This window comes from Hyphomicrobium sp. CS1BSMeth3 (assembly GCF_900117415.1).
Taxonomy (GTDB): domain Bacteria; phylum Pseudomonadota; class Alphaproteobacteria; order Rhizobiales; family Hyphomicrobiaceae.
In genome coordinates, this window is sequence record NZ_FPEI01000004.1 from 1 (window position 1) to 111,957 (window position 111,957).

Genomic DNA, 111,957 nt, shown 5'->3' on the forward strand with positions numbered 1-111,957 from the left:
CGAGGTCGGCGCAGCAGTTACCACCGAGGTCGGCGGCAGACGCGGGGCCCATACCCACGATCAGCGCGGCGACGGCGGCCATCGAAATGCGACTGAGTGTCGTCATCGATCCCCCATTCATAGTTCAAGTGCTCCATTTCCTATGCTTCCAGCGCGGAAGCAGAGTGCGCAGCCCGGCGGCTGGCTGTTCACGCTCCTTCGGGGCCGCACGCACGCGCCTCAAGCGCACGCCGTCACGAGGGAACGCGTTCGACTACGCAGAACTTGGACTGGATACGCGGTCTGCGGCAGGACCCTTAGGCGCCGGGCTTGCTTCCTGCGCTGCGATCAACTCAACGTGGATTGACCACGTTACCGACCGCATTCCTGAGACCTCGACTGGAGGACTCGCCGCACGACTCGACTTGATGCTTGACCATTATGTTTCGGCGTGTGCGCGGTCTAACAACCTGGGGTTGAAAGCTGCTCGGCGGCGCGGTGCGGCGTTCGTAATGAGTCACATTGTGGCCTGAACGACACGCATTTCGTGGACGCACGCTGTTGAATTCTCACCAACAAGTTAATGGCAGCGGATTTCATGAACATTGATCGCCATGCCGAAAGCGAAGGCGCAATAGGTGTGGGAACCTTCGTTGCCCGGAGCGCGATTTGCAGGTGTCGCGTGGTTGGCGGAAGAGCAGCAATGAACACCTGACCACTGGCCAAAGCAATCGCCCTGTTGCATCCTTGCCGACGCTTGCGCACTGCCTCCGCGATCCGACATATGGCTTAGCGAGAAGAGCCGCTCACGAGCGGCTTTGGCCAACTCGACGATCACGCGCGCGTGCCTCGGTCCAATCCACGGCCCAATTCACGGCCATGCCGAAACCAGAACCGACAGGAGACCAAACAATGACCTTCAAGCTGCCCGATCTCCCCTACGCTTACGATGCGCTCCTGCCCTACATGTCGAAGGAAACGCTGGAGTTCCATCACGACAAGCATCACCTCGCCTACGTCGACAACGGCAATAAGTTCGCCGGTCCCGGCACGAAGTACGAAGGCAAGAGCATCGAGGATATCTGCAAGGAAGCGTTCGCCGCCAAGGACGCGCCGGTCATCAACAACATCGGCCAGCACTACAATCACATCCACTTCTGGAAGTGGATGAAAAAGGGCGGTGGCGGCAAGAAGCTGCCCGCCAAGGTGCAGAAGCTCGTGGACGAGATCGGCGGCTTCGACAAGGTGCGCGCCGACTTCATCGCAGCCGGCGTCGGCCAGTTCGGCTCGGGCTGGGCGTGGCTTGCGGTCAAGAACGGCAAGCTCGAAGTTCAGAAGACGCCGAACGGCGAGAACCCGCTCATGCACGGCGCGAAGCCGATTCTCGGCGTCGATGTGTGGGAGCACAGCTACTACATCGACTATCGCAATGCGCGCCCGAAGTATCTCGAGGCCTGGTTCGACAATCTGGTCAACTGGGAGCACGTGGAAGAGATGCTCGGCTAGAGCAACGGACTTGAAATTCGCCGCCGCTTTAGGCCCACTGAGCGGAGATAAAATAGAAAAGGCCCCGTCCAACGACGGGGCCTTGTTCTTTCAGAGGAATTCGAAGAGCACGCGCCTCAAGATCCGGTCGCGCCATCGGTGAGGTCAGGCTTGAGCTCATCGGCATTCTGCGCGCGGCGCACGCGGCCCTCGAGCTGGGCGCCTTCGTCCACGGTCAGCGTCTGGTGGTGCACGTCGCCCTCGACCTTGGCACCCGACTCGAGCAGCACCCTCACGCCGCGTATGGTGCCCATGATCGAGCCGAAGACGGTGATCGTCTCGGCCGAGACGACTCCAGTGACCTTGCCGACATCGCCGATGATGACCTCGGTGCCGACCACGTCACCCTGGATCTCGCCTTCGACGCGGATCTTGCCTTTCGAGATGATGCGCAGTCCCTGGCCGATGATCGTGAGATCCTGGCCAATGATCGAGATGCCGCTGCCCGAGCCGTCGTTGACTGGCCCAGTCGGGATCACGGCCTCCGCAGTGCTGTAGTGATGCTGCGTTGGCGGCGGCTCGCTTGGCCCCCGCGCAGTCGCCGGCGACAGCGTCTGGAGCCGCAGAGCATCGATCCGCTGCGGCTCGGCGGACGCTTTGGGTGAGGTCGAACCATTACGCGTGAACATTTTTCTCCCCCGAGTTTGATAGCGACGATCACTCTGCCGCCGCGTCAAGCAAACATGGCGCCATGGTCGAAATGTGTCTTTACCAAGAGCATAAGTTGAAGGGTGCATGAACGCGCCGCGCGGCCCGAGAGGCATTTCGACTGCCGATCTGCCATCCGGGCGCCTGCATTGACGCCACGCCGGGCCACTGCAAATCTGAGGCACCCTGCGCTCATGCCGAGCGCCAAAATCGCCGACAAATCACCGTGTCACGGAGAGAAAACGCCATGGATTTCAGCGGGCAAGTTGCCGTCGTCACCGGCGCCGCCAACGGTATCGGCCGCGCCGCCGCCCTCGCCTTCGCAGCTCGCGGCGCGAAAGTCGTTGCCGTCGACCGTGATGGCGCAGGTGCCGAGAAGCTCGCGCAGGAGATCCGAGAGAAGGGCGGGACGGCTCTGGCGGTCGCCGCCGACGTCACCAAGTCGGCTGATGTCGCCCGCTACGTCAAGGCGGCCGTTGATGCTTATGGTCAGATTGACTGCTTCTTCAACAACGCTGGCATCGAGGGCAAGGTGATGCCGATTGCGGAATACGACGAGGCGGTTTTCGACGCCGTCATCGGCGTCAATCTCAGGGGCGTATTCCTGGGCCTCAGGCACGTTCTTCCTGTGATGATTGCGAAAGGCCGCGGCGCGATCGTCAACACGGCCTCCGTGGCCGGTATCACAGGCACGCCCGGCCTCGCCCCCTACGTGGCCTCCAAGCATGGCGTCATCGGCCTCACCAAATCCGTCTCGGGCGAGGTCGCGCGCCAGGGCATCCGCGTGAACGCCGTCTGCCCTGGGCCGGTGGATACGCGGATGATCCACTCCATCGAGGCGATGATCAATCCAGGCGACGCGGAGGCAGTAAGCGCGCGCTATCAATCCTCTATCCCCATGGGCCGCTATGCCACAGTGGACGAAATCGCGAGCACCGTGCTGTTCCTCTGCTCCGACTTTGCCAGCGGCATCACGGGCGCACAGTACGTCGTGGACGGGGGGCGCACCGCAACTGGCGGTGCCGCCACCACCGTCGGCTCGCCGCGAAACTGAGGCCACAGGGCCTTCGGCAGCGCATCCCATCCCTGTGGCCGGGCGGGCACCCTCAGGGACGGGGGAGCCGTATTTCAGTGTAAAGCGCGACCAAAGGCGCACCATTGAATGTTGCATCGCCGCACCGGTTTTGGCATGGTCCGCCCGCTAAAACCCGACCGGGAGGCGTACTGACGGCGGGAGCCGGCGCTGCCCACCGGGCGGCGTCACAGTATCTTTCCTTGCATCGTGCCGGCAGGCCCAGCGGTGGCCGTCACGCTGCGGGGTCTTTGCTTTGTCTGCGCCGTGCGAACTTGGTGGTCACACCATGGCCGCACGCACTCCAAGCCCTGAAGGGGGCATCTGACCAACGGGGAGCACTCTACCCATGCAGTCCATCTTGTGGGCCATCATCATCTGTGGCCTGCTTTCGATTGCCTATGGCGCGCTGACGATCCGCGCCGTCATGGCGTCGGATGCCGGCAACGCGCGCATGCAGGAGATCGCCGGCGCTATTCAGGAAGGCGCTCAGGCCTACCTCACGCGCCAGTACCAGACGATCGCCATTGCGGGCGTTCCCATCTTCATCATCGTCGGACTGCTGCTCGGCTGGCTCGTCGCCATCGGCTTCCTGATCGGCGCTGTGCTCTCCGGCCTCGCCGGATTTGTCGGCATGCACGTCTCGGTACGCGCCAACGTCCGTACGGCCCAGGCATCGACGGTCTCGCTCGCCGATGGCCTCTCGATGGCCTTCCGCTCAGGCGCCGTGACCGGCCTCCTCGTCGCCGGTCTCGCGCTCCTCGGCGTTGTCGTCTACTACGGCATTCTGACCGGCGTGATGGGCTACAGCACGACCAGCCGCACGGTGATCGACTCGCTCGTCGCGCTCGGTTTCGGCGCCTCGCTCATCTCGATCTTCGCCCGTCTCGGCGGCGGCATCTTCACGAAGGGCGCCGACGTCGGTGGTGACCTCGTCGGCAAAGTCGAGGCCGGCATCCCCGAGGACGATCCGCGCAATCCCGCGACGATCGCCGACAACGTCGGTGACAACGTCGGTGACTGCGCCGGCATGGCCGCCGACCTCTTCGAGACCTACGCGGTGACCGTCGTCGCCACCATGGTGCTCGCCGCGATCTACTTCGTGGGCCAGCCCATCGTCGGCACGCTCATGATCTATCCGCTGGCCATCTGCGGCGTCTGCGTCGTCACGTCCATCATCGGCACGTACTTCGTCCGCCTCGGCGCTAACCAGTCGATCATGGGCGCCCTCTACAAGGGCATCATTGCGACGGGCGTGCTCTCGCTGATCGTCCTCTACCCGCTCACCGAGTACCTGCTCGGCATGGGCACGGTCTTCAAGACCACGAGCGGCTTCACCTTCACCGGCATGGACCTCTTCTGGTGCGGCGCGGTCGGCCTCGTCGTGACGGCGGCCATCATCGTCGTGACCGAGTACTACACGGGCATCGGCTATCGCCCCGTGCGCTCGATCAGCCAGGCGTCCGTGACCGGCCACGGCACGAACGTCATCCAGGGCCTCGCGGTCAGCCTCGAAGCCACGGCGCTCCCGGCGCTCATCATCGTCGCCGGCATCATCGTCACCTTCAAGCTCGCCGGTCTCTTCGGCATCGCGATCGCGGTCACGACCATGCTCGCGCTCGCCGGCATGGTCGTCGCGCTCGATGCCTTCGGTCCTGTCACCGACAACGCCGGCGGCATCGCCGAGATGGCGGGCCTGCCGAAGGAGATCCGCCGCACGACCGACGCGCTCGACGCCGTCGGCAACACGACCAAAGCTGTCACCAAGGGCTACGCGATCGGCTCGGCCGGTCTCGGCGCGCTGGTGCTCTTCGCGGCCTACAATGAAGACCTCAAGTACTTCATCAGTCAGGCCAAGCCCGGATCGATGTTCCACAACCTGACGGTCGACTTCTCGCTGTCGAACCCGTACGTCGTCGTCGGCCTGCTGTTCGGCGGCCTGCTGCCCTACCTCTTCGGCGGCATCGCGATGACGGCGGTCGGTCGCGCGGCCTCCTCGATCGTCGAGGAAGTGCGTCGCCAGTTCAAGGAGAAGCCGGGCATCATGAAGGGCACCGAGAAGCCCGACTATGCCCGCGCCGTCGACATGCTGACGCGCGCCGCGATCAAGGAAATGATCGTGCCGTCGCTGCTGCCCGTTCTCTCGCCGATCGTCTGCTTCTTCGTCGTGAAGTGGATTGCCGGCACGGGCAATGCCTTCGCGGCGCTCGGCGCCATGCTGCTCGGTGTGATCGTGACCGGCCTCTTCGTCGCCATCTCGATGACGGCCGGCGGCGGCGCCTGGGACAACGCCAAGAAGGCCTTCGAAGACGGCTTCGTCGACAAAGACGGCGTGAAGCACCTCAAGGGCTCCGAGGCGCACAAGGCCTCGGTCACGGGCGACACCGTCGGCGATCCCTACAAGGACACTGCCGGCCCGGCCGTGAACCCGATGATCAAGATCACCAACATCGTGGCTCTGCTGCTGCTGGCGATCCTGGCGCATTAATTGGTTTGCCGCCGCCTGCCGGGAAGAGGTGCTTCGCCTTCTTCCGTGGTGCTATGGCGGCGGCGGCCAGAAGGACAGGGCGCCATATGTGGCGTCCGCCTGCCGGGAAGAGGTGCTTCGCCTTCTTCCGTGGTGCTATGGCGGCGGCGGCCAGAAGGACAGGGCGCCATATGTGGCGTCCGCCTGCCGGGAAGAGGTGCTTCGCCTTCTTCTCGTGCGGTAGGCCCGCAGCGGCCACACCTGGACGATAAAAGCGCGGCGCTCGAAAGGGCGCCGCGTTTTGCTTTGGCCCGTCATGCCCGCTGGGCGAACGGGGCTGATTTTCTTTTTGCGCGGCGACCCACATGAGGTGTTATCGCTGTCAGCGAGCGATCATCGCCCCTCCCCTTTGCCTTCTATGGCGATAGGGAACAACGGCGCCATTCTGGGAATGATCATGAACACCCCCATGAACTTCACGCCCAAGGATCCGAGCTTCGACGCGCGCGTGCGGGCGAGCTTCGCGCGCCAGAAGGTCATGGCGACGCTCGGCATCACCATCAAATCGATGCAGCCCGGCGAGATCGAGTTGGAGATGCCCTATTCGGCTGAGCTGACGCAGCAGCACGGCTTCATTCATGCCGGTATTCTCTCGGTAGCGCTCGACAGTGCCTGCGGATACGCAGCCTTCTCGCTCATGCCGGCGGATGTCGCGGTCCTCACCGTCGAGTTCAAGACGAATCTGCTCGCGCCGGCCGCAGGCTCGCGCTTCGTCTTCCGCGCGCGCGTGATCAAGCCGGGCCGCACGCTCACCATCTGCGAGGCTCAGGCATTTGCGCATGATGGCGGCAGCGAAAAGCTGATCGCCACGATGACCGGCACGCTGATGGCCGTGCAGAAGCGCGGTGGAATAAGTCAATAAAGACGGGCGGGTCCAGGAGGGTGCCCCTCGTCGTGTCGAAGACGCGCCTCCGGTACGGCGGAGCGCGGTCGCGGCAGACACCCAACCTGTCTGCAGGGCCGCCGCGGGCATAGCACCACGGAAGAAGGCGAAGCACCTCTTCCCAGCAGCCCGCGGCAAATAAAATCAAGGCACGAGGATCATCCGCACGGTCCCGCCATCCGACAGCTTGTCGAAGCCCTCGTTGATCTCTTCGAGCTCGATGCGCTCGCTCATCAGGCGGTCCACGGGCAGCAGCCCTTGCTGGTAGAGCGAGATGAAGCGCGGGATGTCGCGCGAGGGAATGCACGAGCCGACGTAGCTGCCTTTGATGGTGCGTTCCTCGGCAACAAGGTGCGTTCCGGGCAGCGGCATGGTGTGCGTCGGATGGGGCAGGCTCGCGGTGACGGTGGTGCCGCCGCGCTTGGTGATCTTGTAGGCGAGTTCCAGTGCTTTGATGGAGCTCGCCATCTCGAAGGCGAAGTCGACGCCGCCACCAGTGATGTCCTTCACGTGCTCGACGACGTTGGGATCGCGCGCGTTGACGGTGTGCGTCGCGCCGAGCTGCTTGGCGAGCTTGAGCTTGTCATCGAGCATGTCGATGGCGACGACCTGCCGGCAACCGGAGAGCTTCGCGCCGAGCATGGACATGAGGCCGACCCCGCCGAGGCCGACGATGGCGGCCGTCGTGCCGGGCGGGACCTTCGCCGTGTTGATGACGGCGCCGGCGCCGGTGATGACCGCACAGCCGAAGAGCGCGGCTTCCTCGAAGGGCAGCGACTTGTCGATCTTGACGACACTGCAGCGCGAGACGACGGCATACTCCGAGAACGCCGAGACGCCGACGTGGTGATAGACGGTCTGGCCGTTGCGCGAGAGGCGCGTCACGTCGTTGAGCAGCTTGCCTGCGCCATTGGCCTTGAAGCCCGGCTCGCAGAGCGCGGGGCGGCCCTCCTGGCAGGGGGCGCAGCGGCCGCAGTTCGGCACGAAGACGAGAATGACGTGATCGCCGACGGCGAGGTCCTTCACGCCGGGGCCGAGCTCCATGACCTCGCCGGCCGCCTCGTGACCGAGCACCATGGGCAGCGGGCGCGGGCGATCGCCATTGATGGTCGAAAGGTCGGAGTGACAGAGGCCCGCGGCGCGGATGCGTACCAGGATCTCGTCCTCGCCCGGTGGGTCCAGGTCCAGCGTCTCGATGACGAGCGGCTTGGACACGGCGTAGGGGCGCGGCTTTTCCATCTCGTGGATGACGGCGGCGCGGGTTTTCATTGGGCTCTCCCTGGGCGAACGGTATGTCTGTTGCCAGGATGATAGTCGCCTGTGGCTAGCGGGCAACCGGTACTTGTCGCCTCCCTCCGGGCGCGGCATGATGCCGTGGCTGGTGGGATCTGTTTGGACCATTTACTTGGGGGATACGACGATGCGGATGATGAAGATCGGACTTGCGGTAGCATTTGCGCTCGGCATGAGCGCGCCGGTGATGGCACAGCAGAGCGCGCCAAAGGCGAAGGCGCCTGTCGTGAAGGCTGGCAAGGGCGAGAAGGTTTGCCGTCACACGTTCCCGAGCGGTGAGAAGCGCGCGTGGGTGTGTAAGAAAGAAGAGCCGTGCTGCGCCTGGGACCTCATCAACTACGTGAAGTGCGGCTCGACCATCACGAAGTGCCTGTAAGCTTTCCAGGCTGAAACGGGCACCACAATTCGGGAGGATGCCGTGCTGAGGCTCGGTTGTGGCGCCGGTTTTTCGTCGGACCGGCTCGAGCCGGCGATCGATCTCGCCGAGAAGGGTGCGCTCGACTATCTCGTCTTCGAGACGATCGGCGAGCGCACGCTGGCATTTGGCCATCGCGATCGCCAGCTCGATCCGAAGCGCGGCTACAATCCGCAGCTTGCCGCGCGCATGCGCGGCACGCTCGCGGCCTGCAAGCGCCACGGCACGCGCATTGTCACCAACATGGGCGTCGCCAATGTTGCAGCGGCCGCCGAGGTCGTGGTCGATGTCGCGCGCGCGCAGGGGCTCAGCGGCGTGACCGTCGCGGCCATCGAAGGCGACGACGTCTCGGATCTGATCGGGCCCGAGACCATCCTCTTCGACAATCACGACAAGACCGTCGCCGAGGTCGGGCGCCCCGTTGTCGGCGCAAATGTCTATCTCGGCATTGACGCCATCATTCCCGGTCTCGAGAGCGGCGCCGACGTCGTGATCACCGGGCGCGTCGCCGATCCTTCGCTCTTTCTCTCGCCGCTCGTCCATCACTACGGCTGGAAGCGCGACGACTGGCAGCGGCTCGGCCAAGGCACGCTCGTCGGGCATCTCATGGAATGCGGGATGCAGATCACGGGCGGCTACTTCGCCGATCCGGGCCGCAAGAATGTGCCGCGGCTGGCGGACTGCGGCTTTCCCATTGCTGAGGTCGCCGAGAACGGCGGCTGCGTCATCACCAAGCTCGCCGATGCCGGCGGGATGGTGACGTCGCGCACGGTCAAAGAGCAGCTCATGTACGAGGTGCATGATCCTGCGGCCTACCTCACGCCGGACGTGACCGCGGACTTCAGCGGCGTCACCGTGCAGGAAGCGGGTCGCGATCGTGTCGCTGTCGCAAACGGCAGCGGGCACAAGCGCCCCGACAAATTGAAGGTCACGATCGGCTTCGACGGCGGCTTCTTCGGCGAGGCGGGTGTGAGCTATGCCGGTCCGAATGCCACGGCGCGCGCCGCACTCGCCCGCGACATTCTGAGAGACCGCCTCGCGCGCCGCCCCGGCTTCGAGGCCCTGCGCATCGACCTCATCGGCATCAATTCGCTGCACGCAACGGCGCATGGCGTCCGGGAAGAGAGCGCGGACGTGCGCGTGCACACAGCCATGCGCTCGGCCAGTCGCGATGATGTCGCGACCATGCTCTGGGAGGTCGAGTCGCTCCTCTGCTGCGGCCCTGCGGGCGGCGGCGGTTATCGCGGGCAGATCACGCCGAGCGTCATCACGCACTCCACGCTCATCGACCGCGACGCGGTACGCCCGAGCGTGAGGATGTTCCGCGCATGACCCGCCGCATCAAGCTCCATGAGATTGCGCACGCGCGCGCCGGCGACAAGGGCAACACCTCGAACGTGTCGGTGTGGGCCTATGATCCGGGCGACTACCCCCTGCTCAAGGAGCAGCTCACGCCGGAGCGCATCAAGGCCGCCTATCCCGCCCTCATCCAGGGCAGCGTCACGCGCTATGCGCTCGACCATCTGCATGGCCTGAACTTCGTCATGCACGACGCGCTCGAAGGGGGCGTGAACACCTCTCTCGGCCTCGACAGCCACGGGAAATCCTGGAGCTTCCTCGTCCTGGACCTCGACGTGGAGGTACCTGACAACCGCCCAGCTTGATCGCCCTACTGAATGTCGGGCGCGCTCAGGAGCGTTTGATGTATCGACTAATCCTACTTTTGCCCGCTTATGTATTTGCTCTCATCGCGACATCCGCCGTCCTAGCCGACAACCCCACGGCCGACTGCCTAAGCGACGACAACGAGCGCCGCATCACGGGTTGCACGATCATCATCGAAGATCCGGCAACATCGCATCTCGAACGCAGCGGTGCTCTCGGTGTTCGGGGGGCGGCATACTGGCGCAAACGAGAGTTCTACCGCGCGATCGAAGATTATGATGCCGCAATCAAGTTAGATCCACACTCGGCGGCAACGTTGAACAATCGTGCCTGGGCTCTGGTGCGCCTCGGCCGCCCGCTCGACGCCCTTGCCGATATCGAAGAGGCACTTCGGATCGATCCAGAATCCGCTCACTCGCACGACACGCGCGCGCATATTCGCCTCGCACAGGGAATGCCGGCGGAGGCGCTTGCCGATTTCCTTTTTGCTTTTGAGTACGGCGATAGTGAAATTCACAAAACTTATGAGTGCGGCCTAGTCGAAGTCGGCATCATACCCGACTCGAGTAGAAGCACTGGGAAAGCCGATGCCGAGAGGACCAGCAGGAGGATAGAGATTGTAAAGGGGCTGGCTAGGTGCGTGCAGACACCGGGCTGCAGTCCGGTACCGAAAGACGAACATCGTTGCTGAGGGCCCGATATCTTCCCGCCAGCAGGGCCGCGCGAGGGTGCCCTGTAACGCAATGTCCTCATCTGAACGTCCGCGCACGCAGGAAGGCGCGGGGCCATCCGTCGCAACCCCTTCCACCGTCACAGGACTGGACATACTTGTGTCGCAGTGCTGTTGAACATCGGCGCCAATTGTCGGCGACATAAGGCGTCGGCCGCACTGCAGGAGCACTGAATGAGACGAGCAGGCATGATCCTGGCCGCCTTATGGCTTGCCACTGCAGCCGCAACCGCGGCGCGGGCCGACAGCAGTGCCGCCGACTGCCTGAGCGACGACAACGAGCGCCGTATTGCCGGCTGCACGGTCATCATCGATAACCCCGCGACGCCGCCCCTCGACCGCAGCAACGCACTCGCCATCCGCGGCCTTGCCCTCTCGATCAAGGGCCAGCTCGACCGCGCCATCGAGGACTATGACGCCTCGCTCGCGATCAACCCGAATTCACCCTCCGCGCTCAACAATCGCGCCTGGGCATTCTACCGCTCGGGCCGCGGCACCCAAGGCCTGCCGGATGTCGAGCGCTCGCTGATGCTCAACCCGGAGAGCGAGCACTCCTGGGACACGCGCGCGCATATCCGCCAGCTCATGGGCAATGTGGAAGGCGCGCTGCGCGACTACGAGATGGCCATCCATCTCGGCGGCGAGCGCATGATCAAGCTCTATCAGTGCGGCCTTGCCGAGCGCGGACACTACCGCGGCCAGATGGACGGCATCTATAACGCCGAGACCAAGACTGCACTGCACACGTGCGTCCAGGATCGCGAGTGCGATCCGCTCCCTGCCGACGAGCAGTGCCGCCTGCCGACTTCGTAGGAACCGTTGCGCTTTCAGCGCGAGCGAGGCCGCGGCCTCGCACTCCGCATCGTGCCGAAGGCGCGTGTCCTCGACACGACGGACACTCCCGGAGCCCCGTCTTTTATGGGCTGGAGCCCGCCGCAGGCGCCATCATGTCCCCTCTCCCCATTGAAGACAATGGGGAGAGGGGGAAGTAGGGCGCAACACGCGAGCGCTGTCCGCTCGCGGGCGAGGGGACGCGATTGGCACCGGCGCACAGTAGTCATGAGCGCGCGACTGCGCGCCGGCCGGTAGGCCGTACCAGGAAGCCACAGCACCCCTTCCCAGCAGCCCGCGGCACTAAGCAATGCGCAGGGCGCCCCTGCGCCGACAGCCCTCGCGCCAGCCGCGCCGGGGGTGCTAGGCTCGCCGCAATCCGCAAGCATCAGACCCAAAGGAGCGGTGAGCCCCAATGTCCAAGTCCCCGAAGGCTGCAGCCACAGGCACGATCACGGCCGCCATCGAGAGCACTCTCGATACCATGGAGGCAGCCAACACGAAGCTCCACGCGCTCACCCAGATCACGCGCGAGAGCGCCCTCGCCGAGGCCCACCTCGCCGATGCGCGCGTGGCGGCCGGAGCTGCGCACGGTCTGCTGCACGGAATGCCGGTCGGCATCAAGGATATTGCCGATGTCGAGGGCCTCGTCTCGGGCTGCGGCTCGCTCACACGCAAGCAGGCCGAGCCGGCGCGGAAAGATGCGCACGTCGTGACGAAGCTGCGGACTGCAGGCGCCATCATCGCCGGCAAGACGCACACCGTGGAATATGCCTTCGGCGGCTACGGCACGAACGTCACTGTCGGAACGCCGTGGAACCCCTGGGATCTGAAGGTGCATCGCATTCCGGGCGGATCGTCGAGCGGCACGGGCTCGATGGTCGGCGCGGGCGTACTGCCAGGCGGGCTCGGCACGGACACCGGCGGCTCGGTGCGCATTCCTGCTGCGCTCTGCGGCTGCGTCGGCCTCAAGACCTCGATCGGCCTGATCGGGCGCTCGGGGATTGCACCGCTCTCGCAGACGCTCGATACGGCGGGCCCGCTCGCCCACGACGTGACGACGGCGGCGCGCATGTTCGCCGCCATGCTCGGGCATGATCCCGAGGATCCATCGACTGAAGATTTCCGCCCCATTGATCCCTTGCGCGATCTCGAGAAGGGCGTCGCGGGCCTGCGCATCGGGCGCATTGTCGATGAGGATCTCACGCTCACGACCGAGGAGGTCAGGGCTGACATCGCCCAATCGGCAAGCACGCTCGAGAAGCTCGGTGCGCGCATCGAACCCTTCAAGATGCCGCAGTCGTTCGAGAGCTTCACGCGGGCGACTGGCATCATCATCGCGTCCGAAGGCTATGCCAACTGGCGCAAGCTGATCGATGATCCGAAGTCAGGCATGGCCGATCCGATCCGCACGCGCTTCCTCGGCGGCAAGACGATCTCGGCCGCCGACTATCTCGATGTGATCCAGGAGCGCGGGAAGGCAATCGACGCCTTCCTCTCGGCCATGGACCGTCTCGATGCGCTCATCCTGCCGACGATCCCGTTCCCGGCGATCGCCGTTGCCGAGGTGGACGAGACGAAGTCGCCCATGGCGCACTTCACGCGTTGGGCGAACTACCTCGCCCTCGCGAGCCTTGCCATCCCGACGGCGCTCAGCAAGAGCAAGCTGCCGATGAGCCTGCAGATCGTCGTCCGTCGCTTTGATGATGCGCTGGCGCTGCGCATCGGCCGCGCCTTCGAGAAGGCGCGCGGCGATTTCCCGGCACCGAAGATCTGAGGTTGGCATGACGGAGATGACTGACGAGGTCCTGATCCGCGTCGAAGGCACGGCCGGACGCATCACGCTGAACCGGCCGAAAGCGCTCAATGCGCTGACGCTCGGCATGGTGCGTGCCATCTGGCCGGCCCTGCTCGCGTGGAAGGACGATCCGGCCGTCGAGCTCGTGATCCTCGATGGTGCCGGTAAGCGCGGGCTTTGCGCCGGCGGCGATGTGCGCTGGCTCTATGACTCGCGCGCACGCGGGCTCGACGATGCACTGGCCTTCTGGCGTGAGGAATATGCGCTCAATGCGCTGATCCACCGCTATCCGAAGCCGTTCGTGCCCATCATGGACGGCATTGTCATGGGCGGCGGCATCGGGCTTTCGGCACACGTGCAGGGCGGCGCGCGCATTGTCACGGAGCGCTCGCAGCTCGCCATGCCGGAGACGACCATCGGGCTCATTCCCGATGTCGGCGGGACATGGCTGCTCGGCCGCGCGCCGGATTCCTTCGGCGAATACCTCGGCCTCGTCGGCGAGCGTATGCATGGTGCGGGCACGATCTTCTCGGGCTTTGCGGATGTCTTCGTGCAGTCCGCCAAGCTCGATGAGCTGCGTGCGGCCCTTTGCAAGGCACGTGCGGCGGATGTGAAGAGCGTGATCGCGCAATTCACCGAGCCACCGCCGCACTCCAACCTTGCCGATCGCGCGGATGTGATCGGCCGCACGTTCTCCGCGCCAACTGTTCCTGCCATCCTGGACGCACTTGCACGCGAGGACGACGAGTGGGCCTTGAAGACGCGCGAGGCGCTTCTGGTGCGATCACCGAAGGCGATGGCCGCGACACTCGCGGCGGTGCGTCGTGCGCGCAAGCTCGGCTCGCTCGAGGACGCGCTCAACGTGGAGCTCAGGTTGTGCCTCCACTTGTTCGAGGATGGCGAATTCGTCGAAGGCGTGCGCGCCCTGCTCGTCGACAAGGACAAGAACCCGCGCTGGAATCCGCCGACGCTGGCCGAGTTGAGCGATGCGACGGTCGAGGCGCTCTTTGCGCCGCTGCCGGCCAATCAGGAGCTGGGCCTGCGGGCGCCGAACTGATCCGACAGGCGCGGGCCGACAATACAGAACACAAGATTCTACGGAGGAAGCATGTCTCAGCATCAATGTCGCGGCCCGCTCACCGGAATGCGCGTCATCGATCTCTCGCACGTGATGGCGGGTCCGACCTCGGCGCGCATGCTCGCCGACATGGGCGCCGACGTGATCAAGGTCGAGAAGGCCGACGGCGGTGACGATACGCGCCGGATGCTGCCGCCCGACATCAAGGGCGAGCCGGCGGCCTACATGATGATGAACCGCAACAAGCGCGGCATCGTTCTCGATCTCAAGAAGCCCGCGGGGCGCGCGGCCTTGAAGCGCCTCCTCAAGGACGCGGACGTGCTCATCGAGAACTATCGCCATGACACGCTCGATAAGCTCGGTCTCGGCTATGAGGCCCTGCACAAGGAATTTCCAGGCCTCATCTACTGCGCCGTCTCGGGCTTCGGACGCAGCGGACCTTACGCCGACCAGGGCGGTTACGATCTCATTGCGCAAGGCATGTCGGGTCTCATGGCCATCACGGGGGAAGGCCCCGGCCGTCCGCCGGTAAAGGTTGGGTCGCCTGCTTGCGACATCACCGCGGGCATCATCGCCGCCATGGCCATTTGCGCGGCTTACGCGCACAAGCTCACGACGGGTGAGGGGCAATTCGTCGATACCTCGCTCTTCGAGGCCGGCATTACGCTCACCTATTGGCAGTCGGCGATCGCGCTCGCGACGAGCGTCTCTCCGGGCCCGATGGGCTCGCGCCATCCGCTGAACGGTCCGTATCAGGCTTTCGAGACCAGCGACGGCTACATCAATGTCGGCGCCTCGAACCAGAAAATGTATCCCATGCTGTGCGACGTGCTCGGCTGTCCCGAGCTCGGCAAGGATCCGCGCTTCCTGACCGGCCGCGACCGCATGGGCAATCTCGATACGCTCATCGACCTGCTCAACGAGCGCTTCCGCAAGCAGAGCACCGAGCATTGGCTCAAGAAATTGGAGGCCGTCGGCATTCCGTGCGGGCCCGTGCTCTCCATAACCGAAATGCTCCAGCATCCGCAGACGCGCGCCCGCGACATGGTCGTTGCGGTGGAGCATCCTGTGGCCGGCCGCGTCGAGACCATCGGCGTGCCGGCGAAATTCTCGGAAACGCCGACCGAGGTTGCGATGCCGGCGCCGCTCTACGGCCAGCACACGCGCGAAGTGCTGACCGAAGCCGGTTTCACGGCCGCCGAGATCAATGCGCTGCTCGCTGAAGGCGCCGCGAAGGAAACGGCACCGCCCAAAGCCGCAGCGGAATAGCTGACGCTTTCTACATTGGTGGAGGTTTCAATGACCACGAACCGCCAAGTCCTTCTCGCGAAGCGCCCCGCACCGGGGCTCGTCACGCCAGATGTTTTCAAGGTCGCGGACGCGCCACTCGCCGAGCCGGGCGAAGGCGAGGTGCGCGTGAAGATCGCCTACGTCTCGCTCGATCCCGCCATGCGCGGCTGGATCAACGAGGGCCGCTCCTACGTGCCGCCCGTCGCCATCGGCGGCGTCATGCGCTCCTTCTCGGTCGGCATTGTCGATGCCTCGCGCAATCCGGCCTTCAAGGTCGGCGATGCCGTGCAGGGAATGCTCGGCGTGCAGCAGTTCGCGATCTCGGACGGCAAAGGCCTCGTGAAGGTCGATCCCAAGCTGGCGCCGCTCGAGCGTTGGGTCGGCGGGCTCGGCATGCCCGGATGGACGGCCTACTTCGGTCTTCTCGAAGTCGGCCAGCCAAAGGCCGGCGAGACGGTCGTCGTCTCGGCGGCGTCCGGCGCAGTCGGCTCGATCGTCGGCCAGATTGCGAAGATCAAGGGATGCCGCGCGGTCGGCATTGCCGGCGGGCCGGACAAGTGCCGCTATGTCGTCGATGAGCTCGGCTTCGATGCCTGCATCGACTACAAGAGCGGCAACCTCGCCGACCAGCTCAAGGCCGCCTGCCCCAAGGGCATCGACGTCAACTTCGAGAACGTCGGCGGCGACATCCTCGATACGGTCCTGATGCAGATGAACGTGCACGGGCGCGTCGCGCTCTGCGGGCTCATCTCGGCGTACAACGCGACGAAGATGCCGGAAGGACCGAAGAACCTGCGCGCCGTGCTCACCCAGCGCCTGACCATGCGCGGGCTCATCGTCCTCGACTGGGCCGACCGCGTGCCCGAGGCCATCGCCCAGCTCGGGGCCTGGAACCGCGAGGGCAAGCTCAAGATCCGCGAGGACGTGCGCACCGGCGGGCTCGAGGCCTTTGCCGAAACGCTCAATTTGCTCTACACGGGCGGCAACAACGGCAAGCTCGTCCTCAAGGTCTGAATTCGTGCTCAAGGCTGGAATCACACTGTACTTCGTCCGCCACGGCGAGACGGACTGGAATGCCGTGCGGCGCTATCAGGGCCAGACGGACACGCCGCTCAATGACAAGGGCCGCGGTCAGGCCGCGCGGAACGGCCGCGAGCTCGGCCGCATTCTCGATGGCCGGATTGCGAGCTTCGACTTCGTCGCGAGCCCGCTTGTGCGCACGGCGGACACCATGCGCATCATCCGCGGCGAGATGGGGCTCGATCCCGAGGCCTTTGCCCGCGAAGACCTTCTGAAGGAAATCAACTTCGGGCACTGGGAAGGCCAGATCTGGGATGATCTTCCCAATTCCGACCCCGAAGAGTTCGCCGCCCGCAAGGCCGATCCCTACCGCTGGCGCCCGCGCAATGGCGAGAGCTACGAGGATCTCGCCCGGCGGGCCGGCCTCTGGCTCGCAAGCCTCGAGCGGGACACGGTGGCCGTCTCGCACGGCGGTGTCAGTCGGGTCGTGCGCGGGCACGTTCTCGGGCTCGACTGGGACGAGATTCACGCCCTGGACGTGCCCCAGGACAAGATCCTGCGCCTAAGACGTGGCGAGCAGGCGTGGCTGTAGCCACGCCTCAGGCTCCATCGGGGCCTGCGACGAATGATCCTTCCTGTCTCCGGCGCGCCACGGTGGGAAACCTGATCCGCCCGCGGCCCTAATTGCGGCGGATTGTGGTAGTCAACGGACGCGAGGGCGGGCACCCCGCCGAGGGACTATTTCCGCAGTCTCCGCGAACCGGAGCCGAACCACGATGACGACCACATCGGGCGCCGCCGGCGTCGACACGCGGCCCTTCGCGCCATTCGAGTGGCTGCTGGCCCGCCGCTACCTCCGGGCGCGGCGCAAGGAAGGCTTCATCTCGGTCATCGCCGGCTTTTCCTTCATCGGCATCATGCTCGGCGTCGCGACGCTGATCATCGTCATGGCCGTGATGAACGGCTTTCGCAGCGAGCTCATCCAGAAGATCCTCGGCGTGAACGGCCACGTGATCGTCTATCGCGTCGCCGATCCGTTCACGGACTACGACGAGGCGACCGCGCGCCTTTCCCAGGTACCGGGCGTGCGCGCCGTACTGCCGCTCATCGAGGGGCAGACCATGATCTCCTCGAGCGCGGTCACGCTCGGCGGCCTCGTCCGCGGCGTGAGCGAGGGCGCGCTCCGCCAGATGCCGCTCGTCGCCGACAACGTCCGCTTCGGCTCGCTCGACGGCTTCGACAACAGCGAATCCCTGGCGATCGGCATCCGCCTCGCCAATATGCTGCGCGTGACGGCCGGCGACGCGATCACGCTCGTCTCGCCGCGCGGCGCCGCAACCCCGTTCGGCACGGCGCCCAGGATCAAGCGCTATGCGATCTCGGCCATCTTCGAGCTCGGCATGTCCGAGTACGACAAGGCCATGATCTTCATGCCGCTCAAGGAGGCCCAGCGCTACTTCTCGCGCCCCGAGCAGGTCGATGTCATCGAGGTGCTGCTCAACGAGCCCGAGAAGGTCGGCGACATCCTCGCCCCCCTCCAGGCGGCGGGCGGACCGACGCTCAGTTTCACGGACTGGCGCAAGCGCAACGAGACGTTCTTCACGGTGCTCGAGGTCGAGCGCAATGTGATGTTCATCATCCTGTCGCTGATCGTGCTCGTCGCGGCGCTCAACATCATCTCGGGCCTGATGATGCTGGTGAAGGACAAGGGCCGCGATATCGCCATCCTGCGCACCATGGGCGCGACCAAGGGCGCCATGATGCGCGTGTTCCTCATTACGGGCGCTTCGATCGGCATTGTCGGGACGATTGCGGGGCTGATCCTCGGCGTCGTTTTCTGCTGGAATATTGAAGGCATACGGCAGCTCGTGCAACGTATCACCGGCACGACGCTCATGGACCCGACCGTCTACTACCTCTCGCGGATGCCGGCTGAGATCAATGTCCGCGAGACCACGGCGATCGTGATCATGGCGCTGGTCCTGTCTGTCCTTGCGACGCTCTACCCGTCGTGGCGCGCTTCGCGCCTCGATCCGGTCGAAGCGCTGCGCTACGAGTGAGGCAACCTGTGCAGGACGTCACACCCGATCGCGGCGAACCCTTCGAGACGGCTGTGCTGCAGCTCGTCGATCTGAGGCGCACGTTCCATCAGGGCTCGCGCCGCATCGACGTGCTCAACGGCGCCTCCGCCGTACTCCGAGCCGGCGAGGCCGTGGCCCTGGTTGGCCCCTCGGGCGCCGGCAAGTCGACGCTCCTTCACATCGCGGGCCTGCTCGAGACGCCCGACAGCGGCCAGGTGATCATCGGCGGGCGCGACTGCGCGCGCATGAGGGATGACGAGCGCACACGCGTCCGGCGCGCGCAGATGGGTTTCATCTACCAGTTCCATCAACTCCTGCCCGAGTTCTCGGCCCTCGAGAACGTGGCCATGCCGCAGCTCATTCAGGGCCGCACGAAGCGCCAGGCGCACGCGCGGGCGACCGAGCTGCTGACCTCGCTCGGGCTCGCCGAGCGCCTCGACCACCGCCCTGCGGAGCTTTCCGGCGGCGAGCAGCAGCGCACAGCCATCGCCCGCGCGCTCGCCAATACGCCACGCCTCCTGCTTGCCGACGAGCCGACCGGCAATCTCGACCCGCGGACGGCCGACGTCGTGTTCGCGGAGCTGATCGAGCTGATCCGGGCAAAGCGCGTTGCGGCGCTCATCGCGACCCACAATCTCGAGCTCGCTGCGCGCATGGACAGGGTCCTGCGCATGGATGGCGGCCAACTCATCGAGCTCGAGCCGCAGAGCTTGGCCTGAAGGCGTCAGCTCGAGATCGTGGCAGCGTCTGGCGCGCTTGCGGGCCTAACCGATACGGCCCCATAGATCACATATCGGTTCCACGGCTGCCATCGAGGACCGCCGTCCTTCAGCTTTGTCAGCGCCGTCGAACGTTGCAGCACGTCCTCGAATTGCGGGCAGATGTAGAGGACGTACGCCTCGCGCGGCGTCGAGTTCAATGACGCTTCCAGACTGGCAATGACTCTTTCGAGAATCTCGCGCCCAAAGGGGTCGAACAGGAAGAGCACGACAGGCTCGTTGCCGAACGCATAGTCGGCGGCATTCATGCACCGCAGCTCGAATTGCGCGCACTGCTGGGACGGAGGCTTGAATCGCTTCACGTTCTCCTCGGCGATCCGGTGCAGATGATCGGAAAGCTCGACGCCGACAATCCTGGCAAACGGAAACTCGGAAGCCACGAGCAGCGCCCGGCCTTTGCCGGATCCCAGATCGACGAATTCGAACTTGTTCGCCTCCAGGGGTAAGGTGCCCAGAACATGGGCCATCACCGATGCCGGTGCCGGCACATAGAAGTAGGCGCGATCCGCTCTTTGGCGCTCGATGAACGGCGATGTGGTGTCAGTCCCAAAGCGCGCATCGAAGGCTTCGACCCGCTCCTCGTAGTGCACTCTCACATACTCGAACAAATACAGGGCGGGCGACAGCAGAGGACCATTGAGATCGAGACACAGTCTCAGGACGTTCAAGAGCTGTCGAAGGGCAAGAAACACGGCGTGCTCCTACGATCGTCGCCGATGGTGCGCGTTCGGGGCGAGCCTCACTGATCGAACAAGAGGCCGCTCGGCTTTGTCACGGACAGCCTCGCCCGGGGCCGGCAGCCCAAGTCTGGGGGACGCGCGGGCAGTGCTGGCTCACTGACTTCTGTGGTTCTCTGTGTCGAACCGCTTAGATGCACATTGGCGCGGATCGCTGTCCGGCGTGAGCGACAGGGACGAATGTGTGCCTCTGAGGGCCCCCGGAGCATGCGACACGGGAGCACGGCGATGCCCGCCGGCTGACACCACGCCGAGCAGCAGCGGTTTCAGGCCCCACACGGTTTCAAAACTCACGGACGTTTGAAGCCATCCGAGCAGCAAGCCCCATCGCAGGACAGGCTCCACACTACCGCGCCGATCGATCCCCCTCCCGCATCCCGCGGCGGGCTCGCGGCACCAGCGCCGGCTGCCGGCGTAGCAGGGAGGGGCAGCTCCATCAGCGGGCGCCAAGGTGGCGGCGGTCCCTACCGTGCCCGGTTGACCGTCCCCCTCCGGGTCTTCTATACGGTTGCGCAGCGAACCGCCCTGGCCTCAGCGCCACGGGCGGCAGACTTGTTTGACGCGCAGTACGTGCCCGCGAGTGGCTTACAGCGAGCCGCGGCTGCGCCGACCAGCTTCGACATCAAGGAAGGACTACAGAATGGCCAATACGAGCTCGGCACAGAAGGCAGCCCGCCAGGCGGCGCGGCGGACGGCAACAAACAAGGCCCGGCGCTCGCGCCTGCGGTCGACCGTGCGCAGCGTCGAGGTCGCGATTGCGGCCGGCGACAAGGCCGCCGCCGAGCAGGCGCTGAAGGCCGCCGAGCCGGTCATGATGCGCTCGGCCCAGAAGGGCGTCGTCCACAAGAAGACGATGTCGCGCAAGGTTTCGCGCCTCGCTGCGCGCATCAAGTCGATCGGCGCAGCGGCTGGCTGACCACTGATCAATTCCCCCGCTACGGACGGCGGGGGAATGTGGCGGAAAGAGCACAACGGCGACTCGCAGGCGGTGCGAGGCGCCTCCCCCAATCGGTTGATACTTGACGATTTTGTGTCAGCGCGACTGCCGAGAAATCCGCCGCTTACGTCCGCTTATTGAACTCATTCAAGCAAAAACGAGATTCAGATGACGCTCCAACCGGGGTGTCATCTACGCCTCCCACGGGGGGTTTTGCGGTCGAGATTCAGCTCGGATTCTCAACGCCCTTGTCCACAGCCCTGAGTCGTCATCAACAGGGGGTGGCGCAGGCGTGCGCTCCCCGTCTCGACTCAACCAGAAGCTTCCTTGCGCGGGCCTGACTGAAGTCCGCTCTTGCGCCACCGGCAGCCAACATGGTTAGTATGCGGTTAAGGAGAAGGCGCCGGGGCCATCCGGCGTCGTTTTCCCCAAGCAGATGCAGGCATTCCGGGCAGAGGCCAAAGGTTAGCGCCCGGAGACGGGGTTCATAGGCGGTTTGTATCGCGTATTCTATCAGACCATCCGGTCTGATGGCGCTCATTGTACTTGTCGATTGCTTGTATGGCGGCAGCGAGTTCCTGCCGGCACCATTCTGCTGCTGTGTTGGTTGATGCGGAGACTGTTAAGTGGCGTTTGATTCTGGTGCGGTAGACGACGTACCGGTGCGGGATGTTTGGGGTGCCCTCAAGGCCAACCCCAAGGCCGTTCTGATCGACGTGCGGACGAGATCAGAGTGGGCCTTTGTCGGAATGACTGACCTCTCGGAGATCGGCAGCAAGCCGATCCTGGTCGAGTGGCAGACGTTTCCCGACAACCGTCTCAACCCAGCGTTCGTCGAGCAGGTGACCGAGCAGCTTGCCGCCCTTGGTGCGGACCAGGAGAGCGAGCTGTTTTTCATCTGCCGTTCCGGCGGGCGCAGCCTGATGGCGGCGCGCGCCATCGCAGCGCAAGGCTTTGCGCATTGCCACAATGTAGCGGACGGCTTCGAGGGTCCGCTCGATCAGCACCGCCGGCGCGGCACGGTGGCGGGCTGGAAGGCCGCAGGACTGCCCTGGGTTCAGGGCTGAGGCGGCGAAGAGGGCAGGACACGATCGACGCTCGGGACATTCGGCTGCCGAAAGGTGCGGGGACGCATCTTTGCGGGCCGAGACGCGGGATCGAGTCCTGAAGGCGAACAGAATTTACAGGTGGGGTACAAGCATGACGCACGACCGCGATCGGCCGGAGGGGCCATCCAGGAAATCAGGATCAGAGCAGGAAAGCGGCACCGTCAAGCGCACGAGTGGCCCGTCCGCTCTCGGGGGAAACAACGCACAGAAGCCTTCCGAGGAAGGCACGATCAACGCCCGCGGGCAGAGGGTCCGTCAGGCCCTCAAGGCCACCCTTGGCGATGACGTGTATTCGAGCTGGTTCGGCTCGCTGGAATTTGCAGCCTTCGACGGCAGCACGCTGACCGTCACAGTTCCGGTCAAGTTCCTGAAGAACTGGCTCGAGCAGCACTATCTCGACGCCATCCAGCGCTGTGCCGCCATCGAGTTCGACGGCATCGAGCGCGTCGAGGTCAAGGTGCGCAGCCCCGCGGCGACCGCGCCGGCAGCTCAGGCTGGCGCTGTGGCGTCGCGCCAGGAGAAGGGCTTTGCCGCGCCCAACGCGAAGATCGGCGAGGCGAACCCGCTCTCGGTATCCGTGCCCGGCTATACGGCGAGCGTCGGCTCGCGGACCGGCGTCGAAGGCCTCGAGGGCTCGCCGCTCGATCCGCGCTACACGTTCGACAGCTTCGTCGTCGGCACCGCGAACCGGATTGCCCATGCGGGCGCCATGCAGGTCGCCGAGACGGTGCCGGACGAGGCGCGCGGCAACAACCCGCTCTACATCCACGCTGCTGTCGGGCACGGCAAGTCGCATCTCCTGCACGCCATTGCGTGGGAAGTCCGCCGCCGTCAGCCCTCAGCCAACGTCGTCTACATGACGGCGGAGCGCTTCCGCTTCCAGTTCGTCGAAGCGCTGAAGGCTCAGGACGCGATGGCGTTCAAGGAGAGCTTCCGGCTCATCGACCTCCTGCTCATCGACGATCTCGAGTTCATGCACGGCGAGCAGACCGAGCTCGAGTTCGATCACATCATCAATGCGCTGCTCGATGGTGGCCGCCAGCTCGTCGTGGCCTCGGCGCGGGCGCCAAGCCAGTTGACGCGCCTCAATGACCGCATGCGCTCGCGCATGCAGCGTGGCCTCGTCACGGAGATCAACAGCCACGACCGGGATCTCCGCTTGAAGATCCTCGAGCGGCGCGTGCAGGAGAAGCGGGCTACCGATCCCTCCTTTGAGATCCCCCGCGATGTCGTCGAGCTCCTCGCCGACAAGCTCACCGAGAGCGGTCGCGAGCTCGAGGGCGCGGTGACGCGGCTCTATGCGACGTGGCAGTACACGCAGACGCGGATCACGCTCGATCTCGTCGAGACGACGATCCGCGATCTCGTCAACGGCATCGAGCCGCGCCGCATCAAGATCGAGGACATCCTGCGCCTCGTCTCGCGCCACTACGGCGTCTCCAAGTCGGACATCCTGTCGCCGCGGCGGCATCGCTCGGTCGTATGGCCGCGCCAGATCGGCATGTATCTCGCGAAGCAGCTCACGACGCGCTCGCTTCCTGAGATCGGCCGTCGCTTCGGTGATCGCGATCACACGACAGTGCTGCACGCCATCCGCAAGATCGAGGGCGAGATCGGCAACGACACCCGCCTCAAGGATGAGATCGAGGAGCTGAAGCGCCAGCTCAACATCGAGCGCTGAGCCACAAACCTCATCATCGCAAAATGAAACGGGGCCGCGATACTGCGGCCCCGTTTGCTTTATGGAGCTCCGCTCTCAGCCGTCGATGCCGAGCAGCTTTGCAGGGTTCTTGCGCATCATCGTGTCGATGTCCCCGTCGGAGATGCCTTCCTTCTTCATGGCGGCAATGGCCACTTCGATACCGTCGGGATGCGTAATGTTGGCGCTCTGGCCGAGGTCGGTCGATACGACCACACTGCCGGCGCCGAACTCCTTCACCGCCTGCGCTACGTGACGCGCATTGATCTGCGTCCAGTGCGTGAGGAAGGCGAGCGGTGCGTTGGGCCCGGCCTGGAACTGCAGGAAGCAGATCTCGATCATCGCGCCGTTGCTCGTGACCTCCTTGGCCTGAGCCATCGTGAGGCCCGGCACGTTGGTCAGCGCGTGCGTGATGATCATGTTCCTCACGCCGAGCTCTTTGCCCTTCTTGACCACCGCGAGGATCTCTTCCGGGTGCACGTGCCCCGTGGCCAGCACAAGGTTCTCGCGCGCGATGATCTTGAGAATTTCCTCCATCGCGGGAGAAACCTGCCCGTTCGGCGCGACCGTGAGGCCCTTGGCGTCCGGCTTGCCGAAGGTCTTCACGTGCTTGTCGGACTCGAACGTCGGCAGCCACACGACCTTGCCGCGACCGCCATAGACGCGATGCATCCACTCGACGGCATTCGGATTAACGCCGCCGACTGCGTTGTTGAGCACGATGCCGCCGAACACCTCGATACCCGGCACGACCTTCATCACCAGCGCCGCGCGGCTCGCCGTTTCGCTGATGTGGTTCTTGAGCAGGAGTCCGCGCATCCCGCGTGACCTGGCGAGCTGGGCAACATCGATGTCGTCCATGTTGCGACCGAACACGTCCGGATGCGAATGGACGTGCATGTCGATCACGCCCTTGGCCGGACTGACCTTGGGCGGTGGTGGCGGAAATGCGGCTCCCTGCGCGTGAGCGCCGTCGAAAGTCAGGCAGCCAAATAGCGTTACTGCCGCTGCAATCGCGACCCTTTTCATGTTTCGCTCCCTGGGTTCAGTGCAGTGCGTGGCGCTCGGGCCGAATGCTCGGCAGGCGCTCTTTTTCTGCATGCCAAGTGTAGACCATTCGCGGCCAGGGAATAAGGCCCGCCGGCGCGCGGGGGCACGCTGCATTGACGTCAGCCCCTCATGTGCCGTAACTAAAGCTCCTCATCGATATGGAGTGGCTTGGACGCACACACGTCAGCCAACAATGACGTGATCGAGCTTCTCATCGTCCTGGCACTTATTCTCCTCAACGGGGTTTTTGCGCTTTCGGAACTGGCAGTTGTATCCGCGCGCATCCCGCGCCTGCGCTCACTGGCGGCCGCATCGCATCCAGGCGCCGCCTCCGCGCTCGCCCTCGCGACCAATCCTGGGCGCTTTCTCTCGACCGTGCAGATCGGCATCACGCTCATCGGCATCATCAGTGGTGCCTACTCGGGCGAGGCCTTCGGCCAAGATGCCGGCAATGCCTTGAGGGCACTCGGCGTACCCTCGGCTGCCGCAGGACCGCTCGGCTATGGTGCCGTGATCGTCGCCGTCACGTATCTCTCGGTGATCATCGGCGAGCTCGTCCCGAAAAATCTGGCGCTGCGCAATGCCGAGCGCATCGCCTGCCTGGTCGCGCCCTTCATGACGATGGTCGCGACGGTCGCCAAGCCGGCCGTGTGGCTGCTCGATGCTTCGACACGTCTCGTCTTCCGCATCATGAGGCAGTCGACTGAAAGCGAGAGCCGCGTCACCGACGAGGAAATTCGCGCGCTCATTCTCGAGGCGGAAAGCGCGGGTGTTCTCGAGAGCGGCGAGCGCGAGCTGATCTCGGGCGTCATGCGCCTTGCGGATCGGGCCGTCGTCGGCCTGATGACGCCGCGCACCGACGTCGATTGGATCGACATAGCCGCGCCGGAGAGCGAGATCCGCGACCGGCTGATCACCACGCCGCACTCGCGCCTTCCTGTCGGAGACGGCTCGACCGACGCGCTGATCGGCGTCGTGCAGACGCGCGAGCTGCTCGCGGCCATCCTCGCCGGCAAGACTTTCGAAGTGAAGGGCCACATTCGCAAGGCGCCTATTATTCCCGAGACCATGGACGCGCTCGACGTGCTCTCCGTCCTGCGCGACGCAGAGGTGCCCATGGCGCTCATCCACGACGAATATGGGAACTTCGAGGGCCTCGTGACGCCAGCGGACATCCTCGAGGCCATTGCCGGCGTATTCCGCTCGGATACCGCCGAGGAAGAGCCTCATGCCGTGGAGCGCGACGACGGCTCCTGGCTCCTCTCCGGTGCCATGCCGGTCGACGAGATGGCCGACAAGATCGGCATCGTCGTGCCGGAGCAGCGAAGCTACGCGACCGTGGCGGGCTTCGTGCTGGCTCACCTTCAGCATCTGCCGCAGGTCGGCGAGCGGGTCGATGCCAGCGGCTGGACTTTCGAGGTCGTCGATCTCGACGGCCGGCGCATCGACAAGATCCTGGCGAGCCGCATCAAGGGCGGCCGCCGCCCGCGCGCGTGATGCGCTTCGATAGGCGCGCAGCTTCCACGAATGCTGGATGAGCGGCGCGTTTTACAGCAATAAATTGCGCGCTGGAGTATAAGCGCGATCGCTCGCGAATCGCTGCACTGCAAAATTTCGCGCTACTTGCGCCAATGCTGTCTGAAGACAGACGACTTGTTGTTGTCGTGACGGAAGTTCGGGCTGCAAAGCCGTTATCGAACACTCGTTACCGTGGTTTGGACAAATTCTGGTCCTCGCTGCGCCGTAAAGTCCGGCGATAAGATTCACGTTGCCTCTGGACCCGGCCTTGCAACGTGGTCTCGTATATCTCAGCCCCCCAGCCCCACGGGGTCATGTGGCGAGACCGGGTCATCAGGCAAACGTCATAACAGTTCAGTAATGCACGTCGGGTCGGTGCCATGCCGGCCCGATTTGCTTTTTGGACTCGGCCAGCTCGACATTTCCCCGCTTATCTGAACGCTGGATCGCTCGTCCCTGGGAAAATGCCGGACAATCGGCTTTAATCGACGCCGATGAGCCGCGCTGCGCGGAGATGGCATGGACCGGAAAGCGCTCGACGTGAACGATAGACGCGAAGGGACAGAGGCGGCGCCCGGCAGCGCACAGCGCGTCATCGCCGATCTCGAGGCGGTCGACAAAAAGCTCGCGCTCGCGTCTGCTGGTGCCGGCAGCACAGCGGAGATCGAGGAGGCACGTGCACTGTTGCGCGGCGCAATCACCGCGCTCACGCGATTTGCGTCGGCCGAGCTAGGCACGGGCAAGCAGCGGGTCAAAATAAAAGCCGAGAGCGAAGTTGCCGCCACGGATGTGAGCGCCGCCGCTGGCGCAAGCGCGCCGGCCAAGCCGGGATCAGCCAGCACAAAGCCAGCAGCCCGCGGCGCGCGCAATCAGGACGGCGCACGTGGGCGCCGTCCTGCGCCGACCGAGAAGGTGCCGGCAGGCTCGCTGATTGCGCGGCTTGGTGCGGCTGTTCCCGAAGCCCCCTCGCCCCCCGATCCTGCGCCGACGGCTGTCATCGAAGCAGCAAAGCCCATCAAGTCCGCCGCGCCCCTCAGCGATACCGCAGAACGGCTTGCCCAGCTCGAAGCGGAGATTGCCGATCTCACGGAGGCCGTCACGGCAACGCCTTCTCGCCCGGCACCGAACGAACCCGGGGCCGTGGCGAGCACTTCAACGGCCGCGCCGGCCGCCGTGACTGCAGCGGCATCGACCGCGAAGGGCAACGAGCCGGACTTTGACAGCGACGACGAGGATGCGGAGATCACGATCACCGGTCCCGATGGCGCGTCTCCCGAGCCGACCGCGAATGCTTCACGACAAACCCCGCGGATTTTCCGAGAGGGACCGCCATCCTACGAGGAGGAGGCGGAGGTGGAAATCCACGGGTCGGGCCCTTTGCCATCGAGCGCGCGCGCCACGGAGCGGCCCGGAACGGTACGCGTCAGCGCCCGCACGAGCATGGGCGGCCTCAAGGGTGGCGCGCTCGGCAAATGGCGGCTGTTCCGCGGCTCCTGAATCCGCGCGCGGCGTTTGCCCTGCCGTCGATTTGCGCGACGCAATGAGGTCCTTCCCCGTTGTCCCCATGGCGGCGGCGACATAAGTTAGACAGATACCTGTCCCGCTCAGCGGCTAAAGCGTCGGACCTCAATGCGACCCACGGTTCGGGTCTGGCTCGAAGTCGCATTTGAGGGCCAATGACGTTTTAGACTTTGTGGCTTCTAAAGCAACTCAGGACGTGAAGTTCGCTCCCTGCCCGCCGCCGACGCGAGGCGAATTTCAAGTCCGTTGCTTTAGCCGAATGGGAGGCCGCCCGTGCAGCCCAAACCAGAAGACTACGACTACGATCTCGACCGCGCGCTTTCGTCGATCGTTGGCGTCCGCACCACGATTCCTGCCGATGCGTTCACCGCGGACACCTTAGGCACCGAACGCGCAGGCCACGGCGTGATCATCCGCAATGATGGCCTCGTGCTCACCATCGGCTACCTCGTGACCGAGGCCGAAACAGTGTGGCTGACACTCGCGGGCGGGCGCGTCGTGCCGGGTCATGTACTCGGATACGACCAGGAGACCGGCTTCGGCCTCGTGCAAGCCCTGGCGCGCATCGACGTCCCGGCGCTCAAGCTTGGCGTGTCGTCCAAAGCCAAGGTCGGCGACCACGTCATCGTCGCCGGCGCCGGCGGCCGCCAGAACGCCGTCGCTGCGCGCATCGTCGCCAAGCAGGAGTTCGCGGGCTACTGGGAGTATCTGCTCGACGAGGCGATTTTCACGGCGCCATCGCATCCGCACTGGGGCGGGACCGGGCTGATCGGCCCCGCCGGCGAGTTGCTCGGCATCGGCTCGCTCCAGGTCCAGCAGGGGGGCAGCGAGGGCAACAAGCAGTCGGCGATCGACATCAACATGGTCGTGCCGATCGACCTGCTGAAGCCAGTTCTCGACGATCTCGCGACGATCGGGCGGCCGAACAAGTCGCCGAGGCCATGGCTCGGCGTATTTGCCGCCGAGGTCGGCGACCGCATCGTCATTGCGGGCATGTCGCGGCGCGGCCCGGCGAGCAAGTCGAGCCTGCGCGTCGGCGATATCGTCATGTCCGTGGCGGGGCAGGACGTGCGCGGCCTGCCGACGTTCTTCCGCAATGTCTGGGCCCTGGGATCTGCAGGCGCGCCGGTGCCGCTCACGATCAACCGCAATGGCCGCACCATGGACGTGACCGTGCAGTCCGGCGATCGGCGGAAGTTCCTGCGCGGGCCGGTGCTGCATTAGCGACACCGCATGTGGTGGCTACCATCGCGCCTTCGGCGCGAGTGGGGCCTTGGCCCCACACCCCAATCGGGGGACACCCCCGAACCCCCGTCTTTTATCGACTTGGAGCGAGCCGCTGGTGCCGCCATGTCCCTTCTCCCCGTCCTTTACGGGGAGAAGGTTAGGATGAGGGGCGGCGGCAAACGCTGACGTCAGCGCAAGTCCCCGCCCCTCACCCTAGCCCTCTCCCCGCGCGCGGGGAGAGGGGACACCGGTGCGCTAGCCGCGAGCGCCAAGTCATAAAAAGAAGGGGGTTCGGGGTCTCCCCGATTGGGGCCAGGGGCGAAAGCCCCGTCGCGCCGCAGGCGCGATCCGTCAGCTCGCGCGATCCGGCGGCGTCGTATCGCCGGGGCCGAGCGCCCGTTGCATGATCACGCTGTCGAGCCAGCGGCCATGCTTGTAGCCAACGGAATGGATCACGCCGCAGTAGGTGAACCCGAGCGCCCGGTGAAGCCCGATAGAGCCGGCATTTCCTGAGTCCCCGATGACCGCGATCATCTGACGGAAGCCGCGCTCCGTCATAATGTCGATGAGCTCTTTCAGCAGCGCGCGGCCGACGCCGAGGCGGTGCGCATCCGGCGAGACATAGACCGAGTTCTCGGCGCTGTTCCAGTAGGCCGGGCGGGTGCGATAGAGCCCGGCATAGGCATAGCCGAGCACCTTCCCATCCTTCTCTGCGGCGAGATAGGGAAAGCCGCCATCCACCACCGCGTGCATCCGGCGCGTTATCTCCGTTTCGTCGGGCGGGTCGACTTCGAAGCTCGCCAGACCGTGGCGGACGGCATGGGCGTAAATGGCGGTGATGGCGGGAATGTCCGTTTCGCGGACGGGGCGCACGTTCAGGGAGGTCATCCGGCACCTGTGGCATTCCGCGGGCCGCTTGGGCTGCAGCCGCTATGGATTCGCGTAACGTGCCGCAGGAATGGACGCAAGGGCGTGCCGTGCCCGTTTCTTGGGCACACCACTGAGCGCGCCCCAAACAACAAGGGCCCCGTCTTTCGACGAGGCCCTTGCTTCAACCTACCCAGTCAGCCGGCGGATACCGCCAGCCAACCGTGTTTCGTTATTCGCGGCTGCCGAACAGCGCGAGCAGGCCCTGGAACATGTTGATGAAGTCCAGGTAGAGGTTCAGCGCACCCATGACCGCGCCCTTCGCCAGCATCGTGCTGTCGTCGGCGATCTGGTAGTAGTTATCCTTGATCTGCTGCGTGTCATAGGCGGTGAGGCCGGCGAACACGAGCACGCAGATCGCGGAAAGGGCGAAGTACAGCGACGGCGACTGCAGCCAGATGTTGACCAGCGAAGCCAGGATCAGGCCGACCACGCCCATGAACAGGAACGTGCCCCAGCCCGAGAGGTCCTTCTTGGTCGTATAGCCATAGAGGCTCAGCGCCGCGAACATGGCCGCCGTCACGAAGAAGATCTGCGTGATCGACTGGCCGGTATAGCGCAGGAAGATCGTCGACAGCGACGCGCCCATGACCGCCGCAAACGCCCAGAAGGCGATCTGCGTGGCACCGACGCTCATGCTGTAGACGCGGAACGAGAGGAAGAAGACGAACGCCAGCGGCGCCAGGACGATCACCCACATCAGAGGCGAGCCGTAAACCGAGCGGCCCATCTCAGTCAGCATGACGCCATTGCGCAGCTTAGCTACGGCAAGCGTCGGGTCGGTGGTCGTGAGCATCGAGAACATAAGAAAAGCGACGATGCCCGTCAGAACGATACCGGCGGCCATATAGTTGTAGACGCCGAGCATATAGCTCCGAAGGCCCTCATCCATTACGCCAGGCTCGGCGCGCGTCGCGACGCCAAATCGCCCGTAACGCTTGTCGAGTTCAGCCATGAGTTCTGTTTCCCTTTGGTCCCAAGCGGCCCGTAACCTCTGCGGCCGCACTACGCGACAAATATGTGCCTTGACGGTGGCGGTTTCAAGCCGGAAGGGGGAGTACGAACGTTAATTCTGATTCATGTTTCCCAATTTCCGTGCACTTCGCTTGAATGGCGCCGTTCCGGGTTTCATTCCGAGCGCAGATAGGGCACCGGCGGCGCCCTGAGCACCTGCCACGTTCCGAGACCGCCAATGAGCGCCACCAGCGCCAGTGACACCCCCAACGCCTGCAGGATGGCCGCACCCGAGAAGACGAACGGCAGGTCCATGATCCGTGTCGTGACGAGCCACGCGGAGAGCCCGCCGAGCAGGAGCGCGAGCGTGGCTGCGATCAGCGCGAGCAGGGCGTATTCCATGGCGTGCGCCGCCAGGATACGCCGACGCGTGGCGCCGAGCGCCTTGAGGATGACGGCAGTCTGAAGCCGGCGGCGCTGTGCTGCCGCCAGTGCGCCGGCAAGCACGAGCGCGCCCGCCAAGAGCGTCACACCGCCGGCCGCGCGCACGGCCGTTATGATGCGCCGGAACAGTGTGTTGAAGTTGTTGATGGCATCCTTCACGCGGATCGCCGTCGTCGCCGGATAGGCCTGCCCGATGGCGCGGGCGAGTTGGGCCTCCTTGGCGAGTGACGTCGCCGGATCGAGGCTGATGGTGGCGAGAATGTTGTGCGGCGCCGCCTGCAGCGTGTTCGGCGAGAAGACCATGACGAAGTTGATCGCGAGGCTCTCCCAGTGCACGTCGCGCAGGTTGGCGATGCGGGCCGTGATATTGCGGCCGAGCACGTTGACGGTCACGGCATCGCCGATGTCGAGGCCGAGCCGCCGCGCAATCTCGTCCTCGAAGGATACGAGCGGCTCGCCGCTGTAGTCCTTCGCCCACCACTGGCCGGCGACGACCGTCGAACCTTCGGGCACCTCGTCCGAGTAGCTGAGCCCCCGATCGCCATTGAGCACCCAGGCGGCTTCGGGCGGAGCCTTGAGCTCCTCGACGGGACGGCCCTTGAGCGCGACGATGCGCCCGCGCAGCATGGGCGCCTGATTGACGATGGCGCCGGGCACTTCCTTCTCGACGAGGCCACGGAAGCCCGCCACATCATCGCGCGGCAGGTCGAGCACGAAGAAGTTGGGCGAGTTCTTCGGCACGCGCCCGTCGAGCTCATTGACGATCGAGGCATCGACGAGCGCCACCGCGACAAGCAGCGAGAGCCCGGAGCCGAGCGAGAGCACGACGGCGCGCGTCAATCCACCGGGCGCCCCGAGGCTGCCGATCGCCAGCGCGAGCGAGGGCCGGCGCGGGCGCGGCAGGCGGCGCGCGAGATAGGTGACCGCGCTTCCCAGAAAGGCAAACAGAATGAGGATGCCCGCCGCACCTGCGCAGAAATAGAGCGCGATGCGCTTCGAATCCGAGCTCAGGATCGCCAGCGCCAGCAGCGCAATGCCGACTGCGATAGTCGCCGCGATGAACGGCCAGGCGGGCCAGCGACGCTCCTCGCTCACCTCGTCGCGGAAGAGCACGCTTGGCCGGATCTGCTCGATGCGGCCGAGTGGCCAGAGCGTGAAAAGCAGCGCAACGAGCAGGCCATAGGCAATGGCCATACCCACGGCAAGGAAGCTGAATGTGGCTTCGGCGCGGAACGGCAGAGCCTCTCCCGCGAGCCAGTCGACGATCGAGGGCACCATGAGCCCGACGGCCAATCCGATCACGATGCCGATCGCGGTGATCGCGATGACCTGCACGAGATGCAGCGCGAAGACCGTGCGGCCGGTCGCACCGAGACTGCGGAACGTGGCAATGACCTTGCGCCGGCGGTCGATATAAGTTGCAACGGCATTGGCAACGCCGACACCACCGACGAGCAGTGCCGTGAGGCCGATCAGCGTCAGAAACTGGCGGACACGCTCGAGCGTCTGCGTGACGCGCGGCGAGGGATCGCGGCGGTCGAGGATCGTGAAGCCAGATTCGGGTAGCGCCTTGCGCACTTCGGCGGCAGCGGCTGTGAGATTGCCTTCAGCCCCGCGCGCGGTATCAGGGAGGCGGACGGCATAGCGCCACTTCGTGAGGCTGCCGAGGTCGGCAAGGCCGCTCGCGAGCAGCGTGTCGGTCGAGACCATCACGCGCGGGCCGAAGGAGAGGCGCTCGGCGATCTTGTCCGGCTCGCTGCGGATGACGGCCCTGAGCTCGACCTCGATATTGCCGAGGCGGAAGCTGTCGCCGCGCTTGAGGCCAAGCCGCTCGAGAAGAATGGGATCGGCGGCAGCACCGCGCCCGGCGAGCGCATCGGCCTGCTTGATATCGTCCTCGAGCACGAGCGCGCCGATCAGCGGATAGGTACCGTCGACACCCTTGGCCTCGATGAGCATCTGGTCACTGCCATCGAGGCGGCGTGCCATGGCGCGCAGCGAAGCCGTCTCGCTCATGGTGCCGAAGCGCGCGATGGCCGCCTGCTCCGCGGGCTCCGCGCGCTGGTTCGGTCGCGTGAACGTGAGATCGCCGCCGAGCAGCGTTGCGCCCTGGCGCACAAAGCTCGACTGCACGGCATCGGCGAGCGCGCCGACGCCGGCAATGACGGCAACGCCGAGCGCAATGCAGCCGACGAAGACGTAGAAGCCTGCGAGCCCGCCGCGCAGCTCGCGGAGTGCTAGCCGAAGAAGTGTGAACTGCGGGCGGGGCGCGCCGTAGTCGGTTTCCGTGGCGACGGTGTCGGCGCTCATGCGGGCACGGCCTCGTCGGCAGTCTCGACAATGCGCCCGTCGGCCATGCGGATGATGCGATGGCACCGCTCGGCGAGGCGCTCGTCATGCGTGACGAGAACCAGCGTCGCGCCGCGCCGCGCCTGGAGCGAGAAGAGGAGGTCGACGATCTGGCGTCCGGTCTTACCGTCGAGATTGCCGGTCGGCTCGTCGGCGAGCAGGAGGCGCGGGCGCGGGACGAGCGCGCGGGCGAGCGCTACACGCTGCTGCTCGCCACCCGAGAGCTGTGCCGGAAAATGCGTCATGCGGTGCGCGAGCCCGACCTCGCCGAGCAACTCTGCGGCGCGCTCGAAGGCATCGGGCTCACCGCGAAATTGCAGCGGCAGCGCGACGTTCTCCTGCGCCGTCATGGTCGGCACGAGATGGAAGGACTGGAAGACAATGCCGATGCTGGCGCCGCGCGCGAGGGCGAGCGCATCCTCGCTCATGGCGGAGAAATCGTGCCCGGCAACCATGACGCGTCCGGCAGTCGCCTGCTCGAGCCCCGCCATGATCATGAGGAGCGAGGTCTTGCCCGATCCGCTCGGCCCCACGATGGCGACCGAATCGCCCGCGGCAATGGAAAGGCTCAGATCACGCAGGATGGCGACCTGGCCGGCGCGGCTCGCGAGCGTGAGATCGACATTCGCCAGCTCGATGACAGGTTGGGAAACGATGGTGAGGCTCCATAATCGTGGGGTGAACTTCGAAAAGCGCCACAAAAGGCCGCATTTTCCAATCGACGGTAGCAACTTGCGCTCAGATACCTATCTGACAGATTCCAGTCCGGCTCCCAACGCAGGATGTTCTGATGATTCCTCGCACGCACTTACGGCCTGAGTTTGATCAGCATTGGGGGCAAATGGTGATGAGGCTCGCCGCCGTCAATCTTTGCCTCCTATGCTTGGGGATATTCGCGCAGATGAACGCGGCCTCTGCCCAGGAGCGTCCCATTCGTATTATTGCGTTCGGTGACAGTCTGACGGCGGGTTTCGGCCTGCCGCCGAAGAATGCCTTTCCGGTTCGCCTCGAAGCAGCACTCAAGGCGCGCGGGCACAATGTCGCGGTCGTGAATGCGGGCGTCTCCGGCGATACGACGGCCGGCGGCCTCGCGCGCCTCGACTGGGCCGTGCCCGATGATGCCGATGCCGTCATCGTCGAGCTCGGCGCGAATGACGGCCTGCGCGCGCTCGATCCAGCCGCCGCACACAAGAACCTCGATGCCATCATCACGCGCATCAAGGCCAAAGGCGCCGATGTCCTGCTCGCGGGCATGCGTGCGCCACGCAACCTCGGCCCCGAGTACACCAAGGCCTTCGATCATATCTTTCCCGACCTGGCCCGGAAGCATGACGTCCTCTACTACCCCTTCTTCCTCGAAGGGGTCGTGCTGAACAATGCCCTGAACCTCGATGACGGGATGCATCCCAATGCCAAGGGCGTGGACGTGATCGTCCAGGGTATCGTGCCGCATGTGGAAGAGCTGATCGAGCGCGTGAAAAAGAGGCATGCGGCCGCGGCGAGCAAATGATACGTCACATGAAGCCGACGGAATGAGACGAGAATGCCGCGCCTCTTCACCGCCATAGAAATCCCCGAGATCGTGCGGGCTCAGCTCGACCTCGTGAGGGGCAATCTGCCGGGCGCCAAGTGGGTCGACGTCGAGGACATGCACCTCACGATCCGCTTCTTCGGCGATATCGGAAATCTCGAAGCCGACGAGCTGGTCAGCGCACTCGCTCGTGTCGATTTCGATCCCTTCGAGCTGAAAATCACCGGGCTCGGGGTGTTCGGCGGGCGCGAGCCCCGTGCCCTGTATGCGGGTATTGCCGATGCAGAACCCCTCAATGCCCTTCAGCGCGCCAGTGAGCGCGCGGCCCGCGCCGCCCGCCTGCCGCCCGAGACACGAGCCTTCAAGCCGCACATCACCCTCGCCCGCCTGAAGAACACCAAGCCCGAGATGGTCGCGCGCTTCCTCAGTGGACGGCCGCCGCTCCAGGCATGGCCGTTCACCGTCGATCAATTCACGCTCATGTCGTCGCGCCCGGGGCAGGGTGGCGGCCCCTACGTGCGCGAGGAGCATTTTCACGCGCGCCCGGCCTGGGATGCGGCGCAGTAAGGACCGCACCGGCGCGTCCCACGCAGTTGTGATCACCGTCCCGGCGGATTGTCCCGCGCCGGGCACCTTCGCTGCCTAGTATGAGGGCGTCCAGCCCGATCCGCGGAGGAAACGGAATGACCGACATCGACCGTCGCCACCTCATTGGTGCCCTCGCAGCGGGCTCGGCTGCCTTGGCGGCTGCGCTGCCGACGGCAGCGGCAGGACGCGAGCTGAAGCTCACCGACCTCAAGAAGGATACCGACATCGCGTGTCTCTATCACTGCGATTTCGGCGACGACCGCCGCTATGACGCGATGCTGCGGAACATCAACAATCATCTCTCCGCGCACGACTTCGATCCGATGGGCATCAAGATCGTGATCGTCGCGCATGGTCCCGGCATCAAGTACCAGCTCACGGACCTCGCCGGCACACCATGGGAGAAGGCGCCCGCGATCGAGCCCGAGCTCGAGAAGCGCGTGGCCGGGCTCGCGCAGTACGGCGTCGAGGTTTATCTCTGCCGGATCACCTTCGAGCGCATGGGACTCGACCTCGCCCGCGCGAAGACCGCGCCGTACATCAAGATCGTGCCCTCGGGCGTCGCGACGGTCGCCTATCTGCAGTCGAAGGGCTATGGATATTTGAAAGTGGGTTGAGGGGCTCTGTTGGTTCGATTCCAATCCCCTCCATCATAACAACGGGAGGGGAGCAGGAAATGCCCGAACTGAAGTCCGCCTACATCGGTGAGCTCAAGATCGCCGTCACCGGCTCGTACATGCTCGGCAGCGGGCCGCTCGGCAATCGGCGTATCGACCTGCTGAGTCAGGGCCAGTTCGAGGGCCCGCGCATCAAGGCCAAGATCGTGCCGGGCGGGGTCGACATCCTGCTCGGTGGCAGCGACGGCGCCGTTCGCCCGGATGTGCGGCTGCCGCTGGAGCTCGATGACGGCCACCCGCTGCTGATCAGCTATCGGGGTGTGCGGCACGCGCCCGCTGAGATCATGGCCCGCATTGCCGTCGGGGAGCGCGTGCCCCCGGAAAGCCACTACCTCAGAACCGCGCTCACTTTCGAAACGGCCTCGCCCAAATACCACTGGCTGAACAGGATCGTGGGCGTGGGCGTCGGCCGGCGCGAGCCGGAATTCGCGATCTACGACGTCTTCGAAGTGCTCTGAACGCGGCACCTATGTCGTGCCGTCATGCGCCGCACGCGGATGACAACGCGCGCGGGCGCCGCTAACGTCCCAGGTGTTCAATTGATTGGAGCACGGGCCGGATTGCCATGATGGAACGCAAGTCGATCGGAATCGTGGGCGCGGGCGCCTCGGGGCTCACCTGCGCCAAGCACATGCTGGAAGAGGGCTGGGACGTCACCCTCTACGAGATCGGCAGCCACGTCGGCGGCATGTGGGTCTACAATAACGACAACAACCGCTCCTCGGCCTATCGCACGCTGCACATCAACACGGCGCGCGACCTCACGAGCTTCTCCGATTATCCCTTCGATTCAAGCGTGCAGCCGTTCCCCTCGCACTGGGACATGGCGAAGTACCTCAAGGACTACGGCGAGCACTTCGGCATCACGCAACGCGTGCGCTTCAACACGAAGATCGTCGATCTGAGGCCGGCGCCCTCCTACCGTCCCGAAAAGCCGCGCTGGCAGCTCACGAGCGAGGCCGGCGAAATCTTCGAGCACGATACGGTCGTCGTCGCGAGCGGACATCTCACGAAGCCGCTCGAAGTGGCCATGTTCCGCGACGGTTTCAAGGGTGAGTACCTGCACTCGCACGACTACAAGGAGCCGGCGCCTTTCGTGAGGAAGCGCGTGTGCGTGGTCGGCGTCGGCAACAGCGCACTCGACATCGCGAGCGACCTCGCCGTTGGTGCGGAGCGCACTGTCCTCATCGCGCGCTCGAGCGCGCTGATCATTCCGAAGCTCGCTTTCGGGCGGCCCTTCTGGGATACGATCCAGCCCTTCTACAAGCCGTGGATTCCCGCGGCCGTCCGCAATCGCGTGCTGAAGGCGCTCGTCTATATCATCCAGGGCGACATGAAGCGCTTGGGCTTTCCCGAGACGTCCAAGCGCGTGCACGCTACGTCGAATGCCAACATCGTCAACCACATCCACTACCGCCGCGTGATCGTGAAGCAGGGCATCGAGCGCATCGAGGGCAAGACGCTGCACTTCGTCGATGGCACGGCCGAGGAGTTCGATACGCTGATCGCGGCAACGGGCTACGAAATCGATCTCGATTTCGTGCCGCCGGAAATTCTGGCAATCAAGGACAACGGGCTAGACCTCTACATGCGGCTCGTGCCGCCCGACTGGCGCGGGCTCTATTTCCTCGCCTTCTTCAACTCGGATACGGCGCTCAACTGGATCTGCGAAGGCCAGACGCGCTGGATCCGCGAGCACGAAGCGGGCCGCGCCGCTTTCCCGAGCAAGGCCGACATGCTGGCCGAGATCGACCAGCGGAAGTCGTGGGTGCGCACGAACTTCAAGGATACGCCCCGCCACGCCATCGAGGTCGAGCACCTCCCCTACTTCGCGGATCTCAGGCGCACGATGTCAGAGGCGCAGAAGCGCGCCGGCACACCTGTGCGTGACATCGGCATCGGCTTCAAGCCGAAGAAGGGGGCGAAGTTCTCCCCGCGCGCGGAGGCGGCGGAGTAGGCCGCGGAATAGCGAGCGCGTGACGGCTCAGCTTGCTTGCGGAAATCGCCCCCCGTAAGGCTCGAGCGGCAAGGCCGTGGCGTTCGTGAGGTAGGAAACCGTGCGGTAGAAGCCGGCGAGCATGAGCACCTCGAGGCACGCCGCATCCGAAAAATGCCCCGAGAAGGCCGTCCATAGCGGCTCGTCGATCGTCGCTCGCTCGTGGAGCGCGTCACAGACGCGGATGAGGGCGCGCTCGGCCTCTTCCTGCCAGCAGGCATCCTCGGCACTGCCATGAACCAGCGAGCAGACCTGATCGGGGCTGAAGCCCGCCCGCTCGCCGAAGAACGCGATATGGACACCCCACTCGTACTCCGATCCACACCGCGCCGAGACACGGTCGATGACGATCTCGCGCTGGCGGAGTGCAAGATGGCCCTTGTCCAGCAGCCCACCGCCCATGAACCGCTCGAAGAGCCGGGTATCCCGCGCAAGCATCCTGAAGAGCGTGAGCGGCGGCACGCCCGACGGCATCACTTTGTCGAGGCGCGCCTGAATATCCTGCGGATAGGGCGGTTCGGCAGGGCTGATCCGAGCAGACATCGGTAATCCTTTCTTGCTACACAAAGCATAGCATACACCTGCTCGCTACGGAATCAATAGCATGAAGACGCCGCTCCCAGGCGCGCCGGTCCGCGGCTCGAAGACCGGCCAGCCCGTCATGGCCCTGCTGGATCTTCTCGGTCGACGCATGGCGCTTCGCATCCTTTGGGAGCTGTCCAAGACTGAGCTCAAGTTTCGCCCGCTGCAGGCGGCGGCGGACACCAATCCAAGCGTGCTCAATACGCGGCTCGGCGAGCTGAAGCGCGCCGGCGTCGTCGCCCTGGGGCCGGACGGCTATCATCTGACCGAGACCGGGCGGGAACTCGTACAGCACTTGCTGCCGCTGACGGCGTGGGCCAACGAATGGGCAAGAAAGATCGAGCGCCAGCCCGGCAAGGGCTGATCGGCCCGGTGCGACCGATCGGACAGCAGAAAGCCCGGTCACAGCTTGCGCTGCCGGGCTTTCGTATTCTTGATGCGTGCGAAGCGGGCCTTCAGGCGGCCTGCGTATCGCCGGCACCCTCCTCGCTCGAGCGGCGCCCGCGGGCGCTACGCGAGAGGACGTCCGTGATGCGCTGCATGGCCGTGCGCTCGTCGAGCTTGTCGACGACGGCGATCTCACGTGCCATGCGATCGAGCGCGGACTCATAGAGCTGACGCTCCGAGTAGGACTGCTCGGGCTGCGTCTCGGAGCGATAGAGGTCGCGAACCACCTCGGCGATCGCGATCAGATCACCCGAGTTGATCTTGGCCTCGTACTCCTGCGCCCGGCGGCTCCACATGGTCCGCTTGATGCGCGCGCGGCCCTTGAGCGTCTCCATGGCCCGCGAGACGATGTTGTCCTCGGCGAGCTTGCGGATGCCGGCCGCCTCGAGGCGCGCCGTCGGCACGCGCAGGGTCAGCTTGTCCTTCTCGATCTGGATCACGAACAGCTCGAGGGACATGCCCGCGATCTCCTGCTCCTCGATCCCGACGATCTGGCCGACGCCGTGGGCCGGATAAACGATCGACTCGCCGATCTTGAAGCCATGGCGCGAGTTCACCGGCTTCTTCGGCTGAGCGAGCATCTGCTGGCGGCGCGCCTCGGCAGCCTTGGCCGCCACTTCCTTGGGGTTCGCAGCCGCAGCCCGGGGCATTGGCGGCTGGGCCGGCAGCACAGGCATGGACGGCGCCGTCATCATGCGGGCCGCCGGCTTGTGCACCGCTGCCGGCATGGCGCGGGCCGCCGGCGCCGCCGCAGACTTGGCGCGCGCAGCGAGCATCGCCTGAGCCGCAGCCTTCTGGGCCGTGATGGGCGTCTTCGCGACGGCAGCAGGCTTCGCCGCCCCGGACTTCACCTCAGCAGGCTTGACCTGAGCAGACTTGGGCGTCGCAGCTTTGGTGGCGGGCGTCTTGTCGGCGGTCGGTTTCTTCTGGACAGCGGTCACGTCGGCTTTGGCTTTCGTCTTGGGCGCGGCCGCGGCGACGGCCTTTGCCTGGGTTTTGGTCTTGGTCTTGGCCAGCACCTTGGCCGGCGTCTGAACCTTCGCCGCAGCGGGACCAGATTTCACGGTCTTGGTGGCCGCGGGCTTGCTCGGGGCAGGCTTCGCAACGGCCTTCTTGGCCTGGACGGCCTTGTCCGGCTTACGGGGCACGGCCGGCTTAGATGCAGACTTCGCCGGGGATTTCTTGCTCTGCGCCATCGCTACATCTCACTCCGCGACCATTCACATTCTACGAGACGCTGCCCCGGCACACACTTGGGTTGCGGCCCCCGCTACATGCCCGCAAACGTCGTGCGACAGGCCATGCCCTGCCGCGGCAGCCTAATGCGTCATCCCGAAACAGGAGCTGCTATGTCAGCAACCCCACCCGTTGGTAGTGGAAGAAGAGTTCTTCGCCGCGCCTCTCCGCCGGCGCGTCACGCGCGGCGCAAGCAGCTTCTCGGCCGATGGAGGCGCCAATGATCAGGCGACTGTTCACGCAAACCGCTCCCGCTCAGCCTGAATGCCGGCCACTGATCCGAACTCCGGAAGTTGGACTTCTGCCTCCACGGATCTTGTAACACATTTTTCATGCAAAAAGAAGCGGTCCGGGAGAAAGTTCCCGGGCATAGCCTGTCCGAATGCTTAAGCGGACAGTACAGCAGTATTCGAAATTCTTTGGATCGTTACTCTGCGCGGGTCGGTGACTATCGGCTGTTCAGTCACCTTCTCCCGGCTCAGGATTGAAGTATTTCTCGAACTTGTTCTGTTCATCGCGGAAGTTGTCCGCGTCGGCCGGGGCGGCCTTCTTGGCCGTTATGTTCGGCCACTTGTCCGCATATTCTCGGTTGAGCTCGAGCCATCGATCTAAACCGGGTTCAGTGTCCGGCTTAATGGCCTCGACAGGGCATTCAGGCTCGCACACCCCGCAGTCGATACACTCGTCAGGGTGGATGACGAGCATGTTCTCGCCCTCGTAGAAGCAGTCGACGGGGCAGACCTCGACACAGTCGGTGAACTTGCACTTAATGCAGTTCTCGTTGACGATGTACGTCATGATGGCTTCCCGGCGCCGGTCGGGCCTCAGCGGCTCCTCACAGACGCATAGTTAATCAGGGCCAAGCCGTTCGGCCAGCCCGGCACGTTTTCAGCAGAGCCACACTCGCGAGCGTGATTTCCCGATGAAGCGCTCGACCCAGCGGCCAAAGCGCCAACGCCGCGTCCATCAGATCCCCATGAGCATGTCGGGCCAACCTCCTAGAGCAAGCCATCAGGCATGACAAGCGTTCACCCGTCGCACCTCGGGCGCGGCGCAGGACAACGGAAAGGTCCGGCCTGGAAGCCCAGCGCGATCCAGCCCGGAACGCTCCTTCCAGCAATCCCCAAACTCGGAAAACGACCACCCTGTTCGAGAGCTTCCTGGAGGAATGCGGAAGCGGCTCGACGCCACTCCCGAGTGTGGCGATCCGGAGCCCAGGCCCTGGGACTTGAGGCCGCCAGCTTCACCGCCAAGCGTCAGACGCATACCCGCATAGGCGGCGATGCCGGGCTGTGCGTAGCCGAAGACCTCCCAGCCCGAACGCAACTCGTAGGATAGCGCCGCGCTGAGCGCGCCGCTATTTGACAGCGTCGCCGACGATGTCCTTGAGCAGCGTGGCGATGGCGGCGAGCGCCCTTTGAGACTCGCTGCCGCCGCGCTGAGGCGGCTCGCGGAAGCCAACGACGATCTCGCCGGGCTTGTCGACGCGCTCGTAGATGAAGATCACATAGGGACAGAAGCCGATATTGGCGGGATCGGCTTCCATCATCTGGCGCGAGAGCTTCGCCGAGCAGAAAACCAGGTACTCGGCCTGGCGATAGAGCTGTTTCGTCGAGCCGACGTCGGCCCCGGTACGCTCGAGCATCTGGCCGATGAAGCCGGTGTGATCGACGACGAGGCCGCGCTCGATAATCGCGTTGGTCAGATCGAACTTCACGTCCTCGAAGCTGCCGGCCTTGGAGCGCGTGAAAAGCTCGTCGGCTCTGGCGCCGAGCGGTCCGGTGACGACGAAGGCGATCAGGACGATCACGGCAAAGGCCAGCTTCTCGAGCATCGCGTACATGGGTTACCTCGCTGGCAGCCACTTCTCCGAGCTGCAGAGCCTATACCCGATAATGCGACCGGCGCCACGCTCAGCCCAGGCGCGCACAATTGGCCGATCCGCGCACCTCGACAAGATGCCGCCCCGCACTGTAGCCATGAGACCGGCCCGACACCGGGCCGACCGCCGGGGATTCCAAGGCCTCAATGACCGTCGAGACGTCCGAGCGCGCGATACGCCTGCCCGTCGAGCTGTTCTTTCTCGCGGCCGTCGGTCTTTTGTGGGGCGCCCAGTTCGGCCTCACCAAAATCCAGCTCGAAACGCTGCCGCCCGTGACCGGGGTCGCGATCCGCCTCACCATCGCGGCGGTCTTCATATGGGCGATCGTCATTGCGCAGGGCGTGCGAGTGCCCACGGCCCCGCGCATCTGGCGCGACTTCACGATCCAGGGGGTGCTGACCAGCGCCGGGCCAAGCGTGCTGATCGCGTGGGGGCAACAGTACGTCGACAGCGCGCTCGCTGCGATCCTGAACTCGACGTCACCGATCGTGGTGACGATCATCACGCTCCTCTACACACGCCAGGAGAGCATCGGACCGAAGCGCTTTCTCGGGCTCGCGATCGGCCTCGGCGGTGTCGTCACGGTGATCGGCTTTGGCGCGCTCGAGGGGCTCGACCGCGGCTTTGCGGGCCAGCTCGTGATCATGAGTGCAACCCTCGGCTACGCGAGCGCGACGCTCTTCGGGCGCCGTTTTACGACCATCTCTCCCGTCGCGGCGGCGGCCGCGACCGTCACCTGCTCCGCCATCCTCATGACCATCCTCGCCTTCATCGCCGAGCGTCCGCTCCTGATCGATCCTTCGGCCCGCTCGATGATGGCAACAGCCGCAAGCGGCATTCTCTGCAATGGTCTGGGCGTCACGATCTACTTCCGCTTGATCCGCACGCTCGGGTCGCTTGGCACATCGACGGTGAGCTTCCTCAAGGCCGCCTTCGGCGTCGTGATCGGCTGCTTCCTGCTCGGCGAGCCCTTCACGGCCTCGATCGCGATCGGGTTGACGGCGGTCCTCATCGGCGTCGCCGCCGTGAACGAGCCCGGCGCATCCAGGGGTACAGCCAGAGTATGAGCGCGCCGAAACAAGCGCGCGCGGAGCCACCGCTGCGCACGATCCTCCTGCTCGCGCTCGCCGCTTTTGCCGGCGCGCTCAACATCCGGATCAGCGATCCGCTGCTGGCGCAGGTTGCCGCAGGCTTCTCGACGACGATCGGGAGAGCCGCGATCATCGTCACGGCATTCACTGTTGGCTACGGCCTTTTCCAGCTCGCGTTCGGGCCGGTCGGCGACCGCTTCGGCAAGTACCGCATTGCGGGCATCCTCTCTCTCGCGGCCGGCCTGGCGACCACGTCGGCTGCGTTCGCGGCGTCGCTGAGCGATCTCACCATCGCCCGGTTTGCCGCGGGCGCGATGAGCTCGGCGGTCATCCCGCTCGCCTTTGCCTGGATCGGCGATGCCATTCCCTTCGAGCGCCGCCAGGCCGTGCTCGCCCGCTTCCTTACGGCCCAGTTCACCGGGATCGTGCTCTCGCAGGCCGCCGGCGGCTACATCGGTGCCGAGTTCGGATGGCGCACTGTCTTCGTCGTTGTCGGCGCGGTCCATCTCATTGCCGGCATCGCGATGCTCGCCGAGCTCAAGCTCAATCCTGGGGCTCAGCCCGTGGGGGCGCCCGGCGCGAACAGCTTTCCCGCGATGATCAACGGCGCGCGTCTCATCCTTCGCCGCCCGTTCGTGCGCGTGATGCTCGTCGCCGTCTTTCTGGAGGCGTTCGCGATGTACGGCGCCTTTGCCTATGTCGGCGCCGACCTCGTCCATCGGCTGGGCGCGAGCTTTGCGGTCTCGGGCCTCGTACTCGCGGTCTTCGGCGCGGGCGCGCTCAGCTACTCGTTCAGCGCCCGCTGGCTGCTCTCCCGGCTCGACGAGCGCGGCCTCGTGACGCTCGGCGGTGCGATCATTGCTGCGGGGTTCGTGCTTCTGGCGGTCGCTCCCTCGATCGGCGTGGCAATCCCGGCCATGGTGCTGCTCGGCCTCGGCTTCTACATGTTCCACAACACCCTGCAGACGAACGCCACCCAGATGGCCCCCGAGGCGCGTGGCTTGGCAGTCTCGCTGTTCGCCTTCTTCCTTTTCATCGGCCAGTCCATCGGCGTGGCGCTCGCGGCCCCCTTTGTCGACCACGTCGGCGCGCCACCGGTTTACCTGGCTGCGGCCATTCTGCTGCCGCTGACAGCCCTGTGGTTCCGCCGACGCCTCGCCATGCGCGATCCCGTCTGAGGTCTGACGAATTCCCCAGCCCGCTTGCCAAGCCTCGCCTGAGACCCCATTTTCGTGGTATCTGGGACATACCCAAATCAGCCACATGCGCGGGCCTTGAACCCGCACCATGGAGAGCGTTGCATGAGCACTCCCCGCCTACGGCCCAAGGTTCTGACCCTGACGGACGCCGCTGCCCAGCGCGTCAAGTCGATCATGGCCAGCAAGGGCCCGTCCGTCGCCGGCCTCAAGATCGGCGTGAAAAAGGGCGGCTGCGCCGGCATGGAATACACCATGGAATGGGCCGACAGCGTCGGGAAGTTCGACGAGGTCGTCGAGCAGGACGGCGCCCGCGTGATCATCGATCCGCAGGCCGTGTTGTACCTCCTCGGCACCGAGATGGACTACAAGATCGACAAGCTCTCGGCTCAGTTCGTGTTCAATAACCCGAACCAGTCGAGCGCCTGCGGCTGCGGCGAGAGTGTGAACCTCACCCCCGCCCCCAAGGAGCGACTCGAGGCGCTGAAAGCCTGATGTCGGTCCTTGCGCTGCCGGCGCCCGCCGGCGAACCGGCCTGGGTTGCGGACGTGCTCCGCTACTGGCTCGAAGATCTCACGCTCGAACAGTGTTTCGAGAAGAACGACGGCATCGACGCCACGATCGCCGCGCGCTTCAGCGCCGTGCATGAGAAGCTTGCGGCCAATCAGGACGCGATCCGCGCGGAGGCGCCGCGAGAGTTGCTGGCCGCGATCATCGTCTTCGACCAGTTCTCGCGCAATCTCTTCCGCGGCAGTGCGAAGGCCTTCGCGACCGATCCGACCGCCCGGCGCCTTGCGCGCACGGCAGTCGCCGGCGGCCTCGACCAGGCCATGAGCAAGCGCGAGCGCATTTTCGTCTACCTGCCCTTCGAGCACAGCGAGAATGCCGCCGATCAGCAGCATTCGGTGGCGCTGTTCGCGCAGCTCGGCGATCCCAAGTACGACAAGTACGCGATGGCCCACAAAGTGATCATCGACCGCTTCGGCCGTTTCCCGCATCGCAATGGCGCGCTCGGACGCGAGTCGACGCCGGAAGAGATCGCCTTCCTCAATGAGCCCATGAGCTCATTCTGACGCGCTCATTTTGATCGGCCTTTCCGCGGTGCCGGCTTTTTGGCTGTCGGCCCGCGCAGCGCTTCGAGCACTGCAGAAAAATCCGCGGGCAGCGGGCTCTCGAAGCTGAGGCGCTTTCCCGTCACCGGATGCTCGAAGCCGAGGCCTGCCGCGTGCAGCGCCTGCCGATCGAGCTCCGCGAGGGCCTTCTGCGCCTTCTCGTTTAGCCGCTTCGAGCTCGACTTGAAGCCGCTGCCATAGACCGGGTCGCCGAGCACGGGATGACCCATGTGTGCGAGGTGCACGCGGATCTGGTGCGTGCGGCCGGTCTCCAGCTCCAGCTCGATGAGGCTCGCGATCGGCGTGCCGCTCTCATCGCGGAAGATTTCGAGCACGCCGTAGTGCGTCACGGCATGACGCGCGGTAGGCCCCTGCGAGATGGCCATGCGCGTGCGATTGTGCCGGCTCCTTGCGATCGGCGCGTCGATGGCACCACGCGGCCGATCCGGCGCCCCCCAGACGAGCGCCACGTAGCGGCGCGAGAGCCGCCCGTCACTGCCGTGCGCAGCGAACTGCTCGGAAAGCCCGCGGTGCGCGGCATCCGACTTCGCGACGACCAGCAGACCGCTCGTGTCCTTGTCGAGGCGATGTACGATCCCCGGCCGGCGCACGCCACCGATCCCCGAGAGGCTGTCGCCGCAATGCGCGATGAGCGCGTTGACCAAGGTCCCGCCGGCATGACCGGGCGCCGGGTGGACGACCATGCCGGCGGGCTTGTCGACGACAATGAGGTCGCCATCCTCATGAACGATGGCGAGGCTCGTATATTCCGGCTGCGGTTCTGCGGGCTCCGGCGGTGGCACGGCGACGACGTAGCGCTCGCCCGGTTTGACCCTCAGGCCGGGCTCTTCTATCGTCCCGCGCGCGCCCGTCACGCGGCCTTGCTTGATGAGAGCCTGCAGGCGCGCACGCGAAAGCTCAGCAATATGACTGCCGAGCACGCGATCGAGCCTCTGGCCGACGTCGGCCTCGGTGATCTCGATCGTGCGGATGTCTTCCGGGGCGGTCATGTCAGCGGGCGAACACCAGAGCGGCCGACAGCGCGGCCAGGAGTGCATGAATGCGCGACGACAGCGCCGGACCTGAGCAGACTGACGGAAAGATGACGGGCATCGTGCTCGGCGAGCGCCAGATCAAGATGCTTCGGGTCGCCGTCATCGCCATGGGCGTCATTCTGGTGCTCGGGTTCATCACGGTCATCGCGCGCATTGTCTATCTCGTCAATCGCAGCAGCGATACAGGGACGGCGACAACAGTTTCCCAGCCGATCCGCGATACGGCGCGCCTCGCCCTGCCGCCCGGCGCGAGCGTGCGGCACATCTCGCTCGCGGGGCAGCGGCTCGCCGTGCACTATGAGAGCCCCGGCGGCAGCGGCATCGTTGTCCTCGATCTGCAGACGGGAAAGCCCGTCTCCCGCATCGAGATCGTGCCCGAAACACCCCGATAAGAAGAAATCCAGGGAGGAACGACATGAAAGCCTGGCAGATCGTCTCCGATGGCGGCATCGATGCCCTGAAGCTCGCCGATGTGGCGCCGAGCGCGCCGGGGCCTGGCGAGGTGCGCGTGCGCATGAAGGCCAACTCGATCAACTTTCGCGATCTTGGCACCATTCGCGATCCGGTCGCGCGCAAGCTCCCCTATCCGCGCATTCCGAACTCGGATGGCGCGGGTGAGGTGATCGCCGTCGGCGCCGGGGTCTCAGCCTTCAAGCCCGGTGACCGCGTGGCCTCCTGCTTCTTCCAGCGCTGGATCGACGGCCCCTGCTCCATAGAGGCCATGAACAGCGCACTCGGCGGCGCCATCGACGGCGTGCTCGCCGAGGAAGTGAATCTCAACGCCGATGGCGTCGTGCCCTTGCCGGCACACTTCTCGTACGCTGAAGGTGCGACGCTCCCCTGTGCGGCACTTACCGCTTGGAATGCCATTGTCGAGGTCGGCCGCGTGAAGGCTGGCGATACCGTGCTGCTGCTCGGCACGGGCGGCGTCTCGATCTTCGCGCTGCAGTTCGCGCACATGATGGGCGCGCGCACGATCATCACCTCGTCGAGCGAGGAAAAGCTCGCACGCGCTCGCGCGCTCGGCGCCTCGCTCACGATCAACTATCGCCAGAAGCCCGATTGGGAAAATGCGGTGCTTGAAGCCACCGACGGCAAGGGCGTCGATCTCACAGTCGAGGTGGGTGGTGCGGGCACGCTGCCGCGCACGATCAGCACGACGCGCGTTGCGGGAACGATCAGCCTCATCGGTGTGCTCACAGGCGGGCAGATCGATCCCGCGACGGTCATGCGCAAGTCGATCCGCCTGCAGGGCATCTACGTCGGCTCGCGGCGCATGTTCCTCGACATGAACCGCGCCATCGCGCTGCATGGGCTGAAGCCGGTCATCGACAAGACGTTCGCCTTTGCCGATGCACGCGCGGCCTATCATGCCATGCAGGCCGCGGGGCACTTCGGCAAGGTCGTGATCGAGATGTGAGGAAAGGCGCCGTCAGGTCGATCCGACAAAGCGCGCAAGAATGCGGCCCGTGAGCGTTGCCAGGAGCAGGATCACGTACATCGGGATCCCGATCAGGAAGAGCGCCATGGGCAGGAGCCCGAGCCCGGCGCCCGTCGGGTGAATGAGCATCATGCCGGCAATGTGGCCGCCGATCGCCCAGAGCGGCAGGCGCCACGCGCCATCCTCCGTGAGCGCGCCGGCTAGCCCGTGCAAGGTCAGCAGCAGCGGAACGCCGACAATCCAATACGGCGCCATGTCCCAGCCTTCGCGGACGCCACCGCCCGCCATGACTGGCATGAGCGAAAAGAGCGCCCAGACGCCGAAACCGGCGCAGGCCAGAATGGGACCGTAGAAGCTCTCGAGTTGCCGTGGCATGGTACGCTCCACACGTATTGCGTCCGCCAGAATAACGGCCGAAAGTTACGGAAGGGCGCAGCAGCATGGTGAATGAACTGCTTACGCGTTGATCTCACAACGCCGCGCCCCCAGATTCCGATCCATGCGCCCCGAGGAGCTCATCTGCCCGACGCCGCAAGGCCTCTACTGCCCACCCGCGGACGTCTATATCGACCCCATGCGGCCGGTGCCGCGTGCGCTCATCACGCACGGACACTCCGATCACGCGCGCGCAGGCCACGGCGCCGTCATGGCCACTGCGGAAACGCTCGGCATCATGGCCGTGCGCTATGGCGATGACTTCACGGAGCAGCGCCAGCCGGTCGCCTTCGGCGAGACGGTGAACATCAACGGCGTCGAGATCTCCTTTCATCCGGCCGGCCACGTGCTCGGCTCGGCGCAGATCTGCCTCGCGTGGCGGGGTTTCCGCGCAGTTGTTTCGGGCGACTACAAGCGCCTTCCCGACCGCACGGCCGGCACGTTCGAGGTGATCCGCTGCAATCTCTTCATCAGCGAGGCGACCTTCGGTCTCCCGGTCTTTCGCCATCCGCCAACCGAGCACGAAGTTGCAAAGCTTCTCGAAAGCGTGGCGCTCTTTCCCGAGCGCGCGCACCTCGTCGGCGCCTACCCGCTCGGCAAGGCGCAGCGGCTCATGGCGCTCATCCATGACGCCGGCTACGACAAGCCGATCTACATTCACGGCGCCATTGCACGCCTCACAGAGTTCTACCGATCGCGCCACATCGCGCTTGGCGATATCCGTCTCGTCGCACTCGATGATCGCAAGAACCTCGGCGGCGCGATCGTCATCTGCCCGCCGAGTGCCATGCAGGAAGCATGGTCGCGCAAATTTCCCGATCCGGTCACCGCCTTTGCCTCCGGCTGGATGCGCGTGCGCGCCCGCGCCAAGCAAAAGGGCGTCGAGCTGCCGCTCGTCGTGTCCGATCATGCCGACTGGGACGACCTCGGTCGCACGATCCGCGAGACGGGCGCGGAAGAAGTGTGGGTCACACACGGCGCCGAGGAGGCGCTCGTGCACTGGTGCGAGACGCAAGGTATCCGCGCGCGGCCGCTGCGACTCATCGGCTATGGCGATGAAGAAGGCGAGGCTGCATGAACCGCTTTGCCGCGCTCATCGATCGCCTCGGCTATGAGCCGCGCCGCAATGCCAAGCTGCGCCTCATGACGGACTACTTCCGCGAGACACCCGATCCCGAGCGCGGCTGGGCGCTGGCGGCATTGACCGGCGCGCTTTCCTTCCGTCACGCGAAGCCTGGGCTCATTAAAGGCCTCATCGAGGAGCGCACGGATCCCGTCCTGTTCGCGCTCTCCTATGACTACGTCGGCGACCTCGCCGAGACCGTCGCGCTCATGTGGCCCGCTGAAGGCGGCGCCAACGAGATCCCGCACCTTTCCGACATCGTCGCCGGCCTGAACGAGACGACCAAGGCCGATTTGCCGCGGCGCCTCGCGGGCTGGCTCGATGCGCTCGACGAGACCGGCCGCTGGGCACTTTTGAAGCTCATAACGGGCGCCATGCGCATTGGTGCCTCGGCGCGCCTCGCGAAGACCGCCGTTGCGCGGCTCGGCACGCTGGAACCCAACGAGATCGAGCTCGTCTGGCATGGCCTCACGCCCCCCTATCTCGATCTCTTCGCCTGGGCCGAGGGCGCGGGGCCGAAGCCCGACACGGTCAATCCCGCGCCCTTTCATCCGCCCATGCTCTCGCATCCGCTGGAGGATGTCGGGAACTGGCACGAGGCACTCGATGCCGCCGACTTCGCCGCCGAATGGAAATGGGATGGTATTCGCGTGCAAGCCGTCGGCGGACGTGACAGCCACGGGCGCCGCGTCGCGCGCCTCTATTCGCGCACGGGCGAGGATGTGTCTGCTGCCTTCCCCGATGTCGTCGATGCCATCCGGTTCGAAGGCGCGCTCGACGGCGAGCTTCTCATCCTGCGCGAAGGCCGGGTGCAAAGCTTCAACGTGCTCCAGCAGCGCCTCAACCGCAAAGCCATCTCGGCGAAGTTGCTGACGGACTTCCCCGCGCACATCCGCGCCTATGATCTGCTCGTAGATCATGGCGAGGACATTCGCGGCCTCACATTCATCGAGCGGCGCGCGCGCCTCGAAGCACTCGTCGCGAAGCTCGACCACGAGCGCATTGACCTCTCGCCGATTGTGCATTTCGCCAATTGGGACGCGCTCACGTCCGCGCGCGCGTCACCCGCCTCCGCTGGCGCGAGCAAAGACGCCGAGGCCGTCGAAGGCATCATGCTCAAGCGCCGCGACAGCACGTACGTGCCCGGCCGCCCCAAAGGCCCGTGGTTCAAGTGGAAGCGCGATGCCTACACGGTCGATGCCGTGATGATGTACGCCCAGCGCGGCCACGGAAAGCGCTCGTCCTTCTATTCGGACTACACTTTCGGCCTCTGGCGGCAGGGCGAGAACGGCATCGACGAGCTGGTGCCCGTGGGCAAGGCCTACTCGGGCATTACGGACGAGGAGCTCGCCGCACTCGACCGGTTCGTGCGCAAGAACACGACGAACCGCTTCGGCCCCGTGCGCGAGGTCGTGCACACGCGCGATGCCGGCGTCGTGCTGGAAATCGCCTTCGAGGGCCTGAACCGCTCGACGCGCCACCGCTCGGGCGTCGCGATGCGCTTTCCCCGCATTCACCGCATTCGCTGGGACAAGCCGGCACGCGAAGCCGATCGCCTCGAGCATCTCGAGGCGTTGCTGCGCGAAGCGTAGCTCGGGTCGCCGCGGGAGAAACCCGTTACGACTTGCAGGCTTTCTGGCGCGCCGTGCAGCTCGGCAGGCCCATGTTCATGCCGCAGGTCATGGAGACCTTGCCGACCGCCTTCGCGCCCATGTTGCTGATCGAGTTGTTGAGCGCGGCCGTCGCCATGTACTTCGCGAGATCCTCGGTGACCATGGTCGCCGTACCGCCCGCGCGCACGCACGTCGGCTTGGCTTCGACGCGCATCCCGACCGAACTGCCAACGACCAGAACGGCCGCCGTTGCCGCAAATGCAATCCAGTGAAGCTTCCTCATAATTGCCTCCCGTGTGGAATGCGCTGACGCGAATCAGATCGCGCATCAGCATGCCGCGAAAGCCGGGAAGCAAAATGTCGGAATATCAGTTTCTCCCGCGACCGTTGCGAGCGCGCCACGCAGGCGCCACCTCAGCAATCCGGCGACTGCGACGAGAGACGCGCCTGCAGATGCTCGACAAGGCGTGCGAAGGCCTCGACGTATGCGGCATCATGGAGCTCTTCCACGCGCGTCAGCAGGCCGTTCTCGACCCAGCCGCGCATACGAAACCGCAGCCGGATGCGCTCGCCCGTCGCCTTGTGCGTGTAGTTGCCGACGACGGCCGCGCGACTGAAGTCCGGCTCGTGGACGAGGCTCTCGACCGTGTAGGAATCGACGACGAAGGTATCGAGCAACAACTCGAACCGCCGCCGGACGTCCTCGCGACCGGTCGCGCTCGAGGCGTAAGGCACCTTCGTTCCGTCGACATTGACGACGTAGACGACGTCCTCCGCGAGGAGCGCCAGCACGTGCTCGAGATCACCGGCGGCCCAGGCGAGGAGCGCATTGTGGAATGCGGATCGTTCGTCGTCGGCAGGCATGGGAAAGAGTGGGGTCCTTCGCGCTTTCCCAGCAGACTTTAATGGGAACGCACGCCCGAACAACCCGCTATTCCCACGAGGCGCGGCCAGGCGGACCAAGTGGCTGAAGGTACTTCCGAATTGCTTTAGCTCGCATCTGGCGCGCGAAATGAGAATGGCCGCCGCACCGGTCGGATGCAGCGGCCACGCCCATAATCGATCAGTTATCGCACCAGATAGGGGCAAACGCGGCGCGGCCCGTCGAAGGGCTGGAAGGTGCCGTCGTCCCAGCTAAAGGACGCGTACCGGTCGGCGCACATCTGCCAGCGGTCGCCGTAGGCGGCGCGCGACTGCGCAATGCCGCCGCCGATGATCAGCGCTGCCGTCCCGGCGATGATCGCCGGACCGATCCAGCGGCCACCGCCGCGGTAATGGCGACGGCCGCCATAGTAGCCACCGCGGTAGCCACCGCGACGACGCACCTGCTCGACGTTACTCGTCGCGAGGTTCTGGCCGGCTGCGCCGACCGAGCCGAGAGCCGCGGTGTTGATCACAGCGCTCGTCTTCGAGATATGCGATGGCGCCGGGACCACCGCAGCCGAGGCCGGCACGCTGCCAAGCACGCCAAGGCCGATCGCCAGCGCGGCGATCTTCAAGTTCATGAAACGCAACGAGCTTCTCCTTTTCTAGTTCCTACGAAGGGACGTCTACGGGGGCGTCTCGGATCTCGGCGGGCAGTCCAGACGAAAAGACGTCCGCCGGCCGCAGATGCTCCGAGCCTGGATGATCAGCTTAAGCGCGCCTGCACCTCGCCTGCCCGTCCCGTCTTGAAGATGCTGAACAAAGCACTTGAGTGTGTTCAAAAATCGAACGTTCAGGTGCACCTCGATCCGCGCACTGCATGACGCAGAACGCAGCACCCTCCGCCAAGGGACCCTTGCAGGGGTAACGACGGACGCCGACAGATGTTCCGAATTTGGAGGATCTTCTCGGGAGCGGCGCTCAGACGCTGCGGGCGGCCGCATTCTCCATGTGGAAGACAAAGCGCTGGAAGGCCTCGATGTACTGGGCGTCGAGGTGCTCCTCCGCCCGCACGATCAGGCCATCCTCGACCCAGTAGCGCAGGCGCAGGCGCACGCAGAGACGCTCGCCCGTCGCCCTGTGCCTGTTCTCGACATTCACGATCGCGCGGCTGTAGTCCGCCTCGTGAATGACGCTCTCGGGCTCGAATTTGTCCTCGTAGAACGTGGCCTTGATGAGCTGCAGGCGCTGGCGGAGGTCCTCCTTGCCGAGCGAGCTCGCCACGAACGGCACCGCGAGACCATCGACATTCACGATGTAGAGAATGTCCTCGGAGAATTGCGCGAGCGCGCCCTCGAGATCGCCGGCGGCCCAGCGCTCCAGGGCCCGGTGAACTGCGGCGCGCTCGTGGTGGGTGGACATTCGGGGGCTCGGCGATGCTGCACTGCACCGAGAGATTAGCGGGAAGCGAGAGGAGGGGCAAATGGCTCGGGGCCACCCCCGGCTCATTCTCCGCGCGCGGCTTTCTGAAAGACCGCTGAGTGCGCTTATGGCGCACTCACCAGCTTGGCGTAGTCGATCGGCTTCAGACGATCCAGCCGCGCCGTGACGGGCGGCATCGCGTACTTGAGGCCGGACGCGCAGTTGAACAGAACGCAGCGATCTTCGGCCCGGATGCGCCCATGCTTCAGCGCCTTCCGGTACGCGACGAACGTCGCCGCCCCCTCGGGACAGAGGTGCACGCCATCGCGCGCCGCCATCTCCGCCCGTGCCGGCTCGACCTCGTCATCCTCGATCGTGATCGCGAAGCCGTTGCTCTCCTTCAGCACGCGCAGGATCATGAAATCGCCGATCGTCCACGGCACGCGCAGGCCCGGCACGTTCGTATGCCCGCCGACCACCGGCTCCGCCGTCTCGCGGCCCGCCTCGAACGCGCGCGCGATCGGCCCGCACGTCGCCGACTGCACCGCCACCATCCGCGGCCGCTTGGCGCCGATCCAGCCGATCGCCTCCATCTCCGCGAACGCCTTCCACATGCCGATCAGGCCCGTGCCACCGCCCGTCGGGTAGAAAATGACGTCCGGCACGTCCCAACCGAGCTGCTCGGCCAGCTCCAGCCCCATGGTCTTCTTGCCCTCGACCCGATAGGGCTCCTTGAGCGTCGAGAGGCTGAACCAGCCGGCCGTCTCCTTGCCGTTCTCGACGATCGGGCCGATCTCCGTGATGTTGCCGTTGACGCGGAACACGCGCGCGCCCTGCAGCGCGATCTCGGAGATCGTCGTCTCCGGCGCATCGTCAGGGCAGAAGACGATCGACTCGATGCCGGCGCGGCTGCAGTAGGCCGCGAGCGCCGCGCCCGCGTTCCCCGCCGTCGGCATGGCAATGCGGCTGACGCCGAACTCCTTGGCTTTCGACACCGCGACGCAGAGGCCGCGCGCCTTGAACGAGCCCGTCGGCAGGCGGCCCTCGTCCTTGACCAGCAGATCGCCGCGCCCGCCCGATGCGCGCGCACTCTCCGGCGCGCTGATGAGCGGCGTCGTCATCTCGCCGAGCGACACGATGTTGGTGGCATGGCGCACGGGGAGCAGCTCGCGGTACCGCCACATGTCGGGCGACCGCTCGGCGAGCGCGCTGCGCGGGAGCGCACGAGCCAGCGCGGGAAGGTCATAGCGGACGTAGAGGGGCTTGCCCGCCCGGGAGAGCCCGTGCGGCCGGTTCGCCTCGTGGCGCTCGCCGGTCGCCGCGCATTCGAGGTGCGTCACGAAGGACGGGCGTTCGCCGGTGGTGTTGTCGCGCATGGGGGCTCCCGGGGAGGACGCGTCCGGTCGTTGCTGCCGGACGTCAGGGAGATGCGTAGCAGATGGGGGTGGGGAAGGGGAGTGAGGGCGCGGAAATGCGGTGTGTGTGCGGACGTAAGGCACAATCCGCATCCTAAGCAGTGGACGTCCCACCGACTACTTCGATTGTGCCGAGCTTTCTTTCCTCCCCGTTCTTTACAATTCTAACCTTTATCTTGCCGGCCTGATTGATCGGGAATGGAGAGATGGTGAAGTGAAAGGTCAAGATGCGCTTTACGTCTGGTGCTGCATTTAAAGGCACCGGATCTTCTTTTGGCTTTTCTATATCGGCAGATATTGACGCCCGATCGTCTGGATCACCGGGAATATAGATGCGTAATGACATGGCAGAAATTGGCTCCCGAGGGTCCTCCTGATAGGTTATCCAAAGCCCAAGCTTAGGGAGGGCTACGGGAAATGGGGCGTGCACCAGTATTTTATGCTGATACACGCCAATTAGGCTAAATTTCTTGCCCAGCTCGCTTCGAATATCATCGCAAAAGATGGTAGATCCGAAGAATTGCTGCGTGGCAGTGGCATCAGGCGGCTTCATACATGAACGCCTTTGTAATTGACTGACGTGGGGCAGGCTTCACCTCATCGACCTTTACATAGTCGTCGTCGTTATCGCGCGGCCGACCAGCAACCAGAGCCGTGGCGATCGGCCGTTCAACCGCCGCGACGTTTATTTTCCCCGCCGGGGTGTATACCGCTCCCGTTTCCTTATGCGTCGCCTTGATCTCCAGCGAAATGCCTAGGGCACTCGATATGTCCGCTATCGTATTTAGCTCCCAGTTTGGATAATGACCGCTGAACCAACGAGAAACGATTGATTTGTCCTTTCCGACGGCGTCAGCAAGCATTTTCATCCTGAACCTATCGCGATCTTTCAAATCGCTGACAATGGCCCAGAATAGGCTGACAAACATAGAGCGGAACATCGCCCTATTATATTCACGCATTGCCGCCTTATTAAGCGATGGGGTAGATCGTGACATCGCGCACCACTCCGTCTAGATACTCAGCTACTGTTTCGCCTGTGTGAGGTCGCTCGTTTCCGAAGGTGTTATTCCAAAGTTGCGGCACTGTTTCCGCAACCTTTGTATACTTTTTTATCGATCCCAGTTCGCCACGATGGCGCGCAGTGAATCCAACAAAACAGTTCTTTTCAGTAAAGCGTCCGAATACTCGCCACCCTGGTTTTGGCTTGCGAAAGCACAGCACCCAAACTTCGTCCACGTTTTCTAGCCGCTCCAAATCGACTACACACTCCGTCATGGTTTCAGCGGTGAGAGATACAAAAACCAAATGGCCTCTCATGTAGGCTTCGGTTGTTGCAATCGCATAGCCTGACGGGAACGGTGGATTGTGTCTGGTGTTCCCATCCAATAAATCGATGACTTCCTGAGTGAGGTATAGACCTCGTACAGGATCGGAGCCGCAGACCAGTCCACGCTCTATGAGCCGCTTGTTCGCGGTTGCCTGGAGTAAAGGTAGGAAAGTTGCGTTAAAAGTCAACTTACATCTGCCTGAATGGCTAATGGTAGGCCGTGCTGGGGGAATCAGACTGCTGCCGATTGTAAGGCGGCAGGATAATGCGATGGGAAATAACAACAAACTTGATCGAGCCCTGCCAAGCGGCCATTTTAAACCTCGGCACGTTTGCTACGCAATGTCGCGACCAAGCTCGCATAGACGCAAATAAGTTCATCCGCTGGAAGAGCGCACCACCGAGCTGGTAGATTGGGCTTTTTCCTCGCCCACCACCTTGACCTCCCCCCCTGCCTCCTGTACACAGCGCGCACGTCGCGGGGCCCTTTGGGGCCTCGTGCGCTTTGGCTTTCGCGATGTGCACCAGATGCACATCTGTCGGCGGGTCTACCCGCAGAGGAGAAAGCCCGAGATCCCGTGAATAGCAAAAGACGGAACAAAACCAATGACTAAGCGCATTCGCGCCAAGCACAAGATCGACCGCCGCCTCCAGGAGAACGTCTGGGGCCGGTCCAAGAGCCCCCTCAACAAGCGCAACTCGCGCCCCGGCCAGCACGGCGAGCGCCGCGCCGGCAAGCTCTCCGACTTCGGCCAGCAGCTCAAGGCCAAGCAGAAGCTCAAGGGCTACTACGGCTCGATCACCGAGCGGCAGTTCCACCGCCTGTACGTGGAAGCCACGCGCCTCAAGGGCTCGACCTCCGAGCACCTCATCGGCCTCCTCGAGCGCCGCCTCGACGCCGTCGTCTACCGCGCCAAGTTCGTGCCGACCGTGTTCGCCGCCCGCCAGTTCGTGAGCCACGGCCACGTGACGGTGAACGGCCGCCGCGTGACCATCCCGAGCTACCGCGTCAAAATCGGCGACACCATCGAGGTGCGTGAGAAGTCGCGCCAGCTCCCGCTCGTGCTCGAGGGCGTCAAGAGCGCCGAGCGCGACGTGCCGGACTACATCGAGGCCGACCACAACAAGTACACGGCCCGCCTCGCGCGCGTGCCGGCGCTGGCCGATGTGCCCTATCCGGTGCACATGGAGCCTAACCTGGTAGTCGAGTTTTATTCTCGGTAACTTACATGCCGCCGGCTGCTGGGAAGAGGTGCTTCGCCCTCTTCCGTGGCGGCATGCCGGCGGCGGCCACAGCGATAGCGGCGCACTTCCTGAGCGCGCGACTGCGCGCCGGCCGGTAGGCTGCGCTAAGAAACTGAAAGGCGCGGCAGCTTCGGCTCCGCGCTTTTGTTTTAGTGCCGCGGGCTGCCGGGAAGGGGTGCTTCGCAACCCTACCGTTAGTGCCATGCCCGCGGCGGCCGGAGCGACGGCGGTCATTGGCCCTTGCCGCGGGCTGCTGGGAAGAGGTGCTTCGCAACCCTACGGTAAGTACTATGCCCGCGGCGGCCGGAGCGACAACGGTCATTGGCCCTTGCCGCGGGCTGCCGGGAAGGGGTGCTTCGCAACCCTACGGTGAGTGCTATGCCCGCGGCGGCCAGAGCGACGGCGGTCATTGGTCCTTGCCGCGGGCTGCTGGGAAGAGGTGCTTCGCAACCCTACGGTGAGTGCCATGCCCGCGGCGGTCGGAGCGACAGCGGTCATTGGCCCTTGCCGCGGGCTGCCGGGAAGGGGCTTTCGGAACCCTGCGGTAAGTGCCATGCCGGCGGCCGCCAAGGGGACAGCGACCATTTGTGGCCGTCACATCGATCTCACAAGAAAGCGAGCGCTCCCGCATATGTGACGCGGCAGCACTTGCAAACGCCTCCCAACGAGCCTACGTAGCACTATCGACTTTGGCCGGACGACCGGGCCGTTGCGCTACGATGGCATCGAGCGCGCGTTCACAGAACCCCTCCAAAATTCGACGAGTGTGCCACGTGCGCAGATGGCGCGCGCGGCATATGATTGGTCATGGCTCTGTTAAAAGGAAAATCGCCATGCAAGCTGGTACCGTGAAGTTCTTCAACGAGCAGAAGGGCTATGGTTTCATCGCGCCAGACAATGGCGGCGCCGACGTGTTCGTGCATATTTCGGCGCTCGAGCGCGCTGGTCTGCGCACCCTCTCCGAGGGCCAGAAGGTCTCCTTCGACACCGAGAAGGATCGCCGCTCGGGCAAGATGGCCGTCTCGAACATCCAGACGGCATAAGCTCCGGTCGCAGGCCCATTCCTGCGGCATCGACGAGATCTGAAGGCGCGGCAGCTTCGGCTCCGCGCTTTTTTGCTTTTTTTGCTCGGCCTTTCGGCCGGCGCGCGGTCGCGCGCTCAGGGAGCGGGCTCCACGCAGCACCCTAGCCGTTTGCTCCAAGTCCAAAAGGACGGGGGTGCGGGGGTGTCCGTCGTGTCGGAGACACGCGCCTTCGGCACGATGCGGGTTACAGGGCGGCAGCCCTGCTCGTGCCTGCGGCGCGAGCGCGGCCATGCCTCTGGCATGACCCTCGCACTCCATCGGAAGGGACACCCTCCCGGACCCATCCGCTTTTGAAGACTACTTCGTGGCAACCGCCCCGCGCGCCAGAGGGCCGATGCTCTCGATGTGGTTCGTCCAGATAAGGCCGCTGAAGCCAGGCGGCACCTTGGCCAGGGTCGCTGCATCGTCGATGCCCGATGTGCCGGGATCGCCGGCACCGTACGGCCCGAGCAGGATGATCTGGCTGCCCGCGTCCGCCATGCGCTGCTGGAAGCGGCTGGGCCAGCCCCAGAGCCAGGGCGCGATGTTGATCGGCACCATGACTTGCGTAGTGCGACAGGGCGCCGGCACATAGCCCGACCAGCCGAGCGCCACGTACTGCATGAGGCAGGCCTTGAGGCCGCCGCGCGTCCAGATGTTGAGCTCCGGCAGATGCGCCTTCGCAACGAGCGTCGGCGGATCGCCGCCGTAAGCGCCCCAGACGGCCTTGCGCCAAGCGGGATTCTCGCGCAGCAGCGCGGCGATCATGTCGCCTTCGCGCGCCTCGTTGGACTTGAAGTTGACGATGAACTGCCTGTCCGGGAAAGCGGCAAGCACCTCGTCGAGCGTTGGCATAAGGCCGACGCCCTTGCCGCGCAGAGGAAACGTCTTGCCGCCGTCCGCCGTATAACCGTAGCCGACGTCGAGCGACTTCAAATACGCCATGTCGTGGTCGCGCGTGCGGCCCTTGCCTTCGGTGCGGCAGTCGAGCGTCCAGTCATGGAAGACGGCGAGCTTGCCATCGGTCGTCGGGTGAACATCCAGCTCGACGATCTCGGCGCCAGCGTCAAATGCGGCCCGCATGGCAGGCAGCGTATTCTCGATGAAAGCGTGTGTCGGCGGGTGAATGCGCGAAGCGGTGCAGGTTTCGCCTGTGAGGCCTTCACGATGGAAGGTCTGGTGGATGCCGCGATGCGCAACAGGGCGCAGCTCGGTCGAGGCCGGTGCAGGCGCGAGCCATGAGGCATTCCAGATGTAGATTGCGCCGACGAGGATCGCCACAACCAGCAGCGCGCGCTTCATGATGTGCCCTCCGCAAACCGGCGGGCTTCTTCGCGTGCGAGATGGACGCTTTTAGGGCTCCGAAGCGGCGAAGCTCAGCCGCCCCAGGAGCAGATGAGCTCGGTGCAGCGCGTGCGACCGGTCGCGAGATCAGAGGCGGTGCAGCGAACGGGCTGCGCGCGGCAGACGCGGCAGGTGTAGGATGAGAGGCAGCCACGGAATTGTCCGCCGCGCGAGTAGTTGCAGGTCAGGATGGTCTGGCAATTCCGGTTGCGCGGATCGGTGCCGATGACCTGGGCATCCGCAGACGTCGAGAGGCTCGTCAGGGCGAGCAGCAGGAGGAATGGCACAGCGAGGATCGCGGCGAGCCAGCCGCGGAACAGTGCGGAACTGCAAACTGCCATGGTGGCCTCCCGGAAACATCGCTCACGAGCCTAACGCCACATGAGCGCCATTCTTTCCCCGAAAGGCAACAGCGGCAATCGCGGGTGGTAAATCCTCCCCCGAAATGCAGGGCGGGCGTGCCCGTTCGGCCACGCGAAACACGCGTCAGAGGGAGCTGAGCCCATCGGCGACGACACAGACGGCCTCTATGGCCTTCTTCGGCGCCTCTACGACGGCGTTCTGGAGCACCTGCGCAACAACCTCGGCCCCCACCTCTTGGAGGGCCTGCCCCCCGAAATCCAGAATGTGATCCGTGACGCTTTTGGATGAGTTCGAGGCTTCCGCCTCGCTAAGCTTTTGAGTTGGCGCGCTGTCTTGCACGTCGACGCTCCTCCCATCGGATAGCTGAACTGTCAGCCCCCAATAACATGGGCGTGCCAAGCGCGAAGAAAAGGCCTCCAGGCCACAGTAGCCTGCAACCTGGTTAAGCCCGCGCGCCCCTCAGAAAAGCGAGAGGCCGCTCAAACAAGAGCACAAGCAGCAAGCGCCAGGAGATAGGCGAGCGTTGTCAGGCGCTCGCCATCCCCTAGCTACTTCAGCAGCTCGACAATGGCGTCACCGAGCTCCGTGCACATGGCCTTGCCGCCCATGTCACGCGTGCGGACGTCCGTGTCCTTAAGCAGCTTCTCGATGGCCCCGACGATGGCATCGGCGGCGTCCTCGTGGCCGAGATGCTCGAGCATCATGGCGCCCGACCAGATCTGGCCAATGGGGTTCGAAATGCCTTGCCCCGCGATGTCCGGCGCCGAGCCGTGCACAGGCTCGAACATGGAGGGGTAGTCCTTCTCGGGGTTGATGTTGCCGCCGGGCGCGATGGCGATCGTGCCGGTCGTGGCGGGGCCGAGGTCCGAGAGGATGTCACCGAAGAGGTTCGAGCCGACGATGACGTCGAACCAGTGTGGGTTGCGCACGAGATGCGCGGTCAGGATGTCGATGTGGTACTGGTCGGTCTTGGCCTTCGGGTATTCCTTCGCGATCGCGGCGAAACGCTCGTCCCAGTAGGGCATGGAAATCGAGATGCCGTTGGACTTCGTGGCGCTCGTGACGTGGTTGCGCGGGCGCGTCGCGGCGAGGTCGAAGGCATAGCGCATGACGCGGTCACAGCCGCGCTTGGTGAAGATCGCCTGCTGGACAGCCATCTCGTAGTCGCTGCCCTCGTACATGCGCCCGCCGACCGACGAATACTCGCCCTCGTTGTTCTCGCGCACAATGAAGTAGTCGATGTCGCCCGGCTTCCTGTCCGCGAGCGGGCACTTCAGGCCCTCGAAGAGGCGCACGGGGCGCAGGTTGATGTACTGCTGAAACTCGCGCCGGATCGGGATCAGCAGGCCCCAGAGCGAGACGTGATCGGGCACGCCCGGAAAACCGACCGCGCCGAGGTAGATGGCATCATGGTTGCGGATGCGATCGAGGCCGTCCTCGGGCATCATACGGCCGGTCTTCTTGAAGACCTCGCAGGACCAGTCGAAGTTGTCCCACTCGAAGGCGATGTCGAACTTGCGGGCCACGGCCTCGAGCACCTTGATGCCCTCCGGCACCACCTCGTTGCCGATGCCGTCGCCGGGAATGACGGCGATCTTGTAGGCGTTCGGCTTTTTGCCGGGTTCCTTGGCCATGGCGTTTCTTCTCCCTCGTCGATGAGAATTCGTAAGCGGCGGCAGGCTTAGCACCTTCCCAGCTCAATCTAAACCGCTCTGTGCCCTGGCGGATCAGGTATTCGTCCCGCCGGCCCGAATGGTTACCTCGTTCGGTATGTGCCCTGGAAGCGGATGCTGGAATCCCTACATGAGGCAGGTGGCGCCATCGACTTTGGGGCCTGCAAAGAGTACCAAAGCCCGCAAATGGGCCGCTGCCCGCCCTATTCCCGAAAGCTCGACCCATGAAGTTCCTCGACCAAGCCAAGATCTACGTGAATTCCGGGAACGGCGGAGCCGGGTGCGTGAGCTTCCGGCGCGAGAAGTTCATCGAGTACGGCGGACCGGATGGCGGCGACGGCGGCAAGGGCGGCGATGTCTGGGTCGAGTGCGTCGAGAACCTGAACACGCTGATCGACTTCCGCTATCAGCAGCACTTCAAGGCGAAGAACGGCATTCCGGGCATGGGGCGCAACCGCACCGGCCCGAGCGGTGACGACTGCGTCATCAAGGTGCCGCCGGGAACGGAAATCCTCGCCGAGGATGGCGAGACGCTGCTCGCGGACATGACCGAGCCCGGCCAGCGGGCGCTCATCGCGCGTGGCGGCAATGGCGGCTTCGGCAATGCCTATTTCAAGTCCTCGACGAACCAGTCTCCGCGCCATGCCAATCCGGGTCAGCCGGGCGAGGAGCTGACGCTCTGGCTGCGGTTGAAGCTCATCGCCGATGCGGGCCTCGTCGGCCTGCCCAATGCGGGGAAGTCGACGTTCCTCGCGGCGGTCTCGCGGGCGAAGCCGAAGATCGCCGACTATCCCTTCACGACGCTGCATCCGAACCTCGGCGTCGTGCGCGCGGGCGATGTCGATTTCGTGCTCGCGGACATTCCGGGGCTGATCGAGGGCGCGCATGAAGGCGCCGGGCTCGGCACGCGCTTTCTCGGGCACGTCGAGCGATGCCGCGCGCTGCTCCACCTCGTCGATGCGACGAGCGAGGATGTGGCCGCTTCCTACAAGACGGTGCGCGCCGAGCTGAAGGCCTATGGTGGCGGGCTCGCGCGCAAGAAGGAGCTGGTTGCGCTGACGAAATGCGACGCGCTGACCGAGGACGTCATTGCGGAGAAGGCGGCCGAGCTCCAGCGCGCCGCGCGCAAGAAGCCGCTCCTCATTTCGGCCATCTCCGGCCAGGGCATGAAGGAGGCGCTGTTCGCGCTTGCCCGCGAGGTCGAACGCGGCCGCGCCGACGAGAAGGCTGCCGAGCGCGAAGCTGCCGGCGTCAGCGATCCGCCTTACGATCCGCTTCGAAGAGGCGCATGACGGCGCGCTGGATGAAGGGCGCGGCGACGAGCACCACCGGCAGCATCGTCAGCCACGCAATACCCCACGCGATCATCCACCGCTCGACGAATTCCATGGCCGAATGTGCCAGCGGATAGATCGCGATAGCCGTCGCCACGGCCGTCGTAATTGCCGCCTGCAGAATGCCGTAGGCATAGGGCGCGTACCGGTATGGAAGCAGGGGTGCCATCAGCTCGACCGCGCGACCGTTGCAGACCTCGTCTACTCACAAAGCCGAATTCGATCCGAGGGTCGAGGTCGAAAAATCGGCATCTCGCCGCATTCTGCAGCGCAACGGCCCTCCTGCGACGGAATGCCCATATGTAATGGAGCTGATTGGCGACGCATCGCGAAAAGTTATGCTGTGAGATCATTCCTGCCATCCAGCCGAAAGCCCCTCTCCCCATGCGAGATCTCACGCCCGAAGCTCTGCTCGCTGCTGTCAATGCCTGGGTCGCGATCGAGAGCCCGACGCAGGATGCGGAAGGGGTCAATCGCGTCTCCGAGCATGCGGAGAGCCTGCTGCGCGCGATCGGCGCCAGCATCGAGCGCATTCCCGGTGAGAACAGCATTGGCGACATTCTGATCGGACGTGTACCCGGCGCGGCGAACGGGCCGGGCATTCTGCTGCTCGGCCACATGGACACAGTGCATCCCGTCGGCACGCTCGCGGAGCCGCTGCCCATGCGCGTCGAGGGCGATCGCGCGTACGGCCCCGGCATCTACGACATGAAGGGCGGCAACGCGATCGCCTTCTCCGCGCTCGCGCATCTGCACGCCACGGGAAAGCGCCCGCATCTGCCCGTCACCGTCATGATGATCCCCGACGAGGAGATCGGCAGCCCGTTCTCGCGGCCCTACATCGAGGCCGAGGCGGAAGCGAAGAAGCACGCGATCGTGCTTGTCGTGGAGCCGTCCGGCGATTTCGGCCGCATCACGATCGCGCGACACGGCATTGCGCGCTATCACCTCAAGACGACGGGCATTCCCGCGCACGCGGGCGCGTACCATTCAAAGGGACGCAGCGCGATCCGCGAGATGGCGCGCCAGATCCTCACCATTGAGGACATGACCGACTATGCGCGCAACGTCACGCTCAACGTCGGCATCGTGCACGGTGGCACGCACGAGAACATGGTGCCGCTCCATGCGGAGGCGATCATCTACTGTCTCGTACCCCTGCCTGAGCACGAGGCCGAAGTGCGTGCGAAGCTGCTCGCGCTCAAGAGCCACGATCCTGATGTGAAGCTGGAAGTGACGCCAGGCTTGTATCGGCCGTCGTTCGTGAAGTCGCCGGCCATTCAGCGGCTCTATGATCACGCCGCGAAGCTCGCCGAGGAAATCGGCTACCCGGTGAAGGGCGAGCGCGTGGCAGGCGGCGGCAGCGACGGGAATTTCACGGGCGCGCTCGGCGTGCCGACGCTCGATGGTCTGGGCGTGCTCGGCGACGGCCCGCACACGCATCAGGAATATCTGCTCGTGTCGTGCCTCGTGCCACGCACGAAGCTGCTCGTGCGGCTCTTCGAGACGCTGGATGCCTCGTTCGGCGCGAAGTCCTAACGCCGCGGCTCGGGCGGGTCATCGTCGAGGGCGCGCCAGGAGGCACCGTCGAGATCGTCGTACTGCCCGCTCTTGAGCGACCACAGGAAGCCCGCGAGGCCGAGGCCGCCAAGAAAGAGCGCAATCGGGATCGTCCAGGCGAGTGCCGTCATGACATCCTCCCCAAACCGTTGCCAAGACGCTGGCGCGAGAGGCGCAGCGCGTTGGCCGTCACCGCAATCGAAGAAGCCGACATCGCGATCGCGGCGATCAGCGGCGTCGCAAGCCCGATCACGGCGAGCGGCACGAAGATGAAGTTGTAGCCGATCGCAATGCCAAAATTCTCGAGCGCGCGGCGGCGGGCGCCGTGGGCCACGAGAAGCGCTTCGATGATCGGCGCGAGACGCTCGCCCTGGAAGACCGCATCGGCCGCCGTCTGGCTGATGTCGGCGGCGGAGGCCGGCGAGAGCGAGGCATGTCCCGCGGCGAGCGCCGGCGCATCATTGAGACCATCGCCGACCATGAGTACCTTGCGGCCCTCGGCCTTGAGCTGATCGATCCGCACAATCTTGTCGGCGGGCTTGAGCCCTGCCTGCCAGTTCGCAATGCCGACGGCCTGCGCGGCTTCGGCCACAGCCGCACGCCCGTCGCCGGAGAGGATCTCCATGTGGAAGCCGGCATCGCGAAGCCGTCCAACGACTTCGGCTGCGTCGGCGCGCAAGGGATCCGTGAAATGGAAGGCCGTTGCGCGGCCATCGGACGTGCGAAGCCAGATGGTCGAACCGCTCTCAGGAGACGTGTCCGCGATCTCGCAGAATTGTGCCGAACCGAGCCGCGTCTCGCCACTCGCGTCGACATGGGCGAGCCCCGCGCCGGCTATCTCCTCGACGCCGCCTTCAGCAACCACAGGTATGCCGCGGGCCTTTGCAGCAGCCACGATCGCGCGCGAATAAGGATGCCGGCTCGATGCCGCGATGCTCGCTGCGCGCTCGAGGGCGCGGTCGTCGATCGCGGTGCTGTCGATCAGTCTCGGCTCGCCGAGCGTGAGCGTGCCCGTCTTGTCGAGCACGATCGTGTCGATCTCGGCCATGCGCTCTAGACCGTCCGCAGCCTTCAGGATGATGCCATTGCGGAAGAGGCGTCCGCTGGCCACGACCTGCACGGCCGGCACCGCAAGCGCGAGCGCGCACGGACAGGTGATGATGAGCACGGCCACCGCAGCCGTGAGCGCCGGCTCCCAACCATAGCCAAGCAGCATCCAACCGATAAACGTGCCAAGCCCGAGCAAATGCACGGCCGGCGCATAGAGGCGCGATGCGCGATCGGCGAGGCGGACATAGCGCCCGCGCGCCTGCTCGGCGGCGCCCATGAGACGCGAGATGTCGGCGAGGAGCGTGTTCTCCTCGCGCGCAATGGCCTCCGTCTCGAGCGTGCCTGTCACGCTGATCGTGCCGGAATAGACAAGATCGCCGGGCGCGACGCGGCGCGGGCGGCTCTCACCGGTGATGAGGCTCTCGTCCACCTCGGCAATGCCGCGATTGATCCGCGCATCGACCGGAATGCGCTCGCCTGCAGCGACGAGGATGCGCATCCCCGGCACGACATCGCGCGTCGGCAGGCGCTGCGTGGTGCCATCGGGGAGGACGACCGTCGCGGATGTGGCGCGCAGGCCGAGCAGGTTCTGCGCCGCGCTCGATGCCCGCGAGCGCATGGCAATATCGAGGTAGCGGCCGATCAGCAGGAAGAAGAGCAGTGTCACGGCCGCATCGAAATAGACTTGATCGCTGCCGCGCGTCGTCTGGTAGAGGCTCATACCCGTCGCGAGCAGCACGCCGAGCGAGATCGGCACATCCATGTTGAGCTGCCGCGCCCGAAGCGCACGCGCCGCCGAGCGGAAGAAGGGCTGACCGGCATAGGCAACGGCGGGGATGGCTACCATGGCCGAGAGCCAGTGGAAGAGCGTCTTCAGGGACGCGTCCATGTCGCTCGCAATGCCGGCCCAGACGGCGACCGACATGAGCATGATGTTCGATGCGGCAAAGCCCGCGACACCGAGACGACGCAGGTACTCGGCATCGTGCGTAGCGTGCGCCGGCGTCGTGCCTTCGACCAGCTCGTAGGCCTTGAAGCCGACGCCGCGCAGCGCCTCGACAAGCGCATCGAGGTCCGCGCCGGCTGGTGCGGCCGTGACGTGCGCGCGCCCGTTCGACAGGTTCACGCGCGCCGCGACGACACCCGGCACGGCCTGCAGCGTACGCTCGACCTTGCGCATGCAGTTGCCGCAATGCATGCCTTCGACGACCAGCGTCAACGCGCGCGGGTTCTGCGCCGCATCGTCCGGCACGTCGCGGAGTGTCGTGACGCTCAGGGTTTCAGCCATAGCCGCTTCCGTAGCTGATAGGTGATCTCATTGGGCGCCGCGACCGGTCGCGCCTCGAGCGCGACGATCCAGGCACCGGCCTCGGGAGAGGCAATATGCGCGGCATAGGTGCCGGGACGCACCTCGTCGAGCGTGAGCTTCACATCGTGCTGTGCGGTGGACGGGCGCCCGAATGTGCCCGAGATGCTGAGCCCTTCGACAGGCGCGCCGAGACGGTTCGTCAGGCGCAGCGTCACCTGTCCGCTGCGCGTCACTTCGAGCGCCTCGTGCCAGCCCTGGGCCTTCTGCGCCTCATCCGCGGCAATGCGATCGTTGTAGTTGAGCCCTTTGCGATAGGGCTCGACGGCGACGATGCCGGTGTAGGTCGAGATGGCGGAGTACAGGAACACGCCATTGACAGCGAACACGACGAGGAAGAAACCGATGAACACCATCAGCACGTGGCGTCCCTTGAGGCCATCCACTCTCTCTGGCCGGACTGTATTCATGGCCGTTCTCCTTGTGGCGGCGCCTGGAACAGCGTCCCGCGGCGCGTCATCTGTCCCGAGTTCGTATCGCGCACCTCGAAGGCAAAGTTCGTCGAGGCGTCGCGCAGCTTGGGAAGTCCCTCGCGCGGCACGGTCACGAAGACGCGCAGCTCGCGCAATGTATTCGTCGGCACGGTCACCTGCATGGCCTCACCGGCATTCGCCCCCACCATCGACAGCGCGGCACCGGGAAGATCGCGCAGTGTCAGCGCGAACGTGCGCGGCTCGTGCAGCTTGTTGAGGATCTTCACAGTGTAGGCATTGCGGATGCCGCCTTCGGAGAGGCGCACGAAGGGCGGATTGCGGTCGTGCTGGATGTTGAGCTCGAGCGTCGTGCGATTCCAGAGCGCGACCAGCATGATGACGCCGACGAGCGAGATCATGGCGAAATAGAGAAGCGTGCGCGGGCGCAGAAGCTGGATGGGCTCGTGCGTAATGCCGCGCGCACTCGCCTCCTGCTTGGCGATGGTGTCGTAGGCGATCAGGCTGCGCGGGCGCTTGATCTTGTCCATGATCTCGTTGCAGGCATCGATGCAGAGCGCACACTGGATGCATTCGAGCTGCGAACCATCCCGGATGTCGATGCCCATGGGGCAAACGACGACGCACGCCTTGCAGTCGATGCAGTCGCCGCGCGCCGACCAGTCGACGAGCCCGTCCGGTCCCTTGCGCACGGGGCCGCGCGGCTCGCCACGCTCGGCGCGGTAGCTGACGAGGAGTGTGTGCGCATCGGTCATCGCGCCCTGGATGCGCGGCCAGGGGCACATGTAGATGCAGACCTGCTCGCGCGCGATGCCGCCGAGCAGGTACGTGGTCGCCGCGAAGATGCCGAGAAAGAGATAGGCGATAGCGGGCGCGGCGCCGGTCGCGAGTTCGGCCGCGAGCGTCGGCGCATCGCGGAAGTAGAAGACCAGGGCGCCGCCGGTCAGCAGACCGATGAGCAGCCACGAGACATGCGTCATGGTCTTCAGGAAGACTTTGCGAACGCCCCACGGCTCCTTGTCGAGGCGGATGCGCGCACTGCGATCGCCCTGCCAGAGGCGCTCGACGGCGACCATGAGGTCCGTCCACACAGTCTGCGGACAGGCATAGCCGCACCACACGCGTCCCGCGACCGAGGTCACGAGAAAGAGCACGAGCGCCGCCAGCACGAGAAGGCCCGTGACGAAGTAGAACTCCTGAGGCCAGATCTCGAGGAAGAAGAAAAAGAAGCGGTTGTGCGCCATGTCGAGGAGCACGGCCTGATCGGGAAGATCGGGCCCGCGATCCCAGCGCAGCCACGGCAGGCCGTAGTAGATCGCGAATGCGACGGCCATCACGATCCACTTCACCGTGCGGAAGCGGCCGTGCGCAAGCCGCGGATAGATCTTCTGGCGCGAGGCATAGAGCTGGCGATCGGCGGCACGGTTCACGGCCGCGACGTCGTGCGCCTCCACATCGGTTGCCGCTGCACGCGCAGTCTTCGGCCGTGCTGCCGAATCATTCCGCCGATCGAGGACCGTCGTCACCTTCCGCTCCCGCGGCTCAGGTTCTCCAGGGGCGAGCGCTGCATGGCCTTCTCATCGAAGAGGCAGGCGAGCCATGCCGCGATCAGCCGCTCGAAAACAGTTTGGGGCTGGCTCGGCACTCCAGTCAGCGCGGATGGCGAGGGGCCGCGGTGCACCTCAGCGGCACGACACGCCGCCAGCACCAATCCCAGCTCGCACCCGCAGCCACACATGGTGCCCGGCTCCTGCCGCCTCCGTTACTTGCCGCCGCCGAGGCTGTGCACGTAGATCGCCAGCGACTTCAGCGTAACAGGATCGAGACGACCATCCCAGGCCGGCATGGCGCCGCCACGACCGGTGACGATCGACTGCACGATGTCCGTCTTCTTGCCGCCATAGAGCCAGATGTCGGCCGTGAGGTTGGGTGCGCCGAGCTCGGGATTGCCCTTACCCTCGGGACCATGGCACGAGGCGCACTGATCCGCGAACGTCTTGGCACCGCGCGCGACGGCGGCCTGATCGGTCGCCCGCTTGCTGAGCGAGAGAACGAACTCGGCGGCGTCATTGATCTGGTCCGGCGTCAGCATGCCGTCCGTTCCGAACTTGGGCATGTCACTGCGGCGCGTCTCATTGTGCGCGCTGCGGATGCCGTAGAGGATCGTCTTCTCGATATCCGCAAGCGAGCCGCCCCAGATCCAGGCGTCGTCATTGAGGTTCGGATAGCCGGCAAAGCCCTGCGCACCGCGGCCGTGACACGGCGCGCAGTTCGTCGCGAAGGCCGAGGCGCCACCGACCATGGCGAAGCGCAGGAGATCGGGATTGTTCTTGACCTCGGCGAGCGGCGTCTTCTCGAGTGCTGCGCGGAACGTCGCCTGCGCGGCCTTGGCGCCCTGCAGCTCCTCCGACACCGTCGCGCGCTGGCTGTAGCCCCAGATGCCCTTCGTGTAGCCGTTGAGCGTCGGCCATGCCGGATAGACGATCATGTAGCCGATGGCCCACACGATCGAGGCATAGAACGTCATCAGCCACCACTTCGGCAGAGGCTTGTTCAGCTCCTTGATGCCGTCCCAGGTGTGGCCGGTCGTCTCGACGCCGGTAACCTCGTCAATCTCGCGCTTGTCGCTCATTCCCGCCCCCGCTTGGCATTGTGCCCCCGCTTGGCATCGTGATTGTCGTCGAGATCGAGGGCGCAGCGCTGCGCCGCATCGAAGCGCGGACCATTGGATGGCCAGAGCGCGTAGACGACGATGCCGGTAAACAATCCGACGAACATGAGAAGCGAAACCACCTGGCTGATGGTGGCGACGATGTCGTACGTCATGTCATCACCTCCCTAGTGTCCCGATTCCGAAGTTCGCAATGCGTCTCGGCTGGTGTCCCGTGCGAACTTCGGAATCAAAAGGGACACCAGAGCCGTGAACTTGGTAGTGTGATTCAGATCGAGAAATTCGCTCGATCCCGAACCGCGATGTGTGGCGAATTTCTCGATCATCACACTACCGCAGGTTGGGCCCGGCAGCGTCGAACGTCGCGAAGTCGACGAGCTGGCCGAGGATCTGAAGGTAGGCAACGAGCGCGTCCATCTCGGTCGGCGGCACACCCTGCTGGCCATCGAACTTGGCGACGCGCGCCTTGGGATAGCGCTTCAGCAGGTCACGCGCCGGGCGACTGTCGGGATTGATCTGCGCTGCGAGATCGGTGCGCACGTTCGCGATCATCTCATCGCTGTAGGGCACGCCGACCTTGCGCAGCGTCTTGAGGCGCGCCTCGACAGTCTCCGGGTCGAGACGGCGCGTCAGCAGCCAGGGATAGCTCGGCATTATGCTCTCGGGGACGACGGCGCGCGGATTGTTCATGTGCTCGACGTGCCATTGATCCGAGTACTTGCCGCCGACGCGCGCGAGATCCGGCCCCGTGCGCTTCGAGCCCCACTGGAAGGGATGGTCGTACATGCTCTCGGCGGCGAGGCTGTAGTGGCCGTAGCGCTCGACCTCGTCGCGGAGCGTGCGCACCATCTGGCTGTGGCAGTTGTAGCAACCCTCGCGGACATAGACGTCGCGTCCGGCCTGCTCGAGCGGCGTGTAGGGGCGCATGCCCTGCACTTTCTCGATCGTGCTGTCGACCCAGAAGAGCGGCGCAATCTGGAAGAGACCGCCGATCGACACCACGATGAGAATGCCGACCAGGAGGATGATCGAGTTCTTCTCGAAGACTTCGTGCTTCATTGATGCGGTCCCCCTCACTCGGCCGGCTGAAGACGGAGGCCGGGCGCGGCGGCGACGCGCGGCTGTTCGGCGATGTCGACAGGCTCATCGCCGCGGATCGTGCGCCAGACGTTGTAGGCCATGATCAGCGCGCCACTCAGGAACAGGATGCCGCCGATCGCGCGGATCACGTAGTAGGGATGCATGGCTTCGACGGTCTCGATGAAGGAGTACTGGAGGAAGCCGAGGCTGTCGTAAGCGCGCCACATCAGACCCTGCGTGATGCCGGATACCCACATCGCCGTGATGTAGAGCAGGATGCCGAGCGTCGAGATCCAGAAGTGCCACTCGACGAGCCGCATGGAGTAGAGGCCCTTGCGGTTCCACAGCCACGGCACGAGGCAGTAGATGGCACCGAATGAGACCATGGCCACCCAGCCGAGCGCGCCCGAGTGCACGTGGCCGATCGTCCAGTCCGTGTAGTGCGAGAGCGAGTTCACCGCCTTGATGCTCATGAGCGGGCCTTCGAACGTCGACATGCCGTAGAAGGCGACGGAGACGACGAGCAGGCGCACGACGGCATCGGTTCTGAGCTTGTCCCAGGCGCCGGAGAGCGTCATGAGGCCGTTGATCATGCCGCCCCAGGAGGGCATCCAGAGCATGATCGAGAAGGTCATGCCGAGCGTCTGTGCCCAGTCAGGCAGCGCCGTGTAGTGGAGGTGGTGCGGGCCCGCCCAGATGTAGATGAAGATGAGCGTCCAGAAGTGCACGATCGAGAGGCGGTAGGAATAGACCGGCCGCTCCACGCGCTTCGGGATGAAGTAGTACATGATGCCGAGGAAACCGGCCGTCAGGAAGAAGCCGACCGCGTTGTGGCCGTACCACCACTGCGTCATGGCATCCTGCACGCCCGACCAGAGAATGACGCTCGAGGGGCTCGTGAAGCTCACCGGCAGTGCGGCGTTGTTCACGAGGTGCAGCATCGCGATCGTCACGATGAAGGCGAGATAGAACCAGTTCGCGACGTAGATGTGGGGCTCCTTGCGGCGCCAGATCGTACCGAGGAACACGAGCAGGTACGTAACCCAGACGATCGTCAGGAAGAGATCGGCGTACCACTCGGGCTCGGCGTACTCCTTGGCCTGCGTGATGCCGAGCAGGTAGCCTGTGCCGGCAATGGCGATGAAGAGCTGGTAGCCCCACACGACGAACCAGGGCGACCAGCGCCCGGCGAGGCGCGCGTGGCACGTGCGCTGGACGACGTAGAAGGACGTGCCGATGAGCACGTTGCCGCCGAAGGCGAAGATCACCGCGCTCGTGTGGAGCGGGCGGAGACGGCCGAAGCTGATCCAGGGAAGATCGAAGTTGAGGGCCGGATAGGCGAGCTGGAGCGCCAGGAGAACGCCGACGAGAAATCCGGCAATGCCCCAGATGACCGCGGCGACAACCGTCACCTTGATCGGCCCGTCGAAGTACCCCTCCGGCGGCTCGTAGTTGCCGATCGCAATCGCCGCCTTCTCGCGGAAGGCGACCGTCATGACGTAGATGCCGGCAGCCGCCGACGCCAGCATCATGAGCAAGCCATGGAATGACATGGCCGGGTCGTTCGACCCAAAGAACCAGATCCCGCCGACGAGCGCGAACAACGCGGCGGCGATCACCGCCAGCACGTCGCCGAACGCCTCCAGGCCCTCTCTTGTATCCGCCATCGTAGATTTCCCCCGGATGCCCGAGCCACCGGCCGCCGCACCCACTGAGGCAGGAACGGCCAAACGCATCGGACATTAGAAAGCGGGGAGGTCGGAGGAGTTGATCCAGGTCAAGGCTGGAGACGAACAGGTGGCGACGCGCGGTCGCACGCGCGGCGAATTTCGCTGATATCTCAAATGCCGAGTATGGTCGGGAGCGCGGTCAGCGAGGTGATCTGATGCTGCGGGGCGCCGCCGTCGATCTGCTTGGTCGCGTCATGGATGCCGCCGTCGCGCACGACCTGCACGGTCGTCCAGCCGAGCGCGTTGGGCGCGATGAAATCCTTGGCGGGATTGTCGCCCACGTAGACGAAACGATCGCCGGACGCGCCGATGGCTGCCGCCACGCGCTCGAAGGCCATGGGATGCGGCTTGAAGTAGGCGCGATCAGCGCCGAGGGCATCGGTATAGACGATCTCGTGGAAACGCGGCTCGAGCGCGAGGGCGCCGACCTTCTTGCGCTGCACGGACTGCGTGCCGTCCGTAATGAGCCCAAGGGGCCCTTTGCTCCCGTAGTGGTCGAGCGCCCATGCGCCATCGTCGAACAAGGTCAGCTCGGCCGCCGCGCCCCGATAGACTTCCCTGAGCAGGTTGAGGTGCTCCGGGCCGTGCGCGGGGATGTGCGTCTCGAGCACTGCCTTGAAGAGCTTGCCGAGCATTCCCGCATCGAGGAGCCGCGTCATCTCGTCGGCAACGCCCTCGACGCCGAACTCGGCCCTGGCCCAGTCGCCGCACGCCCGAAATCCGCACAGCGCGAACTGGCGCTCGGGATAGAGCGTATCGTCAAGATCGAACACGACGCGCAGGCGGCCCACGGCGCGGCCTCCGTAAATGCATTGGGATGAATGTTTAAGGCAGCGGCAGCGTCTCGTGCTCGCGGAGCTTCGCGCCGGTCATGTTGTCCACCTCGACGAGGCGCACGCGGAAGCCCCAGAGCCGCGCCACGTGCATGAGCGTGCGGTCGCACTCGTCCTTGTCGAGCAGGATGCCGTCACGCACGAAGTGCGTGAGCACGAGGCGCCGGCTTCCCGACAGATCCGCATCCGTCACCTGGATGTCGGGGTCCTGCTGCGAGACGTCGTACTGGCGCGCAAGCAGGCGGCGAACATCGCGGTAGCCCATCTCGTCGTGGATGGCTTCGACGCGCACCGCATGATCCTCGGACTTGTTGCGGATGTGGAAGAGGCGGAAGTCGCGGATGACCTTCGGGCTCAGGAACTGGTGGATGAAGCTCTCGTCGCGGAAGTTCGCCCAGGCATCCTTCAGTGTCTCCATGGGCTGGCCGTTGCCGGCGAAGTCGGGGAACCACTTGCGGTCCTCGTCCGTCGGATCGAGGCAGATGCGCTTGATGTCGCGCATCATGGCGAAGCCCAGCGCATAAGGATTGAAACCACCGAAGCCGCGGTCCGAGAAGCCCGGCTGGTAGACCACCGCCGAGTGCATGTGCATGAACTCGAGCATGGAGCCGTCGGTGACGAGCCCCTTCTCGTAGAGCCGGTTCATGATCTCGTAGTGCACGAAGGTCGCGCACCCCTCGTTCATCACCTTGGTCTGGCGCTGCGGATAGAAGTAGGTCGACAGCACGCGCACGATGCGCAGGATCTCGCGCTTCCAGGCCGGCAGCTTGGGCGAGTACTTCTCGAGGAAGTAGAGAAGGTTCTCCTCGGGCACGATCGGCGGCGTCGGATCGATGACGACTTCCTCGGCCTTGGCCTCGGGCTTGGACTGCGGCAGCGTGCGCCACAGCTCGTTGTAGATCTCGATCTCGTACTCGCGCCGCTTGATCTCGCGCTGGCGCGCCTTGGCCGGATCGAAGCGGCGGCGGGGGGCGGCATTACGGCTCACGCCTTGGTTCATCAGCGCGTGCGCGGCATCGATCACGGCCTCGACAGCCGAGACGCCGAAACGCTCCTCGCAATCGGCGACGAACTTCTTCGCGAAGGCGAGGTACTCGAGGATCGCGTCGGCCTGCGTCCACTGCTTGAAGAGGTAGTTGTTCTTGAAGAAGTGATTGTGGCCCATGGCCGCGTGCGCGAGCACGAGGCACTGCATCGTCATGGAGTTCTCCTCCATGATGTAGTTGATGCAGGGATCGGAGTTGATGACGATCTCGAAGGCGAGCGAGCGCGCGCCCTTGCGATAGTACATCTCGTCGTGGGCAAAGCGCTTGCCGAACGACCAGTGGCGGTACATGACCGGCATGCCGATCGAGGAATAGGCATCGAGCATCTGCTCGGCCGTGATGACCTCGATCTGGTTCCGGTAGATGTCGAGCCCCATCTCGCCGAGGCCGACCTCGGCAATGGCGTCATAGACGTCGCGAATGAGGTCGAAGTTCCAGTCCGGCCCATCGAAGAGCGGCTTCTCTGCCTTGACCGCGGGCTTGAAGATGTCCGTCATGATCATGGGCGGCTTCCTCAGGAGCCTGCAGAGGCAGAGAACAGCTCGTGGAAGACCGGGAAGATCTCGGCCGGGCTCGTCACGCGGCGCATCGCGAAGTGCTTGTTGCGCTCCGCAATCTCCTTGTAGCCGTCCCACACGATCGTGTCACCGAAGCCGATCTGCTCACTGACCTCGATATAGGCAAAATACTGGCACGCGGGCAGCAGGTGGTTCTCGACGAGGTCGAGGCAGCGCCCCATGTCGTCGGGGATGTTGTCGCCGTCCGAAGCCTGCGCGGCGTAGATGTTCCAGTCCTCTGGCGAGTAGCGGTCGCGCACGATGCGGTCCATTTCCTCGAGCGCCGTCGAGATCACCGTGCCGCCGGTCTCGACGCCGCGGAAGAATGTCTCCTCATCGACCTCGCTGGCCGTGCTCGTGTGGCGGACGAAGACCACGTCCACCTCGCGATAGTGGCGCGACAGGAAGAGGTGGAGCAGCATGAAGAACCGCTTGGCGAGGTCCTTCAGCGGCTCGGTCATGGAGGCTGAGGCGTCCATCAGGCAGAACATGACGGCCTGTGTTGCCGGCCTCGGCACGCGCTCCGTACGGTTGTACTGGAGATCGATCGGATCGACGTAGGCGATCGTGCGCCGCAGACGCAGCATCCTGTCGAGACGCGCGCGCAGCTCGGCGATCCGGTTCTCATCACGCGGCTCGTCCGTCTCGGCCTCGGCAAGCGCGCGCTCGAGCTGGAGCACATCCGTGTCCTTGGGGCGCCTCAAGGCAATGCGCCGCGCGAGCGAGCGGCGCATGGTGCGCACGCGATTGAGCTTCGCCGGCGGTCCGTCGGTCGTGTAGCCCGCGCGCTGCGGCACCGGCGACTTCAAGTCCTTGAGGCGTGTCTTGATCAGGTTGGGAAGCTTCAGATCCTCGAAGAAGAGGTCGAGGAACTCGTCCTTGGTGAGCGTGAAGACGAAATCGTCCTGCCCCTCGCCGTCGGCACTCGCCTGACCGCCGCCACCGCCTCCGCCGCCACCCTGCGGCTTCGGGATGAGATCGCCGACCTTGTAGTCCTTGTTGCCCGGCAGGACCATGTCGCGCGTGCCGGTGTCGCGGCTGTGCGAGAACGAGGGCTCGCGCACGCTCTTCGAGCGGATCGAGATCTTCTCGGAGCCCTCGACCTCGGACACCTTGCGCTTCTTGAGCGCGTCCTTGACCGCCTCGCGAATGTCGGCCTTGGCCCGGCGAACGAAGCGCTGCCGGTTGCCAAGGCTCTTGGACTTGGGGTTGAGCCGACGATCAATAATGTTCATTCACGGCCCCCACAGCCCAGCCCTAGTGCCCCTTCTGATTCCGAAGCTCGCTCGGGACATCAGCACCGACGTCTGGCGAACTTCGAAATCGGGACACGAGCGGGTCAGCTCGACTTCTTCACGCGCATGTACCATTCGACGAGCCGGCGGACCTGACGCGGCGTGTAACCGCGCGCGACCATGCGGTCGACGAACTCGTGGTGCTTCTTCTCGGCGTCGCTGTCCTTCTTGGCGCCGAAGCTGATGACCGGGAGCAGATCCTCGACCTGGCTGAACATGCGCCGCTCGATGACGTCGCGGATCTTCTCGTAGCTCGTCCAATCCGGGTTCTTGCCACCGTTGCGCGCCCGCGCCCGGAGCGAGAACTTCACGACCTCGTAGCGGAAGTCCTTCGGATTGGCGATGCCGGCCGGCTTCTCGATCTTCGAGAGCTCCTGGTCGAGCAGCTCGCGGCTCATGAGCTGGCCCGTGTCGGGATCCTTGAAGTCGTGATCCTCGATCCAGGCGTCGGCATAAGCGACGTAGCGGTCGAACAGGTTCTGCCCGTAGTCGTTGTAGGACTCGAGATAGGCCTTCTGGATTTCGTTGCCGATGAACTCCGCATAGCGCGGCGAGAGATCTTCCTTGATGAACTCGAGGTAGCGCGCCTCGGTGTCCTCCGGCATCTGCTCGCGCTTGATGGACTGCTCGAGAACGTACATCAGGTGCACCGGATCGGCGCTGATCTCGTGGCTGTCGAAGTTGAAGGTCTCCGAGAGGATCTTGTAGGCAAAGCGCGTCGAAGCGCCGTCCATGCCCTCGGTGACGCCTGCCGCATCGCGATACTCCTGCATGGTGCGCGCGTGCGGGTCGGTATCCTTGAGGTTCTCGCCGTCGTAGACGCGCATCTTGGAGAAGAGCTGCGAGTTCTCGTGCTCCTTGAGGCGGCTCAGGACCGAGAACTGCGCGAGCATCTCAAGCGTGCCGGGCGCGCAGGGCGACTCGGCGAGCTCGCTCGCCCGCAGCAGCTTGTCGTAGATCTTCTTCTCCTCGGTCACGCGCAGGCAGTACGGCACCTTGATCACGCAGATACGGTCGAGGAAGGCTTCGTTGGTGCGGTTTGCACGGAAGCTCTGCCACTCGCTCTCGTTGGAGTGGGCGATGATGATGCCCTGGTACGGCATGGCGCCGACGTTCTCGGTGCCGACGTAGGTACGGTCCTGCGTCGCCGTGAGCAGCGGGTGTAGCATCTTCAGCGGCGCCTTGAACATCTCGACGAACTCGAGGAGGCCCTGTGACGTGCGATTGAGGCCGCCCGAATAGGAGTAGGCATCGGCGTCGTTCTGGCCGAAGTGCTCGAGCTTGCGGATATCGACCTTGCCGACGAGCGCCGAGATGTCCTGGTTGTTCTCGTCGCCGGGCTCGGTCTTGGCGACGCAGATCTGGCGCAGCTTCGAGGGGTAGAGTTTGACGACGGTGAACTTGGAGATGTCACCACCGAACTCATCGAGGCGCTTCACGGCCCACGGCGAGATGAAGCCGCCGAGCACGCGCACGGGAATGCCGTACTTCTCCTCGAGATGCGGGCCCATGGTCTCGGGATTGAAGAGACCGAGCGGGCTCTCGAAGATCGGACTGATCTCGTTGCCGGCCTTCAGCACGTAGATCGGGCACGCCTCCATGAGATCCTTGAGGCGTTCGGCGAGCGAGGACTTGCCGCCACCGACGGGCCCGAGCAGGTAGAGGATCTGCTTCCTCTCCTCGAGACCCTGCGCGGCGTGACGGAAGTAGCCGACGATGCGCTCGATCGTGTCCTCGAGACCGTAGAAATCCTTGAAGGCCGGATAGATCTTGATCGTCCGGTTCATGAAGATTCGGCCCAGGCGCGCGTCGTCCGCCGTGTTGACCATGGTCGGCTCGCCAATGGCTTTGAGCATCCGCTCGGCTGCCGTGGCGTACATCGAAGGATCCTTGCGGCAGCCCTCGAGGTAGTCCTTCAGCGGCATTACGACCTGCTTCTGGCGGTCGTAGCTCTGAGCGTAGAGGTCGAAGATCTCACTGCGCGTCGCCATTGCTCTGCCCTACGGTGTTTTAGAGCCCAACGGGTACCCGGCCTGTGATCCGTCGCTTCCAAACGCGTCACTCAGATCGGGCATTTCATCGCCAAGGCGAAGTATGAGCCATTTTACCGTCACGTGGACGCTTGCTCGTCTTTGCCTTTAGTATTTCGTTGGCCTGTGCGGCTATTCAACCGCACCTCCCCGCCACATTTTCATATCGCATTGCAACATAACGATACCGCATCGCAGCAACGATACAAGTGTCGTCTATGCCGCGGCCCCTCACGCCCGCCCTGGCGCCCATCAGAGCGCTCCAACGCTACTCGAAGAAAATGGAACAAAGACAATCGCGTGGCTGATCAGGTCCGAAAATCAGCATCCGCTGCAGTTCGATCGCGTTTCCAAAACGATCGCCGGTTCAGCCGACATTCCGCAGTATTCAACTCAACAAATTGCATACCGCGTACGCATTATGCCAGTTGCAAATTCGTAATGTGGATCGTGCCCGATTCGACGGGCCTGGACCGCTGTTTCCAACAGCGCCTTTGCTTTCAAGTCCTATGTGTCCAGAAGGTGACAGACGCGGCAGTTTCAAGACACGCTGCCGCATTGCCCTGCATTTGCCTGCGAAAATGGCGACGACGTCGGTTCAACGGTGCGGATCGCCAGTTCGTTCCGCACATCGGCAGTCTGCCGCACCCGAACTTCACCCAGCACGCCGCGCCACGCCAGCTCGCGCTGCTAAGCCGGTGGCCTGCCGAGAGAAACGCGCGGCGGCGTCATGCAGCCGCGCTCACGTCTCCTCGCCGAAGCCGTCCCTGACGAGTGCTACGAGCGCAATGAGCGCATCTCGCGCATCATCGCCCTCGGCCATGATCGTGATCGTCGTCCCCTGGCTGGCAGCAAGCGTCAGCAGCCCCATAATCGAGGTGCCACCTACGGCCTGGCCGTCACGGGACACGCAAATATGCGCAGAGAAGCCCTCGGCGCACTTGACGAATTTGGCAGAGGCCCGCGCGTGCAGGCCCTTCTTGTTGCGGATCGTCACGTCCGCGCGGTGGGTCTCGGCTTCGGTCAAGTCGACTGGCTCATCGCGGAGGTGGCGAGGGCACGTCAGGTTGTCCCGGAAAGAACCTGACTGGCCACGGAAATGTACTTCCGACCGGCTTCTTTTGCCAGATCCACCGCCTCTACGAGCGGGCGATCCTTGCGAACACCGGCGAGCTTGATCAGCATCGGCAAATTGACGCCGGCAATCACTTCGGCGCCCGTCGCCTCCATGACCGAGATGGCGAGGTTCGACGGCGTGCCGCCGAACATGTCCGTGAGCACGACGACGCCCTTGCCGCTGTCGGCGCGCTGCACGGCCTCTATGAGCTGCTGGCGTCGTCGCTCGATGTCGTCATCGGGACCGATCGACAGCGTTTCGAGCTGCTCCTGCGGCCCGACGACATGCTCGAGTGCCGCCTTGAATTCAGTCGCCAGTCCTGCGTGCGTAATGATGACCAGACCGATCATCGCTCGCTTCCGCCTCCTATCACCCCCGACGTGCGGCACATGATTGGCAAAGGCTAGGAGGGCGCGCAAGCAAAACCGGACACGCCCGAGGTTACATATTGGTCATAAATGCTCTGGACTTAACGAGAACGCCGCGCTGCCATCACTCGCCGAGCGAGGCCGCCTGGCGGTACCAGGGCTGGCGTTCCAGGAAAGCGCGCTCGGCATGGTCGCTGCCGTCGAGCGGCGCCCGCCCCGCATAGGTGACGCGGACGGTGGCTAGGCCCTGGCCCTTGAAATCGAGCAGGCGGGCGGCCTCCTTGGACAGGTCGATAATCCTATCCCCCTTGAAGGGTCCTCGGTTGTTGATACGCACCATGATCGTCCGCCCATTTACCGAATTGTGCACGTAGGCATAGGACGGCATGGGAAGCGTGCGGTGCGCCGCCGATAGACGGTGCATGTCGTAGGTTTCGCCGTTGGCGGTCACGCCGCCGTGGAAGCGGGGGCCGTACCACGAGGCAGTGCCCACCTCCTCATAGTCAGGATCCTCGGCCGGCGTGTAGGTGCGGCCCGCGACAGTGTACGGCCGCCCGATCTTGTAGGCGCCACGCTCCGGCAGGACGCGGGAGGCGCGCGGCCCCCTGGCGGCGCATTCGGACGGCGCATCGAGGCGGGGGGAGCCCCACTTCGTCAGGCACGGTCCGCGCTCGCCAGGCGCTTGAGGGCCCTGCGGAGGCAGGACCTGCATGGAGGGCGCGATCGGCGTCTCCGGCGCCAGGGATGGCGCAGGCATGGTGACGAGCGGCGCAGTGGCCGGCTCTGTGCTGGTCTGCCAATTTGCAGTGGGCGGCTCGTCGCGCGCGCAGGCGCCGAGCATGAGAGCAGCGCCGAGCACCAGCGCGATCCTGGGCCCGCCTCGCATCCGCCCGCTCATCATGCGGGCCGCGTTACCAGCCATGCTCATTAAGCGCATGGAACTCCATCGACTCGAAACCAGCCGGCGACATGCCGGCCAGCGAGCTGCGGACGCTCGATGATTCGCGCACTCTGCGCAAGCTTATGCTCAGATGTGTACCACACCGATCATCACGGGACGCCCCGAGCGCGACGCTACCGTCGCGTCCTAAGAGCGAGGGAAGATCTCGGCGTAAATCTCGAGCACGTTGCCGTCCGGGTCGCGGAAGAACAGCGTGCGATGGCCGAAGGCCTGATCTGTCGGCGGCGAGACGATCGCGACGCCGCGCTCGGCAAGCGTCGCGGCGCACAAATCCACTTCATGGGGCGCAACTCGAAACGCAAGCTGCAGCGAAAGCGCGCCGATGGGTGGTGCCGGATCGTCGAAGCGACCTCCTCGCTCGGTCAGGGCGAGAATGCTCGAACCAATCCGGTACTCGACCCATCGCGGGGACAATTCCTTGTGAAGGGGAAAGCCCATTGTCGTCCCGTAGAACGCCCGCATCTCGGCCATCTGACGCGCAAAGATGACGGTGTAGTCGAGGCTGCGAATGGGAAGCAGCGGGTCCATCACAACTCCTCGATCTTGCGCCCGTCGTGCCGGGACCTGCCTCACCCGATCGCCGCAAGGGCCTTCTCGATATCGGCGATGATGTCCGCCTCGTCCTCGATGCCGACGGAGAGGCGCACCACGTCATCGCCGGCACCAGCGGCCGCGCGCTGCTCGGGCGTGAGCTGGCTGTGCGTCGTGGAGGCCGGATGAATAACGAGGCTGCGCACATCGCCGATGTTGGCGAGATGCGAGAAGAGCTCGAGCGCACCGACGAATTTGACACCCGCCTCATAGCCGCCCTTGAGCCCGAACGTGAAGACCGCGCCGGCGCCGTTCGGCGAGATCTTCTTCTGGAGGGCATGGAACTTGTTCTCGGGCAGGCCCGCGTAGTTGACCCATGCGACCTTGGGATGCTTCGCGAGATACTCGGCAGCGGCCTGCGTATTGGCATTGTGCTGGCGCATGCGCAGCGGCAGCGTCTCGATGCCCGTGTTGATCAGGAAGGCATTGAACGGCGAGATGGCCGGTCCGAGATCGCGCAGCCCCATGACGCGCGCGGCGATGGCAAAGGCGAAATTCCCGAAGGTCTCGGCGAGCACCATGCCGTTGTAGCTCGCGTTCGGCGCGGTGAGCGTCGGATACCGATCGCCCGCCTTGAGCCAGTCGTACGTACCGCTGTCGACGATGAGGCCGCCGATCGAGTTGCCGTGGCCGCCGAGGAACTTCGTTGCCGAATGCACGATAATGTCGGCGCCATGGTCCTTGGGCTTGACCAGGTATGGCGTCGCGAGCGTGTTGTCGACGATGAGCGGGATGTTGTGCTTCTTCGCGATGGCACCGATAGCCGGCAGGTCGATGATGATGCCGCCCGGATTGGCGATGCTCTCGACGAACAGCGCCTTGGTCTTCGGCGTAATCGCCTTCTCGAAGCTCGCGGGATCGGTCGAATCCGCCCAGATGACGTTCCAGTTGAACTTCTTGAAGGAGTGGTTGAACTGGTTGATCGAGCCGCCGTAGAGCTGGCGGCCAGCAACGAACTCGTCGCCCGGCTCGAGCAGCGTGTGGAAGACGAGGAACTGCGCGGCATGGCCGGAGGCCACGGCGAGCGCCGCGGTGCCCCCTTCGAGAGCAGCAACGCGCTGCTCGAGAACGGCCTGCGTCGGGTTCATGATGCGCGTGTAGATGTTGCCAAACGCCTGGAGGCCGAAAAGAGCGGCAGCGTGCTCGGCGTCATTGAAGACGAACGAGGTCGTCTGGTAGATCGGCGTGACGCGGGCCCCCGTCGATGGGTCGGGCGCCGCCCCGGCGTGGACCGCCAGCGTCGCAAAGCCCGGGCCCTTGGTCGCATCCGTCATCAGATCTCTCCCTAATATTCGGTTGGCCTACCGGCGTTTCATCCCACTACAAGCTGATCGGCGCCCGTGGCGTCAATGGCGAAGTCGTGGCAAGCATTTCGCTGCGCGCAATATGGCCCTCGCGCGGTGCAGTTGGGCGCGCGACACGGCTCGGCTATCTTCGATCGGAAAGCTGACACTACGGGGACCTTGCGCATGGACAAGGACAAGCTCGCGGCATTGAGGGCCAAGTACGCAGGCGCCAAGGGCGGTAACGTCCTGGACCCCGCCTTTGCCGAGGTTGCCGCACGCGTCTTCTCGGCGCCCGACCGTCGCAAATGGCCGTTCGCCGATCCGGCGACGCTGCTCGGTGCGCGCTTTGCGCCCGATGCGGCCGTGACAGGTTTCGCCGGGCTCGATGTGGCCCTCATCGGCGTTCCCATGGACCTCGGCGTGACAAACCGCGCGGGTGCGCGCCTCGGGCCCCGCGCGGTGCGCGGCGTGGAGCGGATCGGCCCCTATGAGCATGTGCTGCGCGTTGCGCCCATGGGCGAGCTCGAAGTCGCGGACGTCGGCGATGTGCCCATGAAGAGCCGCTTCAGCCTCGATGAATGCCACGCCGATATCGAGGCCTTCTACAACGAGATTGCGCGGGCCGGCGTGATCCCCCTCTCGGTCGGCGGCGATCACTCGATCACGCTGCCGATCCTCAAGGCGCTCGGCCGCGAGCGGCCACTCGGCATGGTCCACATCGATGCGCACTGCGATACGGCCGGCGAGTACGAGGGCGCCAAGTTTCATCATGGCGGGCCCTTTCGCCTCGCCGTGCTCGAAGGTGTGCTCGATCCCGAGCGCGTGATCCAGATCGGCATTCGCGGCGGCGCGGAATATCTCTGGGAGTTCTCCTTCGAGAGCGGCATGACCGTCATTCATGCCGAAGAGGTGGGCGAAATGGGGCTCGCCACGGTCATCGCGAGGGCGCGGGAGGTCGTCGGCAGCGGACCGACCTATGTGAGCTTCGACATCGACAGTCTCGATCCGGCCTTTGCGCCAGGCACCGGCACGCCGGAGGTCGGCGGTCTCATGCCGCGCGAAGCCCTGGCCATCCTGCGCGGGCTCGCGGGCATCGATATCGTCGGCGGTGATGTGGTCGAAGTGGCGCCGCAGTACGATGCCAACACCACGACGGCGCAAGCCGGGGCGCAGATGCTCTTCGAGTTGCTATGCCTCGTGGCGCTGCGCGGGACGGCACGCGGCGCCTGAGTACCTCTAGCCGAGCCCAGCCTCGGCGATACGCGCGTAGAGCGACTCGCGATCGTAGGGCTTGAGCACGTAGTCGTTGGCGCCCGCGGTGATCGCGCGCGAGAGCTCGACCTTGTCGTTCTCGGTGGCGCAGTAGAGGATGAACGGCCGCTTCTTCTTGTTGAGCGGCCGGAAGGACTGAAGGAACTCCATGCCCCCCATGACCGGCATCTGCCAGTCGAGCAGGATCATGTCCGGCATCCCGGAATCGCAGATATCGAGCGCCTGCTGGCCGTTCTCCGCCTCGATCACCTCGAAGTTGAGGTTGGTCATGATACGGCTGGCGACCTTGCGGATGACCTCGGAGTCCTCGACGATGAGACACTGTTTCATGCACACGATCCAATTGGAGCGCCACACCGCGGCGCCAGGCTGCAATTGAAGAAAGGGCCACATCCGATCGGACGCGGCGCGAGTGTGCGAAACAAGCGTTAAGAATTTCCTGAGACTTGGATTGCATTCCGCTCGGAAGACAGGCCGCCGGCATGACGGACACAGAGCAGCAGAACACCAGAGACACGGCCGGCGACAGCGGGCTCTGCCAGTCGTGCGGCGCCTGCTGCGCGCATTCGCACGAATGGCCGCGCTTCACGCTCGAGAGCGATGACGAGATCGCCCGAATACCACTGGCAATGATCGCCGCTGACGGGTCGGGAATGCGCTGCGACGGCGAACGCTGCGCAGCGCTCGCCGGCACCATCAATAGTGCGGTGAGCTGCACGATCTATGCCGTGCGTCCCATCGTGTGTCGCGACTGCCTGCCCGGCGATGATGCCTGTACAATGGCCAGGACCGCACGAAACCTGCCGCCCATCGCCTGAAGCGGTGCCGGAAAACAATCCGCCCCGAGGAGGCCCCCGGGGCGGCATCTGCTATCGGCACGCACTGACTATAGAGGTCGGTCAGATATCGATATCGTCCGAGCCGCCACCCCAGTCGCCGTCACCATCGTCGGCGCCGGCATCGTGGTAGTCGGTATCGTAGTTGCCGGGATCGTTGTTCGAGGAGTCCTGATGACTCACCTCATTGGGCGTGGAGCCGCTGCCGCTCTGCCCGGCGTGTGCCTCTCCGCTCTTCGGGCCGCCGAACATGCCGCCGAGGCTGTTGGCGAGAAGCGTACCACCCGCAACGCCGGCTGCCATGGCTGCCGCCGTGCGGAAGAAGCCGCCACCACCGCCCGACTGTGCCTGCGGCGGAGGCGTACCAGGGCCGGGACCGGGAGGCGGAGACTGCGGACGCCCGCTGCTCCACGATGGACCACGCGCCGGCTCGGGCGATGAGTCGTACGCACTTGGGCCGCTGCGCGAGCCGATCGGCGGAATGCCGCTGCCGCGGTCGTCGCCATACCGGCGGTCATCCGCGTAGCGGCGATCGTCGGCATAGTCGTCGCGCTGCGGGGGTGCGGTGCCGCGCCGGCCACTGAGGAAGCCGCCGCCGCTCGATGCCGGGCGAGAAGCGTTGGCGAGCTGCTCCTCGAGCTCGTTGATCCGGCCTTCCAGATCCCCAATATGAGCCTCTTGAATGAGCGTGGTCTGCACCAGGATGTAGGCGCTGTCAGGTGTTCTCCGCATGAGCTGGTTGATCAACGCGTCGGCCTCGGGGTCCTTGTCGGCTGGACCATTGGCCTGAAGGCGCGCGAACAGATCATTGATTGCGTGCCGCTCGTCTGGGGTTAATGCCATCTGAGATTCTCCGCTCCCTTTACGTCGATGACGCGCGTTTAATGTCGTAAGCGGCAGGGGCGCGCACAAGGCCGCGCGCCTTTCTCGCAAAAATTTAATGTTGGGAGGCGTGCACGCGAACAAGCGCAGAACAGATGGTGACAGCCACGCTCGCGTTCTTCAGGTTAAGTTATCGCGTCTGCCGGCTGGCGCAGATCGAAGACCCCAAGTAGCAGCAGCCCGGCAGCAAAGCCGCCGAGGTGGGCTTCCCAGGCAATGCCGGCGGCATCGGTCAAAACAGGCGCCGCGAACGCAACGAGGAAGTTCACCACGACGAACGCGATGATGGCGAACAGCATGCGCCGGCTTTGAAAGCATTCGCCGACCGTGGCGAGACGGACCGTGCGCGGCGACTCACGCATCTCATGGAAATCGCCGTTATCGATCGTCGGCAGCAGCAGGCGGAAGCCGGCCGCCATCAGTCCCGAGATCGCCCCCGATGCGCCCACCATGGGCACGACCTCACCCCATCGCACGACCATGAAGGCAAGCGCGCCGGCAATCCCGCAGACGGCGGCAAACAGGAAAAAGCGGGTCGTGCCGACGCGTCGTGCCACCGCGCTCCCGAACACCAGCAGCCACGCACTGTTGATCAACAGGTGCGTCAGGTCTCCGTGAACGAGCTGATGCGTCAGGAATGATGTCCAGGACGCGAGGGGGCCGCCCGGAAGCTCGCCCGCAAGGCCGACGTAGCGTGCCGGAATGAACGCCAGCACCCAGACCAGGTGCTCGTCGTCGACGTCGGTGAGACGCGCCATGCCGACGTGCACAATCATTAACACGGCAAGCGCGGCAACGACGGCAGCCGGCACGTTCAGGATCGGTTCACGGGTCAAGGAGTGGCCCCAGCTCTGATATCGCTCTGCAGGTAGTGCATGATGCGGCCACCCGCAACCCGGCGGATGGAAGGCCACAAATCGGCACGATCGTTAACTGGCACGAAAGCTGCTGATCGAGTGTCGTGCAAGCACCATGTGGCGCGCCTGTCCTACTTTGGGCCGGTCTCCGCGACCCGTTGGGCGCCTGTACACGCGTCAATGGAGGGAACTCCACCCGGTCGGGGACCAGGAATGCAGCATACGACAAGCCAGATCCTCTACAAGTACTGGAACGAAATTCGTGGCCGACGCATGGCGCCACGCCGCTTCGAGATCGAGCCGGCGCGCTTCGCAGCCATCCTACCCGAAACCTTCGTCGTCGAGTGCGAAGAAGGCGAAGGACACCGCTTTCGCCTCGCGGGTACACGCGTCACCGAGAAGCTCGGCTTCGATTTGCGCGGACGGGAGTTCTCCGATCTTTTCGATGGTTCAGAACACGCAGATCTCAAGCCATTTCTTGCATCCATTACCGGGCAGGGCGCCGTCGGGGTCATCACAGCCGAGATGTCGACGGCGAGCGGGCGCAAAGCACTTTTCGAAACCCTAGTTCTTCCGCTGATCCATACCGAGGACCGCATCACCCGCCTCCTCGGCGCTCTATCGACCCGTAACCACGAGCCCTGGCTCGGCACCGAGCCGCTCAAACCCGGGCGGATCGTCGCGAGCGACATCATCTGGCCCGACGGCCGCCCGCACGCCGTAGCCGAGCGCATGGCGCCACCACCTCCGAGCCCCTTCAAGTACGACTTCACGCGCTCGCGCCTCGTGCGAAGCCGGCGGCGTCTGTTCCGCGTCTACGAGGGCGGGCGGTAAACAGCGTCACATTCCGGGACAGCAAGGATCACGTCCAAAAGTAAACGCGCGAGGTACTAGTTCAGCGTCCACCGCGATCTGCAGCAGCCTTGGCATCGGCCGTGAGCACCTCGCTCGCCCGCGCGCAGTCGACGTCCATCTGCGCCTTCAGGGCATCGAGGCTGTCGAACTTGCGATCGCCGCGCAGGAACTCGACGAACTCGACCTCGATGCGCCGTCCGTAAAGATCGCCGTCGAAGTCGAACAGGAAGACCTCGAGCACCGGCGAACCGTCATCGAACGTCGGGCGCGTACCGAGGTAGGCCGCACCCTGGTAGCGCTGCCCCTCGAAGTCCACGTGGACCGCATAGATGCCGTGGGCGAGCGCCGCGCCGCGCCCAAGCGCGATATTGGCCGTGGGATAGCCGAGCCCAGTCCCGCGCCGCGCACCACCCTGCACGATGCCCTCGACCTTCCAGCGGTGGCCCAGCATCTCCGCAGCTCCTTCGACATCACCCTGCGCCAGCTCGGCGCGCACCGCACTCGATGAATACACTTCGCCACCGCTGCCGATCGGCGGCACGACGGACACGCCAAAGCCGAAGGCCTTGCCGAGCTCCACAAGCTGCTGGGCATTACCGGCGCGGCCCTTGCCGAAGAGGAAGTCGTAGCCAATGACGATGTGCGCGACCCCGAGCCCCGCGACCAGCACGCGCTCGACGAATTCCTCCGACGACATCTGCGCGAGCTCGTGCGCGAACGGCAGCACGAACGTGATCTCGACACCGTAGATCTCGAGGAGCTTCAACTTCTGCGGCAGCGGCGTCAGCGTAAAGAGCGGCCGCGCCGGCTGGAAGAACTCGCGCGGATGCGGCTCGAACACCACGGCGCCGGCACGAATGCCGAGGCGCGCTGCTTCCGCCCGCACGCGTGCGATCAGCGCCTGATGGCCCTTGTGGACTCCATCGAAGTTACCGATCGCGACCGATGCGCCACGCGCACCGGGCGGGACATGATCATAGCCCTGGAAGACGTCCATGGGACTGGCTGCTCGATCCTTTGCCGCCGAACCTTACTGTGCCCCCTCCAAGCAACATAGAAGGGGGAGGAAAGAAACAGCCGCCTAGTGTGATGATCGAGAGAAATTCGCCACATCTCGCGGCACGGTACGGAGCGAATTTCTCGATCATCTGCGACGGCATCAAGCCGGGCGCGCGGGCACCATCAGAATGGCCTCGCCGTCGAGCACGGTCTTTCCGTCGACCGTGCACACGCAGTCGAAGCGCGCGCGACGCTTGGCGGGGAACAGCTCGGCGACCTTGACCTTGGCGACGACCTCATCGCCGATCCTCACCGGCGCCTTGAAGTTCAGCGTCTGGGAAATGTAGATCACGCCCGGGCCCGGCAGCTCCATACCGAAGACGGCTGAGATATAGCTCGCCGTCAGCATGCCGTGCGCGATGCGCTCCTTGAACATCGTGCGAGCGGCGAAGTCCGTGTCGAGGTGAACCGGGTTCTTGTCGCCAGTGACCTCGGCAAAGCCGATGATGTCGGTTTCTATGACCGTCTTGGCGAAGCTCGCTTCCATGCCAGGTTCGAGGTCCTCGAAGTAGTAGGACTTCCGCGTCATAATTGTCATGATCCTGCTCCCCCAGTAAGCGTCCTCCGCGCTGCCCCTTCGGGTCGGCGGCTGGCGCGGCGCAACACTAGGTCCCGTCATAATGCGATGCAACAACGAAAGTTGCGTATGGCACCGCATCGCACCAATGAACTGAGCTTTGGTTTCCAAGTCCGGGCCAGATCGACCATTTCTGCCCTTGGCGACCAAAGCCCGGAACGCCGGGAGCCATGCACCCTGTTCGCGCCTGCCAGACGGACCGATCGAGTTGTAGTGCTGGACGGCGCGAAGCGATTCGCAGATGGTCCGCCCGTGGCGCGTCGCGCCCCCCGGAGCTCAGGAAAATGATCTCAGGGCCTTGAGCGCGTCCTAAAGCAACGGACTTGAAATTCGCCTCACCTCGATGCCGGGCAGGGAGCGAATTTCAAATCCAAAGTTGCTTTGGAACCATTGATCCTAAAGCGTCTTTGGACCTCGAATGCGACTTTGAGCCCGACCCGAACCGTGGGTCGCATTCGAGGTCCGACGCTTTAGCCGGGAGCTGACGCAGCCGATGACTGCCACTGGTACAATGCTGAACGTTTGGCGCAACGTCAGTCTGCTTGCGCTTTCCCAGGGCCTGTTCATGTCCGTGCAGGCCATGGGCATCGCGACGACGCCGCTCGCGGCCCACTCCCTTCTCGGCGCCGACAAGTCGCTCGCGACATTGCCGATCTTCGCGACGCACGCCGGCATCATGCTGGGAACGATCCCGGCATCGCTGCTCATGGACCGCATCGGCCGGCGCATGGGCTTCACGCTCGGCACGATGATCGGTTTCATATTCGGTCTGGTTGCCGCCTACGCGATCACGGTGCGCAGCTTCGAGTGGCTCTGCGTTGCGGCAGTGCTGCAGGGCCTCTCGGCCTCCTTTGCCTGGTACTACCGCTTCGCCGCCGCCGACAGCTCGCCCGTGGACTTCAAGGCGCGCGCGATCTCCTACGTCATGCTCGGCGGTGTGATCGCGGGCTTCGCCGGGCCGCAGCTTGCCAAGTGGTCCGTCGACTGGTTCGCGCCCATCACCTTCAAGGGCGTCTACGTCACGATCTCGCTGGTCAGTCTCGTCAGCATGATGGTCGTGCAGTTCCTGCGCATTCCGACGCTGAGTGCGAGCGAGCGCGCCTCCGGTGGCCGGTCGCTGCGCGTCATCGCAGCCCAGCCGACGTACCGCGTCGCGCTCTGCTCCTCGATGCTCGGCTATGGCGTCATGACGCTCGTCATGTCGGCGACGCCGCTCGCCATGCTGGCCTGCGGCTATGGCTTCTCCGACAGCGCGACGGTCATCCAGGTCCACATCGTCGCGATGTTCCTGCCGTCGTTCTTCACGGGCACGCTCATACAGCGCTTCGGAGCGCTTCCGATCATCGCTTCCGGCGCGCTGATTCAACTCGCGTGCGCGCTCGTCAATCTCTCCGGCGTCGACTTCTGGAACTTCCTCATTGCCAACCTGTTCGTCGGCCTTGGTTGGAACTTCACGTTCGTCGGCGGCTCCGCCCTGCTGACGCAAACCTATGAGCCAGCCGAGCGCGCCAAGGTCCAGGCGAGCCACGACTTCACGGTCTACGCGACGACGGCAACGGCTGCCGCGCTCGCCGGTTTCCTCCAGCAGCGCGCAGGCTGGACCGTGCTGAACCTCGCAGCGATCCCACTCATGGCAACCGTCGTCGGAGCCACCATCTGGCTCGCCATGCGCCGGCGCCGGGAAGCGGTCACGGCACCGAACCCGGCCGAATAGCGCCGCGGGCAGCACCTCGAAGTCGGAACTTTTCGTTCGGCGCTGGCGTTCCCGAGGCCGGCTGGCCCCGCAGTATCGCGGCTGCGCCCACGTCTCTGTCTTGGATTGATGCTATGAGCGACGAGAAGGACGCGCGGCCGGCCGCCGCGCGCGAGGGCGACGCGCAGCCTCCCGACGCCCCTCCCGTGGTGGAGGAAGATATCCCTGAAGAAGGGGAGGCGCTCGAAGAGCTCAGCGAAAGCGAGAGGCGCCGCCTGCTGCTCTGGCGCTTCCTGCATACCGCACGTCGCTTCTGGACGGAGCGCGGGTCCGCGCGTGCGTGGCTGCTGACTGCCGGATTGCTCGCCATCATTCTGGCCATCGTCGGCGCGGCCTACGCCATGAACGTCTGGAACCGCGAGATATTCGACGCGCTGGAAAAGCGCAATGCGCCCGTCGTCGGCAAGCTCGCGCTCATCTACGTCGTCATACTCGCCGTCAGCGTTGCCTTCAGCATTCTCCAAGTCCAACTGCGCACCGCATTGCAAAGAGCCTGGCGGCGGTGGCTCACGACGCGCCTCGTCGCGCGCTGGCTCGACCACGGCCGGTACTATCAGCTCAATCTCGTCACCGGCGACCACAAGAACCCAGAAGCGCGCATGTCGGAGGACATGCGCATCGCGACGGAAGCACCGATCGACTTCGTGAGTGGCGTCCTGCAGGCCTTTCTATCGGCCGTGACGTTCATCGTGGTGCTGTGGACGATCGGCGGCGCGCTCGATCTGTCGATCATTGGTATTCCGCTCGTGGTGCCGGGCTTTCTCGTCATTGCGGCCGTGCTCTATGCCGTCATCGCCAGCGGCGCGATGGTGCTGATCGGCAGCCGTTTCGTGCAGGCCTCCGAGGCCAAGAACCAGAACGAGGCCGAGTTCCGCTACGTCCTCACGCGCGTACGTGAAAATGGCGAAAGCATCGCCCTCATTCGCGGCGAGGAGGAGGAGCGCGCGGGCCTTCAGAAATCGCTCTCGAACGTCCTCGCCGCGTGGCGGCGCGTCGCCATCCAGACCATGAAGACGACGGCGGTTTCGCAAACATCATCGTTCATCGCCCCCGTCCTCCCCATCATCCTCTGCGCGCCGAAATTCCTCGATGGCTCCATGTCGCTCGGCCAGATCATGCAGGCGGCATCGGCGTTCACGATCGTGCAGGCTGCCTTCAACTGGGTGGTCGACAACTACCCCCGCCTTGCGGACTGGACGGCCTCGGCCGTACGCGTCGGCTCGCTCATGGCCTCGCTCGATACGCTGGAGCGCGCGGAGAAGGGCGACCAGGTCGGCCGCATCGCGATCAGCAACGAGGGCAAGGACGCAGCGCTCAGGCTCAACGATCTCTCGGTCGCGCTCGACGACGGCACGGCCATCCTCGACGAGACCGAGGTCGAGATCATGCCCGGCGAGCGCGTGCTGATCGCGGGGGAGTCCGGCACCGGCAAGAGCACGCTCGTGCGCGCGCTTGCCGGCCTCTGGCCCTGGGGCGGCGGCTCGGTCGAGGTCAAAGAGGGCGCCTCGCTCTTCCTGCTGCCGCAACGCCCCTATGTGCCCGTCGGCAGCCTCAAGCGCGCCGCGACCTATCCCGAGGGCCCCGACAGCAAGACCGACGCGGAAGTTGCCGAAGCCCTCGAGACCGTGGGCCTCGCCCATCTCGTCGAGAAGATTGCCGAGGAAGGCCCGTGGGACCAGACGCTCTCCGGCGGCGAGAAGCAGCGGCTCGCCATTGCACGTATCCTGCTGCACAGCCCGGACATCGTCGTGCTCGATGAAGCCACGGCCGCACTCGATCCGAACAGTCAGGACGAGCTGATGGCGTTGCTCGTCGATCGCTCACCGAACACGACTATCGTCAGCGTCGGCCACCGGCCCGAGCTCGAGGCCTTCCATACACGCAAACTCACGCTCGCCCGCCGCCGCGAGGGCGCACGTCTCGTACGCGATGACGTCTTGCGCGACCGCCGTCCGAAGCGGTCGCTCACCAAGTGGCTCTTCCGGCGAAAGGCTGCGTGAGGGATGTGCGAGGCTTGTCGTGCCTCGCGCAGTTGCTGGCGTCAGTTGGCCGGCCTGATGTTCTGGTTCACACGAAAGAGGTTCGTGGGGTCGTATTTCTTCTTCACGGCCTGCAGGCGCCCGTAGTTCTCGCCGAAGGTCTCCTTGATCCGCGCGTCGCCCTCGTCATCCATCATGAAGTTCGGATAGGCACCGCCGAGATCGTAAGGATGAACAGCCTCCCAATAGGCCTTCGTCCACTGCGTGACGTCACCGGCCTTCTTCGCATCAGGATCGATCCCCGCGATGACCATCGACCATGTCGCATCCCGGCAGCTCCACGCCGTCTCGCCTTTGCCCACGCGATGGATGGCACCGTCGATCGGATAGAGATGCATGAGCGAGAGCTCGCTCGGCGTGTTGGCGGCCTGGGCGAGATGGGCGTCGATGGCATCATCCGACAGCGTCTTGACGAAGTCGCCGCGCCAGTACCACTGCATGCCTTTCGGATAGAGCCCATCGAACATGCTCTGCACGGCCGGATAAGGCATCACGCCCATCCAGTTAAACCACGGCTCCGGCAGGCTATCGAGCAGCGGCGCCAGCGCCTTCTTTCCATCTTCCTCGGAGCCATTGAAGCAGCACATGAGCAGGCAGATGCGCTTGCCCCAGTACTCCTGCGGAAACGGCGCGCTCGAAAGTATCTTCTTCAGGCCGAGGAAGATGCCGAGATCCTCGGGCGCCTTCGGCAGGAACTCGCGATAGCGCTGCATGATGGTGCGGGCGTGCTTCTGGTCGAAGGCGACCGGCCCGGCAAAGACCATGCTCACCGGATGGAGCCGGAACAGGAAGCTGGTGACCACGCCGAAATTGCCGCCACCGCCGCGGAGCGCCCACAAAAGATCCGCATTCTTCTCCTTGCTCGCAGTGACGAAGCTGCCGTCGGCGAGGACGACGTCGGCCTCGATCAGGTTGTCGATGGTGAGGCCGTACTTGCGCGAGAGGTAACCATGTCCGCCGCTGAGCGTCAGGCCCGCAATGCCGGTCGTCGAAATGATGCCTGCAGGCACGGCAAGCCCAAAGGCATGGGTCGCGTGATCGACATCGCCCTGCGTGCACCCCGCACCGACGCGTGCCGTGCGCGCAGCCGGATCGACGCGAATGCCTTTCATATCGGACAAATCGATAACGAGGCCGTCATTGACGCTGCCGAGACCCGGACCATTGTGGCCGCCGCCCCGGATGGCGAGCGGCAAACCCGCGGTGCGCGCGAAATTCACCGCCGCGATGACGTCGGCAACATCCGCGCACCGAGCAATGGCTCGCGGGCGCTTGTCGATCATACCGTTGTAGAGCGCGCGGGCCTGGTCGTAGCCCGGATCGGCACTGTCGATCACTGCGCCGCGCATGCTGGTCTTGAGATCGGAAATCGTCGCCATATCCTGCATGGCTGTTCTCCCTTTGCCTTTTGATTTAGATTGTGACGGGCCGATCGAAGAAGCTCGGCCCTCAGATATTCATTTCGGAATGCAATTCAGATCGTGATGTTACTGCCGGGCACGTGACCAGCGCGATGATTGAGCGTCTGCCGTTATTGCCCGTTCGTCCGCTTGATCGGCCAGCCGGATGTATTTGCCGGGAGTGCGACCATGGACGTGCTGTCGGATGTCCTGAAAACCGTTCGGCTCACAGGCGCTGTCTTTTTCGACGTCGATTTCACCGCGCCGTGGGTCGCAGAAACACCGCCGGGCGCCGCCATCGCCTCGAACGTCATGCCCGAGGCGGAACACATCATCATGTTCCACGCCATTACCTCGGGGGAGGGTTGGGCCGAGCTGCTGGACAACTCCACACCGCCCTTCCGCCTCGCGGCCGGCGACATCATCGTGCTGCCGATGTCGGACGCGCACGTGCTCTGCTCGACGCCCGGCATGCGCGCGACGCCGGACCTCGCCATGTATCGCCGCCCCACGGACCGGCACCTCCCGATCTATATCGAGAAGGGCGACGGCGGCGGCGAGCAGACACACTTCGTGTGCGGCTATCTCGGCTGTGATGCGCGCCCCTTCAATCCCGTGCTTCAAGGTTTGCCGCGCCTGCTCCATGCCCGCGGATCGGACGGCGTCGGAAGCATCACGGAGCTGTTCCGTCTTGCGATCAACGAGACGGCGACGCGTCGATCGGGCAGCGAGACGGTGCTTTCCAAGGTGGCCGAGCTCATGTTCGTGGATGTGGTGCGGCGCTACATAGATACGCTGCCGACGGCAGCGGCGAGCTGGCTGTCGGGCCTGCGCGATCCTCATGTCGGTGCCGCGCTCACGCTCATGCACGGCCGCCCCGCCGAGCCGTGGACGCTCGAGCACCTCGCGCGCGAGGTCGGCGTGTCGCGCTCCGTGCTCGCGGATCGGTTCACGCATTTCGTGCGCGAGCCCCCGATGCAGTATCTCACGCGCTGGCGCATGCAGTTGGCAACGCGCCTGCTCGAGCGACAGGGCATGGGACTGGCGCGCATAGCGGCAGAGGTCGGATACGACTCGGAAGCCGCCTTCAACCGCGCCTTCAAGAAGTGCGTCGGCGTGCCGCCGGGCGCGTGGCGGAGGGGCCATCAGGCGCCAGCAGAAGCCGACACTTCCCAGTGACCTCCGGCCCGGCCGCCTCTACACTCGCGCCGGGGGATTTCATGGTCGAATCACTGCTGCCTGTCGTGCAGAGCCTGCTCGGCATCGTGCTGATCCCGCTCTTCGTCTGGGCGACCGGCGAAGGGCGCACGCTTGCCCCGCGCCAGGTTGCGAGCACGATCGTGGCCGGCCTCGCGCTGCAGTTCATCATTGCGATCCTCTTTCTGAAGGTGCCGCAGGCGAGCCTGCTCTTCGATGCCGCCACCGGCGTGATCAGCGCCCTCCAGCGCGCGACCAATGCGGGGACGAGCCTCGTCTTCGGCTATCTCGCGGGCGCGCCCGCGCCCTTCGAGGCGACGCGGCCGACGAACGGCTTCATCCTCGCTTTCCAGGCGCTGCCGCTCATCCTGCTCATGAGTGCGCTGTCGCGCCTTCTCTACTATTGGGGCGTTCTGCAGCGGCTCGTCGCGGCGCTCGCGCATTTGCTCCAGCGCACGTTCGGCATTGGCGGCCCGCTCGGCATGGCATCGGCAGCGAACGTGCTCGTCGGCATGGTGGAGGCGCCGCTGCTCATCCGCCCCTATCTCAGGGACATGAGCCGTGGTGCCCTCTTGGCGACGATGGCTGTCGGCATGGCGACGATCGCCGGAACTGTCATGGTCGTCTATGCGAGCCTGCTCGAGCCGCATGTGCCGGGCGCGGCAGGACACCTGCTGGCAGCCTCGCTCATGAACGTGCCGGCCGCACTTATGCTCTCCCGGCTCGCTTTGCCCGAAGGCTTCGACGAGGGACCGCCGGCCGCGCATCTTGTCATCGAGGATGGGCCGCGCTCGGCCATGGATGCAGTCGTCCAAGGCACGGCCGATGGTGTGCGGCTCCTCGCCGCAGTGGCTGCCATGCTCGTCGTCATGGTGGCGCTCGTCGCCCTCGCCAACGAAATCCTCGGCGCCCTGTCGGCGCTCGTCAGTGCGCCGCTTACCCTTCAGCAGGTTCTCGGTTGGGTCTGCGCTCCGGTCGCTCTTTTGCTCGGGATTCCCTGGAATGAAGCGGGCACGGCCGGCGCCCTGATCGGCCAGAAGATTGTGCTCAACGAGTTTCTCGCCTATCTCGATCTCGCGACGCGTGACGCGACCGACCTCGCGCCGCGCTCCCGCCTGATCATCACCTATGCACTTTGCGGGTTTGCCAATCTCGGCTCTCTCGGCATCATGATCGGCGGACTCATCGCCATGGCACCGGAGCGACGCGCCGACATCGTAGCCCTCGGCGGTCGCTCTTTGCTGGTCGGAGCGCTCGCAACACTTTTGTCGGCAGCCGTCGTCGGCGCATTGAGCTGGTAGCATCGAAACTTAATAAACGGGGGGAAGCGCGGCATGGCCGACGGGGCGGGCCGCCCGCAGAGCGAGCAGGATAGCGAAGACGCATCGAGTGCCGCCAAGCGCTCGATGTGGGCGCGCGTGCCGCGTTTTGCCCTCGCATTTCTCATCGGCACCATCGGCGCCGTCATCTTCGTCTACTTCCATCTGCCGCTCCCCTGGTATCTGGGCGCCCTTACGGCCTGCCTGATCGCCTCGGTTCTGCACGCCCCTATCGAGCGCCCGCGCCCGCTCGCGGGACCGCTCCGGGCAACGCTCGGCGTCGCCGTCGGCTCGGCCTTCACGCCCGCAATCCTCGGCCAGGTGAGCGCGATGACGGTCAGCCTCATGGTCCTCGTGCCGTTCATGATCCTCATCACGACGACGAGCATGACGTTCTACCGGCGCCTCGCCGGCTTCGACCGGCCGACCGCATTTTTCTCCGCCGTACCGGGCGGCCTCGCGGACATGACCGCCATGGCCGAGCAGGCCGGCGCCAATCAGCGCACGGTCATTCTCGTGCAGGCGACGCGCATCGTGCTCATCGTCTTCGCCGTGCCACTCTGGCTGCAGGTGCACGACGGCCTCGCCGCCTCGAGCCCGTTCGCGAGCCCCGTCCGGCTCGCGCAATCGAGTTTCACGGACATTGCAACGCTGGTCGCGATGGCGGCCGCGGGCTGGGGCATTGCTCAGCGCCTTGGCCTTGCAGGCGCACCCATTGTCGGACCGATGGTGGTGAGCGGCGCCGCCCATGCCCTCGGCTTCACGACCGTCCGGCTCCCGGTGGAGCTCCTGGTCTTTGCCCAGATCGGCGTTGGCGTGCTTCTCGGCTGCCAGTTCCGCGGTCTGACGCTCAAGGAGTTCAGCCACACCATGGTGTGGGGCATTCTCAATGCCGTTGTCCTGCTTTCGGTGACGGCGGTCGTGGTGCTCCTGGTCTCTCGCTGGACGGGCTTCGACCAGGTCTCCGTGCTCATGGCCTTCGCGCCTGGCGGCCAGACCGAGCTCAATCTGCTCGCCTTCGTGCTCGGCGTGGATGTGGCCTATGTGGCCCTGCATCATCTCGCCCGCCTGGCTATCGTCATCCTGGGCGCCCAGCTCGTCTTCAAGACGCAGAAAAACTGGCGCCAGTAGCTCGGGATTGAGCTGAAGTCCGGACCTAGCCCTTGATTGCTGCGCGGCATTCCTCCATCTGAGATTGTCTCTGTTTCCGGATGGAGAACCGTGGATGAGCCGGCAGAAGTGGGCGGAAGCACGTGCGCCGACGCTGAAAGAATTCGAGGAGCTGGCCGAAGCGGCCTGGCGCCAGATCCCGGACGAGTTCCGCCAACTCGCGAAGGACGTGCTGATCCGCATCGAGGATTTCGCGACGGACGATGTGCTCGACAGCCTCGGCATCGAGAACGAGTTCGATCTCATGGGCCTCTATCAAGGGGTGAGCCTCGAGCGGAAAAGTGTCATGGACATTGCGCAGGGGCCGGACACAGTGGTGCTCTACCGTCGTCCGATTCTGGAGTACTGGGCGGACAGCGACGAAACGCTCGGCGCGCTCGTCACACACGTTCTGGTCCACGAGATCGGCCACCATTTCGGCTTGTCCGACGCGGACATGGAGGCGATCGAGGCCAAGGCGGGCTAGATTGCATGTCCCGACAGATGCGGGTGTGGCCGGCACGCCGCGGGATCACAGGAGCGTGGTCGCGGCCGGGATGACGCATTGAAAGCGCGGCCCGTCCGCGCAATGATCAAATCAGTGCCTGCTGGCATGCGGCAAGTTGTTGAGAGGGCCTTACGGTGACGGTTGCGCGCGCACTCTGCATGGCAGGGCATGGCCTCGGAAAGCTTGCCGGTGCCGCGCTTCTGCTCTTGGCCGCGACGGCTTCGGGCGCCCTCGCCCAGACCGGAGGGCCCACACCCGAAGGATATGCCGCGCAAGCCAACGGCGCAAAAATCGTTTCACCCGGCGAGCTGCGCCTCGACGGCCGGCGCATGACGTGCGGGCAGCGTCCAACTGTGATCGACGACCAGCTCGATGACTACGGCGCCGCCTTCCCAGGCTTTCTGATTCTCAATTCTAAGCTCATGGCGCGCGTGCCGACGTCGGTGAAGCTCTGGATCTATGCGCACGAATGCGGCCATCAGTTCCGCGGCCCCGACGAGGAGACCGCCGACTGCTTCGCCGTCCAGCGCGGCCGACGGCAAGGATGGCTGACCCCGGAAGGCCTCGAGGAGATCTGCGCCTTCATTCGCCCCTCTAAGGGCTCGACCATGCATTTCTCGGGCTCGCACCGCTGCGAGGCCATGCGTCAGTGCTACGCGGATCCGAAAGTCCGCTGAAACCATACCGCGGCAGGTAATCCCCGCATTTCAGTCCGCCGCCTACGATGGCGCCATGCGCGCCCTCGACATCGCATTGAAGCTGCTCGGTCTCGCCGACGTGATCTGCGCCTGGCGGACGAAGCTCGCCCATCTCGACAAGGCAAAGCGCGCCAAGGTCGCCCAGTATGCCGAGGCGGTCGCCGACTCGCTCGCCCGCATGGCCGCCGCCTTCGAGCGCCTCGAGGGGGATGCCGCCGACCGCGCTGCGCGCCGTGGTGCGCTCCGCGAGATTGGTCGGCTCACTGGATATGTGGAAACGATCGTCGCGACCCTCAGGGGCCACGTCGACGGGCGCCGCCTCGCCGGTGTCGAGCGGCGCCTTCGGGCACTCAAGGCGTTCGAGGGCATGCCCACGCGCATCGAGCCGCACCGCATCGACCACGTTGTCGCTGCGGAAGGCTACATGCGAGCGCTCGCGGACAGCTTGAGGGCATGAGCCTCAGCCGCCGCGCAAGCCCCCGAAAGGCCTAGTCGACGAAATCGAGCTTCATGCTGAGGCGCGCCTGGAGCGTATGCGCATCAACATCGACTCGGGACTTGAAGGTATTGACCAACGCCCCACCGTTCTCCGTCAGGATGCTCGCGGCCGTGCTGCCGCTCAGATGCACGAAGTTGTATTCGATGCCGAATACGAGGTTGGAGTCGAGCCTGTACTCGATGCCTGAACCAAGTACCCAGCCCTTGTACCATTCGCGTGAGGAGGACACCCAGCTTTCCCCAAAGGGGTAGTGCTCGTGCGTCTTGAGCTGGACGGCCGCCCCAGCATATCCAGCCTTGCCGTAGAAGAGAGCGTTGCCCCACGCGTAACCGAGGCGCCCCGTCAGAAGCGCAAGACTGTCTACGCGTGCGATCATGTCGCCCGTCATGATGCCGGCGTACAGATCCACATTGCGCTCGATCACGCGATCGTAGCCGCTGGAGAGAGAGGCCTCAGCCCCCACGACCCACGGGCCGAACTGAAGCTGTGCACCCACGTGCCCGCCGAGGACCGTGTTGTTGCTGTCGAACTGCGTCGGCCGCGCAGCGGCATTGCCAAACGGATAATTGGAGGTCCAATCCACGTCCGCCCAGCCGTAGCCGGCGTGCAGACCGACGTAGGCCCCGCTCCATGATGGCTGCTTGATCCCACCAGGATCACTCGCCGAACCGATGCTCGGCGCTACAGCCAAAGCAGTCCCTACCGCCAAAGCGGTTCCCAATTCTCTCAGCAATTGAACGTCCCCCAAACCCCGAGTCCCGCTCAATCCCGCCAGAAATTGAGCGCGGTTTAGCTATCTTGATTCGAGGGATATGTCGCCGGATCGAATGCGAATGCCTCGAGAGCGGTGGCGGCAAACGCCTCCCGCCCCTCTATGCGTGGCTTGCGATGCGTGGGCATCGTCTCGCCGAAAAGCTCGCTGCAAAAGTGCAGCGCGGCCCGCCCCATGTATGCGGGGCGCTGGCGGACAGCTTGAGCCTGAGCTTCAGCCACCGCGCAAGCGCCCGGCAACCACAGTCTCAAGTTAGGGAGTGTTCAGGAAGTCGAACTTGAAGTTCATGCGCGCCAGTACCGTGTGGATGTCGAGATCGGCGCGGGAGTTGAACCTCGTACTGGGACCACTGATGAACGTGTCGCGGTTTGTGCTTTCCAGGCTCACGAAATTGTATTCGACGCCGACTGTTATGTTGGGCAGCCACAGATATTCAACGCCGGTGCCGATGGTCCAGCCGTTGTGCCACTTGCTGCTTGTAGAGGTATAGATGGGAGGAACATTGTCGTTAGTCTCGAGCCTGACCTCGGCCCCGGCATAACCGCCCTTCACATAGCCGAGCGTATTCCCCCACGCGTAGCCGATACGGCCGACCGCCATGAAGAGCCAGTCCACGCGCGCGGTCATCTCTCCAACGGGGGAGCCATAATACAGATCAACGCCTCTCTTCCTCTCTCTGTCGGTGAAGCCAGAGAGAGATGTTTCGGCGCCGAACACCCAGTTCCCGCGCTGCGTCTGGATGCCAAGCTGCCCGCCGTAAACGGGACTATCGATATCGAAGCTCGTCGGACGCCTCGGATCCACGATGTAGTAGGGATAATCGTTCCGCCAGTTCACGTCGGCCCACCCCCAGCCAGCGTGAAGACCGAAGTAAGCCCCGGACCACGTGAAGACGGGAACCGGCGCTGGCCCGTCCTTGAGGCTCTGAGCATGTGCTCCGGGTATTCCGATTGCGAGAACGCCGCACGCTACTAAGGCACGCCGAATTGCTCGAGCGAGTACCATAGCTCTCTCCTGATAACGGGTTCATGCATCGAATGCTGGTCGGGGGAATTGGCTTGCCAAATAGACGCGAATCACGCCCGGCCATGCCCAGTAAGGGAACACGCGGCCACGGGCGTCACAAACAACCTCCAATTGCGCGTTAAAAACCGCGAAATGGCGCGCACGTGGAAATTCTCTCAACGGGGAAGGAGGTTATATCCGTGCGCTGACAGTGGCCTGGACGCAACAATGATGATATATTAATCACCACCCATTTCCGAATGCTGATCAATTTCCATTCACTGCGCCCGCAGGCGCCCCGCCTCCCAGGCAATGAGCGCTCGTTTGCGCGTAAGCCCCCAATAGTAACCGCCGAGCGTGCCGTCGCCACGCAGCGCACGATGGCACGGCACGATGAACGAGATGGGATTGCGGCCGTTGGCGGTGCCGACCGCGCGAGAGGCACTCGGCTGGCCGATATGACGGGCAATGTCCGTGTAGCTCACGAGCGCGCCGATCGGAATGCGCAGCAGGGTCTGCCAGACTTTGAGATCGAAGGACGTGCCGATCAGGCTCAGCGGAACGGCGTCCCCATCCGATGAAGGGGAGGGGCCGAAGACGCGCGCGGCCATGACGCCGGTCTCCGCCGGCACTTCGCGAAAATGCGCATTCGGCCAGCGGCCCATCATGTCCTCGAGCGCCGCACGCCGGCTTTCGCCCTCGTCCTCATCGACAAATGCGAGACCGCAAACCCCGCCCTCGCTCATGGTGATGAACGCCTGCCCGAAAGGACAGGGATGAACGCCATACGCGATGTCCAACCCGGACCCGCGGCGCCGCGCGTCGTCGCTGACCGTCCCGGCGATCCGGACATCGAAAGCATGGATCCTGTGGCGACCGCCCGCAGCCTTGCCGCCGAGCACGCCATCCGACGCGGCCAGCAAATCTCGGATATGCTCTGCTGTGAGGGCCTGCGCGAACGCGGCGGGAGAAAGACCGCACCAACGCGCCAGCACCTGCTGGAGCTCGGCCGTGCCGACTTCGAGGTGAGCTGCAAGATCGACCGCCGACGGTTGCCTCTCGTGAGGCGCGGTCAGATAGGTGATCGCGCGCCGCACGAGAGCATAGGCGTCCCCTGCCCCGCTTGCAGTCGCCGGCATCTCCGCTATCCCCAATCGCCCGAGTTGCATGGCGGCCTCCTTCAGGCACGGGACGTGCCTCACCCGCCCTCCAAGCGTAGAATATCGCCTCACGTCAGCCTCGGCGACCCCGCGGCCCGGCCATGCCCCGGTTCGCCTTGCCCAGAGTGCCGATTGGGCCTAGGTCATGGTGCAAAGAGGCACTCTCCGGCGGCCCCATCGGGCCGCCCTGCGCGGAAAGTAGGTATGTTCACTGGCATCATCACGGGCATCGGCAGGGTCGTTGCCGCCGACGGCGGGCGATTTGCCATTGGCTCGGACTATCCGGCGGCCTCGATCGCCCTCGGCGCTTCGATCTGCCACGATGGCGTGTGCCTGACCGTCACGAGCATCGAGCCGGAGGACGCGGGCAGCCGCTACACGCTCGACGTCTCCAATGAAACGCTCTCGCTGACCACGCTCGGCGAGTGGCGCTCGGGCCGGCAAATCAATCTGGAGCGCGCCCTCAAGGCGGGCGACGAGCTTGGCGGCCATATTGTCTCCGGTCACGTCGATGGGGTCGCTCGGATCGTCGATATCCGTCCCGACGGCGAGAGCCACCGCCTGACCTTCAAGGCGCCCGCGGCACTCGCCCCGTTTATTGCGCCCAAGGGATCGGTCGCGCTCGACGGCACGTCGCTCACCGTCAACGAGGTCGAAGGCGCCCGCTTTGGCGTGAACCTCATTCCCCATACCTTGACGGTAACCACGTGGGGCGGCAAAAAGCCCGGCGATCGCGTCAACATCGAGATCGATCCCCTCGCGCGCTATGTCGCGCGGCTTCTGGAGATGCGCCGGTGACGAACGGCACCAACAACGACCTCGCCGACCTCGCGCGCGTCGCCTATTCCGAGGGGAAGGGCTTCGTCTCGCCCATTGCGGACATCCTCGATGATCTGCGCAACGGCCGCATGGTCATTCTCGTCGATGCCGAGGACCGCGAGAACGAGGGCGACCTCGTCATCCCGGCGCAGATGGCGACGCCCGACACGATCAACTTCATGGCCAAGCATGGCCGCGGGCTCATCTGCCTCTCGATGACCGAGCAGCGCGCCCATCAGCTCCGCCTCGAGCTGATGACGCGCAACAACGGCGCCCGCAACCGCACGGCCTTCACCGTATCCATCGAGGCCAAGGAAGGCATTGCGACGGGCATCTCGGCCCACGACCGCGCGCTCACCATCGCGACGGCCATCGATCCGAACAAGACGCACGAGGACATCGTCTCGCCGGGGCACGTCTTCCCGCTCGTCGCGCGAGAGGGCGGCGTGCTTGTTCGCGCCGGCCACACGGAAGCCTCTGTCGACCTCGCGCGCATGGCGGGCCTGCTGCCGGCCGGCGTCATCTGCGAGATCATGAACGACGACGGCACCATGGCGCGAATGCCGGACCTCGTCTCCTTCGCCCAGCGCCATGGCCTCAAGATCGGCACCATCGAGGACCTGATCGCCTATCGCCTGCAGAACGACCGCATCGTCAATCGCACGGCGTCGCGCAAGGTGGAGAGCACATTCGGCGGCACCTTCGACCTGCACGTCTATGAGACGACCGTCGACCCCGTCGAGCATCTCGTGCTCGTGCGCGGCGACCTCTCGGGCCCCGAGCCGGTGCTCGTGCGCGTGCACGCCGTCAACATGCCCGCGGACCTCCTGGGCATCGGCGCGCCGAACCGCCCCGAGGCCTTCCTGCAGAAATGCATGCAGATGGTGGCCGCCGAAGGTCGCGGCGCAATCGTGCTGATCCGCGATCTGCGGCCACGCTCGCTCTCCACGTGGCTTGCCGAGCGCGAGCAGCCCAAGACACCGCAGGCGCGCGCGGAGCGCCGCCGCGTCGAAATCGGCATTGGCGCACAAATCCTGCGCGATCTCGGCGTCACGGACATGGAATTGCTGACCAACGTGCCGCGCTCGCGCTATGTCGGCATCGAAGGTTATGGCCTGCGGATCGTAGGCACCCGAGAGGTTCGGTAAAAGATCATGGCCGGTAGAGGCACACCCATTGGCCCGCGCGCGGGCAAGATCGACGCGCACATCCTCATCATCGAGGCGCCGTACTATGAGGACGTCAGCGCCGCGCTGATCGAGGGCGCATTGGCAGTGCTCGATGCGCACGGCTGCACGTACGAGCGCATTGTCGTGCCGGGCGCGCTGGAAATCCCCCAGGTGCTCGCGGTCAGTGCGGCGTCCGGGCGCTTTGACGAGGATGATCCGCGTCCCGTCGATGGCGTCATCGCGCTCGGCTGCGTCATTCGCGGCGAGACCTCGCACTACGATATCGTCTGCAACAATGCGAACCACTGGCTGATGCACATTGCATCCGATCTCGCGCTGCCGGTCGGCAATGCCATTCTGACGGTCGACACGCACGTCCAGGCCATGGCGCGCGCCGAGGGCGGCCTCGCCGGCAAGGGCGCCGATGCTGCGCGCGCGTGCCTCAAGCTGATCGAGATCGGCCACGACTTTGCCAGGCGGCAAGAATGAAAACGCCCGCCAACGAGCCGCGTCCGCTCGCGCCGAGAAGCGCAGCGCGCCTCAGCGCCGTGCAGGCCCTCTATCAGATGGATCTCGCCGAAACCGACCTGAACAACGTCATCGGCCAGTTCAACATGCATCACTTCGGCGAGAATGCCGAGGACAAGTCGGTGGCCGCCGCCGACCGCGACTTCTTCGCGGCGATCCTGCGCGGCGTCGTTCGTCGTCAGCGTGAGATCGATCCGATTGTCGATGCCCAGCTCGCGGAGGGCTGGCGACTGACGCGCGTCGACTCGACCTTGCGCGCGATCCTGCGTGCCGGTGTCTACGAGCTGATCGAGCGCGCGGACGTGCCGGCTCGCGTCGTCATCAGCGAGTATGTCGAAGTCGCGAAGGCGTTCTTCAACGAGGACGAGCCGCGCGTGGTCAATGGCGTTCTCGACAAGATCGCACGGCGCACGCGCGAAGCCGAGTTCAAGCCGTCCGGCGGGGACTAAGCACCACAGCGCGAAGGGGGTGGCGATGCTGACGCTCTACTTCGCTCCCGGCGCAAGCTCCATGGCACCGCAGATTGCCTTGCGCGAGATCGGCGTGCCCTTCGAGGCTCGGCCGATCTCGTTCGCGCGCAAGGAGAACCGGGCGCCGGCCTATCTCGCGCTCAATCCCGAAGGCAAGGTGCCGACGCTGCTGATCGACGGCCGTCCTCTGACGGAGGTCGCGGCCATTCTGTTCTATCTCGCGCGGCGTTTTCCCGAGGCCGGACTTCTCCCCCTGAACAACAGCGAGGCCGAGGCGCAGGTCATCTCCTGGATGTCGTTCATCGCCGCGACGATCCATCCAGCGCGCCGCCGCGGCCTCGACCACGCCCGCATGGTCTATGCGCTGGCGGACAAGCGGCTCGGCGATCAGCCTTGGGCGGTCGGCACCTATTCCATTGCCGACATTCACCTCTTTCGCCTGTATTGGCGCTTCTTCAACTCGCTCCATCCGGCACCAGGCGAGTTCCCGGGCCTCGATGCCCACTACGCGCGAATGATGGCCCGCCCCGCCGTGCAGAAGACCATCGAAGTCGAGGCCGCGATCGGCTTCGAGCTGCCGGCATAGGTCGTCGCAGCCGGGCCCGCCGTCAGCCGTCCGCCGACCGAATTGTGCTACAAAGTCATGATTCTTGAGGGGTGAAGGCGCTAAGCGCCGGGTATCACACTTCATCCCCTCTCCCCGCTCTTGCGGGAGAGGGGGTCGTATGAGCGCACATGTCCTTTGAAGCAAAGACGCACGGCAGACATCGCAGCGCGCCTTGCAGGCTGCTCGCTGTGGCTGCGCTCGCGCTCATGCCCGAGCTTGCCCTCGCTCAGGCCGGCGGCCCGGCATCTACCGATGCAGCCATGCGCGTGCGCCAGGCCGTTGCCGCGCTGCGCTCGGACCGGCCCGACGACGCCATCCGCCTCTATGATGCGGCCCTCGCCGCCGACAGCCTCCCCAATGACCAGCGCGCGCTCCTGCACATCGACCGCGGCGTCGCGCGCGCGCGTCTCGGCCAGGTTCGTGCCGCCATCGAGGATTTCAACCGCGCCATCCAGCTCGTGCCGGAGAGCGCTACGGCCTACAACAATCGCGCCACTGTTCTCCTGGAGGCTGGCGCCACGGCCGAGGCCGTTCGCGATCTCGACCGCGCGCTGATCCTCGCGCCGAACTATGGGGCCGCACTCACCAACCGCGCCGCGGCGCACGTCAAGCTCGGCAATCATCGTGCCGCGCTCAGTGACTACTCGCGCGCCATCGGACTTCTGTCGAGCGATGGCGCCGCCTTTGCCGGCCGCGGTCGCGTCCATCTTGCGCAGGCGCGCCCTCACGCCGCCCTTCGCGATCTCGGGCGGGCGCTGGCCGTCGCACCCCGCTTCGCGCCGGCGCTCCGTGCGCGCGCCGAGGCCTATCTCGCGCTGGAGCGCTACAAGGATGCCATCGACGATCTCGGACGCGTCCTGGAGATCGACCGGGATAACATCGAGGTGGTGCTCTTGCGCGGCTATGCCGCCATCGCCGCCCGGGACATTCCCGCGGCGCTGCGCGATTTCGAAAGCGCGGTCTCGATGCAGCCGCAGTCGAATGCCGCGGTCGAGGCGCGCGGCTTTGCCGAGGCCAAGGCCGAACGTTACGAGCAGGCGCTCAACGACCTCTCGCGCGCCATCGAGATCGACCCGCGCTCGGCCCAGGCCTATGCCTATCGAGGCTGGGTCTATAAGCTCATGGGACGCCCCGAGCTCGGTCAGAAGGACATCGAGCGCGCCATCGGCCTCGAGCCCGAGCGGCCCGAAGTCATCTGGGCACGCGGCGAGATGTTGGAGGCCATGGGGCGCTCGGACGAGGCCATCGTCGAGCTGCGCCGCGCGCTCGAGCTCAAGCCCATGCTGCGCGAAGCCGCCATCGCCCTCGAGCGCAATGGCGCCGCGCAGATCGCAGCAAGCCACGAGCTCGACGAGCAGAGCCTCGGCGAATGGCGCCTTCAAGTCCGTGGCAATCAGTACTTCGCGACGAACGCACGATTTCCGCGCCTGACCGTCCCCCTCGAGCTGATGGGTGACGGCGTCCCGCGGCTCACGGACTGGTCCATGCGCCCCGAGGCTTCACAGCACATCGGCCTCCTGCGCTTCACCGCCGGCACGATCGACGGCAAGGGCGGCCCGGAGGAAGTCGAGCACGCCGCCGTCATCGACACGCGCGCGCGCCGCGTCATCACCATCGAGCAAGTGCGTCAAGGCGCGCGCGCCGCCGAGTGGACCTGGACAGAGACGAAGCTCACCGTCGCCGGGCTCGAGGGCGGCAGCGAGGAGTACCTCCTCGTCGCCCCCGTGGACCGCGAGCTCGCACAGCAGCGCCGCCCGGACAGCGGTCCGCGCTATAGCGGCGGCGGGAGCCAGACGCCGAGCTGGGCACCATGGGCACAGGGCAACTATGGCGAGTACACGCCCGAGCGGCGCCGCGGCCGCTCGAGCGACGGCGGCGGCAGCGCCAAGGCCAAACCCAAGACCCTGTTCGACCTGCTCTTCAAGAACTGAAGTGCATTCACGCGCGTTATGCCGGCTCCGATGCTCGCGCCTGCAGGAGCAAAGTCGCCGATGACGGCCGCCGTGATCATGTGGTTCCGCAATGACCTGCGCCTCGCCGACAACGCGGCGCTCCATGCGGCCGCAGCGACAGGCGCACCGGTCATTCCCGTTTTCATTCTCGATGATGCCGCGCCCGGGCGCTGGCGCGCGGGCGGCGCGAGCCGCTGGTGGCTGCATGGCAGTCTCCGGGCTCTTGCGGAGAGCCTCGCCACAGCCCGGTCGCGCCTCGTTCTCGCGCACGGTCCCACCCGCGAAGTCCTGCCGCGCCTCGCTGCCGAGAGCGGTGCCGCAAGCGTGTATTGCTCGCGAGCCTACGAGCCCTGGGCCATAGAGCTCGAAGCCGATCTCAAGGTCAGTCTGGAGAAGTCGGGCATTGCGCTGAAGCGCCATCGCGGCGCGCTGCTCTTCGAGCCGGAGGCGCTCCGCACGCGCCAGGGCGCACCTTTCCAGGTCTACACGCCGTTCGCCCGCGCGGCGTTCGCTGCCGGCGACCTCGGCACCTTGCTGCCGCCGCCGAGAACTCTGGAGGCGCCCAAGCGCTGGCCGACATCCGGGAAGCTCGCCGGCTGGCAGTTGACACCGACGAAGCCCGATTGGGCTTCCGGCCTCATGACGACATGGACACCCGGCGAGAAGGCAGCACAGCAGCGTCTCGACACGTTTGTCGCGCAGGATCTCGCACACTATCGCGAGCGTCGCGACCGGCCGGACATCGCGGCCACATCGCGACTTTCCCCGCATCTCCATCATGGGGAGATCAGCCCGCGGCAATGCTGGCAGCGCGCACGCGCTCACGCTGCGGCTCATCCCGAATGCGCCAACGGCGCCGATGCCTTCCTGAAAGAGCTGCTGTGGCGCGAGTTCTCCTATCATCTGCTCGTGCAGCACCCGTCGCTGCCGGAGAGACCATGCCGCGAGCCCTTCGTGCGCTTTCCCTGGAAGCGCGATGCCGAGCAGCTCGCCGCCTGGCAGCGCGGCCGCACGGGCTATCCGATCGTCGATGCGGGAATGCGCGAGCTGTGGGCGACGGGCTGGATGCACAGTCGCGTGCGCATGATCACCGGCTCATTCCTGGTGAAGCATCTTCTGCAGCCCTGGCAGGACGGCGAAGCGTGGTTCTGGGACACGCTCGTCGATGCCGATCTCGCCAACAACGCCACGAGCTGGCAATGGGTCGCGGGCTCGGGTGTCGATGCGGCCCCCTACTTCCGCATTTTCAATCCCGTGAAGCAGGCCGAGACCTTCGATCACTCGGGCGACTATGTGCGCAAATGGTGCCCCGAGCTCGCCAAGCTGCCGACGCCTCAGATCCACGCGCCGTGGGATGCGCCGGCCGACCTGCTCGCTGCGGCCGGCATCGAGCTCGGGCGGACGTATCCGCACCCGATGGTCGAGCACAAAGCGGCGCGCGCCCGCGCGCTCGCGGCCTTCGAGCGTTTGAAACAAGCCGACTGAAGTGCTGTCCGTGGCGCACCGTCGCTGCATGGCCGCCGCGGGCAGGCCTAAGCGGAAGAAGGCGACAGCATCTCCTCCCAGCAGCCCGCGGCAAAACAAATGCTTCGGCGATCCTCACCTGAAGTGGCAGGAGACCTTCTGGCCGTTGCCGACGTCGCGCAGCACCGGGCTCTCGACCTTGCAGCGTTCCTGCGCGATCGGGCAACGCGTGTGGAAGTGACAGCCCGACGGCGGCTTCATGGGGCTCGGCACGTCGCCTTCGAGCACGACCTTCTTGCGCTTGATCGAGGGATCCGGCACCGGCACCGCCGAGAGCAAGGCTTCCGTGTAGGGATGGCGCGGGCTCGTGAAGAGCGTGCGCTTGTCGGCGTACTCGACAATGCGGCCGAGGTACATCACCGCGATGTAGTGCGAGATGTGCTCGACCACGGCGAGGTTGTGCGAGATGAAGAGATAGCCGAGGCCGAGCTCCTGCTGCAGGTCCATGAGCAGGTTGATGACCTGCGCCTGGATCGACACGTCGAGCGCCGAGACCGGCTCGTCGCCGATGATGAGCTTCGGGTTGAGCGCGAGCGCGCGCGCAATGCCGATGCGCTGGCGCTGGCCGCCCGAGAACTGGTGCGGGAAGTTGTCCATCTGCGCCTGCCGGAGGCCAACGCGGGCAAAAAGCTCAGCCACCCGCGCGCGCCGTTCCTTGGCATTGCCGACGCCATGCACCTTCAAGGGCTCGCCGACGATGTCGCCGGCGCTCATGCGCGGGTCGAGCGACGAGAAGGGATCCTGGAAGATGATCTGCATCTCGCGGCGATAGGGGCGCAGCTCCGGCTTCGAGAGGCCGATGATCTCCTGCCCCGAGACCTTGATGCTGCCCGAGGTCGGCTCGACGAGCCGCAGGATGGCGCGGCCGACCGTGGACTTGCCGCAGCCGGATTCGCCGACGAGACCGAGGGTCT

Annotated in this window: 111 protein-coding genes and 1 pseudogene (1 of these 112 only partly in view); 58 read left to right on the forward strand and 54 right to left on the reverse strand. The window is 65.0% G+C overall.

Annotated elements, in window-relative coordinates; genetic code table 11:
• Window positions 1-891: 891 nt before the first annotated feature.
• The gene (locus CS1BSM3_RS04195) at window positions 892-1,485 is read left to right on the forward strand and encodes a superoxide dismutase (RefSeq protein WP_072385747.1); all 594 of its coding nucleotides are present in this window, start codon (window positions 892-894) and stop codon (window positions 1,483-1,485) included.
• Window positions 1,486-1,601: 116 nt separating this feature from the next.
• Here CS1BSM3_RS04195 and CS1BSM3_RS04200 read toward each other — a convergent pair whose 3' ends face one another.
• Complete coding sequence (locus CS1BSM3_RS04200) at window positions 1,602-2,153, reverse strand: bactofilin family protein (protein WP_072385748.1); 552 nt, start codon at window positions 2,151-2,153, stop codon at window positions 1,602-1,604.
• A gap of 266 nt (window positions 2,154-2,419) precedes the next feature.
• Here CS1BSM3_RS04200 and CS1BSM3_RS04205 point away from each other — a divergent pair, with 266 nt between their 5' ends.
• From CS1BSM3_RS04205 to CS1BSM3_RS04215, 3 genes are all read left to right on the forward strand, one after another.
• A complete protein-coding gene (locus CS1BSM3_RS04205) occupies window positions 2,420-3,226 on the forward strand; it encodes an SDR family NAD(P)-dependent oxidoreductase (RefSeq protein WP_072385749.1) in 807 nt (268 codons plus the stop codon).
• A 367-nt stretch (window positions 3,227-3,593) separates the two neighbouring features.
• A complete protein-coding gene (locus CS1BSM3_RS04210; protein ID WP_072385750.1) occupies window positions 3,594-5,732 on the forward strand; it encodes a sodium-translocating pyrophosphatase in 2,139 nt (712 codons plus the stop codon).
• Window positions 5,733-6,162: 430 nt separating this feature from the next.
• The gene (locus tag CS1BSM3_RS04215) at window positions 6,163-6,633 is read left to right on the forward strand and encodes a PaaI family thioesterase (RefSeq protein ID WP_174263621.1); all 471 of its coding nucleotides are present in this window, start codon (window positions 6,163-6,165) and stop codon (window positions 6,631-6,633) included.
• A 165-nt stretch (window positions 6,634-6,798) separates the two neighbouring features.
• On the opposite strand, the gene CS1BSM3_RS04220 is transcribed toward CS1BSM3_RS04215, so the two are convergent.
• The gene (locus CS1BSM3_RS04220) at window positions 6,799-7,923 is read right to left on the reverse strand and encodes a zinc-dependent alcohol dehydrogenase family protein (RefSeq protein ID WP_072385751.1); all 1,125 of its coding nucleotides are present in this window, start codon (window positions 7,921-7,923) and stop codon (window positions 6,799-6,801) included.
• Window positions 7,924-8,074: 151 nt separating this feature from the next.
• On the opposite strand from CS1BSM3_RS04220, the gene CS1BSM3_RS04225 reads away from it, so the two are divergent.
• From CS1BSM3_RS04225 to CS1BSM3_RS04280, 12 genes are all read left to right on the forward strand, one after another.
• Window positions 8,075-8,323, forward strand: coding sequence for a hypothetical protein (locus tag CS1BSM3_RS04225; protein WP_143149068.1), 249 nt, complete (start codon window positions 8,075-8,077; stop codon window positions 8,321-8,323).
• Between the two features lie 42 nt (window positions 8,324-8,365).
• A complete protein-coding gene (locus CS1BSM3_RS04230) occupies window positions 8,366-9,694 on the forward strand; it encodes an acyclic terpene utilization AtuA family protein (RefSeq protein ID WP_244540417.1) in 1,329 nt (442 codons plus the stop codon).
• Window positions 9,691-10,026, forward strand: coding sequence for an AtuA-related protein (locus tag CS1BSM3_RS04235; RefSeq protein WP_072385754.1), 336 nt, complete (start codon window positions 9,691-9,693; stop codon window positions 10,024-10,026). The genes CS1BSM3_RS04230 and CS1BSM3_RS04235 overlap by 4 nt, the downstream gene beginning before the upstream one ends.
• Window positions 10,027-10,064: 38 nt before the next feature.
• Entirely contained in the window at window positions 10,065-10,718 is a 654-nt protein-coding gene (locus tag CS1BSM3_RS04240; protein ID WP_143149069.1) for a tetratricopeptide repeat protein, read from the forward strand.
• Between the two features lie 213 nt (window positions 10,719-10,931).
• Window positions 10,932-11,570: a tetratricopeptide repeat protein gene (locus tag CS1BSM3_RS04245; protein WP_083528245.1), complete on the forward strand. Its 639-nt coding sequence runs from the start codon at window positions 10,932-10,934 to the stop codon at window positions 11,568-11,570.
• 433 nt (window positions 11,571-12,003) lie between these two features.
• The gene (locus tag CS1BSM3_RS04250) at window positions 12,004-13,365 is read left to right on the forward strand and encodes an amidase (protein ID WP_072385757.1); all 1,362 of its coding nucleotides are present in this window, start codon (window positions 12,004-12,006) and stop codon (window positions 13,363-13,365) included.
• Between the two features lie 7 nt (window positions 13,366-13,372).
• Window positions 13,373-14,443, forward strand: coding sequence for an enoyl-CoA hydratase/isomerase family protein (locus tag CS1BSM3_RS04255; protein ID WP_072385758.1), 1,071 nt, complete (start codon window positions 13,373-13,375; stop codon window positions 14,441-14,443).
• Between the two features lie 51 nt (window positions 14,444-14,494).
• The gene (locus tag CS1BSM3_RS04260; protein WP_072385759.1) at window positions 14,495-15,733 is read left to right on the forward strand and encodes a CaiB/BaiF CoA transferase family protein; all 1,239 of its coding nucleotides are present in this window, start codon (window positions 14,495-14,497) and stop codon (window positions 15,731-15,733) included.
• A gap of 30 nt (window positions 15,734-15,763) precedes the next feature.
• Complete coding sequence (locus CS1BSM3_RS04265) at window positions 15,764-16,768, forward strand: NADP-dependent oxidoreductase (protein ID WP_072385760.1); 1,005 nt, start codon at window positions 15,764-15,766, stop codon at window positions 16,766-16,768.
• Between the two features lie 4 nt (window positions 16,769-16,772).
• Entirely contained in the window at window positions 16,773-17,366 is a 594-nt protein-coding gene (locus CS1BSM3_RS04270; RefSeq protein WP_244540418.1) for a histidine phosphatase family protein, read from the forward strand.
• A gap of 184 nt (window positions 17,367-17,550) precedes the next feature.
• Window positions 17,551-18,834: a lipoprotein-releasing ABC transporter permease subunit gene (locus tag CS1BSM3_RS04275; protein ID WP_072385761.1), complete on the forward strand. Its 1,284-nt coding sequence runs from the start codon at window positions 17,551-17,553 to the stop codon at window positions 18,832-18,834.
• Window positions 18,835-18,842: 8 nt separating this feature from the next.
• Entirely contained in the window at window positions 18,843-19,574 is a 732-nt protein-coding gene (locus tag CS1BSM3_RS04280; RefSeq protein ID WP_072385762.1) for an ABC transporter ATP-binding protein, read from the forward strand.
• A 5-nt stretch (window positions 19,575-19,579) separates the two neighbouring features.
• Here CS1BSM3_RS04280 and CS1BSM3_RS04285 read toward each other — a convergent pair whose 3' ends face one another.
• Window positions 19,580-20,224, reverse strand: coding sequence for a class I SAM-dependent methyltransferase (locus CS1BSM3_RS04285; RefSeq protein WP_143149070.1), 645 nt, complete (start codon window positions 20,222-20,224; stop codon window positions 19,580-19,582).
• Window positions 20,225-21,011: 787 nt separating this feature from the next.
• Here CS1BSM3_RS04285 and rpsT point away from each other — a divergent pair.
• From rpsT to dnaA, 3 genes are all read left to right on the forward strand, one after another.
• Window positions 21,012-21,287, forward strand: coding sequence for a 30S ribosomal protein S20 (rpsT, locus tag CS1BSM3_RS04290; protein ID WP_072385764.1), 276 nt, complete (start codon window positions 21,012-21,014; stop codon window positions 21,285-21,287).
• Window positions 21,288-21,934: 647 nt separating this feature from the next.
• Entirely contained in the window at window positions 21,935-22,375 is a 441-nt protein-coding gene (locus CS1BSM3_RS04295; RefSeq protein WP_072385765.1) for a rhodanese-like domain-containing protein, read from the forward strand.
• A 133-nt stretch (window positions 22,376-22,508) separates the two neighbouring features.
• Window positions 22,509-24,098: a chromosomal replication initiator protein DnaA gene (gene dnaA, locus CS1BSM3_RS04300; protein ID WP_072385766.1), complete on the forward strand. Its 1,590-nt coding sequence runs from the start codon at window positions 22,509-22,511 to the stop codon at window positions 24,096-24,098.
• Between the two features lie 75 nt (window positions 24,099-24,173).
• On the opposite strand, the gene CS1BSM3_RS04305 is transcribed toward dnaA, so the two are convergent.
• Window positions 24,174-25,145 (reverse strand): DUF6282 family protein, encoded by a 972-nt coding sequence (locus tag CS1BSM3_RS04305; RefSeq protein ID WP_072385767.1) that lies wholly within the window; start codon window positions 25,143-25,145, stop codon window positions 24,174-24,176.
• Between the two features lie 219 nt (window positions 25,146-25,364).
• On the opposite strand from CS1BSM3_RS04305, the gene CS1BSM3_RS04310 reads away from it, so the two are divergent.
• The 3 genes from CS1BSM3_RS04310 to CS1BSM3_RS04320 all read left to right on the forward strand — a co-directional run bounded on the left by CS1BSM3_RS04310 (window position 25,365) and on the right by CS1BSM3_RS04320 (window position 29,429).
• A complete protein-coding gene (locus CS1BSM3_RS04310; protein ID WP_072386674.1) occupies window positions 25,365-26,663 on the forward strand; it encodes a hemolysin family protein in 1,299 nt (432 codons plus the stop codon).
• A gap of 540 nt (window positions 26,664-27,203) precedes the next feature.
• The gene (locus CS1BSM3_RS04315) at window positions 27,204-28,181 is read left to right on the forward strand and encodes a hypothetical protein (RefSeq protein ID WP_072385768.1); all 978 of its coding nucleotides are present in this window, start codon (window positions 27,204-27,206) and stop codon (window positions 28,179-28,181) included.
• A 297-nt stretch (window positions 28,182-28,478) separates the two neighbouring features.
• Window positions 28,479-29,429 (forward strand): S1C family serine protease, encoded by a 951-nt coding sequence (locus tag CS1BSM3_RS04320; protein WP_072385769.1) that lies wholly within the window; start codon window positions 28,479-28,481, stop codon window positions 29,427-29,429.
• A 354-nt stretch (window positions 29,430-29,783) separates the two neighbouring features.
• On the opposite strand, the gene CS1BSM3_RS04325 is transcribed toward CS1BSM3_RS04320, so the two are convergent.
• From CS1BSM3_RS04325 to CS1BSM3_RS04340, 4 genes are all read right to left on the reverse strand, one after another.
• A complete protein-coding gene (locus CS1BSM3_RS04325; RefSeq protein ID WP_072385770.1) occupies window positions 29,784-30,320 on the reverse strand; it encodes a GNAT family N-acetyltransferase in 537 nt (178 codons plus the stop codon).
• Between the two features lie 211 nt (window positions 30,321-30,531).
• Window positions 30,532-31,314 (reverse strand): Bax inhibitor-1/YccA family protein, encoded by a 783-nt coding sequence (locus tag CS1BSM3_RS04330; RefSeq protein ID WP_072385771.1) that lies wholly within the window; start codon window positions 31,312-31,314, stop codon window positions 30,532-30,534.
• Between the two features lie 173 nt (window positions 31,315-31,487).
• Window positions 31,488-34,067, reverse strand: coding sequence for an ABC transporter permease (locus CS1BSM3_RS04335; RefSeq protein WP_072385772.1), 2,580 nt, complete (start codon window positions 34,065-34,067; stop codon window positions 31,488-31,490).
• Window positions 34,064-34,807 carry an ABC transporter ATP-binding protein gene (locus CS1BSM3_RS04340; protein WP_244540419.1) on the reverse strand — a complete coding sequence of 248 codons (744 nt, stop codon included), beginning with the start codon at window positions 34,805-34,807 and terminating at the stop codon, window positions 34,064-34,066. The genes CS1BSM3_RS04335 and CS1BSM3_RS04340 overlap by 4 nt, the downstream gene beginning before the upstream one ends.
• Window positions 34,808-34,947: 140 nt before the next feature.
• Between CS1BSM3_RS04340 and CS1BSM3_RS04345 the strand changes: the two genes are divergently transcribed.
• The 5 genes from CS1BSM3_RS04345 to CS1BSM3_RS04365 all read left to right on the forward strand — a co-directional run bounded on the left by CS1BSM3_RS04345 (window position 34,948) and on the right by CS1BSM3_RS04365 (window position 38,859).
• Window positions 34,948-35,616 carry an arylesterase gene (locus CS1BSM3_RS04345; protein ID WP_072385773.1) on the forward strand — a complete coding sequence of 223 codons (669 nt, stop codon included), beginning with the start codon at window positions 34,948-34,950 and terminating at the stop codon, window positions 35,614-35,616.
• A gap of 33 nt (window positions 35,617-35,649) precedes the next feature.
• The gene (gene thpR / locus CS1BSM3_RS04350) at window positions 35,650-36,204 is read left to right on the forward strand and encodes an RNA 2',3'-cyclic phosphodiesterase (RefSeq protein WP_072385774.1); all 555 of its coding nucleotides are present in this window, start codon (window positions 35,650-35,652) and stop codon (window positions 36,202-36,204) included.
• 116 nt (window positions 36,205-36,320) lie between these two features.
• Window positions 36,321-36,842, forward strand: a complete 522-nt coding sequence (locus CS1BSM3_RS04355) for a DsrE family protein (RefSeq protein WP_072385775.1) — start codon at window positions 36,321-36,323, stop codon at window positions 36,840-36,842.
• Between the two features lie 59 nt (window positions 36,843-36,901).
• Window positions 36,902-37,360 carry a DUF3237 domain-containing protein gene (locus CS1BSM3_RS04360; protein WP_072385776.1) on the forward strand — a complete coding sequence of 153 codons (459 nt, stop codon included), beginning with the start codon at window positions 36,902-36,904 and terminating at the stop codon, window positions 37,358-37,360.
• A gap of 107 nt (window positions 37,361-37,467) precedes the next feature.
• Complete coding sequence (locus CS1BSM3_RS04365) at window positions 37,468-38,859, forward strand: flavin-containing monooxygenase (RefSeq protein WP_072385777.1); 1,392 nt, start codon at window positions 37,468-37,470, stop codon at window positions 38,857-38,859.
• A 27-nt stretch (window positions 38,860-38,886) separates the two neighbouring features.
• On the opposite strand, the gene CS1BSM3_RS04370 is transcribed toward CS1BSM3_RS04365, so the two are convergent.
• A complete protein-coding gene (locus CS1BSM3_RS04370; RefSeq protein ID WP_072385778.1) occupies window positions 38,887-39,441 on the reverse strand; it encodes a carboxymuconolactone decarboxylase family protein in 555 nt (184 codons plus the stop codon).
• 61 nt (window positions 39,442-39,502) lie between these two features.
• Here CS1BSM3_RS04370 and CS1BSM3_RS04375 point away from each other — a divergent pair, with 61 nt between their 5' ends.
• Entirely contained in the window at window positions 39,503-39,844 is a 342-nt protein-coding gene (locus tag CS1BSM3_RS04375; RefSeq protein WP_072385779.1) for a winged helix-turn-helix transcriptional regulator, read from the forward strand.
• A gap of 91 nt (window positions 39,845-39,935) precedes the next feature.
• On the opposite strand, the gene CS1BSM3_RS04380 is transcribed toward CS1BSM3_RS04375, so the two are convergent.
• The 3 genes from CS1BSM3_RS04380 to CS1BSM3_RS04390 all read right to left on the reverse strand — a co-directional run bounded on the left by CS1BSM3_RS04380 (window position 39,936) and on the right by CS1BSM3_RS04390 (window position 43,006).
• Entirely contained in the window at window positions 39,936-41,123 is a 1,188-nt protein-coding gene (locus CS1BSM3_RS04380; RefSeq protein WP_072385780.1) for a CarD family transcriptional regulator, read from the reverse strand.
• 499 nt (window positions 41,124-41,622) lie between these two features.
• Window positions 41,623-41,961 carry a ferredoxin FdxA gene (gene fdxA / locus CS1BSM3_RS04385; protein WP_072385781.1) on the reverse strand — a complete coding sequence of 113 codons (339 nt, stop codon included), beginning with the start codon at window positions 41,959-41,961 and terminating at the stop codon, window positions 41,623-41,625.
• Window positions 41,962-42,520: 559 nt separating this feature from the next.
• Entirely contained in the window at window positions 42,521-43,006 is a 486-nt protein-coding gene (locus CS1BSM3_RS04390; protein WP_072385782.1) for a DUF302 domain-containing protein, read from the reverse strand.
• Window positions 43,007-43,191: 185 nt separating this feature from the next.
• Between CS1BSM3_RS04390 and CS1BSM3_RS04395 the strand changes: the two genes are divergently transcribed.
• The 4 genes from CS1BSM3_RS04395 to CS1BSM3_RS04410 all read left to right on the forward strand — a co-directional run bounded on the left by CS1BSM3_RS04395 (window position 43,192) and on the right by CS1BSM3_RS04410 (window position 46,405).
• Window positions 43,192-44,112, forward strand: coding sequence for a DMT family transporter (locus CS1BSM3_RS04395; protein WP_072385783.1), 921 nt, complete (start codon window positions 43,192-43,194; stop codon window positions 44,110-44,112).
• Complete coding sequence (locus CS1BSM3_RS04400; RefSeq protein WP_072385784.1) at window positions 44,109-45,314, forward strand: MFS transporter; 1,206 nt, start codon at window positions 44,109-44,111, stop codon at window positions 45,312-45,314. The genes CS1BSM3_RS04395 and CS1BSM3_RS04400 overlap by 4 nt, the downstream gene beginning before the upstream one ends.
• Before the next feature lie 123 nt (window positions 45,315-45,437).
• Complete coding sequence (sufA, locus tag CS1BSM3_RS04405; protein ID WP_174263623.1) at window positions 45,438-45,827, forward strand: Fe-S cluster assembly scaffold SufA; 390 nt, start codon at window positions 45,438-45,440, stop codon at window positions 45,825-45,827.
• Window positions 45,827-46,405, forward strand: a complete 579-nt coding sequence (locus tag CS1BSM3_RS04410) for a DUF924 family protein (protein WP_072385785.1) — start codon at window positions 45,827-45,829, stop codon at window positions 46,403-46,405. Before sufA ends, CS1BSM3_RS04410 begins: the two co-directional genes overlap by 1 nt.
• Window positions 46,406-46,410: 5 nt before the next feature.
• Here the strand turns inward: CS1BSM3_RS04410 and CS1BSM3_RS04415 are convergent, their stop codons facing one another.
• Window positions 46,411-47,454: an RluA family pseudouridine synthase gene (locus CS1BSM3_RS04415; protein WP_072386677.1), complete on the reverse strand. Its 1,044-nt coding sequence runs from the start codon at window positions 47,452-47,454 to the stop codon at window positions 46,411-46,413.
• 50 nt (window positions 47,455-47,504) lie between these two features.
• Here CS1BSM3_RS04415 and CS1BSM3_RS04420 point away from each other — a divergent pair, with 50 nt between their 5' ends.
• Both CS1BSM3_RS04420 and CS1BSM3_RS04425 read left to right on the forward strand, forming a co-directional pair.
• Window positions 47,505-47,891, forward strand: coding sequence for a DUF6476 family protein (locus CS1BSM3_RS04420; RefSeq protein WP_072385786.1), 387 nt, complete (start codon window positions 47,505-47,507; stop codon window positions 47,889-47,891).
• Between the two features lie 23 nt (window positions 47,892-47,914).
• Window positions 47,915-48,919 carry a zinc-dependent alcohol dehydrogenase family protein gene (locus CS1BSM3_RS04425; protein ID WP_072385787.1) on the forward strand — a complete coding sequence of 335 codons (1,005 nt, stop codon included), beginning with the start codon at window positions 47,915-47,917 and terminating at the stop codon, window positions 48,917-48,919.
• Between the two features lie 12 nt (window positions 48,920-48,931).
• Here CS1BSM3_RS04425 and CS1BSM3_RS04430 read toward each other — a convergent pair whose 3' ends face one another.
• Window positions 48,932-49,315 carry a hypothetical protein gene (locus tag CS1BSM3_RS04430; protein WP_072385788.1) on the reverse strand — a complete coding sequence of 128 codons (384 nt, stop codon included), beginning with the start codon at window positions 49,313-49,315 and terminating at the stop codon, window positions 48,932-48,934.
• 124 nt (window positions 49,316-49,439) lie between these two features.
• Here CS1BSM3_RS04430 and CS1BSM3_RS04435 point away from each other — a divergent pair, with 124 nt between their 5' ends.
• The gene (locus CS1BSM3_RS04435; RefSeq protein WP_072385789.1) at window positions 49,440-50,453 is read left to right on the forward strand and encodes a ligase-associated DNA damage response exonuclease; all 1,014 of its coding nucleotides are present in this window, start codon (window positions 49,440-49,442) and stop codon (window positions 50,451-50,453) included.
• Window positions 50,450-52,090, forward strand: a complete 1,641-nt coding sequence (locus CS1BSM3_RS04440; protein WP_072385790.1) for a cisplatin damage response ATP-dependent DNA ligase — start codon at window positions 50,450-50,452, stop codon at window positions 52,088-52,090. The genes CS1BSM3_RS04435 and CS1BSM3_RS04440 overlap by 4 nt, the downstream gene beginning before the upstream one ends.
• A gap of 25 nt (window positions 52,091-52,115) precedes the next feature.
• Here CS1BSM3_RS04440 and CS1BSM3_RS04445 read toward each other — a convergent pair whose 3' ends face one another.
• The 8 genes from CS1BSM3_RS04445 to CS1BSM3_RS27865 all read right to left on the reverse strand — a co-directional run bounded on the left by CS1BSM3_RS04445 (window position 52,116) and on the right by CS1BSM3_RS27865 (window position 57,201).
• Window positions 52,116-52,394: a hypothetical protein gene (locus tag CS1BSM3_RS04445; protein WP_244540420.1), complete on the reverse strand. Its 279-nt coding sequence runs from the start codon at window positions 52,392-52,394 to the stop codon at window positions 52,116-52,118.
• A gap of 131 nt (window positions 52,395-52,525) precedes the next feature.
• Window positions 52,526-52,975: a nuclear transport factor 2 family protein gene (locus CS1BSM3_RS04450; RefSeq protein WP_072385791.1), complete on the reverse strand. Its 450-nt coding sequence runs from the start codon at window positions 52,973-52,975 to the stop codon at window positions 52,526-52,528.
• Between the two features lie 203 nt (window positions 52,976-53,178).
• A complete protein-coding gene (locus CS1BSM3_RS04455) occupies window positions 53,179-53,616 on the reverse strand; it encodes a BA14K family protein (protein ID WP_072385792.1) in 438 nt (145 codons plus the stop codon).
• 340 nt (window positions 53,617-53,956) lie between these two features.
• Entirely contained in the window at window positions 53,957-54,397 is a 441-nt protein-coding gene (locus tag CS1BSM3_RS04460) for a nuclear transport factor 2 family protein (protein WP_072385793.1), read from the reverse strand.
• A gap of 125 nt (window positions 54,398-54,522) precedes the next feature.
• Window positions 54,523-55,773: a threonine synthase gene (locus CS1BSM3_RS04465; protein WP_072385794.1), complete on the reverse strand. Its 1,251-nt coding sequence runs from the start codon at window positions 55,771-55,773 to the stop codon at window positions 54,523-54,525.
• Window positions 55,774-55,906: 133 nt separating this feature from the next.
• Window positions 55,907-56,365: a DUF6941 family protein gene (locus CS1BSM3_RS27860; RefSeq protein WP_143149072.1), complete on the reverse strand. Its 459-nt coding sequence runs from the start codon at window positions 56,363-56,365 to the stop codon at window positions 55,907-55,909.
• Window positions 56,352-56,810, reverse strand: coding sequence for a helix-turn-helix domain-containing protein (locus tag CS1BSM3_RS04470; RefSeq protein ID WP_143149073.1), 459 nt, complete (start codon window positions 56,808-56,810; stop codon window positions 56,352-56,354). Before CS1BSM3_RS04470 ends, CS1BSM3_RS27860 begins: the two co-directional genes overlap by 14 nt.
• Window positions 56,785-57,201, reverse strand: a complete 417-nt coding sequence (locus CS1BSM3_RS27865; protein WP_174263624.1) for a hypothetical protein — start codon at window positions 57,199-57,201, stop codon at window positions 56,785-56,787. The genes CS1BSM3_RS04470 and CS1BSM3_RS27865 overlap by 26 nt, the downstream gene beginning before the upstream one ends.
• A gap of 547 nt (window positions 57,202-57,748) precedes the next feature.
• Between CS1BSM3_RS27865 and rpsD the strand changes: the two genes are divergently transcribed.
• Both rpsD and CS1BSM3_RS04480 read left to right on the forward strand, forming a co-directional pair.
• Window positions 57,749-58,366 (forward strand): 30S ribosomal protein S4, encoded by a 618-nt coding sequence (gene rpsD, locus CS1BSM3_RS04475; protein WP_072385796.1) that lies wholly within the window; start codon window positions 57,749-57,751, stop codon window positions 58,364-58,366.
• Between the two features lie 854 nt (window positions 58,367-59,220).
• Entirely contained in the window at window positions 59,221-59,430 is a 210-nt protein-coding gene (locus CS1BSM3_RS04480) for a cold-shock protein (RefSeq protein WP_072385797.1), read from the forward strand.
• A 339-nt stretch (window positions 59,431-59,769) separates the two neighbouring features.
• On the opposite strand, the gene CS1BSM3_RS04485 is transcribed toward CS1BSM3_RS04480, so the two are convergent.
• The 4 genes from CS1BSM3_RS04485 to CS1BSM3_RS04500 form a co-directional block, all read right to left on the reverse strand.
• Complete coding sequence (locus CS1BSM3_RS04485) at window positions 59,770-60,753, reverse strand: glycerophosphodiester phosphodiesterase family protein (RefSeq protein ID WP_143149075.1); 984 nt, start codon at window positions 60,751-60,753, stop codon at window positions 59,770-59,772.
• A gap of 74 nt (window positions 60,754-60,827) precedes the next feature.
• A complete protein-coding gene (locus CS1BSM3_RS04490) occupies window positions 60,828-61,136 on the reverse strand; it encodes a hypothetical protein (protein WP_072385799.1) in 309 nt (102 codons plus the stop codon).
• 145 nt (window positions 61,137-61,281) lie between these two features.
• Window positions 61,282-61,497, reverse strand: coding sequence for a hypothetical protein (locus CS1BSM3_RS04495; protein ID WP_072385800.1), 216 nt, complete (start codon window positions 61,495-61,497; stop codon window positions 61,282-61,284).
• Window positions 61,498-61,706: 209 nt separating this feature from the next.
• On the reverse strand, window positions 61,707-62,792 hold the full coding sequence (locus CS1BSM3_RS04500; protein ID WP_072385801.1) for a tartrate dehydrogenase: 1,086 nt from the start codon (window positions 62,790-62,792) through the stop codon (window positions 61,707-61,709).
• Window positions 62,793-63,055: 263 nt separating this feature from the next.
• Between CS1BSM3_RS04500 and obgE the strand changes: the two genes are divergently transcribed.
• Window positions 63,056-64,123, forward strand: coding sequence for a GTPase ObgE (gene obgE / locus CS1BSM3_RS04505; protein WP_072385802.1), 1,068 nt, complete (start codon window positions 63,056-63,058; stop codon window positions 64,121-64,123).
• Here obgE and CS1BSM3_RS04510 read toward each other — a convergent pair.
• Window positions 64,083-64,334 carry a DUF2798 domain-containing protein gene (locus CS1BSM3_RS04510; protein WP_072385803.1) on the reverse strand — a complete coding sequence of 84 codons (252 nt, stop codon included), beginning with the start codon at window positions 64,332-64,334 and terminating at the stop codon, window positions 64,083-64,085. The two genes, obgE and CS1BSM3_RS04510, sit on opposite strands and share 41 nt — an antisense overlap.
• A gap of 215 nt (window positions 64,335-64,549) precedes the next feature.
• Here CS1BSM3_RS04510 and CS1BSM3_RS04515 point away from each other — a divergent pair, with 215 nt between their 5' ends.
• Window positions 64,550-65,704, forward strand: coding sequence for a M20 family metallopeptidase (locus CS1BSM3_RS04515; protein ID WP_072385804.1), 1,155 nt, complete (start codon window positions 64,550-64,552; stop codon window positions 65,702-65,704).
• Here CS1BSM3_RS04515 and ccoS read toward each other — a convergent pair.
• The 17 genes and pseudogenes from ccoS to CS1BSM3_RS04605 all read right to left on the reverse strand — a co-directional run bounded on the left by ccoS (window position 65,701) and on the right by CS1BSM3_RS04605 (window position 84,125).
• Entirely contained in the window at window positions 65,701-65,856 is a 156-nt protein-coding gene (gene ccoS, locus CS1BSM3_RS04520) for a cbb3-type cytochrome oxidase assembly protein CcoS (RefSeq protein WP_072385805.1), read from the reverse strand. The genes CS1BSM3_RS04515 and ccoS overlap by 4 nt on opposite strands.
• A complete protein-coding gene (locus CS1BSM3_RS04525; protein WP_072385806.1) occupies window positions 65,853-68,063 on the reverse strand; it encodes a heavy metal translocating P-type ATPase in 2,211 nt (736 codons plus the stop codon). Before CS1BSM3_RS04525 ends, ccoS begins: the two co-directional genes overlap by 4 nt.
• Window positions 68,048-68,551 (reverse strand): FixH family protein, encoded by a 504-nt coding sequence (locus CS1BSM3_RS04530; protein ID WP_083528251.1) that lies wholly within the window; start codon window positions 68,549-68,551, stop codon window positions 68,048-68,050. Before CS1BSM3_RS04530 ends, CS1BSM3_RS04525 begins: the two co-directional genes overlap by 16 nt.
• Entirely contained in the window at window positions 68,548-70,098 is a 1,551-nt protein-coding gene (ccoG, locus tag CS1BSM3_RS04535) for a cytochrome c oxidase accessory protein CcoG (protein ID WP_072385808.1), read from the reverse strand. The genes CS1BSM3_RS04530 and ccoG overlap by 4 nt, the downstream gene beginning before the upstream one ends.
• 236 nt (window positions 70,099-70,334) lie before the next feature.
• The gene (gene ccoP, locus CS1BSM3_RS04545; protein WP_072385810.1) at window positions 70,335-71,204 is read right to left on the reverse strand and encodes a cytochrome-c oxidase, cbb3-type subunit III; all 870 of its coding nucleotides are present in this window, start codon (window positions 71,202-71,204) and stop codon (window positions 70,335-70,337) included.
• On the reverse strand, window positions 71,201-71,398 hold the full coding sequence (locus CS1BSM3_RS04550) for a cbb3-type cytochrome c oxidase subunit 3 (RefSeq protein WP_072385811.1): 198 nt from the start codon (window positions 71,396-71,398) through the stop codon (window positions 71,201-71,203). Before CS1BSM3_RS04550 ends, ccoP begins: the two co-directional genes overlap by 4 nt.
• Before the next feature lie 175 nt (window positions 71,399-71,573).
• Window positions 71,574-72,302, reverse strand: coding sequence for a cytochrome-c oxidase, cbb3-type subunit II (ccoO, locus tag CS1BSM3_RS04555; RefSeq protein WP_072385812.1), 729 nt, complete (start codon window positions 72,300-72,302; stop codon window positions 71,574-71,576).
• A gap of 14 nt (window positions 72,303-72,316) precedes the next feature.
• Entirely contained in the window at window positions 72,317-73,990 is a 1,674-nt protein-coding gene (gene ccoN / locus CS1BSM3_RS04560; RefSeq protein ID WP_083528253.1) for a cytochrome-c oxidase, cbb3-type subunit I, read from the reverse strand.
• A gap of 173 nt (window positions 73,991-74,163) precedes the next feature.
• Window positions 74,164-74,844, reverse strand: coding sequence for an HAD family hydrolase (locus CS1BSM3_RS04565; protein ID WP_072385813.1), 681 nt, complete (start codon window positions 74,842-74,844; stop codon window positions 74,164-74,166).
• Between the two features lie 34 nt (window positions 74,845-74,878).
• On the reverse strand, window positions 74,879-76,429 hold the full coding sequence (locus CS1BSM3_RS04570; RefSeq protein ID WP_072386680.1) for a SpoVR family protein: 1,551 nt from the start codon (window positions 76,427-76,429) through the stop codon (window positions 74,879-74,881).
• Window positions 76,430-76,446: 17 nt separating this feature from the next.
• Window positions 76,447-77,724: a YeaH/YhbH family protein gene (locus CS1BSM3_RS04575; RefSeq protein ID WP_072385814.1), complete on the reverse strand. Its 1,278-nt coding sequence runs from the start codon at window positions 77,722-77,724 to the stop codon at window positions 76,447-76,449.
• A 104-nt stretch (window positions 77,725-77,828) separates the two neighbouring features.
• The gene (locus CS1BSM3_RS04580) at window positions 77,829-79,775 is read right to left on the reverse strand and encodes a PrkA family serine protein kinase (RefSeq protein WP_072385815.1); all 1,947 of its coding nucleotides are present in this window, start codon (window positions 79,773-79,775) and stop codon (window positions 77,829-77,831) included.
• A 781-nt stretch (window positions 79,776-80,556) separates the two neighbouring features.
• On the reverse strand, window positions 80,557-80,841 hold the full coding sequence (locus CS1BSM3_RS04585; RefSeq protein ID WP_072385816.1) for an HPr family phosphocarrier protein: 285 nt from the start codon (window positions 80,839-80,841) through the stop codon (window positions 80,557-80,559).
• A gap of 35 nt (window positions 80,842-80,876) precedes the next feature.
• The gene (locus CS1BSM3_RS04590) at window positions 80,877-81,281 is read right to left on the reverse strand and encodes a PTS sugar transporter subunit IIA (protein WP_072385817.1); all 405 of its coding nucleotides are present in this window, start codon (window positions 81,279-81,281) and stop codon (window positions 80,877-80,879) included.
• A gap of 208 nt (window positions 81,282-81,489) precedes the next feature.
• Window positions 81,490-81,870: pseudogene (locus CS1BSM3_RS28520) on the reverse strand (septal ring lytic transglycosylase RlpA family protein); the annotation flags it as partial.
• 516 nt (window positions 81,871-82,386) lie between these two features.
• Window positions 82,387-82,788, reverse strand: coding sequence for a VOC family protein (locus CS1BSM3_RS04600; protein ID WP_072385819.1), 402 nt, complete (start codon window positions 82,786-82,788; stop codon window positions 82,387-82,389).
• A 41-nt stretch (window positions 82,789-82,829) separates the two neighbouring features.
• Window positions 82,830-84,125 (reverse strand): O-acetylhomoserine aminocarboxypropyltransferase, encoded by a 1,296-nt coding sequence (locus tag CS1BSM3_RS04605; RefSeq protein ID WP_072385820.1) that lies wholly within the window; start codon window positions 84,123-84,125, stop codon window positions 82,830-82,832.
• A gap of 189 nt (window positions 84,126-84,314) precedes the next feature.
• On the opposite strand from CS1BSM3_RS04605, the gene speB reads away from it, so the two are divergent.
• The gene (gene speB / locus CS1BSM3_RS04610; protein ID WP_072385821.1) at window positions 84,315-85,367 is read left to right on the forward strand and encodes an agmatinase; all 1,053 of its coding nucleotides are present in this window, start codon (window positions 84,315-84,317) and stop codon (window positions 85,365-85,367) included.
• Window positions 85,368-85,373: 6 nt separating this feature from the next.
• On the opposite strand, the gene CS1BSM3_RS04615 is transcribed toward speB, so the two are convergent.
• Window positions 85,374-85,739 carry a response regulator gene (locus CS1BSM3_RS04615; RefSeq protein ID WP_072385822.1) on the reverse strand — a complete coding sequence of 122 codons (366 nt, stop codon included), beginning with the start codon at window positions 85,737-85,739 and terminating at the stop codon, window positions 85,374-85,376.
• Window positions 85,740-85,891: 152 nt separating this feature from the next.
• Between CS1BSM3_RS04615 and CS1BSM3_RS04620 the strand changes: the two genes are divergently transcribed.
• Complete coding sequence (locus tag CS1BSM3_RS04620; protein WP_072386681.1) at window positions 85,892-86,227, forward strand: YkgJ family cysteine cluster protein; 336 nt, start codon at window positions 85,892-85,894, stop codon at window positions 86,225-86,227.
• Window positions 86,228-86,308: 81 nt separating this feature from the next.
• On the opposite strand, the gene CS1BSM3_RS04625 is transcribed toward CS1BSM3_RS04620, so the two are convergent.
• Window positions 86,309-87,088: a DUF2076 domain-containing protein gene (locus tag CS1BSM3_RS04625; protein ID WP_072385823.1), complete on the reverse strand. Its 780-nt coding sequence runs from the start codon at window positions 87,086-87,088 to the stop codon at window positions 86,309-86,311.
• 164 nt (window positions 87,089-87,252) lie between these two features.
• A complete protein-coding gene (locus tag CS1BSM3_RS04630; protein ID WP_072385824.1) occupies window positions 87,253-87,963 on the reverse strand; it encodes a rhomboid family intramembrane serine protease in 711 nt (236 codons plus the stop codon).
• A 234-nt stretch (window positions 87,964-88,197) separates the two neighbouring features.
• Here CS1BSM3_RS04630 and CS1BSM3_RS04635 point away from each other — a divergent pair, with 234 nt between their 5' ends.
• Window positions 88,198-88,818, forward strand: a complete 621-nt coding sequence (locus tag CS1BSM3_RS04635) for a PAS domain-containing protein (RefSeq protein WP_072385825.1) — start codon at window positions 88,198-88,200, stop codon at window positions 88,816-88,818.
• Window positions 88,819-88,879: 61 nt separating this feature from the next.
• Here CS1BSM3_RS04635 and CS1BSM3_RS04640 read toward each other — a convergent pair whose 3' ends face one another.
• Together CS1BSM3_RS04640 and CS1BSM3_RS04645 are read right to left on the reverse strand one after the other, a co-directional pair.
• Complete coding sequence (locus CS1BSM3_RS04640; protein ID WP_072385826.1) at window positions 88,880-89,836, reverse strand: bifunctional riboflavin kinase/FAD synthetase; 957 nt, start codon at window positions 89,834-89,836, stop codon at window positions 88,880-88,882.
• A gap of 162 nt (window positions 89,837-89,998) precedes the next feature.
• Complete coding sequence (locus CS1BSM3_RS04645; protein ID WP_072385827.1) at window positions 89,999-90,436, reverse strand: MaoC family dehydratase; 438 nt, start codon at window positions 90,434-90,436, stop codon at window positions 89,999-90,001.
• A gap of 532 nt (window positions 90,437-90,968) precedes the next feature.
• Here CS1BSM3_RS04645 and CS1BSM3_RS04650 point away from each other — a divergent pair.
• Both CS1BSM3_RS04650 and CS1BSM3_RS04655 read left to right on the forward strand, forming a co-directional pair.
• Window positions 90,969-92,189: an MFS transporter gene (locus CS1BSM3_RS04650; protein WP_072385828.1), complete on the forward strand. Its 1,221-nt coding sequence runs from the start codon at window positions 90,969-90,971 to the stop codon at window positions 92,187-92,189.
• Between the two features lie 113 nt (window positions 92,190-92,302).
• On the forward strand, window positions 92,303-94,228 hold the full coding sequence (locus CS1BSM3_RS04655) for an ABC transporter ATP-binding protein/permease (protein ID WP_072385829.1): 1,926 nt from the start codon (window positions 92,303-92,305) through the stop codon (window positions 94,226-94,228).
• Window positions 94,229-94,269: 41 nt separating this feature from the next.
• On the opposite strand, the gene CS1BSM3_RS04660 is transcribed toward CS1BSM3_RS04655, so the two are convergent.
• Window positions 94,270-95,655 (reverse strand): FAD-binding oxidoreductase, encoded by a 1,386-nt coding sequence (locus CS1BSM3_RS04660; RefSeq protein WP_072385830.1) that lies wholly within the window; start codon window positions 95,653-95,655, stop codon window positions 94,270-94,272.
• Window positions 95,656-95,856: 201 nt separating this feature from the next.
• On the opposite strand from CS1BSM3_RS04660, the gene CS1BSM3_RS04665 reads away from it, so the two are divergent.
• The 6 genes from CS1BSM3_RS04665 to CS1BSM3_RS04690 all read left to right on the forward strand — a co-directional run bounded on the left by CS1BSM3_RS04665 (window position 95,857) and on the right by CS1BSM3_RS04690 (window position 100,995).
• Window positions 95,857-96,846: an AraC family transcriptional regulator gene (locus CS1BSM3_RS04665; protein ID WP_072386682.1), complete on the forward strand. Its 990-nt coding sequence runs from the start codon at window positions 95,857-95,859 to the stop codon at window positions 96,844-96,846.
• Between the two features lie 41 nt (window positions 96,847-96,887).
• Window positions 96,888-98,165: a NupC/NupG family nucleoside CNT transporter gene (locus tag CS1BSM3_RS04670; RefSeq protein WP_072385831.1), complete on the forward strand. Its 1,278-nt coding sequence runs from the start codon at window positions 96,888-96,890 to the stop codon at window positions 98,163-98,165.
• A 33-nt stretch (window positions 98,166-98,198) separates the two neighbouring features.
• The gene (locus CS1BSM3_RS04675) at window positions 98,199-99,314 is read left to right on the forward strand and encodes an AbrB family transcriptional regulator (RefSeq protein ID WP_072385832.1); all 1,116 of its coding nucleotides are present in this window, start codon (window positions 98,199-98,201) and stop codon (window positions 99,312-99,314) included.
• A gap of 94 nt (window positions 99,315-99,408) precedes the next feature.
• Window positions 99,409-99,819: a metallopeptidase family protein gene (locus tag CS1BSM3_RS04680; protein WP_072385833.1), complete on the forward strand. Its 411-nt coding sequence runs from the start codon at window positions 99,409-99,411 to the stop codon at window positions 99,817-99,819.
• A 155-nt stretch (window positions 99,820-99,974) separates the two neighbouring features.
• On the forward strand, window positions 99,975-100,517 hold the full coding sequence (locus tag CS1BSM3_RS04685) for a hypothetical protein (protein WP_244540421.1): 543 nt from the start codon (window positions 99,975-99,977) through the stop codon (window positions 100,515-100,517).
• Window positions 100,518-100,572: 55 nt separating this feature from the next.
• A complete protein-coding gene (locus tag CS1BSM3_RS04690; RefSeq protein ID WP_072385835.1) occupies window positions 100,573-100,995 on the forward strand; it encodes a hypothetical protein in 423 nt (140 codons plus the stop codon).
• Between the two features lie 31 nt (window positions 100,996-101,026).
• Here CS1BSM3_RS04690 and CS1BSM3_RS04695 read toward each other — a convergent pair whose 3' ends face one another.
• The 3 genes from CS1BSM3_RS04695 to CS1BSM3_RS04705 all read right to left on the reverse strand — a co-directional run bounded on the left by CS1BSM3_RS04695 (window position 101,027) and on the right by CS1BSM3_RS04705 (window position 103,953).
• On the reverse strand, window positions 101,027-101,728 hold the full coding sequence (locus CS1BSM3_RS04695) for an outer membrane protein (protein WP_072385836.1): 702 nt from the start codon (window positions 101,726-101,728) through the stop codon (window positions 101,027-101,029).
• 333 nt (window positions 101,729-102,061) lie between these two features.
• On the reverse strand, window positions 102,062-102,814 hold the full coding sequence (locus CS1BSM3_RS04700) for an outer membrane protein (RefSeq protein WP_072385837.1): 753 nt from the start codon (window positions 102,812-102,814) through the stop codon (window positions 102,062-102,064).
• Between the two features lie 278 nt (window positions 102,815-103,092).
• Window positions 103,093-103,953, reverse strand: coding sequence for a methylated-DNA--[protein]-cysteine S-methyltransferase (locus tag CS1BSM3_RS04705; RefSeq protein ID WP_072385838.1), 861 nt, complete (start codon window positions 103,951-103,953; stop codon window positions 103,093-103,095).
• A 225-nt stretch (window positions 103,954-104,178) separates the two neighbouring features.
• On the opposite strand from CS1BSM3_RS04705, the gene CS1BSM3_RS04710 reads away from it, so the two are divergent.
• From CS1BSM3_RS04710 to CS1BSM3_RS04740, 7 genes are all read left to right on the forward strand, one after another.
• Window positions 104,179-104,772 (forward strand): riboflavin synthase, encoded by a 594-nt coding sequence (locus CS1BSM3_RS04710; protein WP_072385839.1) that lies wholly within the window; start codon window positions 104,179-104,181, stop codon window positions 104,770-104,772.
• Window positions 104,769-105,941 carry a 3,4-dihydroxy-2-butanone-4-phosphate synthase gene (gene ribB / locus CS1BSM3_RS04715; protein ID WP_083528267.1) on the forward strand — a complete coding sequence of 391 codons (1,173 nt, stop codon included), beginning with the start codon at window positions 104,769-104,771 and terminating at the stop codon, window positions 105,939-105,941. The genes CS1BSM3_RS04710 and ribB overlap by 4 nt, the downstream gene beginning before the upstream one ends.
• 6 nt (window positions 105,942-105,947) lie before the next feature.
• On the forward strand, window positions 105,948-106,451 hold the full coding sequence (ribH, locus tag CS1BSM3_RS04720; protein WP_072385840.1) for a 6,7-dimethyl-8-ribityllumazine synthase: 504 nt from the start codon (window positions 105,948-105,950) through the stop codon (window positions 106,449-106,451).
• Entirely contained in the window at window positions 106,448-106,939 is a 492-nt protein-coding gene (gene nusB / locus CS1BSM3_RS04725) for a transcription antitermination factor NusB (protein ID WP_072385841.1), read from the forward strand. Before ribH ends, nusB begins: the two co-directional genes overlap by 4 nt.
• Before the next feature lie 25 nt (window positions 106,940-106,964).
• Window positions 106,965-107,546 (forward strand): glutathione S-transferase family protein, encoded by a 582-nt coding sequence (locus tag CS1BSM3_RS04730; protein WP_174263625.1) that lies wholly within the window; start codon window positions 106,965-106,967, stop codon window positions 107,544-107,546.
• 149 nt (window positions 107,547-107,695) lie between these two features.
• Entirely contained in the window at window positions 107,696-109,498 is a 1,803-nt protein-coding gene (locus tag CS1BSM3_RS04735; RefSeq protein ID WP_072385843.1) for a tetratricopeptide repeat protein, read from the forward strand.
• Between the two features lie 60 nt (window positions 109,499-109,558).
• Complete coding sequence (locus tag CS1BSM3_RS04740) at window positions 109,559-111,004, forward strand: cryptochrome/photolyase family protein (RefSeq protein ID WP_072385844.1); 1,446 nt, start codon at window positions 109,559-109,561, stop codon at window positions 111,002-111,004.
• Between the two features lie 114 nt (window positions 111,005-111,118).
• On the opposite strand, the gene CS1BSM3_RS04745 is transcribed toward CS1BSM3_RS04740, so the two are convergent.
• Window positions 111,119-111,957, reverse strand: the 3' portion of a protein-coding gene (locus CS1BSM3_RS04745; protein ID WP_083528273.1) for an ABC transporter ATP-binding protein. 199 nt of this gene lie beyond the right edge of the window; only the last 839 of its 1,038 coding nucleotides appear in the window; its start codon lies off the right edge, out of view — the gene reads right to left on this strand; its stop codon occupies window positions 111,119-111,121.

Coding starts and splice junctions, on each gene's coding strand:
- CS1BSM3_RS04195 (WP_072385747.1), top strand. CDS start 892: ATGACCTTCAAGCTGCCCGATCTCCCCTACGCTTACGATGCGCTCCTG.
- CS1BSM3_RS04200 (WP_072385748.1), bottom strand. CDS start 2,153: ATGTTCACGCGTAATGGTTCGACCTCACCCAAAGCGTCCGCCGAGCCG.
- CS1BSM3_RS04205 (WP_072385749.1), top strand. CDS start 2,420: ATGGATTTCAGCGGGCAAGTTGCCGTCGTCACCGGCGCCGCCAACGGT.
- CS1BSM3_RS04210 (WP_072385750.1), top strand. CDS start 3,594: ATGCAGTCCATCTTGTGGGCCATCATCATCTGTGGCCTGCTTTCGATT.
- CS1BSM3_RS04215 (WP_174263621.1), top strand. CDS start 6,163: ATGATCATGAACACCCCCATGAACTTCACGCCCAAGGATCCGAGCTTC.
- CS1BSM3_RS04220 (WP_072385751.1), bottom strand. CDS start 7,923: ATGAAAACCCGCGCCGCCGTCATCCACGAGATGGAAAAGCCGCGCCCC.
- CS1BSM3_RS04225 (WP_143149068.1), top strand. CDS start 8,075: ATGCGGATGATGAAGATCGGACTTGCGGTAGCATTTGCGCTCGGCATG.
- CS1BSM3_RS04235 (WP_072385754.1), top strand. CDS start 9,691: ATGACCCGCCGCATCAAGCTCCATGAGATTGCGCACGCGCGCGCCGGC.
- CS1BSM3_RS04240 (WP_143149069.1), top strand. CDS start 10,065: ATGTATCGACTAATCCTACTTTTGCCCGCTTATGTATTTGCTCTCATC.
- CS1BSM3_RS04245 (WP_083528245.1), top strand. CDS start 10,932: ATGAGACGAGCAGGCATGATCCTGGCCGCCTTATGGCTTGCCACTGCA.
- CS1BSM3_RS04250 (WP_072385757.1), top strand. CDS start 12,004: ATGTCCAAGTCCCCGAAGGCTGCAGCCACAGGCACGATCACGGCCGCC.
- CS1BSM3_RS04255 (WP_072385758.1), top strand. CDS start 13,373: ATGACGGAGATGACTGACGAGGTCCTGATCCGCGTCGAAGGCACGGCC.
- CS1BSM3_RS04260 (WP_072385759.1), top strand. CDS start 14,495: ATGTCTCAGCATCAATGTCGCGGCCCGCTCACCGGAATGCGCGTCATC.
- CS1BSM3_RS04265 (WP_072385760.1), top strand. CDS start 15,764: ATGACCACGAACCGCCAAGTCCTTCTCGCGAAGCGCCCCGCACCGGGG.
- CS1BSM3_RS04275 (WP_072385761.1), top strand. CDS start 17,551: ATGACGACCACATCGGGCGCCGCCGGCGTCGACACGCGGCCCTTCGCG.
- rpsT (WP_072385764.1), top strand. CDS start 21,012: ATGGCCAATACGAGCTCGGCACAGAAGGCAGCCCGCCAGGCGGCGCGG.
- dnaA (WP_072385766.1), top strand. CDS start 22,509: ATGACGCACGACCGCGATCGGCCGGAGGGGCCATCCAGGAAATCAGGA.
- CS1BSM3_RS04305 (WP_072385767.1), bottom strand. CDS start 25,145: ATGAAAAGGGTCGCGATTGCAGCGGCAGTAACGCTATTTGGCTGCCTG.
- CS1BSM3_RS04315 (WP_072385768.1), top strand. CDS start 27,204: ATGGACCGGAAAGCGCTCGACGTGAACGATAGACGCGAAGGGACAGAG.
- CS1BSM3_RS04325 (WP_072385770.1), bottom strand. CDS start 30,320: ATGACCTCCCTGAACGTGCGCCCCGTCCGCGAAACGGACATTCCCGCC.
- CS1BSM3_RS04330 (WP_072385771.1), bottom strand. CDS start 31,314: ATGGCTGAACTCGACAAGCGTTACGGGCGATTTGGCGTCGCGACGCGC.
- CS1BSM3_RS04335 (WP_072385772.1), bottom strand. CDS start 34,067: ATGAGCGCCGACACCGTCGCCACGGAAACCGACTACGGCGCGCCCCGC.
- CS1BSM3_RS04345 (WP_072385773.1), top strand. CDS start 34,948: ATGGTGATGAGGCTCGCCGCCGTCAATCTTTGCCTCCTATGCTTGGGG.
- thpR (WP_072385774.1), top strand. CDS start 35,650: ATGCCGCGCCTCTTCACCGCCATAGAAATCCCCGAGATCGTGCGGGCT.
- CS1BSM3_RS04355 (WP_072385775.1), top strand. CDS start 36,321: ATGACCGACATCGACCGTCGCCACCTCATTGGTGCCCTCGCAGCGGGC.
- CS1BSM3_RS04360 (WP_072385776.1), top strand. CDS start 36,902: ATGCCCGAACTGAAGTCCGCCTACATCGGTGAGCTCAAGATCGCCGTC.
- CS1BSM3_RS04365 (WP_072385777.1), top strand. CDS start 37,468: ATGATGGAACGCAAGTCGATCGGAATCGTGGGCGCGGGCGCCTCGGGG.
- CS1BSM3_RS04370 (WP_072385778.1), bottom strand. CDS start 39,441: ATGTCTGCTCGGATCAGCCCTGCCGAACCGCCCTATCCGCAGGATATT.
- CS1BSM3_RS04375 (WP_072385779.1), top strand. CDS start 39,503: ATGAAGACGCCGCTCCCAGGCGCGCCGGTCCGCGGCTCGAAGACCGGC.
- CS1BSM3_RS04380 (WP_072385780.1), bottom strand. CDS start 41,123: ATGGCGCAGAGCAAGAAATCCCCGGCGAAGTCTGCATCTAAGCCGGCC.
- fdxA (WP_072385781.1), bottom strand. CDS start 41,961: ATGACGTACATCGTCAACGAGAACTGCATTAAGTGCAAGTTCACCGAC.
- CS1BSM3_RS04390 (WP_072385782.1), bottom strand. CDS start 43,006: ATGTACGCGATGCTCGAGAAGCTGGCCTTTGCCGTGATCGTCCTGATC.
- CS1BSM3_RS04395 (WP_072385783.1), top strand. CDS start 43,192: ATGACCGTCGAGACGTCCGAGCGCGCGATACGCCTGCCCGTCGAGCTG.
- CS1BSM3_RS04400 (WP_072385784.1), top strand. CDS start 44,109: ATGAGCGCGCCGAAACAAGCGCGCGCGGAGCCACCGCTGCGCACGATC.
- sufA (WP_174263623.1), top strand. CDS start 45,438: ATGAGCACTCCCCGCCTACGGCCCAAGGTTCTGACCCTGACGGACGCC.
- CS1BSM3_RS04410 (WP_072385785.1), top strand. CDS start 45,827: ATGTCGGTCCTTGCGCTGCCGGCGCCCGCCGGCGAACCGGCCTGGGTT.
- CS1BSM3_RS04415 (WP_072386677.1), bottom strand. CDS start 47,454: ATGACCGCCCCGGAAGACATCCGCACGATCGAGATCACCGAGGCCGAC.
- CS1BSM3_RS04420 (WP_072385786.1), top strand. CDS start 47,505: ATGCGCGACGACAGCGCCGGACCTGAGCAGACTGACGGAAAGATGACG.
- CS1BSM3_RS04425 (WP_072385787.1), top strand. CDS start 47,915: ATGAAAGCCTGGCAGATCGTCTCCGATGGCGGCATCGATGCCCTGAAG.
- CS1BSM3_RS04430 (WP_072385788.1), bottom strand. CDS start 49,315: ATGCCACGGCAACTCGAGAGCTTCTACGGTCCCATTCTGGCCTGCGCC.
- CS1BSM3_RS04435 (WP_072385789.1), top strand. CDS start 49,440: ATGCGCCCCGAGGAGCTCATCTGCCCGACGCCGCAAGGCCTCTACTGC.
- CS1BSM3_RS04440 (WP_072385790.1), top strand. CDS start 50,450: ATGAACCGCTTTGCCGCGCTCATCGATCGCCTCGGCTATGAGCCGCGC.
- CS1BSM3_RS04445 (WP_244540420.1), bottom strand. CDS start 52,394: ATGAGGAAGCTTCACTGGATTGCATTTGCGGCAACGGCGGCCGTTCTG.
- CS1BSM3_RS04450 (WP_072385791.1), bottom strand. CDS start 52,975: ATGCCTGCCGACGACGAACGATCCGCATTCCACAATGCGCTCCTCGCC.
- CS1BSM3_RS04455 (WP_072385792.1), bottom strand. CDS start 53,616: ATGAACTTGAAGATCGCCGCGCTGGCGATCGGCCTTGGCGTGCTTGGC.
- CS1BSM3_RS04460 (WP_072385793.1), bottom strand. CDS start 54,397: ATGTCCACCCACCACGAGCGCGCCGCAGTTCACCGGGCCCTGGAGCGC.
- CS1BSM3_RS04465 (WP_072385794.1), bottom strand. CDS start 55,773: ATGCGCGACAACACCACCGGCGAACGCCCGTCCTTCGTGACGCACCTC.
- CS1BSM3_RS27860 (WP_143149072.1), bottom strand. CDS start 56,365: ATGAAGCCGCCTGATGCCACTGCCACGCAGCAATTCTTCGGATCTACC.
- CS1BSM3_RS04470 (WP_143149073.1), bottom strand. CDS start 56,810: ATGTCACGATCTACCCCATCGCTTAATAAGGCGGCAATGCGTGAATAT.
- rpsD (WP_072385796.1), top strand. CDS start 57,749: ATGACTAAGCGCATTCGCGCCAAGCACAAGATCGACCGCCGCCTCCAG.
- CS1BSM3_RS04480 (WP_072385797.1), top strand. CDS start 59,221: ATGCAAGCTGGTACCGTGAAGTTCTTCAACGAGCAGAAGGGCTATGGT.
- CS1BSM3_RS04485 (WP_143149075.1), bottom strand. CDS start 60,753: ATGAAGCGCGCGCTGCTGGTTGTGGCGATCCTCGTCGGCGCAATCTAC.
- CS1BSM3_RS04490 (WP_072385799.1), bottom strand. CDS start 61,136: ATGGCAGTTTGCAGTTCCGCACTGTTCCGCGGCTGGCTCGCCGCGATC.
- CS1BSM3_RS04500 (WP_072385801.1), bottom strand. CDS start 62,792: ATGGCCAAGGAACCCGGCAAAAAGCCGAACGCCTACAAGATCGCCGTC.
- obgE (WP_072385802.1), top strand. CDS start 63,056: ATGAAGTTCCTCGACCAAGCCAAGATCTACGTGAATTCCGGGAACGGC.
- CS1BSM3_RS04510 (WP_072385803.1), bottom strand. CDS start 64,334: ATGGCACCCCTGCTTCCATACCGGTACGCGCCCTATGCCTACGGCATT.
- CS1BSM3_RS04515 (WP_072385804.1), top strand. CDS start 64,550: ATGCGAGATCTCACGCCCGAAGCTCTGCTCGCTGCTGTCAATGCCTGG.
- ccoS (WP_072385805.1), bottom strand. CDS start 65,856: ATGACGGCACTCGCCTGGACGATCCCGATTGCGCTCTTTCTTGGCGGC.
- CS1BSM3_RS04525 (WP_072385806.1), bottom strand. CDS start 68,063: ATGGCTGAAACCCTGAGCGTCACGACACTCCGCGACGTGCCGGACGAT.
- CS1BSM3_RS04530 (WP_083528251.1), bottom strand. CDS start 68,551: ATGAATACAGTCCGGCCAGAGAGAGTGGATGGCCTCAAGGGACGCCAC.
- ccoP (WP_072385810.1), bottom strand. CDS start 71,204: ATGAGCGACAAGCGCGAGATTGACGAGGTTACCGGCGTCGAGACGACC.
- CS1BSM3_RS04550 (WP_072385811.1), bottom strand. CDS start 71,398: ATGACGTACGACATCGTCGCCACCATCAGCCAGGTGGTTTCGCTTCTC.
- ccoO (WP_072385812.1), bottom strand. CDS start 72,302: ATGAAGCACGAAGTCTTCGAGAAGAACTCGATCATCCTCCTGGTCGGC.
- ccoN (WP_083528253.1), bottom strand. CDS start 73,990: ATGGCGGATACAAGAGAGGGCCTGGAGGCGTTCGGCGACGTGCTGGCG.
- CS1BSM3_RS04570 (WP_072386680.1), bottom strand. CDS start 76,429: ATGACGGACATCTTCAAGCCCGCGGTCAAGGCAGAGAAGCCGCTCTTC.
- CS1BSM3_RS04575 (WP_072385814.1), bottom strand. CDS start 77,724: ATGAACATTATTGATCGTCGGCTCAACCCCAAGTCCAAGAGCCTTGGC.
- CS1BSM3_RS04580 (WP_072385815.1), bottom strand. CDS start 79,775: ATGGCGACGCGCAGTGAGATCTTCGACCTCTACGCTCAGAGCTACGAC.
- CS1BSM3_RS04590 (WP_072385817.1), bottom strand. CDS start 81,281: ATGATCGGTCTGGTCATCATTACGCACGCAGGACTGGCGACTGAATTC.
- CS1BSM3_RS04600 (WP_072385819.1), bottom strand. CDS start 82,788: ATGGACCCGCTGCTTCCCATTCGCAGCCTCGACTACACCGTCATCTTT.
- CS1BSM3_RS04605 (WP_072385820.1), bottom strand. CDS start 84,125: ATGACGGATGCGACCAAGGGCCCGGGCTTTGCGACGCTGGCGGTCCAC.
- CS1BSM3_RS04615 (WP_072385822.1), bottom strand. CDS start 85,739: ATGAAACAGTGTCTCATCGTCGAGGACTCCGAGGTCATCCGCAAGGTC.
- CS1BSM3_RS04620 (WP_072386681.1), top strand. CDS start 85,892: ATGACGGACACAGAGCAGCAGAACACCAGAGACACGGCCGGCGACAGC.
- CS1BSM3_RS04625 (WP_072385823.1), bottom strand. CDS start 87,088: ATGGCATTAACCCCAGACGAGCGGCACGCAATCAATGATCTGTTCGCG.
- CS1BSM3_RS04635 (WP_072385825.1), top strand. CDS start 88,198: ATGCAGCATACGACAAGCCAGATCCTCTACAAGTACTGGAACGAAATT.
- CS1BSM3_RS04640 (WP_072385826.1), bottom strand. CDS start 89,836: ATGGACGTCTTCCAGGGCTATGATCATGTCCCGCCCGGTGCGCGTGGC.
- CS1BSM3_RS04645 (WP_072385827.1), bottom strand. CDS start 90,436: ATGACAATTATGACGCGGAAGTCCTACTACTTCGAGGACCTCGAACCT.
- CS1BSM3_RS04650 (WP_072385828.1), top strand. CDS start 90,969: ATGACTGCCACTGGTACAATGCTGAACGTTTGGCGCAACGTCAGTCTG.
- CS1BSM3_RS04655 (WP_072385829.1), top strand. CDS start 92,303: ATGAGCGACGAGAAGGACGCGCGGCCGGCCGCCGCGCGCGAGGGCGAC.
- CS1BSM3_RS04660 (WP_072385830.1), bottom strand. CDS start 95,655: ATGCAGGATATGGCGACGATTTCCGATCTCAAGACCAGCATGCGCGGC.
- CS1BSM3_RS04665 (WP_072386682.1), top strand. CDS start 95,857: ATGGACGTGCTGTCGGATGTCCTGAAAACCGTTCGGCTCACAGGCGCT.
- CS1BSM3_RS04670 (WP_072385831.1), top strand. CDS start 96,888: ATGGTCGAATCACTGCTGCCTGTCGTGCAGAGCCTGCTCGGCATCGTG.
- CS1BSM3_RS04675 (WP_072385832.1), top strand. CDS start 98,199: ATGGCCGACGGGGCGGGCCGCCCGCAGAGCGAGCAGGATAGCGAAGAC.
- CS1BSM3_RS04680 (WP_072385833.1), top strand. CDS start 99,409: ATGAGCCGGCAGAAGTGGGCGGAAGCACGTGCGCCGACGCTGAAAGAA.
- CS1BSM3_RS04690 (WP_072385835.1), top strand. CDS start 100,573: ATGCGCGCCCTCGACATCGCATTGAAGCTGCTCGGTCTCGCCGACGTG.
- CS1BSM3_RS04700 (WP_072385837.1), bottom strand. CDS start 102,814: ATGGTACTCGCTCGAGCAATTCGGCGTGCCTTAGTAGCGTGCGGCGTT.
- CS1BSM3_RS04705 (WP_072385838.1), bottom strand. CDS start 103,953: ATGCCGGCGACTGCAAGCGGGGCAGGGGACGCCTATGCTCTCGTGCGG.
- CS1BSM3_RS04710 (WP_072385839.1), top strand. CDS start 104,179: ATGTTCACTGGCATCATCACGGGCATCGGCAGGGTCGTTGCCGCCGAC.
- ribH (WP_072385840.1), top strand. CDS start 105,948: ATGGCCGGTAGAGGCACACCCATTGGCCCGCGCGCGGGCAAGATCGAC.
- nusB (WP_072385841.1), top strand. CDS start 106,448: ATGAAAACGCCCGCCAACGAGCCGCGTCCGCTCGCGCCGAGAAGCGCA.
- CS1BSM3_RS04730 (WP_174263625.1), top strand. CDS start 106,965: ATGCTGACGCTCTACTTCGCTCCCGGCGCAAGCTCCATGGCACCGCAG.
- CS1BSM3_RS04735 (WP_072385843.1), top strand. CDS start 107,696: ATGTCCTTTGAAGCAAAGACGCACGGCAGACATCGCAGCGCGCCTTGC.
- CS1BSM3_RS04740 (WP_072385844.1), top strand. CDS start 109,559: ATGACGGCCGCCGTGATCATGTGGTTCCGCAATGACCTGCGCCTCGCC.